At 60.1% G+C, this 115,343-nt stretch carries 94 protein-coding genes and 3 tRNA genes (1 of these 97 only partly in view); 40 read left to right on the forward strand and 57 right to left on the reverse strand.

The window, feature by feature from the left end; translation table 11 throughout:
* The 3 genes in view from V6F78_RS05510 to V6F78_RS05520 are tightly spaced (at most 5 nt apart) and all read left to right on the forward strand, a layout consistent with a single transcriptional unit that may run on beyond the window.
* Window positions 1-1,189, forward strand: the end of a protein-coding gene (locus V6F78_RS05510; protein ID WP_332726799.1) for a phage tail tape measure protein. 1,538 nt of this gene lie to the left of the window's left edge; only the last 1,189 of its 2,727 coding nucleotides appear in the window; the start codon falls outside the window, past its left edge; the stop codon is at window positions 1,187-1,189.
* A gap of 5 nt (window positions 1,190-1,194) precedes the next feature.
* On the forward strand, window positions 1,195-1,635 hold the full coding sequence (locus tag V6F78_RS05515) for a phage tail protein (RefSeq protein WP_094993986.1): 441 nt from the start codon (window positions 1,195-1,197) through the stop codon (window positions 1,633-1,635).
* Window positions 1,632-2,930, forward strand: a complete 1,299-nt coding sequence (locus tag V6F78_RS05520) for a phage late control D family protein (RefSeq protein ID WP_169892395.1) — start codon at window positions 1,632-1,634, stop codon at window positions 2,928-2,930. The genes V6F78_RS05515 and V6F78_RS05520 overlap by 4 nt, the downstream gene beginning before the upstream one ends.
* Window positions 2,931-2,942: 12 nt before the next feature.
* Here the strand turns inward: V6F78_RS05520 and V6F78_RS05525 are convergent, their stop codons facing one another.
* From V6F78_RS05525 to V6F78_RS05535, 3 genes are all read right to left on the reverse strand, one after another.
* On the reverse strand, window positions 2,943-3,404 hold the full coding sequence (locus tag V6F78_RS05525; RefSeq protein ID WP_169863014.1) for a hypothetical protein: 462 nt from the start codon (window positions 3,402-3,404) through the stop codon (window positions 2,943-2,945).
* 61 nt (window positions 3,405-3,465) lie between these two features.
* Window positions 3,466-3,624, reverse strand: a complete 159-nt coding sequence (locus V6F78_RS05530) for a hypothetical protein (RefSeq protein WP_169863012.1) — start codon at window positions 3,622-3,624, stop codon at window positions 3,466-3,468.
* 210 nt (window positions 3,625-3,834) lie between these two features.
* Window positions 3,835-4,173: a helix-turn-helix domain-containing protein gene (locus tag V6F78_RS05535; protein ID WP_442965106.1), complete on the reverse strand. Its 339-nt coding sequence runs from the start codon at window positions 4,171-4,173 to the stop codon at window positions 3,835-3,837.
* A gap of 85 nt (window positions 4,174-4,258) precedes the next feature.
* On the opposite strand from V6F78_RS05535, the gene V6F78_RS05540 reads away from it, so the two are divergent.
* The 10 genes from V6F78_RS05540 (at window position 4,259) to V6F78_RS05585 (ending at window position 9,794) form a co-directional block, all read left to right on the forward strand.
* Window positions 4,259-4,459, forward strand: a complete 201-nt coding sequence (locus V6F78_RS05540; RefSeq protein ID WP_094993983.1) for a DNA-binding protein — start codon at window positions 4,259-4,261, stop codon at window positions 4,457-4,459.
* 29 nt (window positions 4,460-4,488) lie between these two features.
* Complete coding sequence (locus V6F78_RS05545) at window positions 4,489-4,962, forward strand: YmfL family putative regulatory protein (protein ID WP_169863010.1); 474 nt, start codon at window positions 4,489-4,491, stop codon at window positions 4,960-4,962.
* Entirely contained in the window at window positions 4,959-5,249 is a 291-nt protein-coding gene (locus tag V6F78_RS05550; protein WP_094993981.1) for an ogr/Delta-like zinc finger family protein, read from the forward strand. Before V6F78_RS05545 ends, V6F78_RS05550 begins: the two co-directional genes overlap by 4 nt.
* Window positions 5,246-5,617, forward strand: coding sequence for a hypothetical protein (locus V6F78_RS05555; protein WP_097192443.1), 372 nt, complete (start codon window positions 5,246-5,248; stop codon window positions 5,615-5,617). The genes V6F78_RS05550 and V6F78_RS05555 overlap by 4 nt, the downstream gene beginning before the upstream one ends.
* Before the next feature lie 72 nt (window positions 5,618-5,689).
* Window positions 5,690-5,923 carry a hypothetical protein gene (locus tag V6F78_RS05560; protein WP_332726800.1) on the forward strand — a complete coding sequence of 78 codons (234 nt, stop codon included), beginning with the start codon at window positions 5,690-5,692 and terminating at the stop codon, window positions 5,921-5,923.
* Between the two features lie 5 nt (window positions 5,924-5,928).
* Window positions 5,929-8,649 carry a toprim domain-containing protein gene (locus V6F78_RS05565; RefSeq protein ID WP_332726801.1) on the forward strand — a complete coding sequence of 907 codons (2,721 nt, stop codon included), beginning with the start codon at window positions 5,929-5,931 and terminating at the stop codon, window positions 8,647-8,649.
* Between the two features lie 23 nt (window positions 8,650-8,672).
* On the forward strand, window positions 8,673-8,996 hold the full coding sequence (locus V6F78_RS05570) for a hypothetical protein (protein ID WP_332726802.1): 324 nt from the start codon (window positions 8,673-8,675) through the stop codon (window positions 8,994-8,996).
* Between the two features lie 68 nt (window positions 8,997-9,064).
* The gene (locus tag V6F78_RS05575) at window positions 9,065-9,307 is read left to right on the forward strand and encodes a hypothetical protein (RefSeq protein ID WP_194862333.1); all 243 of its coding nucleotides are present in this window, start codon (window positions 9,065-9,067) and stop codon (window positions 9,305-9,307) included.
* A complete protein-coding gene (locus V6F78_RS05580; RefSeq protein WP_194862332.1) occupies window positions 9,304-9,522 on the forward strand; it encodes an Arc family DNA-binding protein in 219 nt (72 codons plus the stop codon). Before V6F78_RS05575 ends, V6F78_RS05580 begins: the two co-directional genes overlap by 4 nt.
* Window positions 9,519-9,794, forward strand: a complete 276-nt coding sequence (locus V6F78_RS05585) for a pyocin activator PrtN family protein (RefSeq protein WP_332726803.1) — start codon at window positions 9,519-9,521, stop codon at window positions 9,792-9,794. The genes V6F78_RS05580 and V6F78_RS05585 overlap by 4 nt, the downstream gene beginning before the upstream one ends.
* A gap of 1 nt (window position 9,795) precedes the next feature.
* On the opposite strand, the gene V6F78_RS05590 is transcribed toward V6F78_RS05585, so the two are convergent.
* Complete coding sequence (locus V6F78_RS05590) at window positions 9,796-10,920, reverse strand: site-specific integrase (protein WP_278449291.1); 1,125 nt, start codon at window positions 10,918-10,920, stop codon at window positions 9,796-9,798.
* A 102-nt stretch (window positions 10,921-11,022) separates the two neighbouring features.
* On the opposite strand from V6F78_RS05590, the gene dusA reads away from it, so the two are divergent.
* Window positions 11,023-12,033, forward strand: a complete 1,011-nt coding sequence (gene dusA / locus V6F78_RS05595) for a tRNA dihydrouridine(20/20a) synthase DusA (RefSeq protein ID WP_332726804.1) — start codon at window positions 11,023-11,025, stop codon at window positions 12,031-12,033.
* 75 nt (window positions 12,034-12,108) lie between these two features.
* Here the strand turns inward: dusA and rssC are convergent, their stop codons facing one another.
* The 3 genes from rssC to V6F78_RS05610 form a co-directional block, all read right to left on the reverse strand.
* Entirely contained in the window at window positions 12,109-12,591 is a 483-nt protein-coding gene (gene rssC / locus V6F78_RS05600; RefSeq protein ID WP_047275460.1) for an anti-sigma factor antagonist RssC, read from the reverse strand.
* Window positions 12,588-13,772: a two-component system response regulator RssB gene (gene rssB / locus V6F78_RS05605; protein WP_047276147.1), complete on the reverse strand. Its 1,185-nt coding sequence runs from the start codon at window positions 13,770-13,772 to the stop codon at window positions 12,588-12,590. Before rssB ends, rssC begins: the two co-directional genes overlap by 4 nt.
* 337 nt (window positions 13,773-14,109) lie before the next feature.
* Window positions 14,110-14,799: an MlaA family lipoprotein gene (locus V6F78_RS05610; RefSeq protein WP_047275462.1), complete on the reverse strand. Its 690-nt coding sequence runs from the start codon at window positions 14,797-14,799 to the stop codon at window positions 14,110-14,112.
* Between the two features lie 294 nt (window positions 14,800-15,093).
* Here V6F78_RS05610 and V6F78_RS05615 point away from each other — a divergent pair, with 294 nt between their 5' ends.
* Entirely contained in the window at window positions 15,094-15,357 is a 264-nt protein-coding gene (locus tag V6F78_RS05615) for a DUF4404 family protein (protein WP_047294226.1), read from the forward strand.
* A 72-nt stretch (window positions 15,358-15,429) separates the two neighbouring features.
* Here the strand turns inward: V6F78_RS05615 and V6F78_RS05620 are convergent, their stop codons facing one another.
* Complete coding sequence (locus V6F78_RS05620) at window positions 15,430-20,286, reverse strand: NAD-glutamate dehydrogenase (protein ID WP_332726805.1); 4,857 nt, start codon at window positions 20,284-20,286, stop codon at window positions 15,430-15,432.
* 511 nt (window positions 20,287-20,797) lie between these two features.
* Between V6F78_RS05620 and V6F78_RS05625 the strand changes: the two genes are divergently transcribed.
* Window positions 20,798-21,157 carry a hypothetical protein gene (locus V6F78_RS05625; RefSeq protein WP_047294230.1) on the forward strand — a complete coding sequence of 120 codons (360 nt, stop codon included), beginning with the start codon at window positions 20,798-20,800 and terminating at the stop codon, window positions 21,155-21,157.
* An 18-nt stretch (window positions 21,158-21,175) separates the two neighbouring features.
* Here the strand turns inward: V6F78_RS05625 and V6F78_RS05630 are convergent, their stop codons facing one another.
* Together V6F78_RS05630 and V6F78_RS05635 are read right to left on the reverse strand one after the other, a co-directional pair.
* Window positions 21,176-22,006: a DMT family transporter gene (locus V6F78_RS05630; protein WP_047276529.1), complete on the reverse strand. Its 831-nt coding sequence runs from the start codon at window positions 22,004-22,006 to the stop codon at window positions 21,176-21,178.
* A 32-nt stretch (window positions 22,007-22,038) separates the two neighbouring features.
* Window positions 22,039-22,800 carry an iron-containing redox enzyme family protein gene (locus tag V6F78_RS05635; RefSeq protein WP_047294234.1) on the reverse strand — a complete coding sequence of 254 codons (762 nt, stop codon included), beginning with the start codon at window positions 22,798-22,800 and terminating at the stop codon, window positions 22,039-22,041.
* A 147-nt stretch (window positions 22,801-22,947) separates the two neighbouring features.
* On the opposite strand from V6F78_RS05635, the gene V6F78_RS05640 reads away from it, so the two are divergent.
* The 10 genes from V6F78_RS05640 (at window position 22,948) to V6F78_RS05685 (ending at window position 36,375) form a co-directional block, all read left to right on the forward strand.
* On the forward strand, window positions 22,948-23,844 hold the full coding sequence (locus tag V6F78_RS05640) for a LysR family transcriptional regulator (RefSeq protein WP_047294236.1): 897 nt from the start codon (window positions 22,948-22,950) through the stop codon (window positions 23,842-23,844).
* A 150-nt stretch (window positions 23,845-23,994) separates the two neighbouring features.
* Window positions 23,995-24,954, forward strand: a complete 960-nt coding sequence (locus V6F78_RS05645) for an AAA family ATPase (RefSeq protein ID WP_016780594.1) — start codon at window positions 23,995-23,997, stop codon at window positions 24,952-24,954.
* 3 nt (window positions 24,955-24,957) lie between these two features.
* Window positions 24,958-25,902: a DUF58 domain-containing protein gene (locus V6F78_RS05650; RefSeq protein WP_047275477.1), complete on the forward strand. Its 945-nt coding sequence runs from the start codon at window positions 24,958-24,960 to the stop codon at window positions 25,900-25,902.
* Window positions 25,899-26,393, forward strand: coding sequence for a DUF4381 domain-containing protein (locus tag V6F78_RS05655; RefSeq protein ID WP_047275479.1), 495 nt, complete (start codon window positions 25,899-25,901; stop codon window positions 26,391-26,393). The genes V6F78_RS05650 and V6F78_RS05655 overlap by 4 nt, the downstream gene beginning before the upstream one ends.
* Complete coding sequence (locus tag V6F78_RS05660) at window positions 26,386-27,462, forward strand: vWA domain-containing protein (RefSeq protein ID WP_332726806.1); 1,077 nt, start codon at window positions 26,386-26,388, stop codon at window positions 27,460-27,462. The genes V6F78_RS05655 and V6F78_RS05660 overlap by 8 nt, the downstream gene beginning before the upstream one ends.
* The gene (locus V6F78_RS05665) at window positions 27,459-29,195 is read left to right on the forward strand and encodes a tetratricopeptide repeat protein (protein ID WP_094991224.1); all 1,737 of its coding nucleotides are present in this window, start codon (window positions 27,459-27,461) and stop codon (window positions 29,193-29,195) included. Before V6F78_RS05660 ends, V6F78_RS05665 begins: the two co-directional genes overlap by 4 nt.
* A complete protein-coding gene (locus tag V6F78_RS05670) occupies window positions 29,192-30,826 on the forward strand; it encodes a BatD family protein (protein WP_047294242.1) in 1,635 nt (544 codons plus the stop codon). Before V6F78_RS05665 ends, V6F78_RS05670 begins: the two co-directional genes overlap by 4 nt.
* A 70-nt stretch (window positions 30,827-30,896) precedes the next feature.
* Window positions 30,897-32,141, forward strand: coding sequence for an exonuclease SbcCD subunit D C-terminal domain-containing protein (locus tag V6F78_RS05675; RefSeq protein WP_332726807.1), 1,245 nt, complete (start codon window positions 30,897-30,899; stop codon window positions 32,139-32,141).
* Window positions 32,138-35,779: an AAA family ATPase gene (locus V6F78_RS05680; protein WP_332726808.1), complete on the forward strand. Its 3,642-nt coding sequence runs from the start codon at window positions 32,138-32,140 to the stop codon at window positions 35,777-35,779. The genes V6F78_RS05675 and V6F78_RS05680 overlap by 4 nt, the downstream gene beginning before the upstream one ends.
* Window positions 35,776-36,375: a glutathione S-transferase gene (locus tag V6F78_RS05685; protein WP_332726809.1), complete on the forward strand. Its 600-nt coding sequence runs from the start codon at window positions 35,776-35,778 to the stop codon at window positions 36,373-36,375. Before V6F78_RS05680 ends, V6F78_RS05685 begins: the two co-directional genes overlap by 4 nt.
* Before the next feature lie 80 nt (window positions 36,376-36,455).
* Here the strand turns inward: V6F78_RS05685 and V6F78_RS05690 are convergent, their stop codons facing one another.
* From V6F78_RS05690 to V6F78_RS05715, 6 genes are all read right to left on the reverse strand, one after another.
* Window positions 36,456-37,628, reverse strand: coding sequence for a lactonase family protein (locus tag V6F78_RS05690; protein ID WP_047294249.1), 1,173 nt, complete (start codon window positions 37,626-37,628; stop codon window positions 36,456-36,458).
* A complete protein-coding gene (locus tag V6F78_RS05695; RefSeq protein ID WP_047294251.1) occupies window positions 37,618-37,917 on the reverse strand; it encodes a DUF5629 family protein in 300 nt (99 codons plus the stop codon). The genes V6F78_RS05690 and V6F78_RS05695 overlap by 11 nt, the downstream gene beginning before the upstream one ends.
* A gap of 70 nt (window positions 37,918-37,987) precedes the next feature.
* Window positions 37,988-42,718 (reverse strand): dermonecrotic toxin domain-containing protein, encoded by a 4,731-nt coding sequence (locus V6F78_RS05700; RefSeq protein ID WP_332726810.1) that lies wholly within the window; start codon window positions 42,716-42,718, stop codon window positions 37,988-37,990.
* Window positions 42,719-42,842: 124 nt separating this feature from the next.
* Window positions 42,843-44,423, reverse strand: a complete 1,581-nt coding sequence (locus V6F78_RS05705) for an aldehyde dehydrogenase (NADP(+)) (protein ID WP_314400550.1) — start codon at window positions 44,421-44,423, stop codon at window positions 42,843-42,845.
* 13 nt (window positions 44,424-44,436) lie between these two features.
* Window positions 44,437-45,429 (reverse strand): AraD1 family protein, encoded by a 993-nt coding sequence (araD1, locus tag V6F78_RS05710; RefSeq protein WP_047294256.1) that lies wholly within the window; start codon window positions 45,427-45,429, stop codon window positions 44,437-44,439.
* Window positions 45,430-45,450: 21 nt separating this feature from the next.
* Complete coding sequence (locus tag V6F78_RS05715) at window positions 45,451-46,773, reverse strand: MFS transporter (RefSeq protein WP_047276503.1); 1,323 nt, start codon at window positions 46,771-46,773, stop codon at window positions 45,451-45,453.
* A gap of 188 nt (window positions 46,774-46,961) precedes the next feature.
* On the opposite strand from V6F78_RS05715, the gene V6F78_RS05720 reads away from it, so the two are divergent.
* The gene (locus tag V6F78_RS05720; protein ID WP_047294261.1) at window positions 46,962-48,698 is read left to right on the forward strand and encodes an IlvD/Edd family dehydratase; all 1,737 of its coding nucleotides are present in this window, start codon (window positions 46,962-46,964) and stop codon (window positions 48,696-48,698) included.
* A 124-nt stretch (window positions 48,699-48,822) separates the two neighbouring features.
* A complete protein-coding gene (locus tag V6F78_RS05725) occupies window positions 48,823-49,539 on the forward strand; it encodes a FadR/GntR family transcriptional regulator (protein WP_332726811.1) in 717 nt (238 codons plus the stop codon).
* A gap of 67 nt (window positions 49,540-49,606) precedes the next feature.
* On the opposite strand, the gene pepN is transcribed toward V6F78_RS05725, so the two are convergent.
* The 6 genes from pepN to V6F78_RS05755 form a co-directional block, all read right to left on the reverse strand.
* The gene (gene pepN / locus V6F78_RS05730) at window positions 49,607-52,264 is read right to left on the reverse strand and encodes an aminopeptidase N (RefSeq protein ID WP_332726812.1); all 2,658 of its coding nucleotides are present in this window, start codon (window positions 52,262-52,264) and stop codon (window positions 49,607-49,609) included.
* Window positions 52,265-52,276: 12 nt separating this feature from the next.
* Window positions 52,277-53,107: a DUF2797 domain-containing protein gene (locus V6F78_RS05735; protein ID WP_332726813.1), complete on the reverse strand. Its 831-nt coding sequence runs from the start codon at window positions 53,105-53,107 to the stop codon at window positions 52,277-52,279.
* Window positions 53,104-53,364, reverse strand: coding sequence for a YeaC family protein (locus V6F78_RS05740; RefSeq protein WP_047276494.1), 261 nt, complete (start codon window positions 53,362-53,364; stop codon window positions 53,104-53,106). The genes V6F78_RS05735 and V6F78_RS05740 overlap by 4 nt, the downstream gene beginning before the upstream one ends.
* Window positions 53,365-53,439: 75 nt before the next feature.
* Complete coding sequence (locus tag V6F78_RS05745) at window positions 53,440-54,312, reverse strand: rhomboid family intramembrane serine protease (RefSeq protein ID WP_094991229.1); 873 nt, start codon at window positions 54,310-54,312, stop codon at window positions 53,440-53,442.
* Window positions 54,309-55,280: a metallophosphoesterase gene (locus V6F78_RS05750; RefSeq protein WP_047276490.1), complete on the reverse strand. Its 972-nt coding sequence runs from the start codon at window positions 55,278-55,280 to the stop codon at window positions 54,309-54,311. The genes V6F78_RS05745 and V6F78_RS05750 overlap by 4 nt, the downstream gene beginning before the upstream one ends.
* Window positions 55,280-56,170 (reverse strand): NAD(+) kinase, encoded by an 891-nt coding sequence (locus tag V6F78_RS05755; RefSeq protein WP_047275519.1) that lies wholly within the window; start codon window positions 56,168-56,170, stop codon window positions 55,280-55,282. Before V6F78_RS05755 ends, V6F78_RS05750 begins: the two co-directional genes overlap by 1 nt.
* A gap of 104 nt (window positions 56,171-56,274) precedes the next feature.
* On the opposite strand from V6F78_RS05755, the gene V6F78_RS05760 reads away from it, so the two are divergent.
* Window positions 56,275-57,231: a DUF1853 family protein gene (locus V6F78_RS05760; protein ID WP_332726814.1), complete on the forward strand. Its 957-nt coding sequence runs from the start codon at window positions 56,275-56,277 to the stop codon at window positions 57,229-57,231.
* Window positions 57,232-57,325: 94 nt separating this feature from the next.
* Entirely contained in the window at window positions 57,326-57,874 is a 549-nt protein-coding gene (locus V6F78_RS05765; protein ID WP_047275522.1) for a cytochrome b, read from the forward strand.
* Here the strand turns inward: V6F78_RS05765 and V6F78_RS05770 are convergent.
* Both V6F78_RS05770 and V6F78_RS05775 read right to left on the reverse strand, forming a co-directional pair.
* Window positions 57,871-58,797 (reverse strand): 1-aminocyclopropane-1-carboxylate deaminase/D-cysteine desulfhydrase, encoded by a 927-nt coding sequence (locus V6F78_RS05770; RefSeq protein ID WP_332726815.1) that lies wholly within the window; start codon window positions 58,795-58,797, stop codon window positions 57,871-57,873. The two genes, V6F78_RS05765 and V6F78_RS05770, sit on opposite strands and share 4 nt — an antisense overlap.
* Before the next feature lie 67 nt (window positions 58,798-58,864).
* The gene (locus V6F78_RS05775) at window positions 58,865-60,901 is read right to left on the reverse strand and encodes an NADPH-dependent 2,4-dienoyl-CoA reductase (protein WP_047294273.1); all 2,037 of its coding nucleotides are present in this window, start codon (window positions 60,899-60,901) and stop codon (window positions 58,865-58,867) included.
* Between the two features lie 211 nt (window positions 60,902-61,112).
* Between V6F78_RS05775 and V6F78_RS05780 the strand changes: the two genes are divergently transcribed.
* Window positions 61,113-62,243 (forward strand): carbon-nitrogen hydrolase family protein, encoded by a 1,131-nt coding sequence (locus V6F78_RS05780; RefSeq protein ID WP_048374926.1) that lies wholly within the window; start codon window positions 61,113-61,115, stop codon window positions 62,241-62,243.
* A gap of 3 nt (window positions 62,244-62,246) precedes the next feature.
* Entirely contained in the window at window positions 62,247-63,287 is a 1,041-nt protein-coding gene (locus V6F78_RS05785) for an AraC family transcriptional regulator (protein WP_047294276.1), read from the forward strand.
* A 21-nt stretch (window positions 63,288-63,308) separates the two neighbouring features.
* On the opposite strand, the gene V6F78_RS05790 is transcribed toward V6F78_RS05785, so the two are convergent.
* The 28 genes from V6F78_RS05790 to leuC all read right to left on the reverse strand — a co-directional run bounded on the left by V6F78_RS05790 (window position 63,309) and on the right by leuC (window position 96,073).
* Window positions 63,309-63,491 carry a hypothetical protein gene (locus tag V6F78_RS05790; protein ID WP_139047512.1) on the reverse strand — a complete coding sequence of 61 codons (183 nt, stop codon included), beginning with the start codon at window positions 63,489-63,491 and terminating at the stop codon, window positions 63,309-63,311.
* A 40-nt stretch (window positions 63,492-63,531) separates the two neighbouring features.
* Window positions 63,532-64,425 (reverse strand): DUF2242 domain-containing protein, encoded by an 894-nt coding sequence (locus tag V6F78_RS05795; RefSeq protein WP_047294278.1) that lies wholly within the window; start codon window positions 64,423-64,425, stop codon window positions 63,532-63,534.
* 135 nt (window positions 64,426-64,560) lie between these two features.
* Window positions 64,561-65,931, reverse strand: a complete 1,371-nt coding sequence (gene pelG / locus V6F78_RS05800) for an exopolysaccharide Pel transporter PelG (RefSeq protein ID WP_047294280.1) — start codon at window positions 65,929-65,931, stop codon at window positions 64,561-64,563.
* Window positions 65,932-67,449: a GT4 family glycosyltransferase PelF gene (gene pelF / locus V6F78_RS05805; protein WP_332726816.1), complete on the reverse strand. Its 1,518-nt coding sequence runs from the start codon at window positions 67,447-67,449 to the stop codon at window positions 65,932-65,934.
* A complete protein-coding gene (locus tag V6F78_RS05810; protein ID WP_332726817.1) occupies window positions 67,446-68,432 on the reverse strand; it encodes a HEAT repeat domain-containing protein in 987 nt (328 codons plus the stop codon). Before V6F78_RS05810 ends, pelF begins: the two co-directional genes overlap by 4 nt.
* A complete protein-coding gene (locus V6F78_RS05815) occupies window positions 68,410-69,774 on the reverse strand; it encodes a PelD GGDEF domain-containing protein (RefSeq protein ID WP_047294285.1) in 1,365 nt (454 codons plus the stop codon). The genes V6F78_RS05810 and V6F78_RS05815 overlap by 23 nt, the downstream gene beginning before the upstream one ends.
* A gap of 5 nt (window positions 69,775-69,779) precedes the next feature.
* Complete coding sequence (locus tag V6F78_RS05820) at window positions 69,780-70,298, reverse strand: hypothetical protein (protein ID WP_047275541.1); 519 nt, start codon at window positions 70,296-70,298, stop codon at window positions 69,780-69,782.
* Window positions 70,299-70,326: 28 nt separating this feature from the next.
* Window positions 70,327-73,938, reverse strand: a complete 3,612-nt coding sequence (locus tag V6F78_RS05825; RefSeq protein WP_332726818.1) for a tetratricopeptide repeat protein — start codon at window positions 73,936-73,938, stop codon at window positions 70,327-70,329.
* Window positions 73,916-76,726 (reverse strand): bifunctional glycoside hydrolase 114/ polysaccharide deacetylase family protein, encoded by a 2,811-nt coding sequence (locus V6F78_RS05830; protein ID WP_332726819.1) that lies wholly within the window; start codon window positions 76,724-76,726, stop codon window positions 73,916-73,918. The genes V6F78_RS05825 and V6F78_RS05830 overlap by 23 nt, the downstream gene beginning before the upstream one ends.
* A gap of 541 nt (window positions 76,727-77,267) precedes the next feature.
* Window positions 77,268-77,344, reverse strand: a tRNA-Asp gene (locus tag V6F78_RS05835).
* A gap of 100 nt (window positions 77,345-77,444) precedes the next feature.
* Window positions 77,445-77,521: transfer RNA gene (locus tag V6F78_RS05840), tRNA-Asp, on the reverse strand.
* A gap of 55 nt (window positions 77,522-77,576) precedes the next feature.
* Window positions 77,577-77,652: transfer RNA gene (locus V6F78_RS05845), tRNA-Val, on the reverse strand.
* 143 nt (window positions 77,653-77,795) lie between these two features.
* Window positions 77,796-78,563, reverse strand: coding sequence for an SDR family oxidoreductase (locus tag V6F78_RS05850; RefSeq protein ID WP_371057587.1), 768 nt, complete (start codon window positions 78,561-78,563; stop codon window positions 77,796-77,798).
* Between the two features lie 8 nt (window positions 78,564-78,571).
* Complete coding sequence (locus V6F78_RS05855; protein ID WP_332726820.1) at window positions 78,572-79,783, reverse strand: O-succinylhomoserine sulfhydrylase; 1,212 nt, start codon at window positions 79,781-79,783, stop codon at window positions 78,572-78,574.
* A 95-nt stretch (window positions 79,784-79,878) separates the two neighbouring features.
* On the reverse strand, window positions 79,879-81,384 hold the full coding sequence (gene purF, locus V6F78_RS05860) for an amidophosphoribosyltransferase (RefSeq protein WP_047275550.1): 1,506 nt from the start codon (window positions 81,382-81,384) through the stop codon (window positions 79,879-79,881).
* 41 nt (window positions 81,385-81,425) lie between these two features.
* Window positions 81,426-81,983, reverse strand: coding sequence for a CvpA family protein (locus V6F78_RS05865; RefSeq protein ID WP_047275552.1), 558 nt, complete (start codon window positions 81,981-81,983; stop codon window positions 81,426-81,428).
* Window positions 81,984-82,089: 106 nt separating this feature from the next.
* A complete protein-coding gene (locus tag V6F78_RS05870; protein ID WP_047275554.1) occupies window positions 82,090-82,719 on the reverse strand; it encodes an SPOR domain-containing protein in 630 nt (209 codons plus the stop codon).
* Window positions 82,703-84,010, reverse strand: coding sequence for a bifunctional tetrahydrofolate synthase/dihydrofolate synthase (folC, locus tag V6F78_RS05875; protein ID WP_314400729.1), 1,308 nt, complete (start codon window positions 84,008-84,010; stop codon window positions 82,703-82,705). Before folC ends, V6F78_RS05870 begins: the two co-directional genes overlap by 17 nt.
* Entirely contained in the window at window positions 84,007-84,927 is a 921-nt protein-coding gene (gene accD, locus V6F78_RS05880; RefSeq protein ID WP_047294292.1) for an acetyl-CoA carboxylase, carboxyltransferase subunit beta, read from the reverse strand. Before accD ends, folC begins: the two co-directional genes overlap by 4 nt.
* Before the next feature lie 272 nt (window positions 84,928-85,199).
* Complete coding sequence (locus tag V6F78_RS05885) at window positions 85,200-85,823, reverse strand: phosphoribosylanthranilate isomerase (protein ID WP_332726821.1); 624 nt, start codon at window positions 85,821-85,823, stop codon at window positions 85,200-85,202.
* A gap of 63 nt (window positions 85,824-85,886) precedes the next feature.
* Complete coding sequence (gene truA / locus V6F78_RS05890; protein WP_094991156.1) at window positions 85,887-86,711, reverse strand: tRNA pseudouridine(38-40) synthase TruA; 825 nt, start codon at window positions 86,709-86,711, stop codon at window positions 85,887-85,889.
* A gap of 194 nt (window positions 86,712-86,905) precedes the next feature.
* On the reverse strand, window positions 86,906-89,524 hold the full coding sequence (locus V6F78_RS05895; protein ID WP_332726822.1) for a FimV/HubP family polar landmark protein: 2,619 nt from the start codon (window positions 89,522-89,524) through the stop codon (window positions 86,906-86,908).
* 187 nt (window positions 89,525-89,711) lie between these two features.
* Window positions 89,712-90,722, reverse strand: a complete 1,011-nt coding sequence (locus V6F78_RS05900) for an aspartate-semialdehyde dehydrogenase (protein ID WP_048374951.1) — start codon at window positions 90,720-90,722, stop codon at window positions 89,712-89,714.
* Window positions 90,723-90,873: 151 nt separating this feature from the next.
* Window positions 90,874-91,986, reverse strand: coding sequence for an aspartate-semialdehyde dehydrogenase (asd, locus tag V6F78_RS05905; RefSeq protein ID WP_047275568.1), 1,113 nt, complete (start codon window positions 91,984-91,986; stop codon window positions 90,874-90,876).
* 68 nt (window positions 91,987-92,054) lie between these two features.
* On the reverse strand, window positions 92,055-93,137 hold the full coding sequence (gene leuB, locus V6F78_RS05910) for a 3-isopropylmalate dehydrogenase (protein WP_094991154.1): 1,083 nt from the start codon (window positions 93,135-93,137) through the stop codon (window positions 92,055-92,057).
* Between the two features lie 67 nt (window positions 93,138-93,204).
* A complete protein-coding gene (locus V6F78_RS05915; protein ID WP_203305515.1) occupies window positions 93,205-93,972 on the reverse strand; it encodes a class I SAM-dependent methyltransferase in 768 nt (255 codons plus the stop codon).
* 30 nt (window positions 93,973-94,002) lie between these two features.
* Window positions 94,003-94,644 (reverse strand): 3-isopropylmalate dehydratase small subunit, encoded by a 642-nt coding sequence (gene leuD, locus V6F78_RS05920; protein WP_047294301.1) that lies wholly within the window; start codon window positions 94,642-94,644, stop codon window positions 94,003-94,005.
* Between the two features lie 10 nt (window positions 94,645-94,654).
* Window positions 94,655-96,073 (reverse strand): 3-isopropylmalate dehydratase large subunit, encoded by a 1,419-nt coding sequence (gene leuC / locus V6F78_RS05925; protein WP_047294303.1) that lies wholly within the window; start codon window positions 96,071-96,073, stop codon window positions 94,655-94,657.
* 130 nt (window positions 96,074-96,203) lie between these two features.
* Between leuC and V6F78_RS05930 the strand changes: the two genes are divergently transcribed.
* Together V6F78_RS05930 and V6F78_RS05935 are read left to right on the forward strand one after the other, a co-directional pair.
* Window positions 96,204-97,100, forward strand: coding sequence for a LysR family transcriptional regulator (locus V6F78_RS05930; RefSeq protein WP_047294306.1), 897 nt, complete (start codon window positions 96,204-96,206; stop codon window positions 97,098-97,100).
* A gap of 37 nt (window positions 97,101-97,137) precedes the next feature.
* On the forward strand, window positions 97,138-100,398 hold the full coding sequence (locus tag V6F78_RS05935; RefSeq protein ID WP_332726823.1) for an EAL domain-containing protein: 3,261 nt from the start codon (window positions 97,138-97,140) through the stop codon (window positions 100,396-100,398).
* An 11-nt stretch (window positions 100,399-100,409) separates the two neighbouring features.
* On the opposite strand, the gene V6F78_RS05940 is transcribed toward V6F78_RS05935, so the two are convergent.
* Entirely contained in the window at window positions 100,410-100,868 is a 459-nt protein-coding gene (locus tag V6F78_RS05940) for a lipocalin-like domain-containing protein (RefSeq protein ID WP_169839523.1), read from the reverse strand.
* Between the two features lie 205 nt (window positions 100,869-101,073).
* Between V6F78_RS05940 and V6F78_RS05945 the strand changes: the two genes are divergently transcribed.
* Window positions 101,074-102,255, forward strand: coding sequence for an acetyl-CoA C-acyltransferase family protein (locus tag V6F78_RS05945; RefSeq protein ID WP_047276448.1), 1,182 nt, complete (start codon window positions 101,074-101,076; stop codon window positions 102,253-102,255).
* Window positions 102,256-102,352: 97 nt separating this feature from the next.
* Here the strand turns inward: V6F78_RS05945 and ycaC are convergent, their stop codons facing one another.
* Together ycaC and V6F78_RS05955 are read right to left on the reverse strand one after the other, a co-directional pair.
* Entirely contained in the window at window positions 102,353-102,979 is a 627-nt protein-coding gene (gene ycaC / locus V6F78_RS05950; RefSeq protein WP_047294313.1) for an isochorismate family cysteine hydrolase YcaC, read from the reverse strand.
* A gap of 88 nt (window positions 102,980-103,067) precedes the next feature.
* Window positions 103,068-103,934 (reverse strand): pirin family protein, encoded by an 867-nt coding sequence (locus V6F78_RS05955; RefSeq protein ID WP_047282711.1) that lies wholly within the window; start codon window positions 103,932-103,934, stop codon window positions 103,068-103,070.
* 95 nt (window positions 103,935-104,029) lie between these two features.
* Between V6F78_RS05955 and V6F78_RS05960 the strand changes: the two genes are divergently transcribed.
* The 5 genes from V6F78_RS05960 to V6F78_RS05980 all read left to right on the forward strand — a co-directional run bounded on the left by V6F78_RS05960 (window position 104,030) and on the right by V6F78_RS05980 (window position 111,814).
* Window positions 104,030-104,938, forward strand: a complete 909-nt coding sequence (locus tag V6F78_RS05960; protein ID WP_080963808.1) for a LysR family transcriptional regulator — start codon at window positions 104,030-104,032, stop codon at window positions 104,936-104,938.
* Between the two features lie 117 nt (window positions 104,939-105,055).
* On the forward strand, window positions 105,056-106,405 hold the full coding sequence (gene pvdM / locus V6F78_RS05965) for a pyoverdine-tailoring dipeptidase-like protein PvdM (protein ID WP_047294317.1): 1,350 nt from the start codon (window positions 105,056-105,058) through the stop codon (window positions 106,403-106,405).
* Between the two features lie 15 nt (window positions 106,406-106,420).
* Window positions 106,421-107,290, forward strand: coding sequence for a dihydropyoverdine dehydrogenase (gene pvdO, locus V6F78_RS05970; RefSeq protein WP_047294423.1), 870 nt, complete (start codon window positions 106,421-106,423; stop codon window positions 107,288-107,290).
* Window positions 107,291-107,503: 213 nt separating this feature from the next.
* Window positions 107,504-109,168, forward strand: a complete 1,665-nt coding sequence (locus tag V6F78_RS05975; RefSeq protein WP_095008674.1) for a cyclic peptide export ABC transporter — start codon at window positions 107,504-107,506, stop codon at window positions 109,166-109,168.
* A gap of 168 nt (window positions 109,169-109,336) precedes the next feature.
* Entirely contained in the window at window positions 109,337-111,814 is a 2,478-nt protein-coding gene (locus V6F78_RS05980; RefSeq protein ID WP_332726824.1) for a TonB-dependent siderophore receptor, read from the forward strand.
* A 55-nt stretch (window positions 111,815-111,869) separates the two neighbouring features.
* Here the strand turns inward: V6F78_RS05980 and V6F78_RS05985 are convergent, their stop codons facing one another.
* Together V6F78_RS05985 and V6F78_RS05990 are read right to left on the reverse strand one after the other, a co-directional pair.
* A complete protein-coding gene (locus V6F78_RS05985) occupies window positions 111,870-113,696 on the reverse strand; it encodes a glycoside hydrolase family 15 protein (RefSeq protein ID WP_094991147.1) in 1,827 nt (608 codons plus the stop codon).
* Window positions 113,689-114,489 (reverse strand): glucose 1-dehydrogenase, encoded by an 801-nt coding sequence (locus tag V6F78_RS05990; RefSeq protein ID WP_047275597.1) that lies wholly within the window; start codon window positions 114,487-114,489, stop codon window positions 113,689-113,691. Before V6F78_RS05990 ends, V6F78_RS05985 begins: the two co-directional genes overlap by 8 nt.
* Window positions 114,490-115,343: the final 854 nt, after the last annotated feature.

Raw genomic sequence — 115,343 nt, forward strand, 5'->3', positions numbered from 1 at the left:
CAATGAGCTGGAACTGCTCGCACAAAAGGCCAACGCCTATCGCGAAATGAGCGACGCGATCCTTCCGACCTATGTAGCTGCGTTGAAACAAATCACCGTCGCTATCAAAGAACTCACGGCCTGGATGAAGGAAAACCCGGCCGCAGCAGCCGCTGTGTTGAAAACGGTGATGGTCGTCGGCGTGATGGCCGCTACATTTGGCGCATTGGCACTGACCCTTGCCAGCTTGATCGGCCCATTTGTGGTACTGCGCTATGGCATGACGATGTTTGGGATCAAAAGCGGCGGCATCTTTAAAGTGATTCGTAATCTGTTTCCGACAATAACCGGCTTAGCCCGAAATGCTTTACCGATGCTGGCCCAAGGTTTACGCGTCCTGGTCAGCTTAATGGGCGGAGCTTTGATCACCGCATTGCGTTCGGTAGGCATTGCACTGTGGGCGCTGGCTGCGAACCCGATTGTATTGGCCATTGGTGTGATCATCGCGCTGCTCGCCGGCGCCGCCTACCTGATCTACAAAAACTGGGACGCGGTTAAAGGCTATTTCGACAGCTCCTGGAAAGAAATCAAAGCCGGCTTTGACGGCGGCATTGGCGGCATCCTGACGGTGCTGGCCAACTTCAGCCCTATCGGCCTGATCTACCAGGCATTTGCCGGTGTACTGAGCTATTTGGGAATCGATCTGCCCAACCGCTTTACCGAGTTCGGCAGCATGATCGTTAGCGGTCTGGTTAACGGGCTTTATGCTGGCCTGGGCAAGGTCAAAGACGCCATCAACAACATCGGCGACTCGACCATTGGCTGGTTCAAGGAAAAGCTCGATATCCATAGCCCCTCGCGGGTGTTTGCGCAGTTGGGCAGCTTCACGATGGCGGGCCTGACGCAAGGTCTGATCGAGGGTGGCAAAGGCCCACTGAACGCCATCAGCCAGCTCGGCAAACAACTAGCGGCAACCGGTGTACTCGCCCTCGGCACACTCAGCACCCCTGCGCTGGCCGTTGATATGCGTCCACCGATCACTCCGCCCGCGCCGACCACCTACGACAGCAACGACCGCTACGAAATCAACATCCATCCCACGCCCAACATGGATGCCCAAGCCATCGCCCGTGCCGTGCGCGCCGAATTGAGCCGCATTAAGAGCGAAAAAGCCGTGCGCATGCGCAGCAAATTGGGTGATCTGGAGTAATCGTTATGATGCTTGCCTTGGGCATGTTCGTGTTCAGCCTCTCGACGCTGGCCTATCAGGAACTGCAGCGCCAAACAGAATGGCGCCACCCCAGCAACAGCCGGGTAGGTGCTGCGCCGGCACGACAATTTGTCGGTCGCGGTGACGACATCATCACCCTCCCCGGCATCCTCTTCCCGGAACTGGCCGGTACCACACTGAGCCTGGACGCGTTGCGGCTGATGGCCAACACGGGCAAGGCGTGGCCGATGATCGAGGGCAGTGGGCGGATTTACGGCCTATGGGTAATCGAAAGTTTGAGCGAAACCAAAACAGTGTTCTTCCGCGACGGCACACCTCGCCGTATTGAATTTACCCTTACCCTCAAGCGTATCGACGACGATCAACTCGACCTTATTGGTGCTGGCACCCATGCAGGCGTGAGCATTTTGCGAGGGTTGCTATGATCGACTCGACTATTTCGGACGTGGTGGGGTACGTACAAAACACCACCGAACGCGTCATGCGCGACGCAGCGTATCCGATCCCTGCTTTTCGCATCACCGTTGACGGCAAAGATATTGCCCACATCATCAGCCCGCGCCTGATCAGTCTTGAGCTGACCGACAACCGTGGGCTTGAAGCCGATCAACTGAGCCTTACCCTCAGCGACCACGACGGCTTGCTGGCCATGCCCGCCAAAGGCGCGTTGTTGCGGCTTTGGCTCGGCTGGAGCGACACCGGGCTGGTGGATAAGGGCAGCTACACCTTCGACGAAATCGAACACAGCGGCGCCCCCGACATACTCAGCCTGCGCGCCCGATCGGCAGACTTGCGCAAAAGCTTCAAAATCAAACGCGAGCGCAGCTGGAGCAACAAAACCCTGGGCGACGTGATCCGCGACATTGCGCTGGGTAACGGGCTGAAATCGGCCATCGCACAAAAACTGGCTGGGCTGCCACTGCTGCAACTCGACCAGGCCAACGAATCCGATGCCAACCTGATCAGCCGACTCGGCGAAGAATTCGACGCGGTAGCCAGCGTCAAAGCCGGCTGCCTACTGTGCTTGCCTGCGGGTGGCGGTAGGTCGGTAACTGGCATCGCCCTGCCCCATATCACCCTCACCCGCGAAGACGGCGACCAGCATCGCTACCTGCAAGCCGACCGCGACAGCTACGACGGGGTGCGGGCGTACTTCTATGACATCAACAGCGCCAAAAAGCAGCAGGCCATTGCTGGTGGTGGTGAAAACCTCAAAGACCTACGCCACACCTACAGCGACCGACAGTCCGCACTACGCGCGGCCCGTGCCGAATTCAACCGCCTGCAACGTGGAAGCGCGACCCTCAGCTACACCTTGGCTCGGGCGCGGCCTGACTTAATCCCGGAACTGACGTACACCCTGATCGGCGTCAAAGACGAAATCGACGAAATCATCTGGTACGGCGGCAACGTGCTCCACAGCCTCAGCGCCGACAACGGCTACATCATGAGCCTGGAGCTGGAAAGCAAATTACCGGAAGACGCGGTCGAGGACTTGGCGGAGGAAAATCAGAAAACTTACAGCGGCGTCATCGCTTACTACCGCGATGAAAAAACCGGAACGGAAAAGACCAGAACAGCAGGCGACCAAAGCAAGCCAAGACGGCTACTGTGGCTGTACGCCAACAAAAACACGGCAAAACGTGCGGTGGACCGGGAATGGGCGAGGATGCAGGCCGCGAAAGAGGAAACGGAGAACCCCACGGTGGCCGGGGGTTAATGGCAGGCAGGGTTACTCAGCAAAGACTGTGATGGTCGTACCGCCGCCGTCACGCTCAAATGCCTGGCACTCGATGGCCACACCTTTCTGCTCAATCGTTGCGATCTCACTGCCGTCTTTCAGTGCTTCTTGACGGCACTGTTTGGAAAGCTTTACGACCTCTGGGACTGGGCTCTGTGAAACGAGGTTTCCTACTCTTCCCACAAGTTCATAAAAACCAACATCGGGTGCAGATCCATCCCAATAGAAGGCCACGTCAGGCTTGCCCAAGGTGCAGCTAACAGACACTTTTGTGTTGCCCCCCCTACTGAAGGCCACCGTCTGCTGGCTTTGGGTAGGGTTATCCTTAACGAGTTGAAATCCCTGCTGGATCGCATTAATGACAGCATCACAGGAAGGCGTAGATGCTACGGCCAATGACGTTTGAAAAATCAGGCTAATACCCCAAGCCATCAATAAAAAAGGCTTTGTCATGCGGGCTCTCTAAATCTATTCATGCGGTTTTAAAGCCCGACGCTTGGTCGGGCTCCTCACGTTATTGCGCAGCCAAAAGCGCACTCACAAAGCGAAGCACATCACGTTGATGCTCTTCTTTCAACTGTCTGAACACGTTAATCAAATCAAGCTCAACCTCAGTCAGCCTATTTGATTCGCAGCGCCCTAGGGAATTGGTATCTGCTTTGTTGTTCGACATGCTCTACTCCATTCGCAACACGTAACGGGCGCCCGGTGCCTGCAAAAGCACCGTCCAAAACGCCCGGCGAACGAACGATTCTCAGCATGTCAGTACGTGCCACCAGCAGATCCTGTGAAAAAAGACCGATAAAAGGAGTAGGCACAAAGCATTTTTCTTGTGGCCGAAAACTTATGTAAAAGCGGTTTTATGGACAAAGTACATCGCTAATCAGACTGCTGGTGACCCAGCTAACGCATTTGTAAGCCTTAAAACTGAAGCTTTATCGCTTTCTGATAAGACTCTGAAATTTTCAATTACCGTGGTTTCAGTCTCATCTAACACCTGTTCTGAGAGTAACGGCCTCGACCCGGAAAGAACGTACTGAATATCAACTCCAGCCCCCTCAAGTGCTGCCAAATAGCGTAAATCGGGTGAATTCGCGCCGAGTTCATATGCTTTTTGCGTTCCCCTGCTCACGCCCCCTTTTGCCCCAAAATCAGTCTGATTCAGGCCCAAGCGGTCGCGCTCTTCCCTCAGGCGATCACCTACCCCGTCAGAAATGTACATTTTTTTGATCACCAAGATATTGACTTGAGTATTTTTCTGCTCAAGAATGTCCGTACACCAACACGAACAAACACATATGAACACTATGCCCGCCCCCCTGACACCCGAGCAAGCCCGCGCTGCCCTTGACCATAAAGGGATAAGCATCGCCGAGTTTTGCCGGCAGTATGAATTGAACAGAAATCTAGTCAGCGACTTGCTAAATGGCCGTAAGAAAGGCCGCCGCGGAGAGGCGCATCGAGCCGCTGTTTTACTCGGCATCAAAGACGGCGTGATTACAAACTAGGGCCTCTGGCTCCAGGGAGAAACCAGAAGATGAAACGCCCGGTTCTAGGCACCCGAAAAGATGTGGTCAGTGCAGTGATTTGTAGCTACCCCGGTGGTCGAGCCTATGCCGCTGCCAACCTCGGTATGAACCTCAAAAAGTTTGATAACCAGGCTTATGAAAACGCCGGCAGCCGCCCACTGACAGATGAACACATTTTCAGACTTGAGCAGCAAGCGGGTACGACCTTCCTGCCCAGCTATGTCGCTACGATGTACGGCGGCATGTTTGTACCCCTGGCAGCACCGGGCACGCTGGATAACATCGAGCTGTTCAGTCGCTCAGTCAAAGCCGCCGCTAAACGTGGCTGTGTTGATCAAATCATCGCTCAGGCACTGGACGATGGCGTGATCGAGAAACACGAATCCGAAGCCATCATCAACGCGTTGAGTCTTTATATGTCTGCCCGCTACGCCGAAGTGCTTGCAACCATCCAGCTCTACAGCGCAGGAGCAGCGTCATGAGCACTTACAAACTAGTTTGCCCCCACTGCCACTCCCGTATGCGCATTCGCACCAGTGAGGGCACACACATTTTCCTGCGCGTTGCTTATCTGCAATGCACGAACGAAGCCTGTGGCTGGTCAGTCCGCGCCGAATTTGAAATGACTCATGAGATGAGCCCAAGCGGTATGGCCAACCCAGCGGTCAAGCTACCAATAGCCAATGTCGCCCAGCGCCGCGCGGCGATGCTTTCACCCACCGATCACCCTGACCTGCTGGACCAACTGGAAATGGAGCGTGCGATATGAATGCAGCAACCCACACCGAGCATCAGGAATATGAGGCCAGCATGCAGTTGGCAGCCCTGTTCTTCTTGCAACGCCACCAATCCGAGCACCTGGGCAATGATCAGTTGCTATTTAGCCGTGCGGTGCAGCACTTGACCGGCAGTCTTGAGGTGCCACTGCACATGGCTGAAAAGTTAGTTACGCGGGCTTATGGCGAACTGAAGTGCAGTAGCAATCGTCACCAACTGGATGTTGATGCCAGCTCTACCACTGTCGCCGTTGTGACTGACCCCTCCAGCGGCCTTACGTGGGCGGTCCCGGTCAATCTGATTTACGAACGCATTATCAACGCAACCGACAATCGCCGACTGCGCCTCGTTACACCCTAACCCTTAACCACCCGTCTCCAGACCTGTTTGCAATGGGTTTGGGTGAGCTACGCCCGAAATTTGAGGTGGACCATGAAACAGCCAGTCGAAATCAGCACCGAACTGACCCAGCAAGAGGCTGAGCTGCTGCTTGCCGAACCGCGTGGGCGCTATAGCCAGGTACTGAACGAAGTCTGGTACGCCGACCAATTCCGCCTGATACCCGAAGGCTTGCGTCATGGCTCCATTCTCAACGCCATGCCGGTGATGGCCGCACAGAAGCGCCTGATGGGCGCGCTCACACACAGCCTCAGAGCAGTGAAGTAATCCCGATGAATATGGAACATGAACTGCGCGCTGAAGTGCTCAGACGACTTGAAAGCGACTACGAGCTGAAACATCGCTCAGGCACCCACTTTATGCGTGGTGGCCGCTGCCCCGCGTGTGGCAAAAAAGAGCTATACACCCACCACAAAAACCCGTGGCTGATCATTTGCGGCAGGGAAGGAAAATGCGCACAGAGCTGGCACGTCAAAGAACTGTACGAGGACTTGTTTGACGACTGGACTAAACGTGCACCTTCAACAGACCAGTATCCCAATGCGACCGCCCGCGCCTATCTGGAGTTTGCGCGCGGCTTTCGTTTTGAGCTGATTCAGGGCTGGTTTACCCAAGACTCCTTTTACTCGGCCCAACATAACGCTGGCAGCGCGACCGTGCGTTTCGGCCTTGAGAAAGGGGGCTACTGGGAACGCCTGATCGACCGTCCTCACCGCTTCGGCAAGCAGAAAGCCCGCTTTAAACAAGGCGAAAGCTACAAGGGTGTCTGGTGGTGTCCGCCTTGTGTTGATCTGCTTGAAGTCAAAGAGCTGTGGATTGTCGAAGGCATTTTCGATGCCATTGCCCTGGTACACCATGACATCGCCGCTGTCTCGGCCATGTCATCCAACGCCTTTCCCGAAGAATCCCTGAAAGAGCTGTCGCGGCAGCGCGGCGGTAAGTTGCCCAAACTGATTTGGGCACTGGACAACGAGCCCGGCGCGCACCGTTACACCAAACGCTGGGTGCGAATGGCACGCGACCTCGGCTATATCTGCGAGGCCGCGCAAATCCCGCAGCAGGACAACCGCAAGCACGACTGGAATGACCTGCACCAGCGCTGGGTCGTGATCGACGACCTTGATAAACGCGCAGACCGCATAGACCAAGACCTGAAAGCAGCCCGGTATCACGGCGCTCTGTTGATTGCGGAAAGCGCCGCTGAGAAAGGCGTGCTGATGTACGAATGGCGCGAACGGCACGAGTTCCACTTCGGATTCGACAGCCGCCTGTACTGGTTCAAGATGGATTTATTGAAGTTCGATAAGGCCATGCAGACCCTCGATTCTTCTGAGCGCCAAGAAGACCAGGTACTCACCGACAAACAACGCCGCGACAAGGCCTTGCGCCAATGCGGCGGCGTGGTGGAAATCGCTAACTGCTACCCACAAGCGTTGTATTTCCAACGCAACGAAGTGACGGACGAGTCCTGGTACTACTTCCGCATCGACTTCCCCCATGACGGTGGCAGCGTCAAAAACACCTTCACCGGTGGTCAGGTAGCAGCAGCCAGCGAGTTTAAAAAGCGCCTGCTCGGGATGGCAGCCGGCGCAGTGTTTACCGGCAGCGGCCAACACCTCGACAAAATCATGAAAGACCAGCTGTTTGGCCTGAAAACTGTCGAAACCATCGACTTTATCGGTTACAGCAAACAGCACGGCAGCTATGTGTTCGGCGACATCGCCGTGCGCAACGGCGTGCTCAGCGAGGTCAACAAAGAGGACTACTTCGAGTTCGGCAAGCTGCGTTTGAAGACGCTGCAAAAATCCAACCCGATGCACATCCAGCGCGACGCCAAGGAGTACCGCGAAGACTGGCTACCCATGCTGTGGACGTGTTTCGGTGCCAACGGATTGGTCGCACTGACCTTCTGGTTTGGCTCACTGTTCGCTGAGCAAATCCGGGCGCAGTACAAATCCTTCCCTTTTCTGGAAGCCACGGGTGAAGCCGGCGCGGGTAAGACCACGTTGCTGACCTTTCTGTGGAAACTGCTGGGACAGGAAAAGGAAGGTTTCGACCCGTCCAAATCAACCCGCGCAGGCCGTCAACGGGCGATGGGCCAAGTGTCAAACATGCCGGTGGTGTTGATCGAAGGTGACCGCAACGAGCCCGACAAGCTACACGCCAAGGGCTTTGATTGGGACGAGCTGAAAGAGTTTTTCGGCGGCGGCACCTTGGGCACTAAAGGCATGAAAACCAGCGGTAACGAGACCTACGAACCGCCGTTTCGCGCCACGATTGCCATCAGCCAAAACGCCGCTGTCAGCGCCTCCGAAGCGATCCTGACCCGTATCGTCAAACTGCACTTTGCTCGCCCTGCGGTGACGACAGAAAGCCGCATTGCCGCTGACAACTTGAACCAGATCCCGGTCGAGCTGCTGAGCCACTTTTTGCTGAAAGCCGTACGAGCAGAGCCACAGGTGATGGCTAAATTTGCCGAGCGCGTGATCGTGCACGAAGAACGCCTGCGCAAACTCAAAGAAATCCGCGTCGAGCGAATCATCAAAAACCACAGCCAGATGCTGGCCCTGCTTGATTGCCTGCGCCTGGTTTGCCCGCTGGATGAAAACCAGTTGGCTACCACTCAACAACAACTGGTGACGATGGCCCTTGAGCGCCAATCGGCAATTAGCGCCGATCACCCGCTGGTGGCCGAGTTCTGGGAAGTCTACGACTACCTCGAAAGCCTGGGTGAAGGCCAGCAGGTCAACCACAGCAACGATACAAAGCTGATCGCCATCAACCTCAACGAATTCGCCGAAAAAGCCAGCGAACATCGCCAGAACCTGGCCGACCTCAAAACCTTACGCGCGCTGCTGGTGGACTGCCGAAGCCGCAAGCTGCTGGAAACCAACAAACCGACCTACAGCGTTATCCGTGCAGCGCAGTCGGCAGCAAATCCTTTGTTCGATAAACCCAAAACCGTGCGCTGCTGGATTTTCCAAGCTTCCTGACCACAACCCAGAGAGGGAAAACGATGCATATCCAAGTCATGACAGCAACAGGTCCAAACGGACTTATAACCCACGCAAACCACGTCACAGGGCTGCAGAACTGGATGTCAGAGACTGTCGGCAAATATTCCACCGTGCACGCAGATGCCTACGGAGCTGCTGGCCTGCTCGAAATTTTAGAGGTCTGTGCTGCGAAAGGGGATTACGAAATTCTGGTCCTAGAGTGCAGTAAAGAGCAAATCCAAGCCGTATTGGAGTGGCAATCCGCAACAGACGAAGTTGCTGAATTGGAGAGCTTGATACTGCACCTGGTACGAAAAGTAGCTACTGAACAAAAAATCGGCTGAGTCGGTAATAAAAAGGGGTGTCGAGGAGTTGGCCCTCCCCGGCACCAACCACTACTAAGGAGCACACCATGAAAGTGAAAAACCAAAGCAGCAGCGAAGTGAAGGCTACCACACCCGCAAAACACTTGGTGGCCACCGCCATCATCGGCGCCGCAATGATCGGCTACCTGGTGCACAAATCCCCTGAGGCGCGTGTGCGGCTGGAGAGCCTAAGCACTATGGCCCAGACATTGGGCGAGCTATCAGAGCGCGATGCAGCACTGGTTGCTCAATTACTCGCCGGATCAATCGTTAAAGGAGCACAGCAATGAATGACTCACGCGTACAGGACAAGTTTGTAATCCGCTTACCCGATGGCTTACGCCCGGAAATTGCTGCTGTAGCGTCGAGGAATCAACGCAGCATGAATGGCGAAATAATCATTCGACTGGAGCGCTCGCTTAGTCTGGAGCGGGTACTCGACCAAAAGAACAGAGTGATTGCCCAACTGCTAGACCGAATTACTGAATTGGAAGCCAAGCATTGAAAACTCTCTTTGTCCTGATGGCCCAATACAACGGACAGGTGGTGATACCGCTTGAGTGCGTCTGCAAGGACTACTTCACCCACCTGACCACCAATATGTTTGAACGCAAGGTAATGGCAGGTTTGATAAAAATTCCAATCACACGGATGGAAGCCAGCCAGAAAAGTGCCAAGGGCGTGCACATCTCGGATTTGTCCGAGTATCTGGACGGCCAGCGCGCTGCCGCGATGAAGGAGAGTCACCAGCTCAACAGCGCACCGCGTAGCCGTTAATTCACTTCGTGGCCCGGGCGCCCAGAATGACGGGCGCCTTCAGGACAACCTCCAGCCATGGCCAGCCTGCATAGGCGTCACCCCTTCCCCGCAAATGCGTGTAACGGCGCATGGAGTTCCAGTCCCGATGCCCGGACACGCTGGCCACCCTAGGAATGTCCCAATCCATTTCAAACAGTCGGCTGACGCCTTCGTGCCGCAGGTCATGAAAGTGCAGATCCTCGATCCCCAAAAACTTGCAGGCGCGTGTCCAGGATGCGGATATGGACTCGGCGTTGTACGGGAATATTTCCTCTACTGCCTTGGGCATTGTCTTAATGATGGCCATTGCTTCGGGTGGCAAATGGCACCACACGTCGTTGCCAAGTTTTTGCCCCGGATTTTTCATATCCCGGACCAGGACACGGTTTCCCGCTTCATCCAGATCAGCCCACTTGATACGGGTAATCTCTTCTTGGCGGCGCGTCGAGAACAACGCGAAGGCGGTCATCTTGAGCATGTTGATTGAGCTTGGGCGGTAGGCAAGGATGCCTTGGAAGTGTGTCAGCAGCATGTCCAGCTCATCCAGTGTCGGGCGTCTGTCGCGTTCACGGCTGCGCATGTTGTAACCCAGCTTGCGCAGTACCTTGCGGGCATCACCCATCGCGTGAGGATCCACCTGATAGCCCCATGCAGGGCGAGCGATGGATAGAACGGCGCCCAAGTGTGCTAAATCATTACCGGCTGTCTGCGGCAGCACACCGCCGCCCTCTGACCCCATTCGCCAGACCGCATACTCGACCAGTATCTGGCAGTTCAAATCCTGGTCATTTATCTGGCCCAAGTAGGATTCGCTGATCGCTTTGAGCGTGGCCAGCTTGGTTTTTCCCAGTGCGCGGGCTTTTTCCATTTCGAGCACGTAGCGCTCGATCATTTCCTTGACCGTAGCGCCTTCGCGGTTTGCCCGCTCAATCGCGCCGGGTTGGTCAAGTTCAGCTTCACGCTTTCGAATCCACGCTTGAGCCGTCTGTTTGCGGGTGAATGTCTGGCTCTCTTGGTAAACTTGCGCCCCATCACGGATCAGGCGTATTTGTGCCGTGTAACTGCTACTGCCGTTGGTGCGTTTGCGTACTCTGATCGTGGCCATAGTCAACTGGTACAATTCGAAAATGAGATGGTACATTGTACCAGCGACCTTCGAAAAACGCCCTAAAACCCCCTAAAACACGCTTAAAACACGTAGAGCAAAATGGTACAGAATTCAGCTACACCCCACGTAAACAAAGGCTCTGCGGTGTCCAGACGCTTCAGCGTGGCCCCTATGATGGATTGGACCGATCGTCATTGTCGTTTCTTCTTACGTCTGCTTTCTAAGCACACTCTCCTTTACACCGAGATGGTGACCACTGGCGCGCTTTTACATGGTGATGCAGAGCGTTTTCTGCGGCATGACGTGGCCGAGCATCCCCTGGCATTGCAGCTGGGGGGAAGCACGGCTGCAGATTTGGCGGCATGTGCACGCTTGGCGCAAGATGCCGGGTATGACGAAGTGAACTTGAATGTCGGCTGCCCGAGCGATCGGGTGCAGAATAATATGATTGGCGCATGCCTGATGGCTCATCCCGCGTTGGTGGCCGATTGTGTTAAAGGCATGCGCGATGCGGTGTCGATACCGATTACGGTCAAGCATCGCATCGGTATTAATGGTCGCGACAGTTACGCACAACTGTGTGACTTTGTCGGCACGGTGAGGGATGCGGGGTGCGAAAGTTTTACAGTACACGCGCGAATCGCGATTCTTGAAGGGCTCTCCCCCAAAGAAAACCGGGACATTCCGCCCTTGCGCTACGACGTGGCCGCACAGCTCAAAGCCGATTTTCCAGCGCTTGAGATCATTCTCAATGGCGGGATCAAAACCCTCGATCAATGCAAAACGCATCTGCAAACGTTTGATGGTGTGATGCTGGGCCGCGAGGCTTATCACAACCCGTACATTCTGGCCGAGGTCGATCAGCAGTTATTTGGCAGTGAAGCGCCGGTCGTCACCCGCGCCCAGGCATTGGCGTTGTTGCGCCCTTACATTGCTCAACATCTGGCAACTGGCGGTGCGATGCATCACGTAACACGCCATATTTTGGGGCTGGGCCAAGGTTTCCCCGGCGCTCGACGCTTTCGCCAGTTGCTTTCAGTGGATATTCATAAGGCTAAAGATCCTCTGGCGCTGCTGGATCAAGCCGGGGAGCTGCTGGAAGGTCGCTGACACCGCAACAAAAAGGAGCCGATCCTGCGCAAGATCGGCTCCTTTTTATGTATGGCTGTTATGCATGGCCTGGATTCAATGACGCTCGAGCGCATTGACCAGATCATGAAAAGCCTCGTGGTTGGAATCATTCAAGCTCATGAGGATTTTATGGGCTTCTAACACCTTGACGCGTACGACCTCCTCCGACTGATCTTGTGAAGGCAGATCGGTCAGGCACTCAGGGCAAGGCAAGGGCGTACCCACGATATTGAAAACCTGATCAAAACCCATGGATTGCAGCAGACGGGTAATGTCTTCATGGGTGGTCACGACAGTGGGCAACAAGCCGACTTTCTGCCGGGACAGGATCGACAATTTCGCAAGCAGCCCCAGCGTCGTGCTGTCAATGCTGCGCGTATCGGTGAGATCGATCACGATGGCGGAAAAATTCAACGCCGTGAAGATTTTCTCAATCGTCGCATCCAGTGCCGAACACAAGGTCAGGCGCACTTCACCTACAAACTTCAGGACGAAAGTGCCATCCTGTTCGGCGAACTGAATTCTACCGGTACTCATTTCAGATTCCTGCTTAACACCAACAAGGCGATATCATCCGGCATCTCCCCGAGCGTAGCTAAACCAAACACTTGGCGCAGACCTTCCAGGCTGCCGCCCGCTGCTTTCACCAATTGAGGCAAGGCAGCTTCTTTCTCTTTGAGCGTCTGCTCAGTCAAAAGATCCAAAATTCCGTCGGACATCAGCGTCAGACTGAAAATGTCAGGCAGTTTAAACGTGTGATCTTCATAGGTGGCTTCTTTAAACAAGCCGACCGGCAGACCCCGACCTTCCAGATAACTGACGCTGTCAGGCGTGTACAGCACCGGCAAGGGCAAATGCCCACCAATGCTGTAGGTCAACAGGCCGCTCTCTTCATCGATGACCCCGCCAACCATGGTCACATGCTTGCCCAGCTTGCAGTTGATCAGGCCACGGTTGATGTGCCCCAACACCTCGGAAGGCTTGAACTCAGGCAGTGTACCGTTGCGTTTGGATTCAAACAGCAAACGTGTGGTCATGAATTTGAGCAACACCGTCACGAAAGCCGAAGACGCCCCGTGACCTGAAACATCAGCCAGATAAAACGCCACGCGGCGCTCGTCCACCCTGAAGTAATCAACAAAGTCGCCCGACAAATACAGCGACGGAATGATCTGGTGCGCGAAATCAAACTCATCGATGGACCAGGGACTGACGGGCAGCATGTTCATCTGCACCTGTCGGCCTGCGTTCTGATCCTCCTGCAGCAAGTGCAGACTGGCTTCCAGCTCGCGATTGGCGGATTCGAGCTTCTCACGGTAACGCTGGTTTTCCACTAACAAACGGGCGCGATCAAGGGCACGATGAACGGAATGCTCAAGCACTGCCAGGTCTTCGAGGGGCTTGATCAGATAGTCAGCTGCCCCGAGGCGCAACGCCTCGACCACGTCACTCATGACGCCCGCGCCTGAAATAACGATCACCGGGGTCACTGGAGACTGAAGCGTCACTTGGCGAATCAGCTCAAGGCCACCCATTTGCGGCATCCGCAAGTCACAGATGACCAAATCTGGCTGTTCGCGCTCGAAGACCTGAAGTCCCTGCAAGCCATTACTGGCCTGGAGGACGCTGAAGCCGCTGTCTTCCAGATAAGCCGCCAGACTGGCGCGTACGACGTCGTCGTCATCAATGATCAGCAGCGTGGCACTGGTTTTTTGCATGTGGGCAAATGGCGCCAGAATTAGGTTGGCATTAAACACGCACTGAGCGGGCTCAACGACTGAATGTACTGTGAAACACCTTGAACCGGTATTGAGTATTGCTCAGTTCTACAAAGGTGCTCGCGTAAGGCGCAGACGGTACTCCCATCCGCGGGGGGTTTCAAGCTCAGCCCGATGCTGGCAGACGGAGTTCCACAAGGGAAATTCCCCACAGTTATAAGAACCATCGCAGAGCTGACTAAAAGCATGGTCAGTTACGTATGATTTGCCCGTTTAAACGCCCTGAAAACAAAAAAGAGCCCCGAGGGGCTCTTTTGCGCAAGCGGTAAAAAACGGTTTAAAAATCGTCTTCTACCTGACCATCCTTCACCTTGAATTCGCGGTTTTGCAGGTAGGCATTGCGGATAAATACGTATTTGTCGCCCGTGATCAGTTTTTCAGCCGACAGCAAGCTGGCGCGCGTATCGATCACGTCCATGCCGATCGCCATGTTGCGCGCCGGGATGTCGTTCATGTAACGGTAGGGTTCGGCGTAAGTGTCCGGGTAGATGGCTACCGCGTCACGCACCGTGCTTGGGCCCAGCAGCGGCAACACTACGTATGGACCACTCGGAACACCCCAGCGACCCAACGTCTGACCGAAGTCTTCTTCATTGCGTTGCAGGCCCATTTTGGTGCCCACATCGAAGAAACCACCCACACCGATGATGGTGTTCATCAGCACCCGCGCAGTATCCACGCCCGCTGCGTGCGGCTTGGCCTGCAACACATCGTTGGCCAGGTTACGCACGTCACCGATGTTGCGGTACATGTTATGGATACCGTCCTCGAGGAACTGAGGCGTGATGTATTGGTAGCCCTGAGCAATTGGCTTCAAGGCATAGGTATCAAGGGTGTCGTTAAACTTGAAAATGACACGGTTGACACCTTCCCACGGGTCATCTTCGGTCGCGGCCTGAGCCGTAAAGGGCAGCATGGCCACACCGGCAACCAGACACAATTGGGCTAGACGATCATTCCAGCGCATAGCAAATAACTCCTAGGCAACACTTACACTCGGGCGCTATGCCCTGGTTTTGGGCGTTAGTATAACGAGAAATGTCGAACAGGCAGCCCCCTTAACGACACAACGTGCAATCTGCTCACCCCCGCCGACCTTCAAGCACCTCCTTGAAGGCCAGAAGACAGCGCATTTTTTCAGGCGTACGTGATAAGGATCATGCCAAGTGGACATGAGTGGATTACTCTAAAGGCCCGCTTGATCGACCTTTTGTTCATTACGATGGTCTATCGCACAGCCTCTCAATAAAGGATGAACGTTATGCCTGCCCGCGAACTGCAAGAACAACTCGACACCCTGCGCGAGCAACTGGAAAAAAATCCGCCGCTGAGTGAAAAAGAGCGTGAAGATCTGAATCAACTGGCGGCGCGAATCGATGCTGAAATCAAAATTGAGAACGCCACGCAAGACCACAGCCTCGCCGATAACCTTAATCTGGCTGTAGAACGTTTTGAAGTGGAACACCCCACCCTGGCCGGCACACTGCGCAATATTGTCCAGACACTGGGCAACATTGGCATCTAAACCACAGCGGTCATTAAAAGCAAAAAAGCCCCGACTCAACCGAGCCGGGGCTTTTTTTTACCGCTTTGTCCCTCAGATCGCGGTTTGACCGCTCATGGCCAAGTCCAGCAGCTCACGGTTAGCGACGGCATACATCGCATAGTCATTCCCCGTCGCTGCACGCAAGTCCACCAGCATGGCGCGCCAGCGCTCAACCATGGTCTGGTTCTGCTCCAGCCAGAGCGCCAGACGCGCCTCGATGCTCTCACCGGCATCGGTCATTTGCAGGACCGAGACCGTGATCGCCCGCTGCTGCCAGTCGATATCGTCGCGGAAGGCTTCACGGGCCAGCGCTTGCCAGTTGTTTTCCACCGGCAGGTTGCTGATTTGCTGCAAGTACCAGGTCAGGTCCAGCGCACTGCCAACGGCGAAATACGCCTTGGCCACGTCCACTGCGTTCTGCCCGGTCACATCCGAGGCTTCAATGATCGGCAGCAAGGTGTACAGGTGCGTGGTGCCCGCCACCATGCGTGCCAACAGCTCCGGAACGCCCGCCTCGACATACGCCTGGTAGCGCGTCTGCCAGCCTTCACGGGTCGGCCCTTCCAGCAGTTCGTCAAGTTTGAGGCCCAACGCTGCCAGATGCGGCCCGAAGTGCGCCACATCCCGCGCGGCGTCCAGCTCATTGCGACGGCTGCGCAGGAACCAACGCGTGGCGCGACGCCCCAGGCGCATCAGCTCATCCATCAAAGCCAGTTGAATCTCGGCCGGCACTTGATAATCCAGCGCCTCGATCTGACGGAACCAGTGCGGCAGGTGAAAAATGTCACGCACGATCACGTAAGCACCGGCCACATTGGCGGCGCTCATGCCGGTCGACTCTTTGAGCCGCTCAACAAACGTAATGCCCATGTGGTTGACCAGATCGTTGGCGATCTGGGTGCTGACGATTTCACGCTTCAGGCGATGACGACGCATCGCTTCGGCGAACTTGCTGACCAGCATCGGCGGGAACGCTGTTTCCATGTCGCGGGTCAGGTAGGCGTCATCCGGCACCTGGGAGTTGAGCAACGCTTCTTTAAGGTCGATCTTGCTATAGGAAATCAACACCGACAGCTCGGCACGGGTCAGGCCATGACCGGCCGCCACGCGCTCGTTGAGCTGCTCTTCAGAGGGCAGGAACTCAATGGCTCGGTCCAACTTGCCACGCGCTTCCAGATCGTTCATCAGGCGCTTGTACTCGGCAATCCGCTCATAAGCACGGCGCGCCGCCAACGATATGGCCTGCGTCTGCTTGTAGTTGTTGCCCAGCACCAACGCCCCCACTTCGTCGGTCATGCTGCCCAGCAACTGATTGCGCTGCTTCTCGGTCATATCGCCGGCCTGCACCACTTCGTTGAGCAGGATCTTGATATTCACTTCATGGTCAGAGCAGTCAACACCACCGGCGTTGTCAATGAAGTCTGTGTTGGTGGCACCGCCATTGAGACCAAACTCCACACGACCCAATTGCGTCATGCCGAGGTTGCCACCCTCACCCACCACTTTGCAGCGCAACTCGTTACCGTTGACGCGCAGTGCATCGTTGGCCTTGTCGCCCACATCCGCATGGCTTTCGCTGCTGGCCTTGACGTAAGTCCCGATGCCGCCGTTCCACAGCAGGTCGACCGGCGCCTTGAGCAAGGCGTTCAGCAACTCGGTCGGGGTCAACTTGTCAGCGGTGATTGCGAAACGCGCTTTCATTTCCGGAGAAATGGCGATGCTTTTTGCGCTGCGCGAGAAAATACCGCCGCCCGCCGACATAATGCTGGTGTCGTAGTCCGACCAGGCCGAACGCGGCAAGTCGAACAGGCGCTTGCGCTCTGCAAAGCTGTTGGCAGGCTCCGGGTTGGGATCGATGAAAATATGCAGGTGGTTAAACGCAGCCACCAGTTGCAGCGTGTCCGACATCAACAAACCATTGCCGAACACGTCACCGGCCATGTCGCCGATACCGACCACGCTGATGCTGTCTTCCTGAACGTTGATCCCGCGCTCTTTAAAGTGGCGCTGCACACCGACCCAGGCGCCTTTGGCGGTGATGCCCATCTTCTTGTGGTCATAACCGGCCGAACCACCCGACGCGAACGCATCACCCAGCCAGAACCCGTAGTCAATGGCGATACCGTTGGCGATGTCGGAGAAGGTCGCAGTGCCTTTGTCCGCAGCCACCACCAGGTACGGGTCGTCCTCGTCGTGACGAACGACGTTCAATGGCGGCACCAGCGCACCGTCCTTGAGGTTGTCGGTGATGTCCAGCAAGCCGGAAATAAAGATCCGGTAGCAGGCAATCGCTTCTGCCTGAATCTCGTCGCGGCCGCCGCCCAGTGGCAAACGACGCGGGACGAAACCGCCCTTGGCACCCACCGGCACGATGACCGAGTTCTTCACTTGCTGGGCCTTCACCAGCCCCAGCACTTCAGTGCGGAAGTCTTCTTCACGGTCCGACCAGCGCAGGCCGCCGCGCGCCACGTTGCCGAAGCGCAAATGCACGCCTTCCACGCGGGGCGAATACACGAAGATTTCAAACTTGGGCACCGGCTTGGGCAATTCGGGAATCAGGTGCGGATTGAACTTGAAGCTGAAATACGAACGGTTCTGGCCGTTGGCATCCGGCTGGTAGAAGTTGGTCCGTAACGTGGCCTTGATCAGGTCCAGATAGCGACGCAGGATGCGGTCTTCATTGAGCACCTGAACATCGTCCAGCGCGCTGAGAATCGCCTGTTCCAGACGCTGCTGCTTGTCTTCCAGGTCTTCAGCGGTGAGCTTGCGCGCCAAGTAGAAACGCGTTTTGAACAACCGGGTCAGTTCGCGGGCGATATCGGTGTGGTTGTTCAACGTGCTGGCGATGTAGCCCAGATCGAAGCCCAGACGAATTTGCTTCAGGTAACGGGCGTAGGCACGCAGCAGCGCCACATCACGCCATGGCAAACCGGCGGTCAGCACCAGGCGGTTAAACGCATCGTTTTCCGCATCGCCACTGACGATGTGCACGAACGCATCTTGCAGGGTGTCGTTGAGTTGCTGGATGTCCAGGTTCAAGCCTTCGCCCGCGGTAAAGGCGAAATCATGGATCCAGAACTCACGGCCATTGGCGTGGCGCAGGCGATACGGAAACTCGCCCAGCACCCGCAGACCGAGGTTTTCCAGAATCGGCAACACGTCTGACAGCGCCAGCGGTGTGTCGGCGTGGTACAGCTTGCAATGCAATTCCTGACCGGCGCTCTGCCCCAGCGGCTGGTAGAAGCTCATCACCAGCGGGTTTTGCTCGTTCAGGCTCATCAGGTGCTGCATGTCGACCACGGCCGAGTGCGCCGCGAATCGTTCGCGGTAGCCGGCCGGGAAGCCTTTCGGGAAGTCGCTCAGTACTTTGGTGCCATTGGCCTCGCCGAAGCTCTCGACCACCAGGCTGGCGTAGTCGTCCTGCCAGCTGCGGCACGCCTGGATGACTTCTTTTTCCAGCAGCAGCGGGTCGATATCGATGCGGTTTTTCGGGTCTACCCGCAGAATCAGCTGCACGCGTGCCAGCACCGACTCAGAGAAGAACGTCCAGAACTCGCAGTCCGAGGCTTGCAGACGGTCCATCAGCACTTGCTGGATTTTCTGCCGCACTTCGGTGGAGTACACGTCACGCGGCACATACGCCAGGCAATAGCAGAAACGCCCGTACGGGTCTTTGCGCAGGAAGACGCGAATCTTGTTGCGCTCCTGGATTTGCACAATCGACATCACCGTGCTGAACAGTTCGTCGACCGGCGTCTGGAACAGGTCGTCGCGAGGCAGCACTTCGACCACCTGCGCCAGTTCCTTGCCAAGGTGCGCTTTGGGCTGGAAACCGGAGCGGCGTTCGATTTCAGCCACTTTGCGGCGGATATACGGGATTTCACGCACGCTCTCGCCATACACCGACGACGTGTATAGGCCCATGAAGCGGCATTCCTTCACCACCTTGCCGTCAGCATCGATCTGACGAATCGACACATAATCGGGGTAAGCAGGACGATGTACACGGCTTGGGTGAGCCGCCTTGGCGAACGACAACAGGGTCGGTTCGCGCAGGTAGCTGACTGCGTAGTCTTCGATGCGCAGGTCTTCGGGGGTCAACCCGGCGCGCAGCAGCTTGGTCAGGCCGAGGAAGGAAGCCGGGTCATATTTAATATGGCCACCGTCCGCTTCATCGCGCACCACGAACTCTTCGTAGCCCAGAAACGTGAAGTGGTTGCCCACCAGCCATTCCAGAAAACTCTTGATCTCGGCTTTCTCATCAGCCGCCACGGCGTACTGGCAACTGTCGATGCTGGCCAGCAATTCCTGAACCTTGGCCTTCATTGGCTCAAAGTCAGCCACAGCAATGCGCACTTCACCCAGAACCTGTTCAAGCTCTTTGCTCAGCACATTCAATTCAGCGGTATTGGAGCAGCGGTCGATCTCCAGATACATCAGCGACTCTTGGGAAACACCCTCGCCCTGCGTACCCTTCGCCAGGATTTCCAGCAACTCGCCCTTGCTGCCACGGCGTACGCTCAGGACCGTGGTTTGCAGCGTATGGATGCTGTAACCGCGACGGTTGAGTTCGGTACGTACCGAATCCACCAAAAACGGCAAATCGTGGTGCAGCACTTCGACGGCGGTGTGCGTCGATTGCCAGCCGTGACGTTCGTAATCCGGGTTGTAGACCCGCACTTGAGGCTGGGCCGGGTCAAAACGTTCAAGCAGGCGCCAGGCCGACAGCGTGCAGCCGGCAAGGTCGGACATGCGACGTTGAGTGAGTTCATCCAGAGAAATGATGCCGAAGAATTGCTCGGCGAACAGCGCCACTTGTGGCAGTGCCTGTTCACTGATGTGCTGCGCCAGTGCCGCTTGCAGTTGATGCTGGAAGTCGGCCTTGCTGGCTGCGGTGAAGAACGCCATCTGTGGTACTCCGCTTGGGCTTGTTATTGAGAGAAGCGTCGCGTGCTATTCCCGCATGGGGAGCTGCCCATGCTGCGTGAGGCTGGATGTGGCAACCACCCTCAATGCACAGCATGACAGGGAGGTGAAGCTGGCCGCGACCCAGGGGTCACATTCACGTTCCAGGAGGGGTATCTACAAAAACGACTGACCGCTCAGCGGGCTGTGTCTTTAGAGATAACTATCCCGGATGCAGCTTAACGAGAGAGATGCCCGCGATACTTGCGATGCGGCGACATATTCAGTCATCGGGACGTAACCGCGGGCGCTGCTCATGTTCAACCCTAGCACTCGATAACGAAAAAACTTCACGGAAAATACCGTTTTACTGACGTTGGAATCTGAAATGACTGACAGTCGAAAACACTTCAGTTGCGCCGTTTCAGCATTCAGACCTGCACAAACGCGCGCAGGCTGGCAAACTTGCCGCTTTTGATCGCTCTGCAGGCGCCCAAGCGCCAGGAATTAGCCCATGAAAATCACAGCCCCTCTACTGCTCGCCAACCCGTGCGACGAGGAAGAAGAGAACCTCGCCACGGTCTGCTGCTTCAGCGCGCAGGGCGACATGTTTCTGATGAGCCGCTATCCGGACGAAGATGAGCTGGAGATTTCCCTGGGGGACAACGATCCCTCGTCACTGGCAGGGGTCAAAGTCACCCTGAGCCAGACCCGCCTGTTGCTTGAAGTGGCCGCCAGTGACGTTGACGTACTCAATGGCGATGATCACCTTGAAATCCAGTTCGACGCCGAGGCCACGGACATGCAAGAGCTTGAGCAGACCCTGACCCTCATTCTGGACGGCGTCGGCACCTATGCCAGCGAGCTGAGCTGACACAGACCTCACCTGTCATCAAGCCGCCCGCCGCATCGCAAACACGCTGCCCAACACAATCGCCATCCCGAACAGCACCCCGCCTGATACCTGGCTGCCCAGCAACACAGCGGCCATCAACATGGCGACGGGAGGCACCAGATACATCACGCACACCGAACGGCTCACTTCGGTGTGCGCCAACACATAGGCCCACAACAAGTAGGCCAATGCACTGGGAAACACCCCCAGCACCAGCACGGCGAGGTTGACCCTGACCGGGGCAGCGCTCACCTGCGCCGCCAGGCCCGGTGCATAGACACCTAACAACAGGGTTCCGGCCCAAATGGTGTAACAGACGATGGTCAAGGGGCTGTAGCGGCTGGAATAGTGCTTTTGCAGCGCGAAATAGACACTCCAGGACAACGCCGCCAGCAGTATCAACAACCCCTGGGGGCGAAAGGTGCCCAAGCCCTTGTCCCCCCAAATGACCACCAGCGCCCCCACCAGCCCCGTGCCCACCCAACACCAGCGCCAGGCGCTGACGGACTCTTTAAGCCAGATTGCCGCAATAAACGTGCTAAATATCGGCGTTGACTGCGCCAGCACACTGGACGCGCCGGGGCTGACCCAGCGCTGGCCGGTGTTCAACGCCACATGGTGAATCACAATGGCGAATAGCCCCAACACCATCAACCACGGCGCGTCACGCAGGCGAGGCAATCCAATGCCGCGCACCAGCGCCACTACGCCCATGAACAGCGACGCCACCAAAAAACGCAGCAAGGCCAAGTGGCCGGGGGTGTAGCTTTGCAAGCCGATATGAATCCCGATCGGCGAATACGCCCAGCACAGCACCACTGCCAGCATTGCCCCGAACAACGCCGGGGCCGTTGCACGCCTCAAGCGCGCACCGCCATCGTCGGGGTTTGAGCCATGGCAACCGCGATGCCCTGCCAATAATGCTCAGTAATGGCCAGAAAACGATTGAACCCGACGCACAGTCCGGCAAAGTCTTCTTGCGTACAACATTCAACGGCCGCGGCTTCGACCGCCTGAACTTTGTGCTCTTTCTCCGCTTCACCGATATGAATATGAAAGTACTCACAGTGCTCATGAAACTCATCATTGTGTTTATACGCATACTGATAATTCCTCGCGCCTTCGTATAAACGCGTCAACATGGAATACGCCAACCACTCTTGCGCCAACAACGCCCCTAATACATGACTTTCAGAACGCCCCAATCCGTGCGGTGCATATAACGCATCTTGTTCATCAATAAATAATTGGGTGGACGCCAACAAGGGCCCGGCTTCCAGTTCTTGCAGCGAATAAGGGCGTTTAGCCAAACGGCTCAACAGGTCGAGCAAATAGCGTTGCAAGAGCGCGCTGTGCGCTTTATGCACATCCCCGCCACCCAGCTCCGAATACAGGTTCTTGACGATTTCCACCCGCGCCTGCAGGGTGTTGGCGCGCAGCAACGACAGCGCGACCATCGTCGCGGTGCGCCGGGTACGCGCCCAATAGTTACAGGCGAAAATTTCAACTTCAGCAAATGTCAGGGTTTCGTTGAGCCAGCGTTGATAAAACCCGTTATTGAGTGCGCCATGTGAAAACACGGTCTGCGCCAATGACTCAACTTTTGTTTTTGTAATGTTCATATTGACCTCGCTAACAGAGGGGTTACCCTTCGTTTCATCCAGCGCACACTGACGTCAGCCGCAGTGTTTGCAGAAGTCAATGTCAGTCAGCCCTGGCGCAGCGAACAAGTGATTAATTAAGAGTTCTGAACTCAGGGGGAGTGAACCGTGGAATTGAGCCAACTCAGGATGATCAAGTCGGTGGCCGAGTGCGGCAGTATTGCGCTGGCGGCTCAACACCTGCACTGCGTGCCGTCCAATATCACCACGCGCATCAAACAACTGGAAAACGAACTGGGCACCGTGCTGTTCACCCGTGCGGGCCGAGGGCTGCAAATCAGTGCCGCCGGTCAATTGTTTCTGGGGTATTGCGAACGCATCCTTGCACTGGTCGATGAAGCCCGCCGCGCCGTCACGCCCCACGCCAAGCCCCACGGCACACTGCGCATCGGCGCCATCGACTCGTGCGCCACCGGGCGCCTGCCGCCGCTGCTGGCCGAATACCACCAGCGCTACCCGGAGGTCACGCTGGAGCTGGTGACCGGCCAATGGCCGCAACTGCTTGATGACGTCCAGCACCATCGGCTGGATGCCGCGATTGTCGCCATCGATGTTCAGCATCCCAAATTGCTCAGCACCGCGCTCTATCACGAGCCGTTGATTTTGATTGCCGGGGCTGCCCATCCGCCGCTCACGGACTTGAGCGCCATCTCCCGGCAAACCGTATTCATGTGGCCAGCGGGCTGTCCGTACCGCGACACACTGGAACAGTGGCTTGCCGTACACAACGTGCCCATCAACAGCGTGGCCTACGCCAACTGGGGCAGCATCATCGGCTGCGTCGGCGCCGGCGCCGGGCTGGCCATCGTCCCCGAGGGCATGCTGGAGCGTTTTGGCACCGACGCCACCTTGACGCGCTATCGTTTCAACGACCTGCCAGCGGTGCAAAACCGGCTGGTGTGGCACCGTGAAACGGGATGCCACACGGCGCGCGATGCCTTCGCCAGCTTGCTGGCAGAGCACTTTTCACCGAAGAATCCGGGGCCGGCCACGGCGTGCAAATAAGCAACATTCTCAACAACCGGGTTGTTTTGTGCTTTTTCCACAAAAACCCCGACTGACATTAGTCCCAACCCCCTGCAATGGATTAAAGTAACGCCCCCAGCCCCGGCGCAATTCATGCGCCGCCGGTGTCCTTTTCAGGAACAGTCATCGATGGAACATCGTGAAGCGCTGCTTGCGCTGCGAACCTTTCTTTCAACGCAGATTCTCGGTCAGGAAAAGCTGATCGACCGGCTGCTGATCGCGCTGCTGGCTGACGGCCACATGCTGGTCGAAGGCGCCCCCGGCCTGGCGAAGACCAAGGCCATCAAAGAACTCGCCGAAGGCATCGAAGCGCAGTTCCATCGTATTCAGTTCACCCCCGACCTGTTGCCCGCCGACATCACCGGCACCGAGATCTATCGCCCCGAAACCGGCAGTTTCGTGTTTCAGCAAGGCCCGATCTTCCACAATCTGGTACTGGCCGATGAAATCAACCGCGCCCCGGCCAAGGTGCAGTCCGCCTTGCTGGAGGCCATGGCCGAACGCCAGGTCAGCGTCGGGCGCAGCACGTACGAGCTGTCGCCACTGTTTTTGGTGATGGCCACGCAGAACCCCATAGAGCAGGAAGGCACCTACCCGTTGCCTGAAGCCCAGCTCGACCGTTTTCTGATGCACGTCAAAATCGGCTTCCCGGATGCGGCGGTCGAGCGCCGTATCCTGCAACAGGCCCGTGGCGAAGCCCTGAACGGCGAAACCAAGCCCGAGCGCCGGGTCAGCCAGCAAGCCATTTTCGCAGCGCGCAAGGAAATCCTCGGTTTGTACATGGCCGACGCCGTAGAGGAATACCTGGTGCAACTGGTCATGGCCACCCGCACCCCCGGCAAATTCGACCCGGAGATGGCCGAGTGGATCGCCTATGGTGCCAGCCCCCGCGGCTCGATTGCGCTGGACCGCTGCGCCAGGGCCCACGCATGGCTCGCCGGGCGTGACTTTGTCAGCCCCGAAGACATACAGGCCGTATTATTCGACGTGCTACGTCACCGCATCATTCTGTCGTTTGAGGCCGAAGCCGCCGGCATCGACCAGGACCGCGTGGTGCAGCGCATTCTTGACGTCGTCGCCGTTGCCTGACCGATGAACAACCCCCTGCCCGCCGAACCCGGCATTCGCGTGACCCTGGCCGAGCTGATCGAAATGCGCCATCGGGTACGCGAAGTGCAACTGTTTTCCTCGCCCAGCCAGCGCAGCCCGCTGGTGGGCCTGCACCACTCAAAACTGCGCGGGCGCGGGGTCGATTTCGATCAGGTGCGGGTGTATCAGGCCGGAGACGATGTGCGCACCATTGACTGGCGCGTCACAGCCCGCACCCTTGAGCCCCACACCAAGATGTTCCATGAGGAACGCGAACGGCCGATTTTCATCCTCGCCGAACAAAGCCGCCGACTGTTTTTCGGCTCGGGGCTGATGTTCAAGTCCGTACTGGCCGCGCAAGCCGCCAGCCTGATCGGTTGGGCAGCGCTGGGCCACAATGACCGCGTGGGCGGACTGGTATTCGGCGACCACGAACATTACGAAATCAAGCCGCGACGCAGTAAACAGAGCCTGCTGCAACTGCTCAACCGCCTGGTACGGGTCAATCAGTCCTTGCACACCGAGGTGCAATCGGACCGCGATGCCTTGGGCATGGCACTGATTCGTGCCCGAGAAGTGCTGCGGCCCGGCAGCCTGGTGATCGTGATTTGCGACGAGCGCGCCCTCACCGACGCAGCCGAACAACAATTGAGCCTGCTGGCCCGCCATTGCGACCTGATGCTGTTACCGCTCTCGGACCCGCTGGACCATGCGCTGCCTGCAGCGGGCTTGCTGCGCTTTGCCGAACGTGGGGCCCAGCTCGAACTCGACACCCTCAACTATGATTTGCGTCAGGCTTACCGCGCGCAAGCCGAAGCTCGCATCGCGCGCTGGGCCTTGCTCGCGCAAAAACTGCGGGTGCTGCTGATGCCCTTGAGCACCCAGAGCGAAATGATCGAACAATTGCGCGACTACCTGAATGCCAAGCGCCCCGGCAAAACCCTATGACTACCCTTGAGCAACTGCAACCGTTGATTGCGCCTCAGGCCATTGGCCTGTGGCCGCCTGCGCCGGGTTGGTGGCTGCTGCTGGTAATCCTTCCTGCGCTGGGCTGGGGCCTGTGGTGGTTACGCCGCTATTTGCCGGCCAAACGCCTGCCAAAGCGCACCGAGCAACCGCTGGACCCGGTACGTCTGGCGGCGCTTGAAGAACTTGCGCGCTTTCCAAAACCTTACGACGGCGCACCCGCCGGTGCCTGGCTGCAACAGCTCAATGGCCTGCTCAAACGTCTGTGCCGCAACCATTACCCCTACAGCCAGAGCCACACCCTTAATGGCCGCAAATGGCTGGCGTTCCTAGACAACCGTTGCCCCGCCGCCGGGCTGACGCGCTGGATGGTGCTGGTAGAAGGCGCCTACAAACCCGAATGCAAGCTTGATGACAAAGCCATTGCCGGGCTCAATCAAGCCGTAGAAACCTGGATCCGCAAACATGTTTGAGTTCGCCTGGCCCTGGTTGTTCGCCCTGTTGCCGCTGCCGTGGCTGATGCGTGCTGTGTTGCCGGTGGCGGACAGTGGCGAAGCGGCGCTCAAAATCAGCTTTCTGAGCGACCTCGAAGAACTGGCGCGACGCAAAGCCCGTTCGACACTGCCTTCGTGGCGCCAACAGGCGCCCTACCTGCTGCTCTGGCTGTTGCTGCTGACGGCGGCTGCACGCCCGCAATGGGTCGGTGAGCCGCTGCCCATTGCCGCCAGTGGCCGCGATTTACTGGTGGCGGTTGACGTCTCGGGGTCGATGGATTTTCCGGACATGCAATGGCGTGACGAAGACGTCAGTCGCCTCGATCTGGTCAAAAGCCTGCTGGGCGACTTTCTGGAAAACCGCGAAGGCGACCGTGTCGGCCTGATTCTGTTCGGCAGTCAGGCGTACCTGCAAGCGCCGCTGACCTTTGATCGGCATACCGTGCGCACCTGGCTGGACGAGGCACGCATTGGCATTGCGGGCAAAAATACCGCCATTGGCGATGCCATTGGCCTGGCCCTCAAACGCCTGCGCCAACGTCCGGCCCAGAGCCGCGTACTGATCCTGGTCACCGATGGTGCCAACAACGGCGGGCAGATCGACCCGCTGACCGCCGCGCGCCTGGCCGCTGAAGAAGGCGTCAAAATCTACCCGATCGGCATCGGAGCAGACCCGGAAGACAGCAGCACCAAGGGCCTGTTCGGGATCAACCCCGGGGTGGATCTGGACGAGCCCGCGCTTCAGGAAATCGCCCGGCTGACCGGCGGCCAGTATTTCCGCGCCCATGACGGCAAAGAGCTTGCCGCGATCAAGGACACCCTCGACCAACTCGAACCGGTGGCCCAGCAGCCCACTCAGGCGCGCCCGGCCAACGCGCTGTATAGCTGGCCACTGGCAGGCGCATTGCTGCTGAGTGTGCTGATGGTGACTCGCGAACTGTGGCCCAATGCGCTGCTGCACCGCTGGCTGACCCAGGAGCACCGCCTGCACCCTCTGCCTCAATGGCGCCAGCGCCTTAAGCGGCTGCGCCTGCGGAGACGCCGATGAACACGTTCTGGCCGCACTGGTTTCGCCCCGAATGGCTGGCGGTATTGCCCCTGCTCGGCTGGCTGCTGTGGAAACTCTGGCACCGCCAAAAACGCGCCGGGCGCTGGCAAATGATCTTGCCCGTAGCGTTTCAACGGGTGCTGCTGAGCGGCGGCAATGGCCGCGACAGCAAGCTGCCCTGGATTGTCCTCGGGCTGGGCTGGCTGCTGGCGGCGCTGGCGCTGATGGGCCCGAGCTGGCAGCGGGTGGAGCAAGCCACGCAAAAACCCGCCGATCCGTTGGTGGTGATGCTGGAACTGACCCCCGAGATGCTGGCCACGGACAGCTCGCCCACTCGCCTGGAACAAGCGCGGCGCAAGGTGTACGACCTGCTGCAAAACCGCAGTGACGCGCAAACGGCGGTCATCGTGTACGCCGGCAGCGCCCACACGCTGGTGCCGCTGTCTGACGACCTGGCCACCAGCCGCAACCTGTTGGAGGCGCTCAAGCCCTCGATCATGCCTCAACCCGGCCATCGCGCCGATCTGGCGGTCGGTAAAGCCTTGCAGTTGCTGGATCAGGGCGCACTGGGCCAAGGGCGACTGCTGCTGATCGGCTCCTCCCTGAGCGCGCAAGAACGGGAAGGCATCCGCAGCCGGCTGGGCAGCGATGCGCCACCGTTGCTGATGCTCGGCATCGGTACGCGCGACGGGGCACCGGTGGTCGATGAAAACGGTCAACTGCTTAAAGACGACCAGGGCGCCATTCTGTTGCCTCGCCTGGACAGCCCCGATTTGCGCAGTTTCTTGCTGGACATCGGCGGCCGCTACCGGCAGGCGCGTCTGGATGACAACGACTTGCGCGGGCTCGGCCTGCTGGACGGCGCACTCCACCTGCGCGCGGACGGCCAGACCCAACGCCTGGACACCTGGGCTGACCAGGGTTATTGGCTATTGCTGCCCCTGTTGCTGCTCGCGGCCTGTGCCGGGCGGCGCGGCTGGCTGTTCTGCCTGCCGCTGCTGTTCTTGCTGCCACAGCCCAGCTATGCCTTCAGTTTCACCGACCTGTGGCTACGCCCCGACCAACAGGGCCAACGCCTGCTGGAACAGAAAAAACCGTTGCAAGCGGTGCAGCACTTCGAAGACCCGATGTGGCAAGGCATGGCGCTGTATCAAGCGGGGGACTACGCCGCTGCAGCTGAGCGTTTCGCCGAGGTCAACAGCGCCAGCGCCCACTACAATCGCGGCAATGCACTGGCCATGGCAGGCGAACTGGAGGCGGCCATTGACGCCTACGAGCAAGCGCTTGAGCGTCAGCCCGAGTTGCAGGCCGCGGCCCAGAACAAGGCCTTGATCGAGCAACTGCTTGAAGAGCAGCATGAGCAAAGCCACGCCACGCCCGAACGCCCCCCCGAGGCCGAAAACCCGGCACCTGACGCCCAATCACCGGGCAGCACGCCACCCCAGGGCGCGCCCGGTGCTACCCGTCCTGCGCAAGACCCGAGCGGGGCTTCGACGCCTGCTGGCGAGGTCAGTCCTCAGCCTGCGCAACAGCCGGACGCACCGCCGACCGCCCCCGGCGAACCCGAGGCAGCGCCCGCGACCGACCCTGCCCCGTCAGGCATTCGGCCCATTGAAGAAGAACACCGGCAGGCACTGGAACAATGGTTGAAACAGATTCCCGACAACCCCAGCGAACTGTTGCGACGAAAATTTTGGTACGAACAGCAGCAACATCAGGACACGCCTCAATGAACCGCCTTTGTGCTTTGTTACTTTTGCTGTGGTGCTGGACACTGCCCGCCCAGGCACTGGGGCTGGTCGCCAGTGTCGATCGCGATCACCTCAACTCGGGCGAAACCGTTGAGCTGACGCTGGAATCCAATGACGCCACGCAATTTGGCAAGCCCGACCTCAGCCCCCTCGACGACCTGTTTGAGGTGCGCGGTACGCGGCAGGTCAATCAACTGACCAACCTGAGCGACAGCAACAAAGCCAACACCCGCTGGATCATCACCCTGCAACCCAGGCGCACCGGTACAGTGGTGATCCCGCCGCTGCAGGTGGGCGATTATCACAGCCAGCCGATCAGCCTGACCGTCAGCCAGAGTGAAGCCACGGTCAACGAACTGGCTCCGGTCTTTATTGAGTCCAGCCTCGACCAGTCCAGCGTCTACGTGCAGGCCCAGGCCATCCTGACCCTGCGTATTTACCACTCGGTGGCCCTGTACGACGACAGCAGCCTGACCCCGTTGCACCTGAGCGATGCCATTGTCGAACAGCTCGGCGAGTCGCGGACTTACGAAAAACTGATCAACGGGGTGCGCCACGGCGTCATCGAAATGCGCTACGGGATCTACCCGCAGCACAGTGGCGAGCTGCTGGTGCCTGCGCAAACTTTCAGCGCCACCCAGGTCGACAGCCAACAGTCCAACGCCCCGGCGCCCTTGGGCCCGATACCGGGAAAACTGGTGCACGTGACGTCGCCGGACATCCCGCTCAAGGTCAAGCCCAAGCCGCAAGACTACCCGAGCACCGCGCCCTGGTTGCCCGCACGCAGCCTGAGCATGAGTGAAACCTGGAACCCCGAGCCCGATCACTGCAGGGTGGGCGACTCGCTCACCCGGACCCTGACGCTCAAGGCCCAAGGGCTGTCCAGCGCGCAATTGCCCGCACTCACCGCCACCGACGTCAACGGCTTGCGACGCTATCCCGACCTGCCGCAACTGAGCAATCAAATCACCGAAAACGGCCTGATCGGCAGCCGCGAAGAGCGCGAGGCGCTGGTGCCCACCCGCATAGGCCAAGTCGAATTGCCCGCGGTGGAAGTGGTGTGGTGGAACACCCACGAAGATCGCCTTGAGCGCAGCTACTTACCGGCGCGCACGCTGCAAGTCGCCGCCAACCCTGACCTGGCGCTGGACCCTGCCGCCAGCGATACGACGCGGCCGCTGAGCGATGAATCGTCGCTCTGGCTGTGGCAACTCAGCACCTTTGTATTGGGTTGCTCGACGCTGATCGGCTTTGGCCTGTGGTGGCGCGCCCGCTGGCAGCCGGCCATTTTGCGGGCTGCGCAAACTGGCCCCAGCCCACGCACACTGCTCGATGATCTCAAACGCGCCTGCCTGGCCAACGACCCGCAAGCGACCCGCCAGGCACTCGATGCCTGGGCCCGCCAGCAACCCGAAACCTTGGCGGACATGGCCGCGCGCTTTGTGTTGTTGTCCGATGCGCTGGACGGCCTCAATGGCGCGCTCTACAGCGAGTCCGGCCAGCACTGGCAAGGCGAAGAGTTATGGAAAGCCATTCGCAGCATTCCGGCGCACGAGCGCGAGCAAGACCCCGGCAGCGAGCCGAGCAGCCTGCCGCCGCTCTACCCCAAATAATGTCGAGGTGGCGACGGGCATGCTCCCTGCCTGACGCGACCGCTGATGACCTTTTTAAACGGATTCTGTTATGCGCTTGTTTCACACTTCCGACTGGCATTTGGGGCAAAACCTCCATGGCCAGGAACGTGACTTCGAACACGCCTGTTTTCTTAACTGGCTGCTGGCCCAATTGGCCACCCGGCAACCCGACGTGCTGTTAATTGCCGGGGACATCTTCGACACGGTCAACCCGCCGGTCAAAGCCCAGGAACGCCTTTACGACTTCATCGTCAGCGCCCATGAACAGCACCCCATGTTGACCATCGTGATGATTGCCGGCAACCATGACTCCGGCTCGCGCATTGAGCTGCCTGCCCCGCTGATGCGGCGCCTGCGCACCCACGCGCTGGGTCGTGTGCTGTGGCTTGACGATGGCCAGCTCGATGCCGAGCGCCTGATGATCCCGCTGCCGGACGCAACCGGACAGATCGCGGCCTGGTGCCTGGCGTTGCCGTTCCTGCGCCCCGCCGAGGTCACGGGCGCACACTTGGGCGATGACTACCTGCGCGGCATCGGTCAGGTGCATGAGTGGCTGATCGAGGCCGCCAATGCCAAACGCTTGCCCGGTCAGGCGCTGGTAGCCATCAGCCATGCGCACATGGCGGGCGGTTCGGTCTCCGAAGACTCGGAACGCAGCCTGATTATCGGCAACGCCGAAGCCCTCCCCGCCAGCCTGTTCGGCCCAAGCATCAGCTACGTGGCCCTCGGGCATTTGCACAAGCCGCAAAAGGTCAATGGTGAAGAGCGGATTCGCTACTGCGGCTCGCCCATTCCCCTGTCCTTTTCGGAAATCAGCTACCCGCATCAGGTGCTGGAGGTGCAACTGGAGGGCGAAACCCTGGTCAGCGTTGAGCCCTTGCTGATCCCCCGTGCGGTCAATCTGCAACGCATCGGCCCGGCGCCACTGAGCGAAATTCTCTCGCAACTGAGCGGCGTGCCGGACGTTGATCTGCTGGCCGACACCCAGCGCCAGCCGTGGCTCGAAGTGCGGGTGATCCTCGACGAACCCCAGCCAGACCTGCGCCAGCAGATTGAAACCGCGTTGCAAGGCAAGTCCGTGCGCCTGGTGCGCATCAGCGCCGAGTATGCGGGCACGGGCAAACGCGGGGACGAAGACGACAACGCGCGGCTGATTGAACTCGACCAGTTGACCCCGCAAGAGCTGTTCAGCCGGGCCTGGCTAGACAGCTATGGCCGCGAGGCCGATGAACAGACCCTCAAGGACTTTGCCGTGTTGTTGCACGACGTACAGCTGGAGGGCGAACAGCCATGAAAATCCTCGCCATCCGCCTGAAAAACCTCGCTTCGCTGGCGGGCCCGTTTGAACTGGATTTCACGGCTGAGCCCCTGGCCAGCGCCGGTCTGTTCGCCATTACCGGCCCCACCGGCGCCGGTAAAAGCACCCTGCTCGACGCTTTGTGCCTGGCGTTGTTTGGCGCCGTGCCGCGCCTGAACAACACCGGCCGCGATGCCAAAGTGCCCGATGTTGACGGCGAGATCGCCACTGGCGACCCGCGCACCCTGCTGCGGCGCGGCACGGGCGAAGGCTATGCCGAAGTGGATTTTCTCGGCATCGACGCACGCCGTTACCGAGCGCGCTGGGAGGCCAACCGCGCGCGGGAAAAAGCCACCGGCAAGCTCCAGGCCAGCCGCCAGAGCCTGCGCGATCTGGACAGCGATCAATTGCTGGCCAGCCAGAAAGGTGATTACAAGGTCCAGCTCGAAGCGCGGCTGGGGTTGAACTTCGAACAGTTCACCCGCGCCGTGATGCTGGCCCAAAGCGAGTTCAGCGCCTTCCTCAAGGCCGACGACAACGAACGCAGCGAACTGCTGGAAAAACTCACCGACACTGCGCTGTACACCCGTGTGGGCAAACGCGCTTTCGACAAGGCCAAGGAAACCCGCGACCTGCACAAGCAGCTACAGGATCAAGCGGTGGGCATTACGCCCCTGTCGCCTGACGCGCGCCTCGAACTGGATCAACAATTCACCCTGGCCCAACAACAGCTCAAGGCCCGGCAAGGCCAGCTCAAACAGCTGGAGCAGCAACACGTCTGGCTCAAGACCTTGCGCGAACTGCAAGAACAACACCAAAGCGCCGCCGAGCAGTTGCAGCAGGCGCAAGGGCTGTGGGACAGCCAGGCCGGTGAACGCGACACCTTGCACTGGCTCGAACAACTGGCCCCCCAGCGCCATCAGTTTGCACGGCTGGCCGAGCTGGACGCGCAGGTGCGTCCACTCACGGCGCAGATGGCCGACCATCAACAACAACACGCGCAGCTAGAGGCACAACACGCGCAACAGAAGCACACGCTGGAAGCCGCGCGGCTGGCGACGGAGCAGGCCCAGGCCATGCACCAGCAGTGCGCCACGCCACTGCAGCAGGCCTATACAGAACAGGCCAACCTGCAACGGCTCACTGACACGCTCGACAAGCAACGCGCCCTCAAACAGCAAGCCGACACCGCCAGTGCGGCGGGCCAACAACGGCTCGACATCCTGATCGAGCGCCAACAACGCAGCACCGAACAGCTGTCACAGATTGCCCAACAGCTTGAGCACAGCGCTGAACTGACGCCGCTGGCCAATGCCTGGGACGCCTGGCGCCCGCGCTTGCAGCAACTGGTGCGCTTGAGCACCACCCTAAGCACCGGTCAACACGAGCTGCCGGCCCTGGAGCAACGTGCCCTGCACGCCGCGCAGCAACTGACTGAACAGCGCAACAGCCTGGAAATCCTGTTTCAGGAAGCGGCGGCCGAACCCCACGCCGTCAACGAGCAAATCCAGGCGTTGGGCAGCTTGCTCAAGGACAATCGCCAGCAGCAGCGCGACTACGAAGACTTGCAGCGGCTGAGCAGCACTCAACAGGCGCTGGACGACCGGCTACAGGCCCTGCAAAGCAAATTGCAGGCGCTGCAATCAGAACGCGAACAGCGGATCGAACTCGGCACCCTGACCAAAAAACAGTACGAGGCGGCCGAGCAGGCACTGAACGTCACCCGCCAACTGCTGGAACGCCAGCGACTGGCCCGCAGCGCCAGTGTTGAAGAACTGCGCGAGCACTTGCAGGACAACCAGCCGTGCCCGGTCTGCGGCAGCCACGAGCACCCGTACCACCAGCCCGAAGCCCTGTTGCAAAGCCTTTCGCGCCATGACGAAAACGAAGAGGCGGCTGCCCGCAAGTCCGTGGACACACTCAAGGCCACCCTCGACCAACTGCGTGAACAGGTCAGCGGCCTGAATGCACAACTGCGTGAACTGCGCCTGCAACATCAGCAATTGCTGGACGACCAACAGGCACTCGCCCCCAGCCTGGAGGCGCACCCGCACCATGCGCAATGGCAGGACCAACCCGCGGCCAAGCGGGCGCCGTGGCTGGCCCATCGGCTTGAACAATTGCACTACAGCATCAGCCGTGACGAAGAACGTCAGAACGCCCTGCTCGCCCTGCAAAGGGACGCCGCACAACTGCAAGGCGACATCCAGCGCAGCTGCGACGCCAGCCAGTTGGCCGCCCGGCAACTGGCCGACCAGCAGGTGCAGCTCAACGCTGACGCCCAGCGCCTCGAAGAGGAACTGGCGGCGTTCTCCAGCCTGTTGCCTGCCGAGCGCCTGGCCGAACTGCGTGCGCACACGTCGGCCTGTTTCATGGCGTTGGATCAACAGGTGGCCGAGCGGCTTGCGCACCTGGAGCAACAACGCGAGGAACTCGCCGAGCATGCGGCGCGCAGCCAGACCCTCGAGCGCGAGCAGGTGCAGCACAGCCATCAGCGCTCCCAGCAGGACGCGCTGCAACAAGCCCTGGACGAATGGCTCGCGCAGCAACATGCCAGCAAGCAGGCCCTGCACGCCCTGCTGGGCCCACACAGCAGCGCCGAAGCCTGGCAGCAACACCTTGAACAGGCCCTGGAACAGGCCCGCACCGCGCAAGCCCATGCCAGCGACACCGTGCAGGCTACCACCCGCCAGCAGATCCAGCTGACGGCTGAACTCAAGGCGCTGCGCGAGCGTTTGCAGGCACTTGAGCAGGAGCACGCCACGTTAACGGCGCAGGTCGCTCAATGGCGTGCCTTGCACACGGGCGTGGATGACGCACGCCTGCATCAATTGTTGGCCCATGACGAGCCACAGGTGCGGTCACTGCGCGAGCGTCTGATGGGCAGTGAAAAAAACCTGGAACACACCCGGGTTCTGCTTCAGGAACGCGAACAGCAACTCGCCCGGCATCAGGCGCAGGCCAACGGCAATCTGGACGCCGAGGCCCTGACCCAGGCCCTTGACGCGCTGAACGTTCAACTGGAGGTGAACGAACAATTGAGCGCCGGACTGCGCGCGCAACAAGCCGAAGACGACCGGCGCACTGAGGCCAATCAAGCGCTGGCGCAGCGCACGGCGCAGGCCTATGACGAGTGGCAGCGCTGGGCGAGGCTCAGTGATTTGATCGGCTCGGGTACCGGGGACAAATTTCGCAAGATAGCCCAGGCTTATAACCTCGACCTGTTGGTCCATCACGCCAATGCCCAACTGCGCCAACTGGTGCGCCGCTACCGCCTCAAGCGGGGCGGCAGCATGCTGGGGTTACTGGTGATGGACACGGAAATGGGCGACGAACTGCGCTCGGTGCATTCGTTGTCGGGCGGCGAGACCTTTTTGGTGTCGCTGGCCTTGGCCCTCGGGCTGGCGTCCATGGCGTCCAGCACGCTGAAAATCGAATCGCTGTTTATTGACGAAGGCTTCGGCAGCCTCGACCCCGAATCCTTGCAACTGGCGATGGACGCGCTGGACGGATTGCAGGCGCAGGGACGCAAGGTCGGGGTGATTTCGCACGTGCAGGAAATGCACGAGCGAATTCCGGTGCAGATACAGGTTCAGCGCCAAGGCAACGGGCTGAGCACGGTGCAGGTCAAATGAGCCTGCACACCCTCTACTCGTTCCGCCGCTGCCCCTACGCCATGCGCGCCCGCATGGCCCTGCGCTACAGCGCAGTACCGGTGTCGATCATTGAAGTCAGCCTCAAAGCCAAGCCCGCCGACATGCTGGCCGCTTCGCCCAAGGGCACGGTGCCGGTGCTGGTGTGCGCCGACGGCCGGGTCATCGAGCAGAGTCTGGAGATCATGCACTGGGCCCTGAGTCAGAACGACCCCGACATTTGGCTGCCAGCGGACCGGCCTTTGATCGAAGCGTTGATTGAAGAAAACGACACCCGCTTCAAGGGGCTGCTGGACCGCTACAAGTACGCCGTGCGCTACCCCGAATACCCGATGGAGCATTACCGGGCGCAAGGGGCGGTTGTGTTACAGCGGCTTGAGTGCCTGCTTGAACACACCCCTTACCTGACCGGCACCACGTTGACCCTGGCCGACGTGGCGCTCGCGCCGTTCATACGCCAATTCGCCCACGTGGACCGCGCGTGGTTCGCGCAAGCGCCCTACCCTAAATTGCAGGCCTGGCTCGAACGCTTCCTCGCCTCAGGGCTGTTCACGGCGGTGATGGCCAAACAGCCCTGAGCGACAGGGGTTAAGGGCGTAAAAGGGCCGCCACGTCCCTGCGCTTGTCGACCCCTGCGCAGGGACGCAGCCGCCCAGGGTTACGGCCGGTTGATGAACTTGAGGTCGGACGGTGCGTCCATCGACAGGTGTTGTACGGTGTCGCCCAGCTTGCCGGTCTGCGGATCGCGTTCCACGACCACGATGTTGTTGCTCATCTGGTTGGCGATCAGTACAAACTTGCCGTTAGGGCTGAGGGCGAACTCACGGGGGTGATCGCCTTCAACGGAGCGGCGCTGCAGATGCGTCAACTCGCCATTGGCGGGGTTAATCGCAAAGACCAGCAATTCGTTGGCCTTGCCCCGGTTACTGACGTACAGGAACTTGCCGTCGGCGCTGGTGTGCAGGCCGCCTGCGGCGCGGTTACCGGCCGGTTGGCCCGGAGCCAGTTCTACCGCCTGACGCTGTTTGAGCTGACCGTTGTCGTAATCGAACACAAATACCTGAGCACTCATTTCTGTGGTCAGGTAAGCGTGTTTGCCATCGCGCGCGAACAACAGGTGGCGCGGACCACTGCCGGCAGGCAGTTCAATGGCAGCCGGTTCGGCGGGGATCAGCGGATGCTCGGGGTTGGCTGCGGGGTCGTAGCGGTAGACAAAAATCTTGTCGGCGCCTAGATCGCTGGCATAGACGAAGTGGCCGTCCGGGGATGACACCACCGAGTGCACGTGCGCGGACAACTGGCGTTCAGGGTTGACCCGGCTGGCCGGGTGGCTGCTCATTTGGGTCACGGGCTGCAACTGGCCCTGCGCATTGATCGGCAACACCGCCAGGCTGCCGCCGGGGTCGGCATGCACGCCATAGTTGGCCACAAACAGATAACGCTCATCATGGCTCAGGCTGGAGTGCGTGGGCTCTTCGCCCAGGGTTTTGACCTGATTGACCAGCGTCAGCTCATGGGTTTTCGGGTTGATCGCGACACTGCTCACGCGCCCCACCCCATCCGCCTGGCCTTTGCCGTTTTCGTTGACCACGAACAGCCGCTGCTGGTCGGCGGACAGTGTCAGCCATGAAGGGTTGGCCGATTTGAACACTTGCAGCGGTTCAGGGGTGATACGCCCTTTTTCGCTGTCGAATTGCAAGCGGTAGATGCCCTGGCTTTTGCCCTGGGTATACGAACCGACAAGCAACTCCACTTCACGCTCGGAGGACGCCTGCGCCGACATCGCGCCCACGCTTGAGGCCATCAACAGCGGCAACCATTTAAGCTTCATCAACCACCTCACACGCGTCGTCATCATTGCTTGCGCTCAATGCGCTGAGGCAGACCAGGCGGTGCTCGCCCGAGTCGCCCACGAGGGTCCAGCTTTGCAGGCTGTCGTCAAAAACCGCCGCGTCGAGCTGTTGGGGTGTAAAACTCCAGCGCTTTTCGGCGCGGCCATCCATGCACTTGATGAGCAATTGCACATCATCCAGAGAAAAATCCCAGGCGTGCAGCCCGTCAATAATCAGCATGTCGCTGCTTTCAAGGGCCGCACGCATGGTCTGGTTTGAATCGCTCATTAATCATTCACCTGTTGGAAAGGCGCAATGATAGGTCAAACCAGCCCCTTTACCCATGCCTGTCTGTCTTTCACTGGACGTCCAGCGCCAGAAATCGTTCCGTCAGCATCTTTTGACTGATGGGCGCGTAATACACCTGGGTCGGCGCTCGCCCGGGTTTGGCTTTGGCATCTTCAGCCGGCTGGCTGGCATACCGTTGAGCCGCCAGCTTGAAATGGGCCGCTTCCACGTTCTGCGCCGGGCTGTCGGCCGCTTTGTAATGCAGATGTGCGTACCAGAGCACGTTACCGGCGGTGTTTTTGATTTCGTACTCCTGCACGAAGTCCTGACGTTCCCCACGCAGGGCCACACGCGGCGCAAGTTTGTGCACGCTGACGTGTTGCTTCTCCAGCAGGAAGGTCACCGTGGCCGTGGTGGGCGGCAATGACATCAGCAGTTCAACGCCTTGGGAGCGCAGCAGCGCCGCGCCGTGCTCCAGGCGTTTGATGTACATCGGCACGGTGCCCGGCTTGGGGTGCTCGACGGCAGGCTCATCGGGGGTAGCCTGTTTGATCTCCAGCACCAGCCGATCCAGCTTTTGCGCATAACGGTCGAGAATTTCTTCCAGTTCCAACGGGAATCGGGACCGCTTGGCGTAACCTTTGACCCTGCGGATTTGCGCATTCAGCCCCTGCACCAGCGTATTGGCTTCGGTTTTCAGCTCCGACAGTGGCCGCTCGTGCACCACGACCGGCGCTTGCACTTCAACCCATTGATCCGGGGCGGTTTGTTTGAAGGTGACGGTCAGGTGGGGCGAAGGGCTCGTGCTTCGGGCACTGGCGCCCGACAGATCGCCCACGTCCACGACTTCGGCTTCGCCCTCGCGGGTGTTTTGCCTGGGGATGCCGACCAGAATCCCTTTTTTACGGGTACGGACAATTTTGCGCGTATAGCTGGGCGTGCGCGCGGGCCGGGGCTGCGCCGGTAACCACTGTGATTGCTCCTTGGCCTGCTCGTCCAGCATGGCCTCGGCCCGTTGATCCAGTTCAACCAGTATCGAAAGCACTTTGTTAAAGGCCGACCTGTTAAACCGCGTTCCTGCTTCTTCCTGAAAAATCCCCAGCGCGTCATCAGCGCGGGCATACCGTTCGCGGACGTCAGTGAGAATTTCGGTGCGTTCCTCAAGACTGAACAGCGATTTATCTTCCAGTGCGTATTGACTGTGCGAGGTATAAAACAGGTCAGTCAGTATTTTTCTCACCGCCAGCCAGTCTGCGCTACCCGGCGAGCTGACGATCAGCTCCGGCAATACCAACAACTGATAGCCCCGGCACACCACGCTGGAGCGATAGTGAGTCATCGCCGCCTGTTCAAACAGCACGTATTTATTCTGCGCTTCAAGCGCAGTGGCGTGCCCCAATTTCGGCACGGCGCGCAGTCTGTGGATATAGGTCTCCAACTCTCGGAAATACCCCGCGGCCTTGTCAAAGGCGTCAATGATGGCCTGGCAATCTGCCCGGTAAGCCGCTGAGCGCAAGGTCAGCACATTGACAAACTGACCCTCGTTGCTGAAAACGTCGGGGTGCTGAGCTTTGAAAACCCCCGTCAGCATCAGATGGTTATCGAACAGCGTGCTGGTCAGGCGAATCAGGAATTTATAAAAGCCGACCAAATTGACGGGGTCTCTCTCTTCAGCCAAGACCTCCTGCTTCTCCAGAAACAGCTTTAACGCTGCTTCGTATTCAGGCTTCTGACGCTCCATGACCGCGATGTAGTTTTCCAATGCCGCGCGACGCCGGGTCAGGTCGACGGTTTCAGTGTGATCGGCATTGACCTTGTCGCTGAGGGCCTGCGCCGCCGTCATTTCGGTTTCCAGCACCTTGGCACGCGCATTGTAGAGCGTGAGTTGCTCACGCAACTCCGCCAGGCGTTTGATGCGCTGTTCCTTCTTCGCCCTCAGCCGGGACTGGGGGCTTCCGCCGCGCAATCGTAACCGCAGGTCGTACGTCCACTCCCCCTGTGCATTACGCAGGATGCGAGGCCCGCGGTCTTGCGGATCGCGCGGGTTGACCAGGTAGACATCGTCATCTTCGAGCTGGACGCGATACACCCAGTTATCCACCTCGGCATACAACTGGTATTCGAACACCAACAAGCCCTGATAAGGCCCACGGTCTATCGCGGGCTTGTCACTCTTGAAGCCTGAAACATGATGACGGTCCAGCCAGCTCAGTTGCCATCGGGTGTATTTGACTTGCGGGTTGGTGAACCAGGAAAAATCCAGCGCGGTGAGCTGATGGCCGACCTCGACGTCCACGCCATGGGTCACGCCCGCTTCGATGATCGGCGGTGCCGGAAGCGGCTGCAGCGTCTCGCGCGCTCTGACGCTGGCCGGGATCAACACGGCGTCCGGCTCCTGTTGCAGCAACGGGCGCGGCACCACCGGCCGGGCGTGCAACAGCACCAACGCACAATTGAAGATCAGGTCGATCAGGGCCGAGGCTTGGTGCTGTTCGTCAGTGGAGCGCAGCTGTTCTATATCGTTCTGCACCGCCAGCCACGTCATGCTGATACCCGCGATGACCCGCAGTGGCCAGGCCAGTGGCAGGTTAGGCACCACTGCACTGAACAACAACCAGCCACCGGTGATCAGCGACTGCCAACGTTGTTCTGCATTGGACACGGTCTGCCGGTCGGCCAGCTCACTCAGTGTTCGCGCCATGTCAAGGTACAGGTCATGCATGAAGTCCTGGCTCAAGCTGAAGGTGCCCAACGTCGCAGCACCCGCGATCAGGGGAAATGAACTGTCGCCATGCACGTTGCGCGAAGGCAGGTTCAAGCGGTAGAAACCGCCTGCCTCATACAGGGGGCGGGCACTGGCGGGCAACCAGGCCAGCACACTGCGCTGCAGCTCGCCCGGCGCTGCAATGGCCGCAAACAACGCGTCCCACGAGGGGTATTCAACCAACGGCTGCTTATGCAACGGGCGATACAGCACATGGCACCCTGCCCTCACCTCGGTGGGGCCAATGACAAACAGGCTGCGCACCTCGTGGGCAGGCAACGTGGGCACCGATAACAACGTGAGCGGCCGGATGCACACGGATTGTCCGCCCACTGCCCGCATTTGCGGGTCCGGGTGCATGAGGGCTTTGATCATCTGAAACCCCCGCTGACTGAGCGGGGCCGTTTTGCGCAGTTTGATTTCCAGCGCTTGCAGCACCAACTGCACCCGCAGCTCATCGGTGAAAAGCCGTTCACGTCGTAGGGCGTCGTCTGGGTCGTTGAGCAGGCATTGCCGGATCCACTGCGGATAACGCAGGCCAATATTGACGCGCCGCACCAGACCCTTGAGGTAGTCAGGCGTCATCCACCAGTCCTGAATCAGCTGGCCTTTGGCGTGGGTAATGGTCATGCGGCTGCCCCGAATGGCAGTCAGGTTCTCCACGGCCAATTCGGTGAGGGTCAAGGTAAACCGGTTGAGCGTGCCGACAGTGCCCTCGCCGCCCGGGCCCACCGGGTCGACAAACGTCAGTTGGATATCATCCGGGTTGTAACCCGGCGCCTGGGGCTGATCGCGCAGCATCTGTTGACGCAGCGCTTGAGCGGTATAGGTGTAGAGGTCCGGAATGTCATCGTTGAAGCGCTTGCCCTGCGCCAGTGCGTAAACGCTGGCCAGCGCCACCAGTTGCGAGCGGTATTCAAAGCGGTCGGCGGCAGAGGCGTTGCGCAACCACGGTGGAAGCGCCGCATAGACAGGCGCCAGATCAAGCGGCTCCGGGGCTTCACTCACCTTGAACACGGCCGCGGTGTCCGTCACTGCCTGGATGCGTTGCTCCAGAGCCGCGAGCGTCATGGGTTGATCCAGTGCCCCGATAGCGTCCAGCTGCCGCTCCAGCACACACATCGACTGGGTGTCGAGAAAGTTGCCGGCGGGCTCGTAAAGTACACATTGCGCACGTTGCAATCGATAACGCGAGGCAAACCGCAGGCTCCAGAAGCGGGTCAACGTCCCCAAGGACGCAAAACGTTGAAGGGTCCCGCCCGGCGTGCAATAGAACCAGGTGCTTACACCGTTCTCGACCACCTCGATCACGGTATCCGGGGTGACCACATCAAACCTGCGCCCGGCCGCCCACAACCGGCCCGCCACGCTATGCACCGTGACCGATGTCTGCGCGTCAAACAGCCTTGCCTTGAGCGGGCGCTCGCGCAGGCGCTCATTGCGGTGGGGATAGCGCACAACCTGACGCAGCGCCTTGCGCTGGTTGTCCGTGAGCTCAGGCGCCCGCGCGATGCCGGTCAGCATCTGGTCCTGAATCATCTGGCCCACCCAGTGCAGCCGGGCACTACCGGCATCAACGGGTTGATTCCAATACGCGATGAGCGCGTCTTGAAAGGCAACCGGCCAAATACTCAGCAACTCCAGCAGCACGGGTTCGATCACGTTCATGGGTTCGATCGGCACAAAGCCACCGACCGGAGGCGCCACCGGGCTCATCGCTACGAAACACGTCAGGTCGTCGTAATACCGGTAGGTGAGCGGTGCTCTGCTGGCGACATGCTCCAGCACTTCATCGATCAATAAACGGTAGCGCTGGGTGGCAAGGGGTTGACCCTGGGCGTCGACGGTCAGCACCAGATAGGTGTTGCTCAGATCGAAGGCGTGCTGCTTGAGGGTGATGGAGTGAGCCAACTGCCGGGTCAGCCACTGTGTGACCACCGCACGCACGGTGGGACGGGCGGCAAATTGTGCAGCCACCGCACGCTGAACCACGTGGGAGGCGTAGACCGGTAAGGGTGAAGGGGCGGAATCGGACATGGGTACTTCCTTATCAAGGCGCAGGGATAAGCCCCTGCCTGACAGGAAGAGTTAAAGGATTTGCCACGCCGTGAGTGGTAGCCGGCTATGGCGGGGGTTGATCGTTGACCAACCCCCGACGGGATTACAGGGGGTTGCGCGTGGTCTGGCCATCCACCAGGCGCTGGATGCCCAGCGGATTGGCGTTTTTCAACGGCTCGGGCAGCAGGCTGTCCGGGTAGTTCTGGAAGCACACCGGGCGCAGAAAACGGTCGATGGCCAGCGTACCGACTGACGTGCCCCGGGCATCCGAGGTCGCCGGGTAAGGCCCGCCATGCACCATGGCATCGCACACCTCGACACCGGTCGGGTAGCCATTGATCAAGATGCGCCCGACTTTTTGTTCCAGCAAAGGCGTCAGCCCACCGAACTGTTGCAGGTCCTCGGGCTCGCCAATCAGGGTGGCAGTCAGCTGGCCATGCAGGCTCTGGATCGCGGCGTCCAGTTGGGCCGCGTCTTGCACTTCGATCACCACCGTGGTTGGCCCGAACACTTCTTCCTGCAACACCGGATCACCTTCCAGCAACAGCCGCACATCCGCCTTGAACACCTGCGGCTGTGCTTGTTTGCCTTGCTGGGCAAGGCCTGCAAGGTGTTCGACAAGGGCATGGTCGGCCAGTTGACTGACCCCCTTGGCGTAGCTGCGCAGCGTGCCCGCATTGAGCATGGTCTGCGCGGGTTGTTCATTGATTTGCCCGGCCAGTTGCTCGATGAAGGCGGTGAATGCGGGCGAGCGCAGACCGATCACCAGCCCGGGGTTGGTACAGAACTGGCCGCAGCCTTGCACCACCGAGGCGGCCAACTCGCGGGCCACCGTGGCGCTACGCACCTGCAAGGCCTGCGGCAGGATGATGACCGGGTTGATGCTCGACATTTCAGCGAACACCGGAATTGGCTGCGGCCGCGCCGCGGCCATGTCACACAACGCGCGCCCGCCCTTGAGCGATCCGGTGAAGCCCACGGCCTGAATCGACGGGTGCTTGACCAGCGCCTCCCCGACGCCTGCGCCATAAATCATGTTGAACACGCCTTGAGGCATGCCGGTACGCTCGGCGGCACGCAAAATGGCATCGGCCACCTGTTCCGCAGTCGCCATGTGCCCGCTGTGCGCCTTGAACACCACGGGGCAGCCAGCCGCCAGCGCTGAAGCGGTATCCCCCCCTGCCGTGGAAAAGGCCAGCGGAAAGTTGCTGGCGCCAAACACCGCGACCGGGCCAAGCCCGATGCGGTACTGGCGCACATCCGGACGCGGCAGCGGGGTGCGCTCAGGCAGCGCCTGATCGATGCGGGCCGCGTAAAAATCACCACGGCGCAATACCGTGGCGAACAAACGCATCTGCCCGCTGGTGCGACCCCGTTCGCCTGCGATTCTGGCGGCCGGGAGCGCGGTTTCACGGCATACCAGCGCCACAAACTGATCGTCCAGGGCATCCAGTTCATCGGCAATGGCGTCCAGAAACGCTGCCCGGCGTTCAGCGCTCAACGCTTTGTAGGCCGGGTAAGCGGCGGCCGCAGCGCAGGCGGCACGGTCCACCTCTTGCCCGGTGGCCTGGTAAAAGTCGTAGGGCAGTGCCTGGCCCGTGGTGGCGTCCACACTGTTCACGATGACACTGCCTTGGGCGCTGCGTTGGCCGCCGATGTAGTTGTGGCCGAGAATCTGAGTCATACCTGCTCTCCTTTTAAAGTGTACCGACAGCGCCGGGCTCGAACACGGCGTCAACCGGCGCAATGCCGTTGATCAACGGTGCGCCGAAGGCCGACTGGGTGATTTCAAAACGGTCGCCCGCACGGGTGCGTACGCCATCAGCGAAAGACAGCGTCGCCGTGCCGAAAAAGTGCACGTGCACATCGCCCGGCCGTAAAAACTGGCTGTATTTGAAGTGGTGGTATTCGAGGTTTTCCAGGCTGTGGCACATGTTGGCTTCGCCGCTCAGGAACTCGTTCTCCCAGAGCACTTGACCATCACGCAGGATGCGGCTGCTGCCGGACAAATGCCGGGGCAAGTCGCCGACTCGCAGCTCCGGGCCAAACGAGCAACTGCGCAGTTTGGAATGGGCCAGGTACAGGTAGTTTTTGCGCTCCATCACGTGGTCGGAGAACTCATTGCCCACGGCAAAGCCCAGCCGGTACGGCTTGCGGTCATGACCGATGACGTACAGGCCGCCGATTTCTGGCTCTTCACCCGCGTCTTCGGCAAACGGCGGCAGCGGGAACGGTTCGCCCGGCCGCACGACAATGCTGCCATCGCCCTTGTAAAACCATTCGGGTTGCACCCCGGCCTCGCCTGCGTCGGGCTTACCACCCTCCACGCCCCATTTGAAGATGCGCATGGTGTCGGTGAGTGCGGTGTCGTCGTGGGCCTGCTGGTGCATTTTGTCCCGGGCCGAGGCACTGCCCAGGTGGGTAAGCCCGGTGCCACTGATCAGCATGTGGGCCGGGTCCGGGTGATCCAGCGGCGGCAAGATCCGGCATTCAGCCAGCAACGCCTGATAGTCATGGGTGATGCCCAGCCCCAGCGCTTCGATCTGCTGTGCCAGCGACACCCCGGCGTCGATCGCGGCCAGTGCCACCTCGCGCACGCTGGTGCAACCGGACACTTCGCAGATCAGGTCGTCCTGCACCACGCCCACGCGGCGCTGGCCATTGTTCAATTCAAACTGTACTAAACGCATGTTGAGCCTCACTGGGGCAATTCAGGGATGGGTGGCAGGCTGGGCGCTGGCCGCGAATTCACTGGGGTTGAGCACGTGTTTGCGTTCCAGTTGGCGGTACACCACGACGGTCAGGCACAGGCCGAAGACCATCACGCCCGACAGGAAATACAGGCCAGAGGCCAAGTGCCCGGTGTATTCCTTGAGTGCGCCAATCACGAACGGGCCGATGTAGCCGCCCAGGTTGCCCACCGAGTTGATCAGGGCAATTCCGGCTGCGGCACTGGCGCCCGCAAAGAAACGCCCGGGCAAGGTCCAGAAAATCGCAGTGCAGGAAAACAGCGCAAACGCCACCAGGCACAGCGCGGCCAGTTGCATGACCGGCACCGTCAGCCAGGCACTGAAGAACAGGCCGATGGCGCCCAGCACGTACAGCACGCCGAGGTGGCCATAGCGGTCGTTGAGGCGGTCCGAGCTGCGCGGGATAAACAGCAGGCCGATGATGCCGAACACATAAGGCACCGACGACACAAAACCGGTGGTCAGGTCGCTGCCGCCAAACTGTTTGATGAGCGTCGGCAGCCACAGCCCGAGCCCGTAAATGCTCAACGTGACCGGCAGGTAGAACAGCGCCAGCAACAGCACGCGCTTGTCTTTCAAGGCATGCAACGGGTTGCCGTGCCGGGTCTGCCCGTAGGCTTGCAGGTCTTTTTCCAGCTCACCCATTAACCAGTCTTTTTCACCCTGCTCCAGCCAGTTGACCTGTTGCGGGCCGTCCGGCAAGTAGCGCAGCACCGGCCAGGTCAGCAGGATCGCCGGAGTGCCGATCACGATGAACAGCCATTGCCAGCCATGCAGGCCGAGCACGCCGTCCATGCCCAGCAGACCGCCGGAAATAGGCCCGGTGATCATCATGGCGATGGGCTGCGAAAGGATGAACAGCCCCAGAATCTTGCCCCGGTGGCGCACCGGGAACCATTGGGTGATGTAGTACAGAACGCCCGGAAAGAAACCGGCTTCGGCCACCCCCAGCAGAAAACGCATCACATAAAAACTGTGAGGCCCCTGCACAAAGGCCATGCCAATGGTGATGGCGCCCCAGGTGATCATGATGCGGGCAAACCAGCGTCGCGCGCCGAAGCGCTCAAGCATCAGGTTGCTGGGGATTTCCATCAGGAAGTAACCGATGAAGAACAGGCCCGCGCCCAGTCCATAGGCGGCGTCGCCAATGCCGACGTCGGCCCCCATGTGCAGTTTGGCGAAGCCCACTGCCGAGCGATCCACGTAGGCAATCAGGTAGAGCAAGACCAGAAAGGGAATCAGTTTGAGCGTGATGCGACGAATAAGCCGGAGTTCCTGGCTCATGAGACGGTCTCCCATTGTTTTTGTTATGGCACCTCTGGAGTGGCCTCAGGTGAATACACACCAGGATCAGCTCTCAGTCGAATCGACTATATAGTAATACTATTTACTCAACAACACTTCCAAACTGGCTTTTTAAGCGCTACTTTAGGGTCATAAAAATCAATTAGTCATACAATAAGAGAGCCGCCATGTCTGATAAAACCCCGCCACTGCGTTCCGCCCAATGGTTTGGCAGCGCTGATAAAAACGGCTTCATGTACCGCAGCTGGATGAAGAATCAGGGCATTGCCGACCACCAGTTTCAAGGCAAGCCGATCATTGGCATTTGCAACACGTGGTCGGAGCTGACCCCGTGCAACGCGCACTTTCGTACCATTGCCGAACACGTCAAACGCGGCGTGATCGAGGCCGGGGGCTTTCCCGTTGAGTTCCCGGTGTTCTCCAACGGCGAATCCAACCTGCGCCCTACTGCCATGCTGACCCGCAACCTGGCGAGCATGGACGTCGAAGAAGCCATTCGCGGCAACCCGATCGATGGCGTGGTGTTGCTCACCGGCTGCGACAAAACCACCCCCGCCCTGCTGATGGGCGCCGCCAGCTGCGACGTGCCAGCCATCGTGGTCACGGGCGGCCCGATGCTCAACGGCAAGCACAAAGGCAAGGACATCGGCGCAGGCACCATCGTCTGGCAAATGCACGAGTCCTATAAAGCGGGCAACATCAGCCTCGACGAATTCCTCTCGGCAGAAGCGGGCATGTCGCGTTCGGCCGGTACGTGCAACACCATGGGCACCGCTTCGACCATGGCCTGCATGGCCGAAGCATTGGGCACCTCACTGCCGCACAACGCGGCCATTCCGGCGGTGGATGCGCGGCGCTATGTGCTGGCTCACATGTCGGGCATGCGCGCGGTGCAGATGGTGCGCGAAGACTTGCGCCTGTCCAAAGTGCTGACCAAAGAAGCGTTCGAAAACGCGATCCGGGTCAACGCTGCGATTGGCGGCTCGACCAACGCCGTGATCCACCTCAAAGCCATTGCCGGACGCATCGGCGTAGACCTGGAACTGGACGACTGGACCCGCATCGGGCGCGGCACGCCGACCCTGGTGGACCTGCAACCGTCCGGGCGTTTTCTGATGGAAGAGTTCTACTACGCCGGGGGGCTGCCCGCCGTACTGCGGCGCATGGGCGAGCATGACCTGATCCCGCACCCGAACGCGCTGACCGTCAATGGCCAGAGCCTATGGGACAACGTGAAAAACTCACCGATTTATGGCGACGACGAAGTGATCCGCACCCTCGACAACCCGTTGGTGGCTGACGGCGGCATCTGTGTGCTGCGCGGCAATCTGGCGCCTTTGGGTGCGGTGCTCAAACCCTCGGCCGCCACCCCGGCGCTGATGAAACACCGCGGTCAGGCGGTGGTGTTTGAAAACTTCGACATGTACAAAGCACGCATCAATGATCCCGACCTGAACGTCACTGCCGATTCGATTCTGGTCATGAAGAACTGTGGGCCCAAGGGTTATCCGGGCATGGCGGAAGTCGGCAACATGGGCCTGCCCGCCAAGTTGCTGGCCCAGGGCGTGACCGACATGGTACGCATCTCGGATGCACGCATGAGCGGCACGGCGTATGGCACCGTGGTGTTGCATGTGGCGCCGGAAGCAGCGGCAGGCGGGCCTTTGGCGGCAGTGCAGGAAGGTGACTGGATCGAGCTGGACTGCGCGTCCGGGCGTTTGCACCTGGACATCCCGGACGCTGAACTGGCGGCCCGGCTGGCGGACATTCAGCCCCCGCAAAAGCTGCTGGTCGGCGGGTATCGTCAGCTGTACATCGATCACGTGATGCAAGCCGATCAGGGCTGTGATTTTGACTTCCTGGTGGGCTGCCGTGGCGCCGAGGTGCCACGCCATTCCCATTGAGCCACTGCCACCGTCGACGACGCCGCCAGCGGCTTCGTCGTCGGCGTCAATGTGAGGTGTATAAGCCTTGAGTCCGCGCCTGCTATGATCGGCGCTTTTCACCGACAGGATCGACTCGCCCCCAATGGATTACCGTCAGCCTTCCGAGCGCAAAAGCATGCATGCGCGCATCGTTCAAGAACTCGGCATGCAGATTGTTTCCGGGCGTTTCAAACCCGATGAGAAATTGCCGGCCGAAGCCTTGCTGTGCGAGGAGTATGCCGTCAGCCGACCGGTGTTGCGCGAAGCGACCCGGGTATTGCTGGCCAAGGGGCTGGTCTATTCCAAACCCAGGGTCGGCACCGTGGTCAAGCCGCGCCGCGAATGGCACATGCTCGACCCGGACGTGCTGCATTGGCTGATGCAGTGCACGCCGCAAAATGAGTTTTTTGCCTTGCTCACCAGCGTGCGCAGCATCATTGAACCTGCCGTCGCTGCCCTCGCCGCCCAACATGCGACCGACGAGGAAGTGGCGTCGATCCGCGAAGCCTACGAGCGCATGGAAAACGCCCCCACGCCCGAAGCCCTGCTGCAACCCGACCTGGATTTTCACAGCCGCATTGCCGATGCCACCCACAACGACCTGTTGGCCAATTTGTGCAACATGTTGTCACTGGCACTGCGCGAGGCGTTGAAGCATTCGAACCGCCGCCCCAACCTGCATGAATTGGCGCTACCCCGGCACAAGGCAATTTTGACCGCCATCGAAAACCATGACGCGCTGGGTGCGCGCCATGCAACGCTGGTTCAACTCGATGACGCGCGCACGGCGCTGGACGTGGTGCTGGGGCACAGTCACTGACCGGCCCCACCGCTCCTGCTTCGCCCAGGCCCGTCAGCTGACCGGGGCGAAACCTCGCCAGGCGTGTTTACGCCAGACTTTTGCTCACCACTTCAAACACGTCGCTGGACAGATCACCGCAGGTGCGGATGCGCTCAAGTTCGGCCTTCATCAGCGCCTGGCGGGCGCTGTCGTATTTGCGCCAGCGGGTCAGTGGCGCCAACTGCCGCGAGGCGATCTGCGGGTTGAAGGCGTTAAGCTGGATCACCAAGTCCGCCAGGAAGCGATAGCCGGAGCCGTCCGCGGCATGGAAGTTGATCAGGTTCTGCCCCGCAAACGCCCCGATCAACGCCCGGACCTTGTTCGGGTTCTTGAGGGTGAACGCCGGATGCTGCATCAACGCCTTCACCCGCTCCAAACCACCGGGCAAGGTGCAACCGGCCTGCACACTGAACCACTGATCCATGACCAGCGGATTGTCCTTGAAGTGCTCGGCAAAACTGGCCAGCGCCTTGGCCTTCTCGGCGTCGAACGGTGAGTTGACCAGCACCGCCAGCGCCGTCAGGCGTTCTGTCATGTTGTCGCTGTGTTCGAACTGTTCCAGAGCCGCAGCCAGCACCTCAGGCTTGCCGGTGAGCATCAGGTACGACAGCGCGATGTTTTGCAGGGCGCGGCGGGCAAAGTGTTCGGCTTGCGCCACATACGGTGTGGCTTTGGACACCTCGCGGTTCGCCTGATAGCGCGCCCACAAAGCCTCATGCAGGCTTTCAGCCAGATGCTGGCGGGCAAACTCACGGGCCGCGTGAATGGCGTCGACGTCAGCGATCTCGCTGATTTCGGCCAGGTAAGCCTCACCCGGCAAAGACAGCATCTCGGCCACCATCGCCTGATCCAGTTGCTCATTGCCCAACACGCTGCGCAAGGCTGCTACCAGACGCGGGTCCATGACCAGCGCTTCACCGCGCTGATGCTGGCCAATCAGGTCTTGCAACACTTGCACCGCCAACTGCTGGCCGGCTTCCCAACGGTTAAAACCGTCGGTGTCGTGTTGCATGAGGAACATCAGTTGGTCGCGGCTGTACGGGAAGTGCAATTTGACCGGCGCCGAGAAGCCGCGCAGCAAGGACGGCAGCGGCTGTTGGGCCATGCCGGTAAAGGTGAAGGTCTGTTGCGCCTCGGTGACCGACAACACACGATGGGTGCCCACCGCCGCCGACTCGCCTTGCAAGTGCAGCGGGAGTTCCTCGCCGTTGGCGTTCAGCAAGCCCAGCGCCACCGGGATCACGAACGGCAGTTTTTCAGTCTGGCCGGGGGTAGCCGGGCAGCTTTGGGCGAAGGTCAGGCTGTAGGTTTGTTTAGCAGCATCGTAGTGTTCAGTGACATTCAGGCGCGGCGTACCGGCCTGGCTGTACCAGCGCTTGAACTGGGTCAGGTCCACGCCATTGGCGTCTTCCATGGCCTTGATGAAGTCGTCGCAGGTGACGGCTTGGCCGTCGTGGCGGTCGAAATACAGGTCGCTGCCTTTACGGAAGCCTTCGGCCCCCAGCAAGGTGTGGAGCATGCCGACCACTTCCGAGCCTTTTTCGTAGACGGTCAGGGTGTAGAAGTTGGAAATCTCGATAAAGCTGTCCGGGCGCACCGCATGGGCCATGGGGCCGGCGTCTTCAGCGAACTGGTGGGTGCGCAGGTAGGCCACGTCCTGGATGCGTTTAACCGTGGCCGAGTTCATGTCCGCCGAGAAACCCGCGTCGCGGAACACGGTGAAACCTTCCTTGAGCGACAACTGGAACCAGTCGCGGCAGGTCACGCGGTTGCCCGACCAGTTGTGGAAGTACTCGTGGGCCACAATCGCTTCGACGCGCTGGTGCGCGGCGTCGGTGGCGGTCTCGGCACGGGCCAGCACGGCGCTGGAGTTGAAGATGTTGAGGCCCTTGTTTTCCATGGCGCCCATGTTGAAGTCGTTGACGGCCACGATCATGAAGATGTCCAGATCGTACTCACGGCCGTAGGTGTCTTCGTCCCAGCGCATGGATTTTTTCAGGCTGTTCATCGCGTGCTGGCATTTGTCGATGTTTTCCGGTTCGACATAAATGCGCAACGCCACCTCGCGGTTGCTCCGGGTGGTGAAGGTGTCTTCAACGCACCACAGATCACCGGCTACCAGGGCAAACAGATAGGCCGGTTTCTTGAAGGGGTCTTCCCAGGTCGCCCAGTGCCGACCGTCTTCCTCTGGGCCGCTGCCCACCGGGTTGCCGTTGGACAGCAGCACCGGGTATTTGTGTTGGTCCGCGATCACCGTGGTGGTGAAGATGCTCATCACGTCGGGACGGTCGAGGTAATAGGTGATTTTGCGGAAGCCCTCGGCCTCGCACTGAGTGCAAAACATGCTGCCGGACGTGTACAGGCCTTCGAGTGCAGTATTGGTCTCAGGATGGATTTTGACGCTGGTATCCACCACAAACTGCGCGCGTTGCGGGTGCAGGGTCAAATGGCTGTCGGTGAGCTGATAGTCGGCGTCGGTCAGCTCCACGTCATCGAGTTTGACCGATAGCAGTTCCAGCTGCTGCCCATCAAGCACCAGTGGCGGCAGGCCCTCGCCCCGGGCCGGATTGCGGCGCATCACCAGTTGCGCATGAACCAGCGAGTGGTCCTCGAACAATTCAAAGGTCAGGTGCGTTTCGTCGATCAGATACTCGGGCGCCTGATAGTCCTTGAGGTAGATCATTTTGGGTTGTTCGGTGCGCATGCTGGAGTCCTTTTACTGATGCACGGCCAGCTGGTAGGCCGTGTATTTACGAATGTTGATAACGCCGGTGTCGAAGATCAGGTATTGGCCCTTGATCCCCATCAGCGTGCCTTCCACGATCGGGTCTTTGTCCAGGTTGAAGCTCACGATCTTGCTCGGGTACTGCTCGACCGGGTAACGAATCTCGACAGGCTCGACGCCTTGCAACGGTTGGACCGCCTGCAGACCAAATCGCTCCTGCAGCTGTTGCAGGCCCTGGGTGCAGCTTTCAAACAGTTGCTCACGCACGGCAACGAGGTCCACCGGGGCGGCATCGCCCTTGAGCAGTGCACGCCAGTTGGTACGGTCTGCCACCTGAGAGCGGAACAGGTCTTCGACAAACCCCGATTGCTGGCGCGTGGCGACCCGCACGATCGGCAGCGCCTGGCTGGCGCCCTGATCGAGCCAGCGGGTGGGCAGTTGCGTGGCACGGGTAATGCCGACTTTAACCCCCGAGGAGTTGGCCAGGTACACCACGTGGTCAGTCATACAGAACTGCTCGCCCCACGACGGATCGCGGCAAGTGCCAGCATCATAGTGACAACGCTCGGGGCTCATGATGCAGACGTCGCACTGCGCCAGCTTGGTCATGCACGGGTAACAGTAGCCCTGGCTGAAGCTCTTCTTGGTTTTACGCCCGCAATGGGTGCAATTGATGCTGCCCAGGTACTCCAGACGCAACCTGCTGCCGATCAACGGATTGACCGGCACCTCGGTATCGCCCAGACGAAATGCGTATTGAACGGTCGGCGCCTCAAGGCTGACCGACATCTTGCTGATTGCACCGCGACCAATCTCAATCAATGGATAGCATCCGATTTGAACAGGATGTTAGGCACCGAAATGGATTTGGAGCTGCACTCTTGCGGGCCCATGTAACCGGTACGTTCTTCTTCGGGCAGGTTTTGCACTTCCCAGGCGATCATGGCCTGCAACGACAGCTCACGCTGTTCGGCGGTCAGTTTGTTGCCGTCCGCCCATTTGCCGATTTCCACGGCCAGTTTCAGGCTCTGATAGATCTCGGGGGTGATGTTTTGGATCATTTCGTTGAAAGAGGACATGGTTCGTTTCCGCTCTTGAACATCAGATGAGGTGTATGCGGTCGCTGCCCGCGCAAGGCAGCAACCCCAGGTGTTTCATTTAGCCTGCTTGCGGCGCGCCCACAGCCCGCCCAGCAAGCCGGTCAGGCAACCGATCAACAACCCGCCGACGTGAGCGGCGTTGGCGATCTGGCCGAAACCGATCAGCGATACCAGTCCGGACATGCACACGGCCAGCCAGACCAGCATCATCACCAATACCCCACGAGGCAGGCGATACAACGGGTTCGGCGCCATGAGCTGGTAAATCCACACATGCCCCAACAAGCCGTACAGCACCCCGGACATGCCGCCGAACAGGCTCGGGCCGCCAAACAGGTATTGGGCGAAGTTGGACACCAGGCTGAACAGCAAGCTCAACCCGATCAGGTTGATGCTGCCCTGACGCAGTTCAACGCGTCGACCCAGTTCCCAGTACCACATGCCGTTCATGGCGATGTGGAGGAAACCGAAGTGAATCAGCATCGGGCTGAACAATCTCCACCACTGCCCTGCCGCCAGGCTATCCGACAAAGGTGTGAACTGGATGTATTGGCCACGGATGCTGAAATCAAGGAACGTCAGCCCGCTGAGAACCGACAGGTTTTCACCCAGTTGCGTCACCACGGCCACGATCACGCACAGCAGCAGGATAGTCGCGGTGGCCGGGCTGTCACGCAGTTGCTGGACCCACCCCGGGCGCGCCATGGCGGGCGGGCGCTCGACAACCGGCACGTGGCCTTCGGGGTCGCCTTGAGGGAAACGCGCGTACAGGCTGCGCACCTCCCCGGCAATGCTTTCGGGCGCCCAGACCACTTGCTCGCCCGCCTCTTCGCTGACCCGATGCGGCACGTGCATGCGCTGGAGCAGGCTGACAAAACCGCTCAGGTCAACCGACAGGGGCAAGCGTAAAACCTCAACAGCACTCATTGAATAGCCTCCGGGCGATCAACGTCCACCCATACAAATTTGTGCGGATCGAGGCGTTTTTCCTGATCCAGACGGTAGGCCACCAACTTGCCATACAACACGGCGCTGTAATCCAGGCAGGCCAGGTTAGGCCGGATCGGCGCGGGTTTGCCGCTGCGCCAGTAATGCCCGACGAACAACATCGGCTCTTCAATGCCATAGCGCAGCAAGGCGCCTTTTTCGGAGGGCGACAGCGGCTTGCGGGCCACCCGTTCCGGCAAGGCGTCTGGCTGGAACACAATGTCACCGTAGGTTTTGGGGTCGTCTTCCCAGAATTTGGTGCGGAAGAACGAACGCGTCAGGCCATCCCCGCCGGTCAGTGTCATGCCGTCGGGCAGGCGCATGTCGGTGCCGCGCAACAAGCGGTTAAAACTCATGCTGGCAAAGCTTTCAGGCTCGGCCGCCGCTTGCAGGAAATGTTCATCGATGCAGCCATCGGGAAATTGTGCACGCAGGGTCGCAATGACGTCGGCGTCCCAGCAGGCATGCACCACGCGGAACCGTCCGGCGTCGACAAACAGCGGCATGTCGTAAAACCATTGCACGAACTCGCGCCATTCGTCGGGGTAGTGCGCAAATTGCTCCAGGGTTTCGTGGATCAGCCGGGTATGGCGCGGGTTATGCTCCCGCACAAACTGCTTGCCACTGCCCGCCGGGGCCGGGGTGCACCAGCCCAGCGCGTTGAATTCATGGTTGCCCATCAGGCACAGCGCCTGACCGGCTTGCACCATGTCATAGACGATATGCAGCGATTCGCGGATCCGCGGCCCACGGTCAATGATGTCGCCGAGGAACACCGCCATGCGCTGCGGGTGCCGCCAGACACCGGCAAGTTTGCGATAGCCCAGACGCTCCAACAGATGCTCAAGGGTATGAGCACAGCCATGCACGTCACCGATCAGATCGTAACTGCGCGCTGGATCGAGCATCAGTCGCTCCTGCCGCCCAGTCGGCTGCCCCAGCCCAGCTTGGTCCGGCACACTTCATAGTAGTTGTGGTCCAGCGGGTGAATCAGGCGCAGCTTTTGCGCTTTTTTGCTCACGGTGATGGTGTCGCCCGGCGCGCAGGTGAAATGGTTCTGACCGTCGCAGGACACCTGCGGGTAAATCTGCATGTCCTTGGCCACCACGATTTTCAGTTCGCTGTTGCCGTCCACCACAATCGGGCGGCTGCTCAAGGTGTGCGGGTACATGGGCACAATGACGATGGCATCCAGCTTGGGGTGCATGATCGGGCCGCCAGCTGACATGGCGTAGGCGGTGGAGCCGGTCGGCGTGGCGACGATCAGGCCGTCGGCCTTCTGGCTGCAAACGAACTGCCCGTCAATGTGCAATTCAAATTCGATCATGCGCGTGGACTTGCCGGGGTGCAGCACCACGTCATTGAGGGCGTCGCCCTGGCCAATGGCTTCGCCGTGACGGCGCACTTCGGCCTGCAGCAGAAAGCGGTTTTCCACCAGATAGTGGCCGTCAAGCACTTCGGCGACTTTGACTTCCAGTTCATCGGGACGGATGTCGGTCAAAAAGCCCAGGCTGCCACGGTTGATGCCCAGCACCGGGACATTGTGCCGCGCCAGCGCACGGGCGGCGCCGAGCAAACTGCCATCGCCGCCCACCACGATGACCATGTCGCACACTTCACCGAGCATTTTGCGCGACGAGGTTTGCAGGCCATGGCCGGGCAGCACTTCGGCGATGGTGTCTTCGAGGATCACGTGCATGTGCCGCTCGAGCAGGAATTTTTTCAGTCGGCGAACCGTGTCGAGCACTTGAGAACTGCCCAAACGACCAATGATGCCGATATTACGAAAGTGCTCCATGAGGCTCCTGCGGGGTACGTGACGGGCGAAAACAGCGATTATGGGCGAAAGGACACGATAGACAAAACCCTTTCAGCCCGTGAGCAAAAGGCTATGCTCGCAGCATGATCCTCTTCCCCGACTTGCTCAACCTGCCCCGCCAGTTACGTCACCCCGAGGTGCGTGATCTGGCGTGGGTGATTCTGGCCCCGCCCATGCTCAGCCAAACGCCCCGGTCTCAGCGCCACCCGCTGACCGGTAGCGACTGGGTTCAGGCGCCACATTGGCTGGAAAACTGGCTGCGCGACCTTGACCGGCACAGCGAGCCGTTGCAGCACTGGCTGGCGCTGGCCACCACCCGCAGGCTGGGGCGTTACTACGAGCGGCTGTGGCAGTTCGCCATAACCCACGCCCCCGGTGTCGAGCTGGTGGCCGCCAACCTGCCCATTCGCGTGGGCGGGCATACGCTGGGCGAGCTGGACATGCTGTTACGTGACCGTGACGGCGCGCATCATCTGGAACTGGCGATCAAACTTTACCTCGGCCCGCCACACGGCGACGGGCACGACCCGGCGCTCTGGCTGGGGCCGGGCAGCAATGACCGGCTGGACCGCAAGCTCACGCATTTCAGTCAGCATCAGTTACCGATGTCCAGCCGCCCAGAATGCCGCGAGATTCTGGCCGCCCTGGACATTCAGCATGTCAGTGCGCACCTGTGGCTGGGCGGTTACCTGCTGTATCCATGGCCCGGTGAAGCGCAGCCTCCGGCCGGCGCGCATCCGCTGCATTTACGCGGCCGCTGGCTGCACCAGCGCGACTGGCCCGCGTTTGTCCGCCAAAGGCCCGCCGGGTGCTGGCAGCCCCTGCCGCGGCATGCCTGGCTGGCACCTGCGCACTATGGGCCAGACGGGCTTTGGGATGACGCGCAATTGCAGGTCTGGCTGGCCGAACTGCACCCGCAGGCTCCCGCGCAGCTGTTGGTGCGCCTGACGCCCACGCCCGACGGTGATTGGGAAGAAGCCGAGCGCCTGTTTCTGGTTTCGGATTTATGGCCTCATGTGCCAGGCAACCCTGAAAACTGATGCATCTCAGCGCAAATGTACGCAGACGTATTACTGTAAAGGAACTCCGTCATACAAGAGCGGAGGCTCAAGACCTGAACCGTGAGGAACACCCATGTCCTGGAAAAGCTCCACCGACCGTTACAGTCGTATGTCCATCGCCCTGCATTGGGTGATGGTGCTGCTGTTTGTACTGATTTACGCCGCCATTGAATTTCGCGGGATTTTTCCGAAAGACAGCGACGGTCGCAACTTGATGAAAGATGCCCACTTCATGCTCGGTCTGACCGTGTTTGCGCTGGTGTGGCTACGGTTGCTGGCACGTACCCTGGGCGTGGCGCCGAAGATCACCCCGCCCCCGCCCGCCTGGCAAACCGCCCTGGCGACGCTGGTGCACTGGGCCTTGTACGTGTTCATGATCGCCATGCCGGTGATGGGTTATCTGGTGCTCAGTTACAACGACAAGTCCGTGTTCTTTTACGGATTCGACCTGCCACCCCTGACCCTCAAGGACGTGGACACCGCCAAACAGATCAAGGGCTGGCATGAGCTGGGCGGCACCCTCGGCTACTGGCTGATCGGCCTGCACGCGCTGGCCGGGCTGTTTCATCATTACGTGATGAAAGACAACACGCTGTTGCGCATGCTGCCTAAACGCAACTAAACAGCTGGTGCAAACCCCCGGCGGCCCTGCAAGCCGCCGGTGTGCACAAACACCACGCGCATGCCTCGCCCCACATGCCCCGCGTCCACAGCCTCTTTGAGCGCCAGCAACGCCTTGCCGGTGTACAGCGGCTCCAAAGGCACGCCACTGTCCAACTCGCTGCGCCGAATAAACGCCAACAGCGCCTCATCGACCCGCGCGAAACCGCCGCGACTGGCCTCGATCAACTGATAGTCACCCACAGGGCTGCCCGCCTGCTGCAACAGGGCGCGCACCGTGGGCGCCACCCCGTGGTCTTCGGGCACCGCCATGGCGCCATAGACCCTGCGCTGCAAGGCTTCAGCCAGCACCAGACCGGCCAGCGTGGTGCCCGTCCCCGCGGCCAGCCACCACGCGTCGTAATCCGCCCAGCCAAGCGCGGCCACTTGGTCACGCACCTGCTTGACCAACGGTGAACACCCTTGCGCGCCCGCCAAACTGGCGCCGCCCTCGGGCACGGACTGCAACTGCGGGTACTGCGCTTGCCACGGCCGCCAGAAATCAGGCGCATGCCGGGCACGATAACCGGCAAACCCCAGCCAATGCAGGTGCATGCCGAAGTCTTGCAGGTCACGGGTGGTGGGGGTTTCTTGAGGGTGCCCGCGCAGCAGGCCGACGGTGGTAAAACCAAAGCGTTTGCCCGCCGCCGCCAAGGCGTGCAGATGATTGGAGTGTGCGCCGCCCAGGCTGATCAACCCGTGAGCCCCCGCTGCATGGGCCGCGCGCAGCGACTGATGGAGCTTGAACCACTTGTTGCCACTGACCAGCGGGTCGATCAGGTCCAGACGCAAGACAGCAACCTCAACCCCGGCCCTCGCCAGCCAGTCGAGGTGCAAAGGCTGCAAGGGCGCATAGGGCTCCCAATCAATCAACGGCACACGCACGGCACTCTCCGCTCAAAAATGAACGGAGTTTAAACCATCGGCTTTTTGATGGCCGCTACCGCCGCGCTTACAACTCGGCCGCCAGACGCGAGCCCTGATTGATCGCGCGCTTGGCATCCAGCTCGGCCGCCACATCCGCGCCGCCAATCAGGTGCACAGACTGCCCGGCCGCCTCGAGCCCGGCCTGCAAGTCACGCAGCGGGTCTTGCCCGGCGCAGATCACGATGTTGTCCACGGCCAGCAATTGCGGCTCGCCGTCGCCGATGCGGATATGCAGACCGTCGTCGTCAATGCTCAGGTATTCAACGCTGTTAAGCATTTGCACACGCTTGTTTTTAAGCCCGGTGCGGTGGATCCAGCCGGTGGTTTTACCCAGCCCGTCGCCCACCTTGGTTTTCTTGCGTTGCAACAGGAAGACCTGACGCGCAGGCGCCTCAACCTGAGGGGTGATACCGGCCACGCCGCCGCGGGCTTCAAGGCGTGTGTCGATGCCCCACTCCTTCCAGAACGCCTCGCGGTCCAGACTGGTGGACACGCCCTGATGCACCAGAAACTCCGACACGTCGAAGCCGATCCCGCCCGCGCCGATCACCGCCACGCTGGCACCCACTGGTTTGCGCCCAAGGATCACGTCCAGATAACTCAGGACTTTAGGGTGATCTACGCCCGGAATATCGGGGGTGCGCGGCGCAATACCGGTGGCCAGAATGATGTCGTCGAACCCGCCCGCCACCAACTGTTCAACCCCCACGCGGGTGTTGAGGCACACCTCGACCCCGGTGGTCTGCAGCAAACGCTTGAAGTAGCGCAGGGTCTCAACGAACTCTTCCTTGCCCGGCACGCGCTTGGCCACGTTGAACTGGCCGCCGATCTCGCTGGCCGAATCGAACAGCGTCACCTGATGGCCGCGCCCGGCCGCGACAGTCGCCGCCGACAGCCCGGCAGGCCCGGCACCGACCACGGCGATTTTTTTTACATGGGTGACAGGGAGGTAGTTGAGTTCGGTCTCGTGACAGGCGCGCGGGTTGACCAGGCAACTGGTGAGTTTGCCGCCAAAGGTGTGATCCAGACATGCCTGGTTGCAACCGATGCAGGTGTTGATTTCATCGCTGCGCCCGGCAGCGGCTTTGTTGACGAACTCGGGGTCGGCCAAAAACGGTCGCGCCATGGACACCATGTCGGCATCGCCCTCGGCCAGAATCTGTTCGGCAATGTCGGGGGTGTTGATGCGGTTGGTGGTAATCAGCGGCACCTTGACCGCACCGCGTAATTTGGCCGTGACTTTGCTGAACGCGCCGCGCGGCACTTTGGTGGCGATGGTCGGGATGCGCGCCTCGTGCCAGCCGATACCAGTGTTGATCAGGGTCGCACCGGCCTGCTCGACGGCCTGCGCCAGTTGCACGATTTCGTCCCAGACACTGCCGCCTTCCACCAGGTCCAGCATCGACAGGCGATAAATGATGATGAAGTTCGGCCCGACCGCTTCGCGCACCCGGCGCACGATTTCCACTGGCAGGCGCATGCGGTTTTCGTAGCTGCCGCCCCAACGGTCGGTGCGGTGGTTGGTGTGGGCCGCGAGAAACTGGTTAATGAAATAGCCTTCGGAGCCCATGATTTCGACACCGTCGTACCCGGCGCTCTGGGCCAGCCGGGCGCAGGTGACGAAATCGCTGATCTGCTTCTCGATCCCGGCTTCGTCCAGCTCTTTGGGTTTGAACGGGTTGATCGGCGCCTGAATCGCGCTCGGCGCGACCTGGCGCGGGCTGTAGGCATAACGCCCGGCGTGGAGGATCTGCAGGCAGATCTTGCCCCCGGCGTCGTGGACCGCGCGGGTCACAACCACATGCTTCTCGGCTTCTTGCGCAGTGCTGAGCTTGGCCGCGCCGCTGTACACGCCACCTTCATCGTTGGGGGCGATACCGCCGGTGACCATCAGGCCGACGCCGCCCCTGGCGCGTTCGGCAAAATAAGCGGCCATGCGCTCAAAGCCGCCGGGCTTTTCTTCAAGGCCGGTGTGCATCGAGCCCATCAGGGTGCGATTGCGCAACGTGGTGAAACCCAGATCCAGCGGGGCCAGTAAATGCGGGTAGTGAGTGGCAGTCATCAGGTTGCTCCACAACAGGCGGATTCACGGAACGCGGGATGCTCTGCGGCGCCCGTCGTTGAATGACAGGCACAGTAAAGCCCTGCCCGCCCCCACTCAATGACCCAAAGTGACAAATTATTAACCCAATTGCGCAGCCCCTCTTGGCAAGCGCGCAGGCGCCACCTACCCTAGACGCCGAATCCCGCAATGGCTGTCTGCTCTATTTCTCATGCGTAAATTAATTGGCTGCACCTTACTGATCGCCGTTGCCGCCGCTGCAGGCGGGTACGCGTACTGGACCGAGCAACGCGACGTCGGCCATTACCTGTCCGACTTGCGGGTCGAGCTGGCACTTAACGACGGCGTCGACACCGGGCGTGGCAACCTGCTGGGGATCGAGCCGTTGCTGTCGCCCCGCGACTATCAAAGCCTTGATCTCCTGCATCTGAAGCTGGCGACGTACTTGAACAAGGCCCGCGACGCTGGCTTGCTCAACGAAAAAACCATCGTGGTGATGCCCGAACACATTGGCTCATGGCTGATGTTTCGCGGCGAAAAAGACGAGCTGTATCAAGCCGCAAACCTGAATGAGGCCATGCACTGGCTGGCCATCAGTAACCCGCTGAGCTTCGCCCGCGCCTGGCTGGGGGCCGAAGGCGAAAGCCGCCTCAACGACGCCCACTTGCGCATGAAAGCCAACCCCATGGCCGCCGACTATCAGGCCCTGTTCGGCGGGCTGGCCAAAGAATTTGGCGTTACCCTGGTGGCAGGCAGCATCGCCCTGCCCGACCCCCGCATTGAGAACGGCACCCTGCAGGCGGGCACCGGCGCGCTGTACAACAGCAGCGTGGTGTTCGACCGCAATGGCACGCCGATAGGCAAGCCCCAGCGCCAGTTGCTGCCCACCTACGAAGAACAGAGCTACATCCAGCCCAGCCCGGACCACCAGTTGAACGTGGTGGACACCCCGGCCGGGCGGCTCGGGATTCTGGTGGGCAGCGACAGCTGGTACCCCGACAACTACCGGTTGCTGAACGAGCAACAGGCGCAATTGATCGCGGTGCCCGCTTTCGTGACCGGCAAAGACACGTGGGATAACCCGTGGGGCGGCTATAAAAGCGTGTCGACGCCCAGCGAAATCAGCCTCAAACCCGGCGAAGTCAGTGAGGGCGCGGCCTGGCATCGTCTGACCCTGATCAGCAGCGTGCCCACCAGCACCGCTGAAGCCGGGATCACGGTGTTTTCCCAAGGCCGGTTCTGGGACAAACACAGCGTCGGCCAGAGCTTTATCAGCCGCAACGGCATCACCAGCCCGGACGGGCCCGTCTCCACGGCACGTTTGCTCAACCTCTGGCTGTAGCTGATGAAGCCGTTGCCGATGCGTTTGGGGGATTTGTCGGTCGGTTTCGTGCAGCAACTGGCGGATGCGGTGCGCAGCTGCGGTCATGACCCCTTGCCTTTGCTCGACCAGTACGGCCTTGATGCGGCGCGCTTGAGCCAGCCGATGGCGCGGCTCTCGATCCCGCGCTACATGCGCCTGGGGCATGCGGCGATTGCCTTGACCGGCGACCCCGCGCTGGGTTTGCGCATGGGGCAACTGAGCCGCCTGAGTCAGGCCGGGCTGGCCGGTGTCACGGCCGCGCAAGCCCCGACGGTAAGGGAAGCAGCGCGCACCCTGATCCGCTTCGAGGCCCTGTACGGTTCCAACTACCGTGGCCAGTCGAGCCTGCACGAAGATGCCCAGGGCGCCTGGCTGCGCTTTTACTCCATCAGCCCGTACAACGCCTATAACCGCTTCGTGGTGGATTCGATCATCTCGGGCTGGCTGCATCAATTGTCCGCCGTGGCCGACCGCCCGTTGACCTGCGAACACATCGAGATCGAGTTCAGCGAGCCTGAATACGCCGAGCAGTACAGCGTGCTGAGCCACAACCCGGTGCGCTTTCGGGCCGACACCAACCAGTTACGCCTCAATCACGCCACACTTGATCGGCGCAACCCGCAGCATTGCCCCAGCACCTGGGCGTACCTGCTGCAGTTGTGCGAGCGCGAACTGGAGCAACTGACCCGCACCCGCAGCCTGCGCGAGCGCATCACCCAGTTGTTGGGGCCGCTGCTCAACGGCGGTCGGGAACCTGATCTGGAAGAAGTGGCCGCACGCCTGAAACTGCCAACCTGGACCCTGCGCCGTAAGCTGACGGAGGAAGGCACGCGGTTTCGCGCCATTCTCAATGACACACGTCGCGACCTCGCCATGACCTATATCCGGGACACCGAACTGGCCTTTGGCGAAATCGCGTATTTGTTGGGGTTTGCCTCAGCCGAGGCGTTTCAGCGTGCCTTCAAGCGCTGGAACGCTGAAACACCCGGAGAGTTCCGCCGCCGCCAGCGCCAGTCGGCCTGAGACGACCGTGCGCGGTGCCGATCAAAGCTCGGTGGCGTCGTCGGCGGGCTCCAGCGGGTCCAGTTGGGACGCCTGATACTCCAGCAGTTCTTCCTGATAATCGTCCATGTCGGCATCCTTCTGCGTCTGTTGTCGTGTTCGTTCGAGCGTAAAGTGCCCGCATGAAGGAATCGTGACACCTTCGCAAACACTTTTATCGCTCAACTGTAAACGTAGCAGATCATTTCAGATTTAACGGCCCGATTTATTGCGCTGGAGCAGGTTCCGGGCTGGCCGGTGCCGTGACGGGTGCAGGCTCCGTCACCGGGTGCGGCGTTTCAGGCACAGGCGCGTCCGGAGCCGGGGCCGCTGGTGCGGTCGGCGCGCTCACCTCAGGGGTGACAGGGACTTCAATCGGCGTGATGGGGGCTGCTTCTGCCGGCGGAACCACCGGCTGCGACCCTACGGGCTCGACCGCTGGCGGTGCGCTCACCGGCGTTACGGCGGGCGCGACGACGGCCGGGGTTTGAGGCGTCAGTGCCGCAGGTGCCGCGTCGACTTTGGCAGGCGCGGTCTCGGGCACCCCCAGATCAGCCTCGGGTTTTTCTTCGATATGCGCGGCTTTCTTCACCTCTTTGGGCAGAAAGACTTCTACCAGGGAGAAGAAACGGTCATAAAACTGCGCCGACGATACGGTTTCGCTGGCCACCTTAACCATCGAATCATCGGTTGAACCGATTGGCATCGACACCGAGCCCAACACCCCAACCCCCAGGCTGGCGGAGTTGTTGACCTTCTTCAGCGCATAACGGTCCTGCAAGGCATTGGCGAACATGGTCGAGTGATGCGCCGCCCCGCCGTCATCGGCACACACCACGTTAAAGCTGATCTCCAGATGGCTTTCACCGGTTTGCTGGAAGCTTTTATGGCCGCTGATCATTTTCGGATCACGGCTGGTGATGATGTAACCCTGACTGAGCAAGGCGCGGCGTGCGGCCTCGCACGACGCCTTGTCGGCCACCGGGTAATTGCGCGAGAACGTGCCGGAGTCATCGAAGTTTTCATGCTCATAGATCGCGGTTTTCTGCGTCGAGCAACCTGCGAGGCCGCTCAGCACAAAGGCCACAACCGCGGTACGCAAGGGGAATGACATAGACATTGAACATCCTGAAGAGAACAGTACGGGCGAATGCGCGCAGTTTGATCGGATGACGTGTCCAGAACAAGTCGAAGATGCGGCCTGTGGTCGCTGGACAGGCCAATGACCACCGTACTCGCAGGCCGCGTTTCCCGCTTAATGGCTGAGCATGAAGGTGTGGTACTCAAGGTCATCCAGCGCCGTCGACAACTGCTGCAACGCCACCCATACGCACACCAGCAACGACAAGGTAAACCCATAACCGAAGAAACTCGGGCCCAGGTACAGGCTGAGCAGGGTCAAAGCGCCGTTGAGCAGCACAAACATCACACACAGCTTGAGTACGATGGCCCGCTTGTCGAGGTAGAAAAACACGTTCAGCAGCGCCATGAACACCACCTGAATGCTCACCCCCACCAGATCGATGTAAAACAACGGCAGGTAGTAACTGGAAATCCCCAGCCATTCGAGCAGGTGCGGCGCAAACAGGAACAACAGCACCGCCGTCAGCCCCTGCACTTTGCAAATCTCCAGCAGCCCTTGCTGGATCGACAGCGTCATCTCTGTCTTGATCTGGCCGATATGCTGCAACGTCTCCCCTTCGCGGATCGCCCGGAACAGACGGTCGTACCACTGCGCAAAGTCGGTTTCGATACGGACCAGGAACACCGCCATGCCGGGGATGATCGCCAGGTACGCGAGGAAGATCGGCAAGTCGTACAGCACCGACGAGCGCATCGGGCCGATCACCGCGCTGGAGGTGGCCGGGTTGAACCAGAAGATGAACTTGTCGATCCAGATCCCCAGGTTGTAGCAGAGCCCAGTCAACAGCAGGCTGGTGAACACCTGACGCCGGTCCAGAAAGTCGAACGCCACCAGTGTATCGGCGCGGTATTCGCGCAGGATGTCGTAGAGGTACAGGAACAACAGCGCACCGTGGCCGATCAACAGCGCCAGCAGCAAACCGTTGATCCCCATGAAGCTCAACAGCCAGGCACTCAGAACCATCAGCGCATAGCCCACCAGCATCACCAGCAAAATCCGGTTATAGGCCTTCATCCCCGACAGAAAGATGATCACCAGCCACAGGTTGCACAGGGTCACAAAATTGGCCAGCACCAGCAGCCGGTACATCAACGGCTCGTCAAACAGCGCCCACAGCAACAGCGCGCCCAGCCCCCCCGAACTCAGGGTGACGAGCAGCAGCACACCCACCAGATTGGGCAAGATCCGCGAGAATTTGCGTTCAAACAGCCGGTCGGAGACGAAGCGGGTGAAAAACAGTTGCAGGCCACCCGTGAGGATCAACGAGGTTGCCATCAGGTAAGTCACGGTGATCAAAAACTGCCGGACCAGCATTTCCGGCATCAACAACCCGAGGCTCAACACCCCCACCAGCATCACGCTGACAATCGACAGCACCCACGGCCCCGAGCTGATCAGCCCGGCGTATACATAGGCATGCAAGGTCGCGGTGTACGTGTCGCGCGACAGGATTTTGCGCAGTTCAAAACCGATGCCAGCCATTTACACCGCCTCCATGGCTGCGCGGTACAGGGTGCGATAACGCTCGAACATCAGATTTTCTCCGTAATAACGATGCACCCGCTGCAAACCACTGGCTTGCGCGGCCTGCCAGCGTTGCGGGTCGCGCAGCAGACCGAGAATGGCGCGGGAAGTGGCCTGCGGATCGGCAATCGCCACCACTTCCCCGGCCAGCCCCAGGTCGCGGTCTTGGGCAATGCCGCCTTCGATCAACTCACGGCACGAGCCCACGTCGCTGGAGACCACGGGAATCCCCGCCGCCCAGGCTTCCAGAATGACCAGTGGCTGGGCCTCACTGATGGAGGTCAGCACCATCAACCCCACTTGCGGCAGGATGTTTTGAATGCTCTGGAAACCCAGAAACAGCACGTTGTCTTCCAGCCCCAGGCTGGCCACCAGGCTGCGGCACTCGCTGACGTAAGCCGGGTCTTCCTCTTCGGGGCCGACAATCCAGCCCTGCACGTGCGGCATGGCGCTGACCACGCCGCGCAGGGCGCGGATAAAGGTTTTCACGTCCTTGATCGGCACCACGCGACCAATCAGCCCCACCACCGGCAAGAGGCCGTCAGGGCGGGCCTGCAACGCGGCCGTCCATTTCGGCAAGTCGATGCCGTTTGGGATCACTTGTGTACGCGCCGCATCGGCACCGTCCTTGATCTGCCGCTGACGGTTGCCGTCATACAAGGCAATGATGTTGTCGGCGTGGTCGTAGACCAGCCGCCCAATGCGTTCAAAGAAGCGGATCCACAGGGTGCGCATGTAACCGGTGCCGGTGTCCAGGCTGCCATTGAGGGCCTGCTCGCTGCTTTCTGCGATCCAACTGGCCTGAGCCAGGTCGATCTTGCGCTCCTTGGTGTAAATGCCGTGTTCGCTGAGCAGGTAACGACACCCCCAGCGCTGCTTGAGGATGCAGCCCACCAGCCCCGCATACCCGGTGGAAATCGCATGCAAAACCCGCGCCCTCGGCATGTCGCGGGCGGCCTCGGCCAGCATCAGCAAGGGCGACTGCATCGAACGCACGGTCCAGAAATAATTGACGAACGAAGGATCGCTACAGTGCTGGAGATAGTCCGCGCTCAGGGTTTCCCAACTGGCGCGGCTGCGTAGCACGTCCGCCAGGCTGAGGCGATCCTGTGCCAGCGCGTCGAGTAGCTGCTGGCCCTGCGCCACATCGGGCGCGTCCGGGTGGTGCAAAAAGCGATACAGGTTGGCCAGTTCCGGGGCAATGGCCTGCTCGCGGGTGGTGCCCGGCGAGCAGCCTTGCCATGCGTCTTCAAGGAACACCTCTTTGATGTGCACCACGTTCGGCGGGATGTCGTAGTTTCGGCGGCTATAGGCGTTACGTTGCCCGCCGATGAACAGCACCGAAAACGTGACTTCGGGCAATCCCAGCAGCATCTGGTGAATCCAGCTTGAGACCCCGCCGCGTACGTACGGCCAGGTGCCTTCAAGCAGCAGACAAACATCGGCCATCGGCACATCATGTTGTGGTGTGTTCATAACCAGCACCTTGCGAGGTCGGCAAAGGGAGGGCGACGCAACAGGTCGGCGGGCAAGGCCGCCAGCAAAGACGGAATTTGCGCGTAATGCCCGGCCCTGAAGGCAATTTCAGCGTGAAACGGAATCAACAGCGAGGCGTCGATACCGGCCTGTTCGGCGGCCTCCAGGTGTGTCAGCGCACTGCCCAGTGCACCCATCTCCAGCGCAATACGTCCCGCCAGCAGGTGCAACTCGCCGCCCTCACCTTCGCGCAAGCCTTGCTCGGCATGTTCACGCGCCTGATTGAGCACGTGTTCGAGCACACTGCCCTGGGCCAGCCCCAAATACGCCAGCTCCCAATACCAGCGCGCCAGCGTCGCGTGTAAGGCCGCCCGGGTCGGCGGTTTGGCGGTGGACAGCTGTTTGAGGTCGGCCTGGATGTGCTGATTGATGTCGTTCTCCTGCTTGTCGAGCATCGAATACGCCAGCAAACGCACGTCATCACTGGGGTCGGCCAGGGCCAGTTTGAGAATCGGGATCGCGTCTCTGCCCGGCATGCGCCGCGTACTCAGCAGCGCCGACAGGCGCAGATCCGGGTCGGGTGCGTGACGCAGGACGTCCTGTAAACCGCCATCGCGAAACATTGGCGAATGCAGCGGTTGCGACCGGAACGGCAACTTCGGGATGCCCAGCGCCTGCCAGGCTTGCTTCTCACGAGGACGGGGCCAATACAGCGCCGGAAAGATCACGCACGCGACACCCAAGGCGCCGACCACCGGGATAAAAAACACCAGTGAAAACAGAAACAGCGGGCTCCAGGGCAGGGGCTGGCGATAGCGCGCGGGCAGCAGCATCCAGACACCGGCGCACAGCATGCCACTGGCCATCCCATGGGCGATCACATACAGCACGAACGCCTGCCCCGGCGGCAGGTCGACCCAGAGGCTGGACCAACTGCTCGCCTCCAGCATTACCCCAAGGCTAAATAGCCACTTGCTGATCATTCAGGCCACACTCGTTGAACAGGAAGTTACGCAAGCCGCCGCGCTCGCACGCGGGCTCCAGGGTGTACGCGAATGCGCGCACGCCCAGGCTTTGCAAGGTGTGTTGCTGACCGAAATGCTCGTGCACCAACGTGTTCAGACGCGTCAGGTAACCTTCGGCGCCCTCGGCACTGGTCAGCGGTAACAGCACCAGCAGCCCATCATGGTCGCGCTGGTTGCGCACGTTCAGTTGCAGATCGAGCCCGCGCTGGCTGCGTTCAAACAGGCTGAGCAATGGCGGGTTGGGTTCGGTCAGCTCGAAGAAGAACAGGCACGCTGACAAGTCGTGCTGTTGCACATCGATCAAGGATCGTTTGAGTTGCTGGGCAAAGTGTTGCGCGTCGGCATCCGGCAGTTGCAGGCTGAGGTGGTCACTGCTCAGCAAGTCAGCGATATGCCCGGCCAGCAATGCGAGCAAACTCAGGGTGCGCTCCTGAAACGCGAAGAACGGCATCTGGCGCACGGCCAGAATCGCCAGCACTCGCCCCTCGGTGTCCGTCAGCGGCACGCACACCTGCAACGACGAAAAATCACTCTGCTCGCCGTTGTCAGTCAGGTTGCTGCGCACACTGACCAACTCGTTGCGTTCAAGGCACAAGGTAATCAGCGGGTCGTGCACCGACAGCGGGCCCATCACACCAAGGGTGGCCAAGGGCTCATCTTGAACCCGGCGTTGCGCATCCACCGGGTATAGGCCCGCTACCCGCAACGACCCGTACTGGCCCAGGATCGCCACAATCGGTTCGGCCAGGGCCACCAGCGGTTGCGGGGTGCCTTGCAGCGTGCGCAACCGTTCGCGCAAGCCCAGCAATGAGCTGCGCAGGCTTTGATCGCTGCCCGCGACCCGCTGCTCCAGCCGGTCATGGGAAACCCGCAACACCTGATGGTGCCGGGTGAACTCGTCGAGGCGGTACTGGCGATAATTGTTGGCCATCTGCAAACGCTGCAAACGCCGGTCCCACAAGTCGCGCACTTCGCCCACCACCATGGTGCAGACCAAAATACCGACGATGAATGAAGGCGAAATCTCGGCGTACAGCGGCCACCCTTGTTGGCGCAAGACGAAAAACGCCATCACGATCAGGCACGCGCTGCTGACCCCTCGCACAAACCCGTAGCGCACGCTGATCAACAGCGGCGCCAGCAGGGGCCAAGGGAACTCGCCACGCACTTGCAGCGGATCGTCGGGGGTCAGCCACAGGCCAAGGCCGAGCGCCAGCGCGGTGATGACCAGCGTCTCAAGCCAAGAGCCGAGGCCCTGGGTTCTTGGCGCCAGGCTGAAATCCATATGGGGGGAATTCATCTCAGTTACTCGATCCGAAGGCCGCCGACCAGTTTGTTCAGCACTTTCTGCGCAGAACCGGCCAGGCTTTCACGGGACCAACCGGCGCGCGCACCACTTTCGCTCCACAACACACGGCCGGTGGCCGGTTCAATGACCCGCAGGCTGATCCCCACCGCCGGTTCGCCATCCAGACCGTTCTTGTACTGCCACTCTTCGACGCTGCCCGCCACCACGTAATCGAGCTTCTGCTGACGCGCCCAGTCCATGGCGCCGCTCAAGCGCTCGTTGTCGTCCAGCAGGGCTTGCTCGCCCTGCTCGCCCACCGGGTACATCTGGGGGTGCAAGCCTTTGCTGCTCAACACGCTGAGCAGGATTTGCTCGCTGCGTTCACCCGCCTGCGGGGTTTGCGAATAGTTGACCAGTGGCACCACGCCCCACTGGGCACTGCGGGACAAGGTCGGGCTGTTTTTACCGGTGAAGCTGCTGCACCCGGCGATGAGCAACACGCTCATGACCAGCGTCAGGTTTCGGATTGTTTGCATCGTATTTCTCCACATCATCATTGATAGATCAGCGCCCAAACCGCAGGCCATAGCTCATGCCCAACGTGCCACCGGCACCCGCGCCGCCCTGAGGCGAAGACTGGTAACCGAACGTGAATGCCAGTTCGTCATCGCCCAGCACCTCCATGCCCAGGCCCGTGTCCACGCCCCAGTTGAAGGTCTTGTCGACCCACTGCCAGCCCGCCGTCACGTCCACCAGCCAGGTGTATTGCGCCTTGGTGCGGTTCAACGCCCCCGGCATGCCACGCCGCCATGAACTGCCGACATACACCTGGCCATAACGCGCTTGCAGCAAGTCACGGGCCGTGAGCGGCGACGTAACGTCCACGGCGCGCGCGCCAATCACCTGGCCCTCGTCATCTTCGATGGGCTCTGGCTCGTAGCTCGGTTTGAGGAAGGCCGTGAGGTCGTTCAGCTCACCGCTTTTGAGGGCATTGCGCTGATAATCGGCACCGGCACGCACCACCCAGTTGGGGCCTTCGAATTCCAGCGTATGGGCCAGTTCCAGCTTGGCCTCCTGCCCGGAGCCCAGTGCATCGCCTGTACGGGTCGAAAAGCGGTTATGCGACAGCGCCCAACTCAATTGGTCCCGCGCCGAGAAACCGTGCTGGCCCTTGACCCACACCCCGTCGTGCTGACCGAAGGCGCGCATCAATCCGGTTTCGTCGCTCTGGCGATGCCAGTCGAGGCCGGTTTCGATCTCATCGGTTGCACTCAATTGCCACGCGCGGCTCAGGCCAACGCCGTTGCGGTCGTGATCCTTGCGGGTGCTGAGGTCGGCAATCAGGCTGTAACTGCCGTCACTCAGTTGACGGCGCAAGGTGAGCAGCGCGTTGCGCTCCTGACCCAACTCGCCATCGCGCAGTTGATCGCTGTCATAGCGCCCCTGGCCCAGCACCAGGCTGGCGTACCAGTCGTCATTGAGGTGGCGCGCGACCGTCAGTTGCGGACCGGTGATGTCCAGCCCGCCAAAATCCTTGCTCTGCCAGCTCAACTGAATGCCTTGCGGCGTGCGGTCAAGAATCTCGACGGCCTGACGCCGCAATTGCTCGCGAATCAGGGCCGACTGCTCGTCCCCCAAGGCCGACAACCCCACGCTCAGGGCGTGACCGTCATGGCCCAGTTGACTGAGGGCCTCGACTTGTTGCGCCGGGTCCAGTTCGCCGCTGGCCAGCAGTTGCTTGAGCATGTCGCGATTGCGGTCACGCAGCGCTTGCTGGATCAGTTCAAAGCGGTCGACTTTCAGGCCCTGGCTGCGCGCCCAGGCCAGCCAGTCATTTTTCTGGGCCGATTGATTGGTTTCGTCCAGCCGCGCCAGCAGGCGCTCGAACCACAGTTGCAACATCGCCGGCGAGCCGTCCTGCCATTGCAACGCCTTGTTCTGGGCCAAACGCGCCGAATAGCTGCTGGCCAACAGGCGCAGCCACATCGAATAACGTTGAGAGGCTTCAAGCCCCGGTTGCAGGTCCACGGTCCGGGTCAACTGCAAGCGCAAACGCTGCGCGGCTGCCAACGCGCCGGACGCTTCCAGCGCGTCGGCATAACCGGCCTGCACCAGCCAATCCTGTGGGTTGGCCTTGAGGTACAGGCGATACCAGGCCAGCGACTCGCGGGTGCGCCCAACCATCTGGCTGGCACTGGCAAACGGCAACCACAGCAGGTTGTCGTTACGCGCCCGCGCCCGCCATTTTTGCAGCAATGGGCCAATCTCAGCCGTGCGGCCCTGATCGATGTACAGCCACAGCAAGCGCTCGCGAAACAGGTTGTCATCGTCGTAACGCGCCAACCCCTGCTTGAGCAGGTGCTCAGCCTCGGGGAAGCGTTGCTCGTGTACGGCCAACGCCGCGCGGGCCGCCAGCACTTGTTCCTGATCGTTGGCCTGTGGCCATGCCTGCGCGCTGTCGAGCAATGCACTCACTTGAGCCCAGTCCTGCAGCTCCTGCGCCACTTGCAACGCCACCACCAGACGCTGCGGGTTATGGGTTTTGTTCCAGCTTGCAATCATCAGCGCCAGTGCCTTGTGCGGCGCACGCTTGCGGTACAGGTTGGCCAGTTGCTCCTCTTCGCCGTAATGCAGCGAGCCCTTGATGGCCAGCAGCCTTTCGAGGGCTGGCTGCAAGTCATCGTCGCGCTCCAACTCCCACGCCAATGCCGCGCGCAGCGCCCAATACTCGGGGTCTTCAATGCCCTGGTTATCGATGTCCAGCACCTGCCACGCCCCTTGGGTATCAAAAAACCTCAGGTGCGACCCGGCCCAGTCCACGCGCTCGGTGACGGTGATCGGAAAATGCTTCGCCATCGCCTGCATGACCACGGTCTTGGCCGGGTATTGCTCGGTGTTTTCCAGGTTCTGGCTCAGGCGCACCCAGGCCAGACGCTGCTCCGGGTATTTTTTCAAACTGGCACGCAGCACCGCCTCGGCCAGTTGCGGCGTGCCCCGCTGTTCGTGGGCAAACACCAGCGCATCCAGCTCGGGGCCGGTCAGGCTGCGTGTGTCCAGAAGGCGGGTGAGTAACGGGATGCCGTGGTCGAAATCAAACAACTGGATCGACAACCGCCACGCATGCTCATACGCCGCCGGGTCATCCTGCAGTTTGAGGTAGGCCATCCAGTAATCCAGCGCCTGATAGTTGTCGCCCTTCCACTCGCCCAGTCGGGCCATTTGTTGCAGGAACGCAGCATCGCCGGCTTCGATCTGCAACAACTCTTGCCCCACACGCCAGGCGCCGTCCTGATCGCCAAACGCCAGGCGCAAGCGGAACTCCTTGCGTAACGCGGCAAGGTTGCCCGGCTGCAAGGTGCGCCACTGCTGGAGCAGCGCTTGCGCTTCCTGCAACTGGTCGTGGGCGATGGCCGCTTCAACGCCTTGCTCCAGCCAATGCGGATCGCTGACAGGATCGTTGAGTTGCGCCACTTGTCGACCCAACAGCGCCGCCGCTTCAGCGCCGCGGTCTGCCGCGATCAAGGCGTCGAAGGCTTGGCGCAGGTAGTGTTTGTGTTGCTCGGGCGTGCTACTGGACGCTTCCAGTTGCAGGTACAGGTCCGCGGCACGGCCGGGTTGTTCACCCGCCATCGACCATTGCGCGGCACTGCTTAACCACGCCAGGCGCCGGGCCGGATCGCGCTCGGCCAGCTCGGCATAGCATTGCCCCGCCAGGCCCGGCGCTTGCAGCACCAACAGCAACTGTGCCATGCGTTCCAGTGCCGCTATCGGCAACTGAGCGCGATCCAATGTGCTCAAGCGCTCGACTAACGCAGTGCGGGCGGCGTCATCGGCGTCCTTGGGCAACGTCAGTTGATCAAGCTGCAACGCGTACAAGCGGGCCACCGTGGTATTGGGGTGCGGCCATTGGTTCAAGTGTTTGCGCGCTCTGGGGTACTCGCCCAAAGTGATCAGCAGGTCCAGCAGTTTGATCCGCAACGCATCGTCTTGTGGGTGCGCGGTGAGCAACAGTTCCGCGTAGTTGGCCGAGACGGCGTCCGGCTGACGGTTGTCCGGCAAGAACACGCTTTCCTGTTGAAAGGTCATCCACAGCAGTCCGCCGACCGCCACGGCCACCACCCCCAGCGCCCATGGATTGAGCAGGCGGGTTTTCTTACTGGCAGAGGAGTTGGGCATCACTCACCTGCTTGATCGGTAATGAGAAGAACCACAGGCCATTTTCCGCCCGGGGGGAATAGCGCTGCCCTTTGATCTCGACATGGCACGGCCCTGCGGCCCGCACTGAAAACTGAATGTCGAACTCACCGGCAAACGCGAACGTGATGCGGCCATCGTCCTCATATCGCCAGGCGCTGAGCGGCACGTTGGCCTCCTCCAATGCCGGGCGCGGGTCGCGATCCGGGCGCAGGGCCAGCAAGGCGCGATCGCGGCTCAAATGCACGTATCGGCCTTGCGGCAGGTCGCGGACCCCGGCCACACCTTGAGAACGGGTCATGTCTGGCCAGCCCATCTGCGGGTCGATGCGCACGGTGCGCAAGGCGTTCATGCCGAGTATTTGCCAGTCACCGTCGGCTGTGCGCGCCAGGCTCGATTCATACAGACCGCGCACCCGTGGCAAGTAGTCGCTCATCCAAAGCGAGATCGGCTGTTGCTTGATCATGAAGGCATAAATGTCATCCATGACCTTGATCGAGGCCTGCTTGGTGCCGGAATAAAAGTGGTAATACAGGTGCAAGCCGCGCAAACGGCGCGGTTTGTCCGTCAACTCGAACGTGTCGATGACGTCGCGAAAGCCGTAGAACGGACCCTTCCACAGGTTGGTGTACATGTTTTCGTTAATGATCGGGGCATAGATCTGCAAGCCGCCTGCGGTGGGCCGCAACAGCGGCGAGAGCCCGGTCAGTGACGGGTTGGCGTGGGTGATGATGGTGGTGCCGCCGTTCACATTTTGCAGGCCCGCTTCATACGCGTATTGAAGGGTGGCTTCGTCGGGCAACGCATCGCCGGGCCAAAAAATCATCTTCACCGGCTTTTGCGCGGTGGTCAGGTTGTTGTTGATGTAATCGCGCGAACCAAACACTTCGCGACGAAAGTCGATTTTGTCGTACCCCGGGATTTTCATGTTCAGGCCATATTCGGGATGGAAGCCGTCTTCTTTCATGGCTTTTTCCGGCTGCATGAAGAACGGGTGACTAAAGGTATGGGTGGCCACCTCAACTTTAGGGTCGGCAAAAATAGTCCGGGCGATGGGTTCCAGTTCTTTGGCCAGGAACGGGAACATGCCGCGTGGGGAGATCTCCCCTTCGATGATCGACACCGAGGTCAGGAACGGATGAGGCTTGATAAACAGGTCCAGCACCGACTGCCCTGCGTAGGGCGTGCCCCGGATCTCTGCGCGGGACGGAAAACCGTCACCGTCGATGTGAACCGTCGCAATGCGTCGGCCGTTTTCGGTGGTGGTGTCGGGGTGCGGTTGCAGTGGCAGGCGCAATGCGCGCTGGATGAACGCGAACGGATCGATGATCCAGCGGCTGGCTTCGCCATTGGACTCCACCAAATACGGCGCCATGACCATGCCGCCCCACTCGCCAATGGCGACCGGCGCGAATTCGTTGCCTTTGTCGTCGGCCAGTAACAGACCCGGCTTCGGGCCACCCGGCAAAATCGACAACGGCGTCAGTTCGCGGGTGCGCAGCCTTAAGGGCGCTTCGAAACCGCCGATCAACGACGCGTCTTGCGACAGCAACGTCAGCGAAGTCGGGGCACTCTGCACTGACTGGTGCAACCCGAGGCGCTTGAGCAGCACGGCGTTTTCAATCGGCATGCCGGCCAGAAACACCAGTGGCACGTCTTCATCCAGACGTTGGGTGATCCAGGCATTAAAATGCTGTGCATCCTGCGGCGGGCCGGTGTTCATCCAGCTCACCACCCCGGCATAGACGCCCTTGAAACGATGGGCCGGCAGCGGTTTGTCGACCGGGAAGTAGTCAATCCGGTAGCCCAGGTATTCAAGCAGACCACCGAGCATCACATGCCCGGCGTTGACCGTCAGGTCCCCTTCACGCGGGTCATACAGCATGGCGATGCGGCGTGGCTGGACTTCAAGGGTGCTGACGCCCAGGTAGTCGAGTTCCGGGGTGGTCACGAACGGGATAAAGCCTTCATCGCGTAATTGACGGGCCAGTTTACGTGCCTGCTCACGCTGGCTCGGCGGCAGGTAATCAATGGCGACCAGCGGCATGCCTTTGTCGCGCAGCGGTTTGAGATGGGTCTCCAGCCATTCGCGGTCGGCTTGCGAGACAGGCCGATAGCGCTTGGCCCCGGCGTCCCAGCCTGCGTGTATCGACTCGACCGCCACGGCAGCGGCTACACCGTCGAGTTCAGGCAACACTTCAAAACCGCGGTTAAAGAACAGCTTGAGCTTCGGTTCGCGGGCATGCAGTTCACGCAGAAAACTGGCCAGCGCAGTTTGCTGGCCGGGCCATTGCGAGGGCGGCAGCAGTTGAAAGCTGTCCAGCGTGTCGAGAAACAGACCGGCATACCCTTGCGCTTGCAATTGATGAGCACGCTCGAACAGATGATTGCGCCATTGCGGTGATGTCAGGTCCATCACCTGGCTGTTCCAGGCCTTGTTGCGCTTGGCACTGGCGCCTTTGTCCAGCCCGAGCTCAGTCAGGCTGCCACGGTCGCCATCGAACTCGCCTACAGAGAGATAGGCAAACGGCTGACTGCCTAGTTGGCGAATACGCGCAACGTCTGCGGTGGACACATGACCGGACTCAACGACCGCCCATTCAAACTGTGCCAGCTCCTGCAGCGGGGGATTTTCTGCGTACCAGAACGCCACGCTGCGGGGCGCGGGTTCAGCCGCTTGGCTGGCGGTGCCGGTGATGCACAGTGAAAACGCGGCTAACAGGCGTAAAGCGACGGTACACGCACGCCTCCTGCGAAACTTATGCTCCATAACGAACGTTTGACCTTAATGACCGAATCCAGGGCAGTTATTGCAGTGCGGTCACCTCGGCATTCTCAAGGCGATCATGCGTCCTAGGCTGATTGAACACGGGAATAGCCCTGGCGACGGCGTTGCCGACGCAATGAGGTATGGCCCCTGAGCAGTCAATCGGACACAGCACTGCGCACCAATTGCGGGCAATCCTATGGATCCAAAATTCGGAGATCCAATTGGTTTTTTTATATCAAACCGGAATAAACGCCGTTTTTTTGACGACTTTAGTGTGAGCTAGAAAATACAACTGGATTAGCTGGAAAATTGACACGGCCGGGACAGTAGCTGATTAGACGCTTGCCATTCGATCGAATAGGGAAAAAGAGGCCATTCAGCTTGTTTGACTGGCATCCATTCCGGATACGCAGCACAGGGGAAGGGAAATGGCTTGAACGTGTATTGGGTGGGCGGGATGCAAAATCGCAGGCACAAAAAAAGCGACCCTGAGGTCGCTTGATTTTTAGCTTCAGAGAGTTCAAGGGCTCTGAGGCGAATATGGCGCAGCGGACGGGACTCGAACCCGCGACCCCCGGCGTGACAGGCCGGTATTCTAACCGACTGAACTACCGCTGCGTATCGCTCGGACTTGCGTCCGCTTGGAACAGTTAAACCGTGACTGAAAGGCTTCGGTGCTTTTCAATCGCAAATCAGGATCACCTGATTTGTAAAAATATGGCGCAGCGGACGGGACTCGAACCCGCGACCCCCGGCGTGACAGGCCGGTATTCTAACCGACTGAACTACCGCTGCGCGTCGGTTGGTGTTCTCTTCAGAACGACCTTTCTCTTGCGAGAAACTCAAGAAGTGGTGGGTGATGACGGGATCGAACCGCCGACCCTCTGCTTGTAAGGCAGATGCTCTCCCAGCTGAGCTAATCACCCTTTGCTTCGTTGAGGCCGCGAAATTTACGCACCTATCGAAGCTAAGTCAAGGACGAGATTGAACTTTTTTAAAAAAAAGCAGAAATCGATAATCCCTGACTATGGCCCAATCACCTTGCGTATCCATTCAGACCACAAGACACCTAAGCGTCGTACACCATTTTTTTACTCATGCCGCCATCGACCACGAACTCTTGCCCCGTTACAAACCCGGCATTGCGCGACAGCAACCAGGCCACCATCGACGCCACGTCTTCCACTGTCCCGACCCTGCCCGCGGGATGCTGCGAATGATCGGTATCGGCCAGTGGCTCAGCACGGCGCACGGACGGATCGCGGGCATCAATCCAGCCCGGACTCACCGCATTGACCCGGATCTCCGGCCCAAGGCTGATGGCCAGTGCATGCGTCAACGCCAGCAATCCCCCTTTACTCGCGACATACGCTTCGGTGTCGGGTTCGGACTGGCGGGCACGGGTGGACGCCAGGTTGACGATGGCGCCGCAGTGCGCCCGAAGGTAAGGGGCGCAATGCTTGGCCAGCAGCATCGGCCCGGTCAGGTTGACCGCCAATACGCGGTTCCAGTGTTCGAGGTCGAGGCTTTCAAGGGTCATGTTGTGCGGATCCGCAATGGCGGCGTTGCACACCAGTGCATCCAGACGCCCGAACTGCCCCAGCACCTGCGCCACGCACTGAATAACGTCCGACTCCTGTGCCACATCCATCGCCACAAACCAGGCGTTTTCGCCCAGCACCTTGGCCACTCTGGAGCCGCGTGCGCGGTCAATGTCCGTGAGCACCACCTGCCAGCCTTCGCTGACCAGCCAGGCGGCAATCCCCAGGCCAATGCCCCGCGCAGCCCCGGTCACCAGTGCCACGCGGCCGTTTCCCCCCGCCGATGTTTCGAGAATCAGGTCCGTCACAGTGCGGCAAGGCCTCGTGCCAGGTCCGCCTGCAAATCAGCCACATCCTCAAGACCCACCGCGATGCGGATCAGGCTGTCACGGATACCGGCCGCTTCACGCTCCTGAGGCGCCAGGCGGCCGTGGGACGTTGTGGCGGGATGCGTGATGGTGGTTTTACTGTCACCCAGGTTGGCGGTGATGGAAATCAGGCGAGTGGCGTCGATAAAGCGCCAGGCACCCTCCTTGCCACCCTTGACCTCAAAGCTGACCACGGCGCCAAAACCGCGCTGCTGGCGCTGGGCCAAAGCATGCTGCGGATGGCTCTTGAGACCGGCGTAATGCACTTTCTCGATGCCGTCCTGCTGCTCCAGCCACTCGGCCAGGGCCAATGCGCTGGCGCAGTGGGCACGCATGCGCAGGTTGAGGGTTTCCAGCCCCTTAAGGAAGATCCAGGCATTGAACGGGCTCAAGGTCGGCCCCGCGGTGCGCAGGAAACCCACCACTTCTTTCATCTGTTCGCTGCGACCGGCGACCACGCCGCCCATGCAGCGGCCCTGCCCATCGATGAACTTGGTGGCCGAATGCACCACGATGTCGGCCCCCCACTTCAGCGGCTGCTGCAAGGCCGGGGTGCAGAAGCAGTTGTCCACCACCAGCATCGCGCCCTTGGCATGGGCTACTTCAGCGAGCGCGGCGATGTCGACCAGCTCAGCCAACGGGTTCGAGGGGGACTCGACAAACAGCAATTTGGTGTTGGGCTTGATCGCGGCATCCCAACCCGACACCTCGGCCAGAGGCACGTAGTCAACCTGCACGCCAAAACGCTTGAAATACTTTTCGAACAGGCTGATGGTCGAACCGAATACGCTACGCGACACCAGAATATGATCGCCCGCGCTGCACAGGCTCATGACCACCGACAGGATCGCCGCCATGCCGGTGGCCGTGGCCACTGCCTGATCGGCGCCTTCCAATGCCGCAATACGCTCTTCAAAGGCGCGCACCGTGGGGTTGGTGTAACGCGAATAGACGTTGCCGGCTGCCTCGCCCGAGAACCGCGCAGCCGCATCGGCTGCGGTGCGGAACACGTAGCTGGAGGTCAGGAACATGGCGTCGCCGTGCTCGCCCTCAGGTGTACGGTGCTGACCCGCACGTACGGCCAAGGTGTCGAACGCTACGCCTTCAAGGTCGCTGTCCAGCCGACCGGCATCCCAATCCTGACTCATGCTGCCCACTCCTTGCTGTAATGACTGCTGTGTATTGGCTACTTTGCGTATCGGAAAAATGCAAACCGGCCCCTTGGGGCCGGTTCGGTGAAGCGTTAGTTGTTGTAGATGCCGATGGTGGCACCCACCCCCTGCGCAATCACCTTGGAGGCATCGTTGCGCGCACGCTCGATACGGTCCAGGTAGTTGTCATCGATGTCACCCGTCACGTACTTGCCATCGAACACCGCGCAATCGAATTTCTCGATCTTGATCTTGCCACCGCCCACGGCGTCGATCAGGTCAGGCAGGTCCTGATAGATCAGCCAGTCTGCGCCGATCAGATCAGCGACATCCTGGGTGGTGCGATTGTGTGCGATCAACTCGTGCGCACTCGGCATGTCGATGCCATACACGTTCGGGTAGCGAACCGCCGGTGCGGCCGAGCAGAAATACACATTCTTGGCACCCGCTTCGCGGGCCATTTGAATGATCTGCTTGCAGGTGGTCCCGCGCACGATCGAGTCATCGACCAGCATCACGTTCTTGCCACGGAACTCAAGTTCGATGGCATTGAGCTTCTGGCGCACGGATTTTTTGCGTGCCGCCTGGCCCGGCATGATGAAGGTACGGCCGATGTAACGGTTTTTGACGAAGCCTTCGCGAAATTTCACGCCCAGGTGGTTGGCCAGCTCCAGAGCCGCTGTACGGCTGGTGTCCGGGATCGGGATGACCACATCGATGTCGTGCTCAGGACGCTCGCGCAGAATCTTGTCAGCCAGCTTTTCACCCATGCGCAGACGGGCTTTGTAGACCGAAACGCCGTCGATGATGGAATCCGGACGCGCCAGGTAAACGTGCTCAAAGATGCACGGCGTCAACTGCGGGTTGGCTGCGCATTGGCGGGTGTGCAGCTTGCCATCTTCTGTGATGTAGACCGCTTCGCCGGGCGCCAGGTCGCGAATCAGGGTGAAACCCAGTACATCCAGCGAAACGCTTTCAGAGGCGATCATGTACTCCACGCCTTCGTCCGTGTGACGCTGGCCGAACACGATCGGGCGAATGCCGTTAGGGTCGCGGAAACCGACGATGCCGTAACCGGTCAGCATCGCAACCACGGCGTAACCGCCACGGCAACGGTTATGCACGTCGGTGACGGCGGCGAATACGTCTTCTTCGGTCGGCTGCAGCTTGCCGCGCTGGGCCAGCTCGTGCGCGAACACGTTCAGCAGCACTTCCGAATCGGAGTTGGTGTTGACGTGACGCAAGTCAGATTCGTAGATCTCCTTGGCCAGTTGCTCAACGTTGGTCAGGTTGCCGTTATGCGCCAGGGTAATGCCATAGGGCGAGTTCACATAAAACGGCTGAGCTTCAGCTGAAGTCGAGCTACCTGCAGTCGGGTAGCGAACGTGGCCGATGCCAACATTCCCGACCAGGCGCTGCATGTGACGCTGATGAAACACGTCACGAACCAGCCCGTTGTCCTTGCGCAGAAATAACCGGCCGTTATGGCTGGTTACAATACCGGCAGCATCCTGGCCGCGGTGCTGGAGGACGGTTAGCGCGTCATACAGCGCCTGATTGACGTTCGACTTACCGACGATACCGACGATGCCACACATGCGACGCAACCCCTACTTTATGGATCTGAACTGAACACCGCTCACTTGGGCTGGGTAGCCGGCAAGAGGTGCTCCTTGAACGGAATATCAGCGGGTACGCTGATACCGCTGGCGAGCCACTGACTGCTCAACCCCAAAATGAGGTTTTTCGACCAGTCGGCAACCAATAGAAATTGTGGCAAAAGCCGTGACTCTTGCCACCACGAGTCCTGCTGTACCGGCCCCAGGCTTAACAACCCGACCGCCACGACCACCAGCAATGCGCCACGCGCGGCGCCGAAGGCCATGCCAAGGAACCGGTCGGTCCCGGACAACCCGGTGACGCGAATCAGTTCGCCGATAAGAAAATTGATCATTGCGCCGACCAGCAAGGTGGCGACAAACATGATGGTGCACCCGGCAATGACACGGGCGGAAGGTGTTTCGATGTAGGCAGAGAGATATTCCGACAGGGAACCACCGAACATCCAGGCGACAACACCGGCAATGATCCAGGTGCACAGCGACAATGCCTCTTTGACGAAGCCACGCTTCAAACTGATCAGTGCAGAAATGGCAATCGTTGCAACGATCGCCCAGTCAACCCAGGTAAATGGCACGGTGCAGCCTACAGACAGATAAGGCGGCGCATTTTAGCAGAGCACCGCCTCACAGGTAAGGCGCTTTGAACGCGCATTACGTAACAGATTGAACCTTTTTTCAGTCTCAGCCACGTTCAGGCTGAAAGCGAACCACAAAACCCTTGAGATTTTGCTGCTTGCCCAGTAAATCGCGCAGTCGGTCGGCTTCTGCACGCTCCAACAAAGGCCCTACAAAAACCCGGTTCATCCCGCCAGAGCTCCGAACGTATGCGTTATACCCTTGATTGCGAAGGGTTTTTTGCAGGTTATCGGCACTGGCACGGTTGGACAAGCTGACCAACTGCACCGACCAACTGATCGGTAAACCATTGCCATCGACACGTTTTTGCGTGGTATCGAGTTTGGCTGGCGCTTGCGCCACCGTTTGTGCGGGGGTGACCGCTGGCGGCTTGGGCGCGACGGCGGGCTTGGCGACCACCGGCGGTACCACGACAGCTTCCGGTTGCGGCGCAGCCACCACGGCCTGCTCGACCGGGGCAGGCTCTTCGGGAATGACTTGCGGCTCGGGCACTGCAACCGGCTCAACCTGAACCTGCGGCATCACGGGCACTTGAGGCGCCGTGGGCGCATCGACCTGAATCTGACGCTGCTCATCCTGACGCGAAAACAGCATCGGCAAAAAAATCACCGCCAATGCCACCAGCACCAGCGCGCCCACCATGCGCTGCTTGTACGCCTTATCCAGCAAAGCCATGTGCAGCCTCCTCCGTGGCGCGCCGCTCCAGCCATTCAAGGGCTTCGGCGACACAATAGAATGACCCGAACAACAGAATTTCATCCGCTTCACTGGCCCGCTCGCACTGAGCCTCCAGCGCAGCCATGACACTGCCATGCTCTGAAACAGAGGCGCCCTGACGTCGCAGGACAGCTGCCACCTCAGCCGCCGGGCGAGTTCGGGGGGTGTCCAGCGGCGCTACCGCCCAGTGCTCGACCGGCACCGAAAACTCACCCACCACCCCGTCCAGGTCCTTATCTGCCAGCAAACCAAACACGGCCAGGCGCTTGCCTGTCACCGGGCGCTGCATCAGGCGCCGAACCAGATACTGCGCGGCATGCGGATTGTGACCCACATCCAGAAGCAGATTCAGGGTTTTACCCTGCCACTTGAACGAGCGACGATCAAGTCGGCCGGTCACACGGGTTGCCTGCAGCGCCTGCGCTATGCGCTCCGGCTGCCAGGGCAAGCCGCTCAGCGCGTAGCTTTGCAACGCCAGGGCAGCGTTTTCCATGGGCAAGTCAAGCAGGGGCAGATCGCGCAGTTCAATAACGCTCCCGTCCGCGCTCAGTCCACGCCAGTGCCACACCTGTTCGGTGGTAGCCAGGTCGAAATCACGGCCGCGAATAAAGAGCGGGCAACCCAGTTCATGGGCTTTATCCAGCAACGTCTGGGGCGGATTCAAATCACCGCACAGGGCAGGCTTGCCTGAACGAAAGATACCGGCCTTTTCGCACGCGACAGACTCTCGGGTATTGCCCAGGTATTCCACATGATCGACGCCAATGCTGGTGACCAACGCCAGGTCGGCATCCACCAGATTGACGGTATCAAGCCGACCGCCCAGCCCGACTTCCAGCACCACCGCATCGAGCCGGGCCCGCTGGAACAACCAGAAAGCGGCCAGCGTGCCGACTTCAAAGTACGTCAGGGAAATTTCACCACGACCGGCCTCGACCGCGGCAAAGGCTTCGCATAACTGCTCGTCCGTCGCTTCAACGCCCGCGATTTGCACCCGCTCGTTGTAACGCAGCAAATGCGGGGAGTTATACACCCCCACTTTCAGGCCTTGCGCTTGCAGCAAAGACGCTACAAACGCACAGGTTGAGCCTTTGCCGTTCGTGCCCGTGACCGTCACCACCCGAGGCGCTGGCTTGATCAGCCCCATACGGTTCGCTACTTCTCGCGAGCGCTCCAGGCCCATGTCGATGGCCGATGGATGCAACTGCTCAAGGTAAGCGAGCCATTGGCCAAGGGTGCGCCGGGTCATAGGTTTGCCGGAGCCGGCGGTACAACGATGGTTTCAACAGGAGGCGCGACGTACACCGGCGTCGGCAAGCCCATCATTTGCGCCAGCAGGCTGCCCAGGCGCGGGCGCAGCTCTTGACGCGAAACGATCAGGTCGATAGCCCCATGTTCCAGCAGGAATTCACTGCGCTGGAAACCTTCCGGCAGTTTTTCACGCACGGTCTGCTCGATGACACGCGGGCCGGCAAAACCGATCAACGCCTTGGGCTCGGCAACGATCACATCGCCCAGCATCGCCAGACTGGCCGAAACGCCGCCGTACACCGGATCGGTCAACACGGAAATGAACGGAATGCCCTCTTCGCGCAAGCGTGCCAGCACGGCGGAGGTCTTGGCCATTTGCATCAGGGAAATCAGGGCTTCCTGCATGCGCGCGCCACCGGACGCCGCGAAGCAGATCATCGGGCAGCGGTTTTCCAGCGCATGGTTGGCGGCACGCACAAAACGCTCGCCAACGATGGCACCCATCGAGCCACCCATGAACGAGAATTCAAAGGCAGACACCACGACCGGCATGCCCAACAGGGTGCCGCTCATGGAAATCAGCGCGTCTTTCTCGCCAGTCTGTTTCTGCGCGCCGACCAGACGATCCTTGTACTTTTTGCTGTCGCGGAACTTCAGGCGGTCAACCGGCTCCAGGTCGGCACCCAGCTCGACACGGCCGTCGGCGTCCAAAAAGATATCAATGCGTGCACGCGCGCCGATGCGCATGTGGTGGTTGCATTTAGGGCAAACGTCCAGGGTCTTTTCCAACTCAGGGCGATAAAGCACTGCATCGCAGGACGGGCATTTGTGCCACAGGCCTTCAGGTACCGAACTCTTCTTGACCTCCGAACGCATGATCGAAGGAATCAGTTTGTCTACCAACCAGTTGCTCATGCTTTTTTTCTCCAGTACCGGGGCGGCTTGAACACCTGGTTCAGGCCCCGTGTATGCCCTTGAGCTAAATTCATTAGGTATGTGGCGATGATTGCAGTCACCTGCGGTCAGCCCATGGCGAACCGGCATCTCCCTGCAACCCTCAGCCTTCCCGACAACACGCTCCAGAGCGGTTGCCACTTTAATTTCTGCCCGTCCAACGACCGGGCCCGCACGCTTTACAGCAGCGGTAATGATGGACGGTGGCAGACTGCCAACCGTCACATCACGCGTCAGTTTGTTCCACGAACCGCCTGCATGAAGGCACGTATTTTGTCGTGATCCTTGATGCCCTTGCTCTTTTCAACGCCGCCGCTCACGTCAACGGCATACGGACGAACGCGGTGAATGGCGTCTGCCACATTATCAGGTGTCAACCCGCCAGCCAGAATGATCGGCTTGCTCAGGTCCCGAGGTATCAAAGACCAGTCAAAGACCTCGCCGGTTCCCCCCGGCACGCCTTCAACGTAGGCATCCAGCAAAATACCACTGGCGCTGCCATACCGCGCGCAAGCCTGCGCAATGTCATCGCCGGCCTTCACACGCAGCGCTTTTATATAAGGCCGGTGAAAACCTTCGCACTGCTCCGGCGTTTCGTCGCCGTGAAACTGCAGCAGATCCAACGGTACGGCGTCGAGGGTTTCGTTGAGCTCACACGCGCTGGCATTGACGAAAAGACCGACCGTGGTCACGAAAGGAGGCAGTGCCGCAATGATTGCGCGAGCTTGCTGAACGCTTACAGCGCGCGGGCTTTTGGCATAGAACACAATGCCAATCGCATCCGCTCCGGACTCTACAGCGGCCAGCGCATCCTTTATGCAGGTAATACCGCAGATCTTGCTGCGAACGGCTGACATGTCGACTCCACCTCCGGATTGGTGCATGAAAGTGGCGGATGGTAACAAAAGCGTGCGCGGGCGTCAGCCGGCCAGTTCGCTAAAACCGGTCAGGAAATGCGGACCGATGTACCTGTCAGGCAACTGAAACTCATCGTGGTACTCGACCTGTACCAGGTACAGGCCGTAAGGGTGCGCCGTGACACCGCCCAAGCGACGTTGACGGCTTTCCAGCACCTCTTTGATCCACTCCACCGGCCGCTCACCGGCACCAATGGTCATCAGCACGCCGGCAATATTGCGCACCATGTGATGCAGAAACGCACTGGCGCGGATGTCCAGCACAATCATCTGCCCGTGGCGGGTGACACGCAGGTGATGCATTTCTTTGATCGGTGATTTGGCCTGGCACTGACCGGCGCGAAAAGCGCTGAAGTCATGCACTCCCAACAAGTACTGCGCCGCCTCGGCCATGCGCTCGACATCCAGCGGACGATGGTTCCAGGTGATTTCCTGATTCAAATGAGCCGGCCGTATCGGATCGTTATAAATGACATAGCGATAGCGCCGCGCGATGGCTTTGAACCGCGCATGAAAATGCGCCGGCATGACTTTGGCCCAGCTGACACTGATGTCATGGGGCAAATTGATATTGGCCCCCATCACCCACGCCTTGAGCGAGCGCTCAGCTTGCGTGTCAAAGTGCACCACTTGCCCGCAGGCATGCACACCGGCATCGGTACGCCCTGCGCACAACAATGAAACCGGGGACGCGGCGACTTTCGAGAGCGCCTCTTCAAGGGTTTCCTGAACGGTCAGCACCCCGTTGGCCTGACGCTGCCAGCCGCTGTACCGCGACCCTTTGTATTCAACGCCCAGCGCGATGCGGGAAAAACCTTCGGCAGCCATTTCAGCGGCTGCGTTATCTAAATTTGCCAAGGACTTACAGCCTGCTCATGTACGCAAAGGCGGGCATTATAAGGCGCACGCGCCAAGACGCCATGAAACAAATACGCCACACCAATAATTAGACACACCCGCGCGCCCTCGCAAAAACGACAACGGCAGCCACCCTGGCTGCCGTTGGCATGGCGGGCTGGCGATCAGACCAACCCAGACAACATCTCTTTGGCCTCGGCCTGCTGCGCAGTGTTCCCTTCGCCAAGCACTTCAATCAGGATGTCACGCGCACCCTCCGCATCGCCCATATCGATATACGCTTGCGCCAAATCGAGCTTGGTAGCGGTTTCGTCCGTGCCGGACAGGAAGTCGAACTCGGGTTCATCGCCCTGCTCCACCGCATCGTCAGCAGCGAATTTGTCGGTATCGACAAACGGCTCGGCAATCGGTGGATGCTCCAGGCTTTGCGACAAACGCTCCAGCTCGGCATTCACTTCATCCAGCTCCACCGAAAAGCTGTCAGGCGCCGCCGGTGCCTCTTCGTCCGCCAATGACAGGTCGAAATCCGCGGGCAGATCCAGATCATCGACGCCATTGATGTCGAATAACGGCGTCTCGGCATCAGACAACCCCTTGAGCTCGTCTTCCAGACCCAGCACATCCTCATCCGCCAGGGTCGGAGCAGAAAGCTCATCGTCCGGCAGGTTCAAATCAAAGTCAGCAAGGTCATCATGGGCGGCCTGGGCTTCAGCCTGCTGGGCGAGCACGGCCTCAAAGCTCAACTCATCATCGGCAGGTGCCGGAGCCTGAGGCTCCACAGTCGGAGCAACCACCGCTGGGGATGCAGCCTCCAGATCATCCAGACTCAGATCGAAATCTTCATCGAATGCCTCGCTCACCGGCTCGGCGGAAACGGGCGCCTCTGCATTCGGCTCTTCCTGAAGCATGTCTTTGACGAACTGGGCATCCAGCTCGGCAGCCAGGGCCGCCGAAGCAATACCGGCAGCGGCGGCAGCTGCCATGGCCGGGTAGCGCGCCTTGAGCTGCTCGACTTCAGCGTGGTTTTTGCCATTGGCAACCAACTGGCGCTCCTGGGCAATAAACGCATCACGCTCGCCCAGTTCGCCATAGACCTGCATCAGCTTCAGACGCAAATCACTGCGTTGCGGCGCCTGCTCAATGGCTGAGGTGAGCAGCTCTTGCGCCTCATTGAATTGGCGGCGGGTAATCAGGTGTTCGGCTTCGTTCAGCACATCGCTGTCGGGTTTGGACTGTGTGGCCGCTGCCACGACTGCCGCCGCGGCGACAGTGGCTGCCGCAACCGCGGGAGCCACAGACTCAACAACTGGTGCAGGTGCAGGTGCAGGTGCAGGTGCAGGTGCAGGTGCAGGTGCAGGTGCAGGTGCGAGCTTGACGCTTGGAGGCGGAACTTCAAGGCCTTCAAAGCTGCTTTCCGGCATATCCAGATCAGCCGCAAAATCCGACTCTTCTTCCAGAGCACGCGCCATGCGCAGGTGTTTTTCGGCGGCCTGTTGCGCTTTACGGCGACGCGCCAGCAGCAACATCAGCAGTAACAACAGCAACACGGCCCCGCCACCGACCAGACCCAACAGCAACGGACTGGCCAGCAGGTCCTGAATACTGCGTTCCTGGTCTTGTGCGTCATCCACCGGCGCCGGAGGGACGGCGGTAGCCGGTGTTCCTTCAGTGGCTGGCGGAATGTCGGCTTCGGGGGCATCGGCTGCCTGCGCCGCCAATTGCGCCGGAATCGCCGCAGCAGGATCGGTTGGCACAGGCTCAGCCTGCAGCTTGGCCAACTGATCGTTTTTCAACTCAATCAAACGTTGCAACTTGTCGAGCTGGCTTTGCAGATCCTGCATCCGGCTTTTCAGCTCGGCATTCTCTCGACGGCTGGCATCCAGGCCTTCCTGGGTCATCGCCAGCTTGTCGCTTAAATGTTTGACATCACCTGCCGCGCCTTTGCCAGCCCCCTTGGCCGCCTGCCCTGAGACCAGGCTCAAATTGTCGCCCACCGCCTCTTTGGGCGTTGCCAGCGCCGGGGTTTTACGCCCGGTTGCATCCAACTGCTGGGCCAACGGCACAGTGCGACGCCCGCTGCGCCAGTCGGCGTTCTGCGAGGCCACTTCAGCCAAGGCTTTGGCGTGCGGTAATTGGGTGCTTTGCGACGCATCCGGCAAGCGCAGCACCTGACCGGTTTTCAGGCGGTTGATGTTGCCATTGATAAACGCATCGGGATTAAGCGCCTGAATCGCCAGCATGGTTTGCTGGACGGACCCACCGTTGCGCGCCTTCGCGGCAATTTCCCAAAGGGTGTCACGGGCACTGGTGGTGTATTGCGCCGGGCTGCCCGCAGGTGCAGCCGCCGGGGTGGCTGCAGCAGCGGCAGCCGTTTGCGGCGAAAATTTGGCCGGGTCAAGCAACACGCTGTAATCGCGCAGCAAGCGGCCATTGGGCCACATGACCTGCACCAGAAATTTGACGAAAGGTTCTGACAGCGGCTGACTGGAGGTCACACGCAACACGCTTTTGCCCTCCGGATTGATCACCGGGGTAAAGCGCAGGTCATCCAGAAACGCAGGGCGCTGAACGCCTGCCTTGGAGAACTCTTCAGCCGGTGCCAGGCTGGGGACCACTTCGGCAGCAGTCAAGTCCTTGACATCCAGCAATTCGATTTCAGCCAGCAGCGGCTGGTTCTGCGTCGACTTCAGCGTCAGCTCCCCGAGCCCAAGCGCCTGTGCCATGCCGGATGACAGCGCCGAAGCGGCGGCGATTGCTAACACTAATTTGCGAACTTGAACCATAGCCTCTTCCTTATTGGTACAGACCCCGTCCTACGGGATCTGTATAGCTGCTGCCTGAAGACCCCGCCCGGATTACACCACCACCGGGTCGGTTCTCCTATTACGCCTTGCGAGCCCTGACAGCAACTGAACTGCAACGATTGGCCGTCTGGCTAGAATCATTTTGCAAATTGACGCCAAGTATCTTTTACAGTTGGTCTTTTATCAACAACTCGGCCACCTGCACGGCATTCAAGGCGGCGCCTTTTCGTACGTTATCTGACGTCAACCACAAATTAAGTTCAGAAGTATCGTCAACTCCGTGACGAACACGGCCTACATACACAACGTCCTGACCGACCGCATCCCCCACAGCTGTAGGATAGTCGCCCGCCTCGACCAGTTCGATGCTATCGGCTGCTTCGAGCAATGCATTAACCGCGTCCAGATCCACCGGGCCTGCCAATTGCACCGAGACGCTGAAGCTGTCGCCAAAAAACACCGGCGCCTGCACGCAGGTTACCGACACCTTAAGCCCAGGCATGCCCAGCACGTCGCGCAGTTCGCTGACCAGACGCTTCTCCAGCGGCACATGGCCCTGGGCATCTGGCTTGCCAACCTGCGCCAGCAAATTGAACGCCATTTGCCGGTCAAAGAAGGTCGACTCCAAAGGGCGCAAATTAAGCAGCTCTGCCGTCTGACGCGCCAGCTCCGACACCGCTTCACGCCCTTGTGCCGAGACCGCCAGGCACGCGGTGACATTCACCCGCTGAATGTCCAGCAGCCCACGCAAAGGGGCCAGCACCACCGCCAGCGCTGTCGCCGAAGGGCTTGGGCTACTGACTTGTACGGGTTTGGGTAAACCTTGCAGCTTCTGCGCATTGGCCTCCGGCACGACCTGAGGCGCCTGAGCCTGCGCCAAGGCCCCCGACAGGTCGATGACGGCACACCCCGCTGCACGGGCTTTGTCGGCGAAACTCAACGTGACCGCAGGCCCGGCCGCAAAAAACACCATGCGTACCTGAGTGAAATCAAATGCGTCGACTTCACGCACCCGCACGTTCTTGCCCCGGTAAGGCACCGAACTTCCGGCAGACTCCAGACTGGCCAGCAAATGCAGCTCACCGACGGGAAAATCACGCTCTTCAAGGATGTGCACAATGGTTTCGCCGACAGTGCCGGTGGCGCCAACGACGGCGATATCAAAGGACTGGTTCATGGATCTACCTCAGGCGAAACAGTGGGAGCGGCACTGTACCGGGCGCCACCCCGCCAGGCAACGCACAGCGCGCTGTAAAGGGTGTGCATCGTCGGCGCACAAAAAAACCCGCGCCTCGTGCGAGGGGCGGGTCTGAAATCACCGGCGCGGATTAACGCTCCAGCAAAATCCGCAGCATGCGGCGCAGCGGTTCGGCCGCGCCCCACAACAACTGGTCACCGACCGTGAAGGCGCCGAGGAACTGCGACCCCATGTTCAGCTTGCGCAGACGGCCGACTGGCACGTTCAGGGTGCCGGTGACTTTGGTCGGGCTCAGCTCCTGCATGCTGATTTCACGCTGATTGGGCACCAGCTTGACCCAAGGGTTGTGCTGGCTGATCAGCCCTTCGATGTCGGCAATCGGCACATCTTTGTTCAACTTGATGGTCAACGCCTGGCTGTGGCAACGCATGGCGCCGATGCGCACGCAAATGCCGTCAACCGGAATCGGGTTTTTGAAGCGACCCAGAATCTTGTTGGTTTCGGCCTGCGCCTTCCACTCTTCACGACTCTGGCCGTTAGGCAGTTCTTTGTCGATCCACGGGATCAGGCTGCCTGCCAGCGGCACACCGAAGTGCTCGGTCGGGTACGCATCGCTGCGCATGGCCTGCGCCACTTTGCGGTCGATGTCGAGAATGGCGCTGGCCGGGTTGGCCAGTTCATCGGCGACTGCGGCGTGGGTTGCGCCCATTTGCTTGATCAGCTCGCGCATGTTCTGCGCGCCGGCACCGGAAGCCGCCTGATAGGTCATGGCGCTCATCCATTCCACCAGACCGGCCTCGAACAGACCGCCCAGGCCCATCAGCATCAAACTCACGGTGCAGTTGCCGCCCACGTAGTTCTTGGTGCCGGCATCCAGCTGCTGGTCAATCACCTTGCGGTTGACCGGGTCCAGAATAATGACCGCGTCATCCTGCATGCGCAGGCTCGATGCAGCATCGATCCAATAACCTTGCCAGCCTGCCTCACGCAGCTTCGCAAACACCTCAGTGGTGTAGTCGCCGCCCTGGCAGGTCAGGATCACATCGAGGGTTTTCAACTCTTCAATGTTGTAGGCATCCTTGAGCGGAGCAATATCCTTGCCCACGGACGGACCTTGTCCACCGACATTGGAGGTGGTGAAAAACACCGGCTCAATAAGATCGAAATCCTGCTCTTCCAGCATCCGCTGCATGAGCACGGAACCGACCATACCGCGCCAACCGACCAGACCTACACGTTTCATCGCAACTACACCTTTAACAAAAAGTGGGGTCGTTACTTCCACCAACAGGAAGTAACGGGCCCGAGAGATTACAGATTCTGCAGCGCGGCGACTACTGCATCGCCCATTTCCTGTGTACCGACCTTGGTACACCCCGCCGACCAGATGTCACCCGTACGCAAACCCTGATCCAGAACCAGGCTGACCGCCTGCTCGATGGCATCGGCGGCTGCCTGCTGATTGAAGCTGTAACGCAGCATCATGGAGACCGACAAAATCGTGGCCAGCGGGTTGGCAATGCCCTGCCCCGCGATGTCCGGCGCAGAACCGTGGCACGGCTCGTACATGCCCTTGTTATTGGCATCCAGAGAGGCCGACGGCAGCATGCCGATGGAGCCGGTGAGCATCGATGCCTCGTCGGAGAGGATGTCGCCGAACAGGTTGTCGGTGACGATCACGTCGAACTGCTTGGGCGCGCGCACCAGTTGCATCGCGGCATTGTCGACGTACATGTGGCTCAATTCGACGTCCGGGTACTCCTTGGCCACTTGCTCGACAACTTCACGCCACAGCTGGCTGGACGCCAATACGTTGGCCTTGTCGACTGAGCACAACTTCTTGCCGCGCACTCGGGCCATGTCGAAACCGACCCGCGCAATGCGGCGAATTTCGCTTTCGCTGTAGGGCAGCGTGTCGTAGGCCTGACGCTCGCCATTGTCCAGCTCGCGGGTTCCGCGTGGCGCACCGAAGTAAATGCCGCCGGTCAATTCGCGGACGATCAGGATGTCCAGGCCCGCGACGATTTCCGGTTTGAGGCTCGATGCGTCCGCCAGTTGCGGGTAAAGGATCGCAGGACGCAGGTTGCCGAACAGCCCCAACTGCGCACGAATTTTCAGCAGGCCCCGTTCAGGACGGATGTCACGTTCGAGGGTGTCCCATTTAGGGCCGCCCACCGCGCCCAACAGTACCGCGTCCGCCGCACGGGCACGGGCCAGGGTCTCATCGGCCAGCGGCACACCATGCTGGTCGATGGCGGCGCCGCCGATCACGTCATGGGTCAACGCGAAGTCGAGTTGAAACTTGTCGCTGGCCAGCTCCAGCACCTTGACCGCCTGAGCCATGATTTCTGGACCAATGCCGTCACCTGGAAGAATCAGAATCTGCTTGCTCATGGGTTCCTCTTTTTTGTCTGTCGATGCCCCCGCAGGCGCATCCGAAAATTTTAATCGTGTGACGCGCTTACTTTTCGCACCACAGCACCAGCACATCGGTACTGAACGAGCCATCGGCGTCAATCTCGAAATACTCACGCACTTCGGCGCCCATGGACTGTTGCAAGGCGAGGATGGCGTGGCTCAGGGTGTCGGGCGTGCGCATACGGGCAATCCAGGAGCCGAACTCTAATCGCAAACGCTGGCGCTGCGTACTGCGCGTGTGCAACCCCGCCTGGCTGACCTGCTCAAGCCACTCACCCGCCGCGTAATCGCGCACATGGCTGGTGTCGCGCAACACTTCAACCGTTTGCAAATACGTGTCAAACAACGGGCTGCCCGGCGACATCACGTCAATGAACGCAGCGACACCGCCGGGCTTGAGTACCCGCCGTACTTCGCGCAAGGCCTGACCGAGATCGCTCCAGTGATGGGCCGAATAACGGCTCAGCACGTAATCGAACTCGCCGTCAGCAAAGGGCAAGCGCTCTGCGGCGCCGCGTACGGTGCGGATATTCGGCAACTCGCGCTCAAGGGCCGCGCGACTCACCACATCCAGCATCTGCTGCGAAAGGTCGTAAGCGACCACCTCCTGGACCTGCGACGCTACGTGAAAACTGACGTGCCCGGCCCCGCAGCCCAGGTCCAGCACCCGCGCCGCCGACTTGCCGGCCAACTCCGCCTGGAGCAGCGCAAACTCGGCGCCCTGGGCATGAACAGTGCTGTTCAGGTAGGCCGACGCCTGCTCACCGAACTGTTTCTGTACGACTTGACTGTGCTGAGCGGTGCGGGTCATTGGAGTGTCCTTCAGGTCATGGGCTTGCAATCAGTCGCGAAACAACCAGGGCTGACTGGCGCGATGCTTGCTCTCAAACGCAGCGATGGCATCGCCATCCTGCAAGGTCAAACCGATGTCATCCAGACCGTTAAGCAGGCAGTGCTTGCGGAACGCATCGATTTCAAAGCTCAGCACTTTGCCGTCCGGGCGGGTGACCGTCTGCGCCTCAAGGTCGATCTTGAGCTGATAACCCGGTGCGGCTTCAACCTGAGCAAACAGTTCGTCAATCTCCGCGTCGCTCAGGATGATCGGCAACAAACCGTTCTTAAAGCTGTTATTGAAGAAGATATCGGCATAACTCGGCGCGATGATGCTGCGAAATCCATATTCTTCCAGCGCCCACGGTGCGTGTTCACGGCTTGAGCCGCAGCCGAAGTTTTCACGCGCCAGCAACACGCTGGCGCCCTGGTAACGCTCGGCATTGAGCACGAAATCTTTGTTCAATGGCCGTTTGGAGTTGTCCTGATAAGGCTGGCCCACGTCCAGGTAGCGCCACTCATCAAACAGGTTGGGGCCGAACCCGGTGCGCTTGATGGATTTCAAAAACTGCTTGGGAATGATCTGGTCCGTGTCCACATTGGCACGGTCCAAAGGCGCAACAAGACCGGTGTGCTGGGTAAAAGCTTTCATGCTGCGCTCCTTAAATCAATTCGCGGACGTCGATGAAACGACCATTTACCGCCGCGGCAGCGGCCATTGCCGGGCTCACCAAGTGGGTGCGGCCTCCGGCGCCCTGACGCCCTTCAAAGTTACGGTTGGAGGTCGAAGCGCAATGCTCGCCCGACTCAAGGCGGTCAGGGTTCATCGCCAGACACATCGAGCACCCCGGCTCACGCCATTCGAAACCCGCTTCAAGGAAAATCCTGTCCAGCCCTTCAGCTTCCGCCTGAGCCTTTACCAACCCCGAGCCTGGCACCACAATCGCCTGCTTGATGGTCGAGGCCACCTTGCGGCCTTTGGCGATCACGGCCGCCGCGCGCAAGTCTTCAATGCGCGAGTTGGTGCACGATCCGATGAACACACGATCCAGCTGGATATCCGTAATCGCCTGATTGGCGCTTAACCCCATGTACTTCAACGCACGCTCAATCGAACCGCGCTTGACCAGATCGGTTTCCTGCGCCGGATCGGGCACATTCTGATCCACGGCCAACACCATTTCCGGCGAAGTGCCCCAGCTGACCTGCGGCTTGATCCGGGTCGCATCCAGTTCGACCACCGTGTCGAAAACTGCGTCGGCATCCGACACCAATGATTTCCAGGCCTCAACCGCCTGGTTCCACTCCTCGCCTTTGGGGGCGAACGGGCGGCCCTTGACGTAATCGACTGTCTTCTCATCGGCGGCCACCAGACCGACGCGCGCGCCCGCCTCAATGGCCATGTTGCAAATGGTCATGCGGCCTTCAACGGACAAGTCGCGAATCGCGCTTCCGGCGAACTCAATGGCGTGGCCATTGCCACCGGCCGTGCCGATTTTGCCGATGACCGCGAGCACGATGTCCTTGGCTGTCACCCCAAATGGCAGTTGGCCTTCTACGCGCACCAACATGTTCTTCATTTTTTTAGCGACAAGGCATTGGGTGGCCAGTACGTGTTCGACCTCAGACGTGCCAATACCGTGGGCCAAGGCGCCGAACGCGCCATGGGTCGAGGTGTGCGAGTCGCCGCAGACCACGGTCATGCCCGGCAATGTGGCGCCCTGCTCAGGGCCGATCACGTGAACGATGCCCTGACGCACGTCGTTCATTTTGAATTCGGTGATGCCGTACTCGTCGCAGTTGTCGTCCAGGGTTTGCACTTGCAAACGGGAAACCTGATCGGCAATCGCTTCAATCCCGCCTTTGCGCTCCGGCGTGGTCGGTACGTTATGGTCCGGGGTCGCGATATTGGCATCGATGCGCCAAGGCTTGCGCCCTGCCAGACGCAAGCCTTCGAACGCTTGCGGCGAGGTCACTTCATGAATGATGTGACGGTCGATATAGATCAGCGCCGATCCATCGTCGCGCTGCTTGACCAAATGCGAATCCCAGAGCTTGTCGTAGAGCGTTTTGCCGGCCATCACACGGTTCCTCATCAGCTACTTTCTGTGCCAATAACCACTTGGCTTGTGAGGTCGATCCTATGGCGCTAAGGTTAATAACTCAAATTCATAATTTTTATAGTTTGGATAACCAAAGGGAATTCGAAACATGGACCTCGCAAATCTCAATGCCTTCATTGCGATTGCAGAAACCGGCAGCTTTTCAGGTGCCGCCGAACGGTTGTTCCTGACCCAGCCGGCGATCAGCAAACGCATCGCCAGCATTGAGCAACAACTCAAGCTCAGGCTGTTCGACCGACTCGGCCGTGAAGTCAGCCTGACCGAGGCCGGACGTGCGCTGCTGCCCCGCGCCTATCAAATACTTAACGTGTTGGACGACACCCGCCGTGCGCTCAACAACCTCAACGGAGAGGTGAGCGGTCGCCTGACACTGGCTACCAGCCACCATATTGGCTTGCACCGCTTGCCGCCCCTGCTGCGTGAATTCACCCGCACTTACCCCAAGGTCGCGCTGGATATTCAGTTTCTCGATTCAGAAGTGGCCTACGAAGAAATCCTCCATGGCCGCGCCGAACTGGCGGTCATTACCCTGGCGCCCGAACCGCATTCACTGATCCGCGCCGTGCCGGTGTGGGATGATCCGCTGGATTTTGTCGTCGCACCTGAGCACTCGCTGACCCACAAAGGGCCGATCAGCCTGGCAGACATCGCGCACCACCCGGCGGTGTTTCCGGGTGGTAACACCTTTACCCACCACATCGTGCAGCGCCTGTTCGAGGCCCAAGGGTTGACCCCCAATATCGCCATGAGCACCAACTACCTGGAAACCATCAAAATGATGGTGTCCATCGGTCTGGCCTGGAGCGTGCTGCCGCGCACCATGCTCGACGAACAAGTGGCATCGATCCGCTTGCCGGGCATACAACTGACGCGCCAACTAGGCTATATCTTGCATACCGAACGCACTTTATCGAATGCCGCACACGCTTTCATGACACTGCTAGATGGTCAGGTCGATACCCGGCACACTGCGCCTGACACATGACCGTACTGTCGCTTTTTCCGTTCAAGGACCGCAGCCAATGCCAACACCCGCTGACCCTGTGCACCTTACAAGCGGTTTGCCCTCTACCGATCCGGTAGCGCTGGAACAAAACTGGCGTCAGACCCCCCAATTGCTCGCCGCGCTCAAGGCGGCGCAATTGGGTGCATGGTGCTGGGACATGGAAAGCGGCGACATCAGTTGGTCCGAAGGCTCTCACGCCTTGTTCGGTCTGCCGGCAACCCGGACCTTGCCGGGCAACCTCAGTCAGTTATCGGCCTTGCCGTTCGACGATTGGCCCAAGGCGCAGCAGGCCTTTGATGCGGTGCTCAAAAATGCCCCCCTGGAGCGCAGCACTCACCACCGCATTCGCTGGCCGGATGGCACCCTGCACTGGCTGGAGATCCGGGGCAGCCGGGTGCCGACCGCCGATGGCAAGCCGCGCATGATGGGCGTCCTGCAAGAAGTCACCCAACAACGCCAGCGCCAGCAAGCCCTAAACAACTCGGAAGAGCGCTTTGCCACCCTGTTTCACCTGTCACCGCACATGGTGCTGCTGGTGCGCCTTGAAGACGGGCTGATCAGCGAAGCCAACCATTGCTTTGAAAGCCTGCTCGGCTGGCCGGTTCAGCACGCCATTGGCCGGACCACGCTGGAGTTGGGGCTGTGGCCCGACCCGCAGCAACGCAACGCTTTCATCCAGGCGATCCGCCGCGAACTGGCACCGGTGGACATGGAAGTGCAATTGCGCGGCCGTAACGGCCAGTTGCATGGCGGGATCCTCAGCGCCCAAAAAGTCGAACTGGAGGGTGAGGAATACCTGGTCAGCACTTTTCTCGACACCAGCGAACGCATCAAGGCCGAGCAAGCGCTCAAGGACAGTCAGGAGCGACTGGACCTGGCCCTCGATTCAGCACAGATGGGCACCTGGGACTGGCACATTCCCAGCGGCCAGCTCTACGGCTCGGCGCGCGCCGCCCAGTTACACGGTCTGGAGGCTGTGGCGTTCAACGAATCTTTTGAAGCGTTTTTTGAAGGGGTGCCCATCGAGGAACGCTACAACATGCGCAACGCCTACCGCTCCTTGCGCGAAGGCCCGGCCGGTAATTACCAACTGACCTACCGGGTTCAGCTCGAAAACGGTGCCTCGCGTTACCTGGAAAGCCGCGCCCGCCTGTACCGTGACGACGATGGCCAGCCACTGCGCATGGCGGGCACCCTGCTCGACATCACCGAACAAGTGGAGCGCGAGCAACGCCTGATCGCTTCCGAAGAAAAGTTTGCCAGCGTGTTTCAGACCAGCCCCGACCCCATTTGCGTGCTGCAGGCCGTCAGCGGTGAGGTGATGGAGATCAATGCCAGCTTCAGTCAGACCTTTGGCTGGGACATGAACGATCTGCGCGCAGACCCGGACCACCAGGCCACACATTTACGACCCTTGCTGGCTGCCATTCAGGGCCCGGCGCAGCACAACCTGACCGTCTCGTTATTGCACAAAAATACCGACCCCCTGACGTGTGTGGTGTCCAGCCGTTCCATCGAACTGGATGGGCACGCCTGCATGGTCGCCACCTTGCGCGACATCACCCAGCAACAACGGGCCGAAGCCGTGCTTAAAGCCAGCGAAGAGAAATTCGCCAAGGCGTTTCACTCAAGCCCCGACGCCATCACCATCAGCGACTACGCCACCGGCTGTTACCTGGAGGTCAACGACGGCTTTACCCGGCTGACCGGTTATACCAGCGCCGAAGTCATGGGCCGCAGCCCTTACGAACTGGGGATCTGGGGTGACAGCTCGCTGCGTCAGGCGCTGCTGGACGAACTGGAAGAAAAAGGCCGTATCAGCAACCGTGAAATCCTCGGGCGCTCACGCCGTGGCGATCTGCTTAACGTGGAGATCTCCATCGAACGCATCACCCTCAACGACACCGCTTGCCTGCTGCTGATCGCCCGTGACATCAGTCAATTGAAAGCCGCGCAGGCGCAGGTGCGTCATCTGGCCTATCACGACCCGCTCACCAACCTGCCCAACCGGGCCTTGCTGATGGATCGCCTGACCCAGCAAAGCGCCCTGCTGTCGCGGCATGACATGCGCGGGGCCCTGCTGTTCCTCGACCTGGATCACTTCAAGCACATCAACGACTCGCTCGGGCATCCGGTGGGCGATGCGGTGCTGAAAATCATCACCGCCCGGCTTGAAGCCAGCGTGCGGGTCGAAGACACCGTGGCACGACTGGGCGGCGACGAGTTTGTGGTCCTGCTCAGCGGCCTGCACGGTTCATTGGAGGAAGTGACCCGGCACGTGCGCGCCACGGCCGACACGCTACGCGAATTGTTGGCCGAGCCGATGTTTCTCGATGGCCAGCGCCTGCAAGTCACCCCCAGTATCGGCATCGCGCTGATTCCCGACCACGGCGCCAATCCGGCCGACTTGTTCAAGCGCGCCGACATTGCCCTGTACCGGGCCAAAGATTCGGGGCGCAACACCACGCAACTGTTTCACCCCGACATGCAAGCCGCCGCCAGTGAGCGCATGCGCATCGAAAGTGACTTGCGCACCGCCCTGGCACGCAACGAATTCAGTCTGCACTATCAGCCGCAGGTCGATGCACGCACCCACCGCATCGTGGGCGCCGAAGCGCTGGTGCGCTGGCAACACCCGCAACTGGGTCCGCAGTCGCCAAGCGAGTTCATCAAAATCCTTGAGGACAGCGGGTTAATCCTTGAAGTCGGCACCTGGATTCTGGATCAGGCCTGCCGCGATTTCGGTGCACTGCTCAATGACGGCCTGATCCAGGCCAGAGATTTCAGCTTGTGCGTGAACATCAGCCCGCGCCAGTTTCGCCAGAGCAACTTCGTTGATCGCGTGCAACGCAGCCTGCTGACCCATGACCTGCCCAGTTCCATGCTCAAACTGGAAATCACCGAAGGCATTGTGATCCAGAACCTGGAAGACACCATCGCAAAAATGCATCAGCTCACGGCCATGGGCGTGAGCTTTGCGATGGACGATTTTGGCACCGGTTACTCGTCGCTGACGCACCTTAAGCGCTTGCCGGTCGACACGCTGAAAATTGACCAGTCATTCGTGCGCGATGCCATCAACGACCCGAATGACGCGGAAATCATCCGCGCCATCGTGGCAATGGCCCATAGCCTGCAGCTCAAGGTGGTGGCCGAAGGCGTCGAACGGCAACAGCAATTGCAGTTTTTACAGAGCCTGGAATGCCACATCTATCAGGGCTATTTGCACAGTCGCCCTGTACCGATCGACGCGTTTCGCACCCTGCTGAAGGCCTGACGCCGTAGGGGCTAGAGGTTGGGGTTGACCCGTTTCCAGGCCAGGTTGGCAAGCTTCATCGAGCCATTGAAGTTCACGGGCACGTCCGGCGCCAGATACAACATGTCGCCTTCAATGCGGCAGGTACGCACTTGACGTTGCCCACGCCAGTTAGGAAAGAAGCTGACAAACATTTCGTGCTCCAGCAGTCCGCACGCTTCATCCACATAAAACGGGCCGCTGTAGGCAAAGTACGTTTTACCCGCTTCTTTGTACTCATGTTCACTGGCATCAAACGGGTCATTGCTGACCAGGTCATTGCGGCCGGGCGGACAGAATTGCGCCGACATATAGCCGTCAGGCGTATACAGGATGATCCCTTCCGGGGTCGTGCCCATGGGGTGGGATTCAACACCGGTGTTGGTATCGCGCTCCACAAAACTCACCAGTTTCCAGGCGCCGATTAGCGCATTTCGGTCTACGGTAGACATGGCATGCATTTCCTTTGCATCGGGATGGGAGAGCAAGGCCTGATCGCCAGGCTCCGCGAAACCGACAGCGTAGACGGCGAAGCGGCAACGTCCATCTATAGGCATTGCCACTTATCGAATTCCCCCTCAAACGGACTAGTCCGCAGCCGTTGGCGCTGTGAAATAATCCGGCCCCACAGATCAACAAGAACAATAAGGACGCCTCATGCACACCTCTGACATCTTTATCCTCAGCGCTCGGCGCACCGCCATTGGCACCTTCGGCGGCGCGCTGAAAGACGTGCCCCTGTGCGACCTCGCCACCGTTGCCGTGACGGCCGCGCTGTCCAGCAGTCAGGTTGATCCCGAACGCATCGGCCACGTGGTAATGGGCAATGTCATCCCTACCGACCCCCACGACGCCTACGTGGCGCGGGTCGCGGCGATCCGCGCGGGCATCCCCAAAGAGACCCCGGCCTTCAACGTCAATCGCCTCTGCGGCTCGGGCCTGCAAGCCGTGATTTCAGCAGCCCACACCGTGATGCTCGGTGACGCCGAATTTGCCATCGGCGCCGGGGTAGAATCCATGAGCCGCGGGCCCTACCTGCTGCCTGCTGCACGCTGGGGCGCGCGCATGGGCAACGGGCTGATGCAGGACTACATGCTCGGGGTGCTGCACGATCCGTTTCAAGGCATGCACATGGGCATCACTGCCGAGAACATCGCTGAACGCAACGGCATCAACCGCGAAACCCAGGATGCCCTGGCCTACGCCGATCAGCAGCGCGCCGCACATGCACTCGAACACCACTTTTTTGATCAGCAAATAGCCCCGGTCGAGATCACGACACGCAAAGGCAGCACGCTGTTCAGTGTCGATGAACACCCGCGCGCCACCACCCTTGAGCAATTGGCAAGCATGCGCCCGGCCTTCAAGAAAGATGGCACGGTCACGGCCGGTAACGCCTCGGGCCTGAACGATGGTGCCGCAGCCCTGGTGTTGGCCAGCGCCAGCGCCGTGACCTCGGGCAACCTCGCGCCCCTGGCGCGCCTGGTGGCGTACGCCCATGCCGGGGTGGAACCGGAACTGATGGGGCTGGGCCCGATTCCGGCGACGCAACTGGCCCTGAAACGCGCTGGTTTGAGCATTAACGACATGGACGTGATCGAAGCCAATATCGCCTTCGCAGCCCAAGCCTGCGCCGTGATGCAAGCGCTGGACATGGACCCGGCCAAGGTCAACCCCAATGGTTCAGGCATCGCGCTGGGCCATCCGGTGGGCGCAACCGGCGCGATCATTGCGACCAAGGCCATTCATGAATTGCACCGCATTCAGGGCCGCTACGCATTGGCCACCATGTGCATTGGCGGTGGACAGGGCATCGCGGTGATTTTCGAACGGGTCTGACTGCTTGGCGGCTAGCGCCTAGGTGCGGGATATCTGGCGGGAATGACACATAGAAGCGCAAGGAAGCTGACGCGTTGAGCGTCAGCTTCCTTGACGGTTACTTGCCAGCCGTCAGGGTGGTGTAACTGGTGATCAGGTTGCGGTAGTCCGGGATGTGGTTGGAGAACAGCGCCCCCAGCCCTTCCACATCGTTGCGCCAGTCGCGGTGCAGCTCACAGGCCAGGCCGAACCAGGTCATCAACTGCGCACCGGAGGCCGACATACGATCCCACGCCGAGTGGCGAGTGATTTCGTTGAACGTTCCGGACGCGTCCGTCACCACAAACACTTCATACCCTTGCGCCAGCGCCGAGAGCGCCGGAAAGGCCACGCACACCTCGGTCACCACGCCCGCAATGATCAGTTGCTTTTTGCCTGTGGCCTTGACGGCCTTGACGAAATCTTCGTTGTCCCAAGCGTTGATCTGCCCCGGCCGGGCGATGTAAGGCGCGTCGGGGAACTGCGCTTTCAACTCCGGCACCAGCGGGCCGTTGGGGCCTGTTTCAAAACTGGTGGTCAAAATGGTCGGCAACTTGAAATACGCGGCCAGATCGGCCAGTGCCAACACGTTGTTCTTGAACTTGTCAGGGTCGATGTCCCTGACCAACGACAGCAAACCCGCCTGATGATCCACCAACAAAACGGCGGCATTGTCCTTGTCCAAACGCTTGTAAGAAGTCGTCACAGGGTGTTCCTCTCATGGGTGATTCAAAAAAACGGGCCATGACCCTTCATGGCCCGGACGTGCGGTTTAACGCGTTGCAACACTCAGATCAGGCGGGCATACGACCAAAACGGCCCGACTGAAAATCCACAAACGCCTGCTCAATCTCGGCCTCGCTGTTCATCACAAACGGGCCGTGACCGACGATGGGCTCGTCAATCGGTTCGCCGCTAAGGATCAAGAACACCGCATCCTGATCAGCATCGACATGCACCTGAGTGCCATCTCGATCGAACAAAGCCAACTGGCCTTCGCGTGCCATCTCTTGGCCATTCAGTTGCACGGCGCCCTTGAGCACCACCAGTGCGGTGTTGTGGCCTTCGTGCAGATCAAACGTAGCCGACTTGCCCGCCTGCAACCGGATATCCCACACCTGGATGTCAGTAAAGGTGTGCGCCGGGCCACGGAGACCGTCGAATTCGCCGGCAATCAGGCGCAGACGTCCGGCGTTGTCCTTGAGGGCTACATCCGGGATGTCCCGGTCCAGAATGCCCTGATAACCCGGTGCGGCCATTTTGTCTTTGGCGGGCAAGTTGACCCACAACTGAACCATCTCCAGGGTGCCGCCACGGCGGGCGAATGCCTCGGAATGGAATTCTTCATGCAAGATCCCGGACGCCGCCGTCATCCATTGCACATCACCGGGGCCGATCACCCCACCGTTACCGGTGGAATCGCGGTGTTCGACTTCGCCCTTGTAAACGATGGTGACGGTTTCAAACCCGCGATGCGGGTGTTGCCCTACGCCGCGACGCTGGGTAGTCGGCGTGAATTCGGCGGGTCCTGCGTAATCCAGTAACAGGAATGGGCTGATGTGTTTACCCATCTGGTCGTAAGAAAACATCGTGCGTACCGGGAAACCATCACCGACCCAGTGGCCACGCGGCGCTGTGTAAATGCCAAGAATGTGTTTCATCGTGTACCTCCTGTAATTCATGGCAACAGCTTAGATTCGATGCATTTTGTCGACTAGACTGCATTTTTGAACCTTAGCGTTCTATTTGGAGAACGATGGTGGAAGACCTCAACACGCTCTATTACTTCACCCAAGTGGTCGAACACCGCGGTTTCGCCGCCGCCGGCCGGGCGCTGGACATGCCTAAGTCCAAACTCAGCCGACGCATTGCCCAGCTGGAAGAGCGACTGGGGGTACGGCTGATACAGCGTAGTAGCCGCCACTGTTCACTGACGGAAATTGGCCAAGAGTATTACCAGCGGTGTCTGGCCATGCGCATCGAGGCCGAAGCAGCGGCTGAAGTCATTGAACGAAATCGCTCCGAACCCCAAGGCATTGTGCGTTTGAGCTGTCCGACCTCGCTGCTCAACTCGTGGGTCAGCGCCATGCTCACGCGCTACATGCTCAAGTACCCGTTGGTGGAACTGCACGTTGAAAGCACCAACCGCCGGGTGGACGTGATCGAAGAGGGTTTCGACATTGCGATCCGCGTGCGCTTTGCGCCGCTGCAGAACAGTGAGCTGGTGATGAAAGTGTTGGGCAACAGCCTCCAGAGCCTGGTCGCCAGCCCGGCGCTGCTGCCGCGTTTTTCCAACCCGCCCGGCCCCGCCGACCTGAGCGGCCTGCCGAGTCTGTTTTGGGGCTCGGCCCGTCGCGACTACGCCTGGGAACTGTTTGGTCCCGACGGCGCCACGGCCTTGATCCCTCACACACCCAAACTCATCACCGATGACCTGCCCGCCCTGTGTCAGGCCGCCGTGGCAGGCTTGGGCGTGGTGCATCTGCCCAATGTGGTGGTTCGCGATCAAATCGCCAGCGGTCAATTGGTCAACGTCCTGCCGGACTGGGCGCCCAAAAGCGGGATCGTGCACGCGGTCTTCCCCTCGCGCCGGGGATTACTGCCTTCAGTGCGTACGCTGATTGATTTTCTGGCCGAGGAATTCAGCCACAGCGACGTGGTTTGACGCATCGGAACGTGATGGACGCCCCTGCCTCTAAATTAATGCCACTGCCCCTCGTTCTTTCCAGATAGCAAAGGCCGCGCGCCTGCCCCTTGACGGCGGATTTCTACAGAGATGGCAATGACTCAATCACGTTCTAAAAAAGCCCTGCTGTTCGGTCTTCCTCTGGCCCTGGCCGCCGCCATCGGTGGGGGCGTGCTGGTGTGGGACACGTTTTACCGGGGCAATCCGGGTTACCCGCTGAAGATCATCACGCAGGCAGACGCGCTTCAGGACCGCCTCCTGTCGTTTGACAGCCACATCACGGTGCCACTGGAATTCGGCACGGCGGGCAACGAAGCCGACAAGGACGGGCCGGGGCAGTTTGACCTGGCCAAGGCCGCCAAGGGCCGGTTATCCGGCGCGGCACTGACCGTGTTCGGCTGGCCGGAAATCTGGAACGGCCCCAACGCGCCGCACCGCCCGACGGCCGGCTTCGTCGAGGCCGCGCGTAATGAGCAGCAGGCGCGCTACCGGATCATCACCGGCATGGTCCGCGACTTCCCCAATCAGGTCGGCATCGCCTACACCCCGGATGACTTGCGACGCCTGCACGGCGAAGGAAAATTCGCCATCTTCATCAGCATGCTCAACGCCTACCCGCTGGGTAACGACCTCAATCAGCTGGACCTGTGGGCCGCACGCGGCATGCGCATGTTCGGTTTCAGCTACGTCGGCAATAACGACTGGGCCGACTCCTCGCGCCCGCTGCCTTTTTTCAACGACACGCCTGATGCCCTCGACGGTCTGTCTGAAACCGGCAAGCAAGCGGTACGACGCCTGAACGATCTGGGTGTGATTATTGACGTGTCACAGATGTCGACCAAGGCACTGGAGCAAGTCAGCCAGCTCAGCCGCACGCCGATGGTGGCCTCGCACTCGGCCCCGCGGGCGCTGGTGGACATCCCGCGCAACCTCAGCGACAAAGAAATGCAGCTCATCAAGGACAGCGGGGGCGTGGTGCAAATCGTCGGTTTCCCGACCTACCTGCGCCCGCTTGGCCAGGACAGCCAAGCCAAACTCAACACCCTGCGCAGCCAGTTCGATTTGCCGCCGCTGCACAACCTGGAAATGGCCCTGATGCCGGGCGACCCGATCATCACCGTCTGGCCCGAGCAGCGCTTCGGGGAGTACGCGGCCGGGCTGTACGCCATCGTCGAAGAAGAACCGAAAGCCACGCTCAAGGATTACGGCGACGCCATTGATTACGCGGTGAAAAAAATCGGCATCGACCACGTGGGCATCAGCTCCGACTTCAACGACGGCGGCGGACTCGATGGCTGGAAGGATGTCAGCGAAACCCGCAACGTCACGGCCGAGCTGTTGCAACGCGGCTATTCGGAAGCCGATATCGCCAAATTGTGGGGCGGCAACTTCCTGCGCGTGTGGGACACCGTGCAAAAAGCCGCCAAACCTGTCTCTCTTCAATAAGTGAACGTGCTGACCATGTTGACGCTGAATCCGCTGTATCGCTTCTCGCTGGCTGCCCTGTTGTGCAGCCTGCCCGCCCTTGCCCACGCAGACGAACCGGCCAGGCCGGGGACGGTGTTCAAGGACTGCAAGGACTGCCCGCAGATGGTGGTGTTGCCCACGGGCAGCTTCATGATGGGCACCCCGGACGATGAAGTCGGCCGCGAACCCGATGAGGGGCCGCTGCACAAGGTGACGTTCAGCAAGCCACTGGCCATCAGCCGCTTCCAGGTCACGGCCGCCGAATTTGACGCCTACATCAAGGACACCGGGGTCAAGATTGCCGACGGCGACGACCGCCCGGGACGCGAGTGCATTGCCAGCAAGCCGCGCTACCCGCAGGGTCCACGCCAACCGGCAGTGTGCATGGACTTCGACGATGCCCAACACTACGTCAGTTGGCTGTCGAAAAAGACGGGCAAACCCTACCGCATGGTCAGCGAAGCCACCCGCGAGTATGCCGCCCGGGCAGGCTCCACCGGCCCATTCCCCTTCCCTATGGATGAAGGCAAGGCCTACAGCATCGCCAAACATGCCAACACGTACGGCCCGACGGATGGCTACAGCTACACCTCTCCCGTGGGCAGCTACCCGCCCAATGCGTTTGGCGTGTATGACATGCACGGCAACGTGTACGAGTGGCTGGAAGACTGCAAACACAACGACTACGTGGGCGCCCCCACCGACGGCAGCGCCTGGGTGACGGACAGCACCTGCGAACTGCGCCAGATACGCGGCAACGACTGGGGCGAGGCGCCGGTCTTCTCCCGCTCCGGCAACCGCAATGACATCTACCCGCAGACACGGGGAGACTGGGTGGGCATGCGGGTACAGCGCGAGCTTTAACGTCCGGGTGGGCACTGCCCCGTCATCGCTGACAAGCTGTGCGGGGCAGCGTCAAGGTGCCGGGCTTGCCTGATCGAGCGACGCACGCGCAGTGAACGATCCCTTTGCCCTGAACCGCCGCCTCGCGGCTCGGCACTGACCCACGTTAAATCCATGGCCCAATCACTCGTTCACAAGAGACTGTCCTTACCTTGATCCAAGGAACTCTTGTTTATGAGCCAGCCCGCCACGCCCCGACCCAACCCCGGGGTTCTTCGAGAACTGTTCCATCTGCTCAAGCCGTTCCGGCTCATTGTCAGCTTGTCCATCCTGCTCGGCATGGTCGGCGGCCTGAGCGTCACGGTGTTGCTGGCCACCATCAACAGTGCCTTGCACACCGAGGGTGGCCTGACCCAGCAGGTGGTCGCCCTGTTTGCCGGGCTGTGCGTACTGGCGCTGATCAGCACCATTTGTTCGGACATCGGCAGCAACTATGTCGGCCAGCACATCATCGCCCGGCTGCGCAAAGAGCTGGGGGAGAAGGTCCTGTCAGCGCCGATCGCGCAGATCGAGCGCTATCGCAGCCATCGCCTGATCCCCGTCCTGACCCATGATGTCGACACTATCAGCGACTTCGCCTTTGCCTTTGCGCCACTGGCGATTTCCCTGACGGTAACGCTCGGCTGCATGGGCTACCTGGCCATGCTCTCGTGGCCGATGTTCCTGATGATGCTGGTGGCCATCGTGATCGGCACAGTGATCCAGTACATCGCACGCGGCTACGGCCTGAACGGCTTCAATGAAGCCCGCGAAGCCGAAGACGATTTGCAAAAGCACTACAACGCCATTGCCGAAGGCGCCAAGGAACTGCGCATACACCGCCCGCGTCGCCAGCGCATGTTCGTTGCGGGCATCCAGCGCACGGCGCAAAAAATCTGCGACATTCAGGTGCGCTCGATCAACACCTTCGTGATTGCCAAAAGCCTGGGCTCGATGCTGTTCTTCGTGGTCATTGGCCTGGCGCTGGCCATGCAATCGGTGTGGCCCAGTGCCAACCCCGGTGTGATCAGCGGCTTTGTACTGGTGTTGCTGTACATGAAAGGCCCGCTGGAGCACCTCATCAGCACCCTGCCGATCATCAGCCGGGCGCAAATCGCCTTCCGCCGCATTGCAGACCTCTCCGAGCAGTTCAACTCCCCTGAACCGCACCTGCTGCTCAGTGAACCCGCTGCCCAGGACAAGACCGTCAAGCGCCTGGAGCTGGTGGATGTGGGCTACAGCTTCCCGCCTGTGGACGGCAGCGCGCCGTTTCGTCTGGGGCCGGTCAACCTGACGGTCAATCAGGGCGACATTGTGTTCATCGTTGGTGAAAACGGCTGCGGCAAAACCACGCTGATCAAGCTGTTGCTGGGCCTGTACGCCCCCCAACAGGGCGAAATACGCCTCAACGGGCATGCCGTGACGGCCCAAAGCCGCGACGATTACCGGCAGCTGTTCACGACGATTTTTGCCGATTACTACCTGTTCGACGACGTGGTGCAGGGCGACATGCACATCCCGCAGGATGCCGAGCAGTACCTCAAGCGTCTCGAAATCTCCCACAAGGTCAGCATCAACGACGGTCAGTTCAGCACCACCGACCTGTCGACCGGCCAGCGCAAGCGCCTGGCATTGGTCAACGCCTGGCTCGAAGAGCGCCCGGTGCTGGTGTTTGATGAATGGGCGGCCGATCAGGACCCGACGTTCCGCAGGATTTTCTACACCGAACTGTTGCCGGACCTGAAGCGATTGGGCAAGACCATCATCGTCATTTCCCACGACGACCGTTATTTCGACGTCGCCGACCAATTGGTGCGCATGGACAGCGGCAAGGTCAGCACGGCGCTGGTACCCGCCTGAAGCCCCTTCCCTGTAGGCGTTAACGTGCTGATGCCTGCAGGGAGACCGTGCTGAAAAAATAAATCTTCGCTATTTCAGGAACTTCTTTCCGGTTTCTCAATCGCGCTGCGTCTAATAACTATTCCCATTAACAAACAATAATCCCCTCCTTCGGAGCTTCGGCACGTAATGCAACGACCAAACTTGAGACGGACCCCGCTTTCGATCGCTACCCAGCGCCAGACCGTTCGCCGCACGCTGTTGTCCAGTGCGTTGGTAGCCTCGGTGCTGCTGGGTTCATCCCTTGCTCAAGCGGCCCCGGTGGCCTTGAACATCCCGGCACAATCGCTGGCCAACGCGCTGAACGAACTGGGCAAGCAGGCCAACCTGCAGATCCTGTACAGCGCCGATCAGGTTCAAGGGATCAAATCGCATTCCGTGTCCGGTTCGCTGGAACCGGTCAAAGCCCTGGAAACCCTGCTGCAAGGCAGCGGCATGTCCTACCAGCTCAACGGCAACACCGTCATCCTCAACGCGCCACAGGGCAAAGGGCTGGAGCTGGGGGCTACGACCATTTCCGGGCAGGGCCTGGGTAATTCGCTGACCACCGAAGGCACAGGTTCCTACACAACGGGCGCCACCAGCAGTTCGACCAAACTGCCGCTCTCGATTCGGGAAACGCCACAGACCGTGACGGTCGTCACCCGCCAGAACATGGATGACCAGGGCGCACAGAGCATTGGTGATGTGCTACGCAACGCGCCGGGCATTTCGACCCAGGCGTATGACAGCGACCGTATGGAGTATTCGGCCCGCGGTTACGCCATCACCAACTTTCAGTACGACGGCGTTAACTCGATGTACGACGGCGTTTTCGACGAGGGCGCCACCAAAGTCGACATGGCCTTGTATGACCGCGTCGATATCGTCAAAGGCGCAACCGGCCTCTTGTCGGGCTCAGGCGAGCCTTCAGCCACCGTCAACCTGATCCGTAAGAAACCGACCCGTGAATTCAAGGCTTCGATCACTGGCAGCGCGGGATCGTGGGACAACTACCGCACTGAAGGCGATGTTTCCGGACCGCTGAACGAAGACGGCAGCGTGCGCGGGCGTTTCGTCACCGCGCTTCAGGACGCCGATTCCTACCTCGACCATTACTCAAAAAAGAACCAGGTGTTCTACGGCATTCTTGAAGCCGACATCACACCCGACACGCTGTTCACCTTTGGCATGGACTACCAGGACATCAAGCCGCGGGGCTCGTCCTGGACCGGCAACCCGTACTACTTCTCCAACTACACCAAGACCGATTTCAGCCGCTCGTTCAATCCGGCCACCGACTGGAGCCGTCGCGACGTGCAGGCGCGTACCACGTTCGCGTCGCTGGAACACCGGTTCGCCAATGACTGGAAAATCAAAGGCACCTTGAACCAGCAGGTCAACGATCACGACACACAGTTGGGATCGGCCAGTGGCGACATGCCCGATCCGGTCACGGGTGAAGGCATGTTCTTCTATTGGGGCAAATGGGAAGGCCACCGTGTCCAGAACACATTCGATCTCAACGCAACCGGCCCCTTCAACCTGTTTGGCCGCGAACATGAGTTGGTCGTAGGCTATACCTCCCAAGCGTCCCGTCAAACCGGAGCAACCTTTGACGGCAGCCTGTTCCAAAAAGTGCCGGGCAGTATTTTCGACTGGAGGGGCAAATACCCGAAGCCGGACTTCCCGAAAAACGGCAAGTACGAGACCAATCAAAACCAGAACAGCGCTTACATCGCCGCACGCTTTAAACCGACCGACGACCTGTCTTTGATCCTCGGCAGCCGTGTCAGCGACTTCCAGTACAACAGCACCTACAAGTACTACGTACAGGCACCGCCTACCTTTGAGGACAACAAAACCACGTCCAAACAGCATGGCCGGGTGACGCCTTACGCCGGTGCCGTGTATGACATCAACGACACATACTCGGTGTACGCCAGCTACACCTCGATTTACAAACCGGTCACCGACAGAAGCATTTCGGGCACCACCCTGGCGCCCACGGAAGGCAACAGCTACGAAATCGGCCTCAAAAGCGAATATTTCGACGGTCGCCTGAACGCCAGCATTGCGGCGTTCCGCACCGAGCAGAAGAAACTGCCGATCCAGGTCGGCACCAACCCCAATACCAACGAAGGCATTTTCGAATCCCTCGACGGTGCGACCACCAAGGGTGTGGAATTCGAGCTGAGCGGTGAAATCATGCCGGACTGGAACATCAGCGCCGGTTACACCTACGCTCAGACCCGCTCGGACGACGGTGAGCGCGTGTACGGTTATCCGCTGGAAACCACCAAGCCTGAAAACGTGGCCAAACTGTTCACCACTTACCGCCTGCCGGGCGTGTTGAACAAGGTCACCGTCGGCGGTGGCGTGAACTGGCAAAGCCCGTTCTACGGCAAGATCTACAACAATGCCAAAGGCGACTACGACATCATCGAGCAAGACAGCTACGCGCTGGTCAACCTGATGACCCGTTACGAGTACAACGAACACCTGACGTTCAACCTCAACGCCAACAACGTGTTCGACAAGAAGTACCTCACCGGTCTGGGCAACTTCAACACCACCTACTACGGTGAGCCGCGCAGCCTGATGTTGACCACCAAGTACACGTTCTAAGCGTCACTGGCCTCACCCGACAAGCCCCGGCGCAACTGCGTCGGGGCTTGTGCGTTCAGGGTTGCCACTGGGTTTTCTGATGATCGAGCTTGCGGTCCAGGAAGCTGGCGGCGCTGATCAACGCCAGATGCGTCAGCGCCTGGGGCGTGTTGCCCAGATGCCGGGCGTGGCAATCGAACTCTTCGGCATACAAGCCCAGCGGGTTGGCATAACGCAGCAACTGTTCGAACTCCAGATGCGCCTTTTCTACCTGTCCGGCTCGCGCCAGACATTCCACGTACCAGAATGAACAGGCCGCAAACGCCCCTTCGGTGCCTTCAAGGCCGTCCATGCCCTCCTCCTCATTCAGATAGCGGTACACCATGCCATCGCGCACCAGCGTGCGTTCGATCGCCTGCAAGGTCGCCAGCCAGCGCGGGTCTGTGGCGCCGACAAAACGCACCAGCGGCATCAACAACATGGAGCCGTCCAGCGCCGTGCCGCCTTTGTATTGCACAAAGTGCCCGCGTTCAGCGTCCCAGAAGTTGTCCCAGATATCGGCATGAATGGCCTGACGCGCAGCGTTCCAACGCTCAAAGGGGGCGGGCAACGAGCGTTTTGACGCCAGGCGGATGGCCCGGTCCAGCGCCACCCAGCACATCAGCCGTGAATGCAGAAAGTGATGCTTCTCGCCGCGCATCTCCCAAATGCCTACATCTTTCTGATCCCAGACCTCACACACCTCATCAACAAGTTGCGTCACGTGCTGCCAGCCTTCATGGCTGATCGCCTCGCCGTACTTATTGGTCAAATACACCGCGTCCAGCAGCTCGCCATAGATGTCCAATTGCACTTGATCCACCGCGCCATTGCCCACGCGCACAGGCGTAGCGCCACCGTGGCCGGCCAGGTGAGTCAGCTCCCGCTCCGGCAGCTCACGACGACCGTCGATGCCATACATGATGTTGAGTTTGAGCGGCTGGTCGCAGCCATCCCCGACACGACCGCGCAACCAACGCATGAAATTGTTGGCTTCTTCGACAAAACCGAGTCGGACAAACGCATACACCGTGAAGGAAGCGTCGCGAATCCAGGTGTAGCGGTAGTCCCAATTGCGCTCGCCGCCGCGGGTTTCGGGCAAGCCAAACGTGGCGGCGGCAATAATCGCCCCCTCTTTGCGAGACGTCAGGAGTTTGAGCGCCAGTGCCGAGCGGTTAATCATCTCGCGCCAGCGCCCGCGGTAGGTCGATTGTGCAATCCACTGCCGCCAAAACTGCACCGTGTGCTGCAACGCCAAATCGCTGCTGCCCACACGGACACGCGGGTCTTGAGCCGCGCCCAGGACAAACTCGGCGGTCTGCCCTTGCGCCAGCGCGAACGTACTGCACGCCGCCTGATGCTCAACGCTCAACGGCTGGCTGGCTGCCAGGCGCAACGCCGGTTGGCCAGAGGCCTCAAACCACACATCCGCGCCCTCTACTCGGGCGTGGGTGTCTGCACGGGCGTAGTCATGACGCACCGCGCAGCGCAACGTGAAAGTCGCCCGGCCACTGACCACCCGCACCCGGCGCATCAGCACGGGCAACTCATCGGCACAATCACTGACGGGCAACAGGTCAGTGACCTCCACCACCGCCTCGTTGTCCAGCCAGCGGGTCAGCAGAACATTGGTGTCCGGCAGGTAGATCTGTTCACGCCGGGCGTCGGGCATGTCCGGTGCCAACTGAAAGATGCCCGCCTCAGGGCTGTCGAGCAACGCGCAGAAGAGGGACGGACTGTCGAACTCCGGCCAGCAGAAAAAATCCACACTGCCCTTGTCATTCACCAGCGCGGCGGTGCGCATGTCGCCAATGATGCCGTGGGCTTCGATGTGACTTTGGGTGTCGGTATCGGGTTTAACCATTGCCACGGAACTCCGGATAAAGGCTCATGCCGCCATCAATAAACAACGTGCTGCCCACCACGTAATCGGACATATCGCTGGCCAGCCACACCACCGCGTTGGCCACCTCCTCGGCCTCGCCTACGCGGCCGTAGGGGATCAACTTCAGGAGCGCCTGTTCAGCTTCGCCTTCAGTCACATCACGGTTGATGGCCGTACGGATCGCCCCCGGCGCAATGCCATTGATGCGGATTTTGTGATGGCTGACTTCTTGCGCCAGACTGCGCATGAGCATGTCCAGCCCGCCTTTGGAGGTTGCGTAATTCACATGCCCGGCCCAGGGAATCACCTGGTGCACCGAACTCATGTGAATAATCTTGCCTGCCGCCCGCGACACCCCTTCGCGAATGCCCTGACGCTTGAAGATCCGCAGCGCCGACCGCGCGCACAGAAACTGCCCGGTCAGGTTGACACCGATGACGGCGTTCCATTGCTCCAGCGTCATGTCGACTGCCGGGGCGTCCTGCTGAATGCCCGAATTGGCCAGCAGAATGTCCAGGTACCCGAACGTCTCCAGCGTCTGCTCGAACAAACGCTCCACGTCCGCCTCTTTCGACACATCCCCGCCCAGAGCAATCGCCCTGCCCCCGGCCGCCTTGATCTCGGCCGCCAACGCCTGCGCGGGTTCCGCCTGCGCGTTGTAATGCACCACCACCGCCGCACCGGCCGCCGCCAGCGCCCGGGCACTGGCCGCGCCAATCCCGGAACTGCCGCCAGTGACCAGCGCCACCTGTTGCGCGAGAGAAATTTGCATGAGTGTCAGCACCTGTTTGTGAGTGGGCTTGGAGTGCTGACTGGTAGAAGCAGGCCGGAGTTCAATGCGACATCAGCGCCACGTACTCACCGCGCAGCCCGTTACACGCGTGGAGATTTAAATAACGGCTTAAACACTCAACGTTGAATATTTAATGCCTACAGAGGCGTTAAGCCACAAGAAAATACCCATTTCATACCTCACCAGACTATAACTTCAGAAAACTAAAAACCAGACCCGATCATATTTAAAACGAACATTGAAAAACCATTAATTACCCTACAACCCACACACCGCACACTTATTGTTCAGCCACATCAATAACGACAACAACACCCCCTAATAATATCGATACACACTTAGAACCCAACACATAAATAAGCGCTAACACTTATGATCCACGGTGTAGCCACAACAAGACCTTCGATATAAGGCGAACATTATATGAGCGTGTCAGGGCGGTTATAAGCGCAGGTAGATTGATCGTGCCTTGTGCCGACACACTACAATAATGATTGGAATGATCAAGAAAAAAGGTATTGAGTGCTGTGGTCGCTTGCAGGCAATGATAGTTGAGGATGGCAAAAATTCTGGCAGGCCAACATAACTAACTGAATTTAACTGACCTCACGACGGCCAATTCAGAAACTGCCAGCTCACATCTGGACTTCTACATCTGAAACTCCTAATAACTAGGTCGAGCCCGAGTCAGGACAGTAGCCTGACTAACCTGAGCAGTCGTTTATCTTCGAATTAACTTTTCACTGCGCCAAACCGCATGACCCCTTCCCTGCACAACTGCTGTTCCGTTTGAGGCCTTAATGGGCGGACCCGCGCTTCGTATAGTGGCTTGC

Source organism: Pseudomonas sp. ESBL9 (assembly GCF_036668715.1).
GTDB lineage: Bacteria > Pseudomonadota > Gammaproteobacteria > Pseudomonadales > Pseudomonadaceae > Aquipseudomonas > Aquipseudomonas lundensis.

What these genes read in the sequence shown, in the direction of transcription:
- V6F78_RS05670 (WP_047294242.1), top strand. Translation starts at nt 29,192, where the DNA reads ATGAACCGCCTTTGTGCTTTGTTACTTTTGCTGTGGTGCTGGACACTG.
- V6F78_RS05830 (WP_332726819.1), bottom strand. Translation starts at nt 76,726, where the DNA reads ATGGAGCATAAGTTTCGCAGGAGGCGTGCGTGTACCGTCGCTTTACGC.
- pelF (WP_332726816.1), bottom strand. Translation starts at nt 67,449, where the DNA reads ATGAACACACCACAACATGATGTGCCGATGGCCGATGTTTGTCTGCTG.
- truA (WP_094991156.1), bottom strand. Translation starts at nt 86,711, where the DNA reads ATGGCTGCCGAAGGTTTTTCCCGCATCGCGCTGGGCGTTGAATACAAA.
- V6F78_RS05550 (WP_094993981.1), top strand. Translation starts at nt 4,959, where the DNA reads ATGAGCACTTACAAACTAGTTTGCCCCCACTGCCACTCCCGTATGCGC.
- V6F78_RS05540 (WP_094993983.1), top strand. Translation starts at nt 4,259, where the DNA reads ATGCCCGCCCCCCTGACACCCGAGCAAGCCCGCGCTGCCCTTGACCAT.
- V6F78_RS05745 (WP_094991229.1), bottom strand. Translation starts at nt 54,312, where the DNA reads ATGAGTGCTGTTGAGGTTTTACGCTTGCCCCTGTCGGTTGACCTGAGC.
- V6F78_RS05530 (WP_169863012.1), bottom strand. Translation starts at nt 3,624, where the DNA reads ATGTCGAACAACAAAGCAGATACCAATTCCCTAGGGCGCTGCGAATCA.
- V6F78_RS05760 (WP_332726814.1), top strand. Translation starts at nt 56,275, where the DNA reads ATGATCCTCTTCCCCGACTTGCTCAACCTGCCCCGCCAGTTACGTCAC.
- V6F78_RS05620 (WP_332726805.1), bottom strand. Translation starts at nt 20,286, where the DNA reads ATGGCGTTCTTCACCGCAGCCAGCAAGGCCGACTTCCAGCATCAACTG.
- V6F78_RS05610 (WP_047275462.1), bottom strand. Translation starts at nt 14,799, where the DNA reads ATGCGCTGGAATGATCGTCTAGCCCAATTGTGTCTGGTTGCCGGTGTG.
- leuC (WP_047294303.1), bottom strand. Translation starts at nt 96,073, where the DNA reads ATGGCCGGCAAAACGCTCTACGACAAGCTCTGGGATTCGCATTTGGTC.
- V6F78_RS05645 (WP_016780594.1), top strand. Translation starts at nt 23,995, where the DNA reads ATGGAACATCGTGAAGCGCTGCTTGCGCTGCGAACCTTTCTTTCAACG.
- V6F78_RS05780 (WP_048374926.1), top strand. Translation starts at nt 61,113, where the DNA reads ATGCGTAAATTAATTGGCTGCACCTTACTGATCGCCGTTGCCGCCGCT.
- V6F78_RS05660 (WP_332726806.1), top strand. Translation starts at nt 26,386, where the DNA reads ATGTTTGAGTTCGCCTGGCCCTGGTTGTTCGCCCTGTTGCCGCTGCCG.
- V6F78_RS05695 (WP_047294251.1), bottom strand. Translation starts at nt 37,917, where the DNA reads ATGAGCGATTCAAACCAGACCATGCGTGCGGCCCTTGAAAGCAGCGAC.
- V6F78_RS05775 (WP_047294273.1), bottom strand. Translation starts at nt 60,901, where the DNA reads ATGACTGCCACTCACTACCCGCATTTACTGGCCCCGCTGGATCTGGGT.
- rssB (WP_047276147.1), bottom strand. Translation starts at nt 13,772, where the DNA reads ATGCAAAAAACCAGTGCCACGCTGCTGATCATTGATGACGACGACGTC.
- leuD (WP_047294301.1), bottom strand. Translation starts at nt 94,644, where the DNA reads ATGAAAGCTTTTACCCAGCACACCGGTCTTGTTGCGCCTTTGGACCGT.
- pelG (WP_047294280.1), bottom strand. Translation starts at nt 65,931, where the DNA reads ATGGCTGGCATCGGTTTTGAACTGCGCAAAATCCTGTCGCGCGACACG.
- V6F78_RS05675 (WP_332726807.1), top strand. Translation starts at nt 30,897, where the DNA reads ATGCGCTTGTTTCACACTTCCGACTGGCATTTGGGGCAAAACCTCCAT.
- purF (WP_047275550.1), bottom strand. Translation starts at nt 81,384, where the DNA reads ATGTGTGGCATCGTCGGTATCGTCGGTAAGTCGAACGTCAATCAGGCG.
- V6F78_RS05810 (WP_332726817.1), bottom strand. Translation starts at nt 68,432, where the DNA reads ATGATCAGCAAGTGGCTATTTAGCCTTGGGGTAATGCTGGAGGCGAGC.
- V6F78_RS05815 (WP_047294285.1), bottom strand. Translation starts at nt 69,774, where the DNA reads ATGAATTCCCCCCATATGGATTTCAGCCTGGCGCCAAGAACCCAGGGC.
- asd (WP_047275568.1), bottom strand. Translation starts at nt 91,986, where the DNA reads ATGAAACGTGTAGGTCTGGTCGGTTGGCGCGGTATGGTCGGTTCCGTG.
- V6F78_RS05915 (WP_203305515.1), bottom strand. Translation starts at nt 93,972, where the DNA reads ATGACCCGCACCGCTCAGCACAGTCAAGTCGTACAGAAACAGTTCGGT.
- V6F78_RS05575 (WP_194862333.1), top strand. Translation starts at nt 9,065, where the DNA reads ATGAAAGTGAAAAACCAAAGCAGCAGCGAAGTGAAGGCTACCACACCC.
- V6F78_RS05855 (WP_332726820.1), bottom strand. Translation starts at nt 79,783, where the DNA reads ATGAGTCAGGATTGGGATGCCGGTCGGCTGGACAGCGACCTTGAAGGC.
- V6F78_RS05975 (WP_095008674.1), top strand. Translation starts at nt 107,504, where the DNA reads ATGAGCCAGCCCGCCACGCCCCGACCCAACCCCGGGGTTCTTCGAGAA.
- V6F78_RS05990 (WP_047275597.1), bottom strand. Translation starts at nt 114,489, where the DNA reads ATGCAAATTTCTCTCGCGCAACAGGTGGCGCTGGTCACTGGCGGCAGT.
- V6F78_RS05740 (WP_047276494.1), bottom strand. Translation starts at nt 53,364, where the DNA reads ATGTCCTCTTTCAACGAAATGATCCAAAACATCACCCCCGAGATCTAT.
- pvdO (WP_047294423.1), top strand. Translation starts at nt 106,421, where the DNA reads ATGTTGACGCTGAATCCGCTGTATCGCTTCTCGCTGGCTGCCCTGTTG.
- V6F78_RS05570 (WP_332726802.1), top strand. Translation starts at nt 8,673, where the DNA reads ATGCATATCCAAGTCATGACAGCAACAGGTCCAAACGGACTTATAACC.
- V6F78_RS05650 (WP_047275477.1), top strand. Translation starts at nt 24,958, where the DNA reads ATGAACAACCCCCTGCCCGCCGAACCCGGCATTCGCGTGACCCTGGCC.
- V6F78_RS05625 (WP_047294230.1), top strand. Translation starts at nt 20,798, where the DNA reads ATGAAAATCACAGCCCCTCTACTGCTCGCCAACCCGTGCGACGAGGAA.
- rssC (WP_047275460.1), bottom strand. Translation starts at nt 12,591, where the DNA reads ATGAGTACCGGTAGAATTCAGTTCGCCGAACAGGATGGCACTTTCGTC.
- V6F78_RS05985 (WP_094991147.1), bottom strand. Translation starts at nt 113,696, where the DNA reads ATGGTTAAACCCGATACCGACACCCAAAGTCACATCGAAGCCCACGGC.
- V6F78_RS05515 (WP_094993986.1), top strand. Translation starts at nt 1,195, where the DNA reads ATGATGCTTGCCTTGGGCATGTTCGTGTTCAGCCTCTCGACGCTGGCC.
- V6F78_RS05715 (WP_047276503.1), bottom strand. Translation starts at nt 46,773, where the DNA reads ATGAGCCAGGAACTCCGGCTTATTCGTCGCATCACGCTCAAACTGATT.
- leuB (WP_094991154.1), bottom strand. Translation starts at nt 93,137, where the DNA reads ATGAGCAAGCAGATTCTGATTCTTCCAGGTGACGGCATTGGTCCAGAA.
- V6F78_RS05560 (WP_332726800.1), top strand. Translation starts at nt 5,690, where the DNA reads ATGAAACAGCCAGTCGAAATCAGCACCGAACTGACCCAGCAAGAGGCT.
- V6F78_RS05525 (WP_169863014.1), bottom strand. Translation starts at nt 3,404, where the DNA reads ATGACAAAGCCTTTTTTATTGATGGCTTGGGGTATTAGCCTGATTTTT.
- V6F78_RS05705 (WP_314400550.1), bottom strand. Translation starts at nt 44,423, where the DNA reads ATGACTCAGATTCTCGGCCACAACTACATCGGCGGCCAACGCAGCGCC.
- V6F78_RS05765 (WP_047275522.1), top strand. Translation starts at nt 57,326, where the DNA reads ATGTCCTGGAAAAGCTCCACCGACCGTTACAGTCGTATGTCCATCGCC.
- V6F78_RS05755 (WP_047275519.1), bottom strand. Translation starts at nt 56,170, where the DNA reads ATGGAGCACTTTCGTAATATCGGCATCATTGGTCGTTTGGGCAGTTCT.
- dusA (WP_332726804.1), top strand. Translation starts at nt 11,023, where the DNA reads ATGGTACAGAATTCAGCTACACCCCACGTAAACAAAGGCTCTGCGGTG.
- V6F78_RS05680 (WP_332726808.1), top strand. Translation starts at nt 32,138, where the DNA reads ATGAAAATCCTCGCCATCCGCCTGAAAAACCTCGCTTCGCTGGCGGGC.
- V6F78_RS05720 (WP_047294261.1), top strand. Translation starts at nt 46,962, where the DNA reads ATGTCTGATAAAACCCCGCCACTGCGTTCCGCCCAATGGTTTGGCAGC.
- V6F78_RS05665 (WP_094991224.1), top strand. Translation starts at nt 27,459, where the DNA reads ATGAACACGTTCTGGCCGCACTGGTTTCGCCCCGAATGGCTGGCGGTA.
- V6F78_RS05555 (WP_097192443.1), top strand. Translation starts at nt 5,246, where the DNA reads ATGAATGCAGCAACCCACACCGAGCATCAGGAATATGAGGCCAGCATG.
- V6F78_RS05955 (WP_047282711.1), bottom strand. Translation starts at nt 103,934, where the DNA reads ATGAAACACATTCTTGGCATTTACACAGCGCCGCGTGGCCACTGGGTC.
- V6F78_RS05900 (WP_048374951.1), bottom strand. Translation starts at nt 90,722, where the DNA reads ATGAACCAGTCCTTTGATATCGCCGTCGTTGGCGCCACCGGCACTGTC.
- V6F78_RS05700 (WP_332726810.1), bottom strand. Translation starts at nt 42,718, where the DNA reads ATGTCCGATTCCGCCCCTTCACCCTTACCGGTCTACGCCTCCCACGTG.
- V6F78_RS05580 (WP_194862332.1), top strand. Translation starts at nt 9,304, where the DNA reads ATGAATGACTCACGCGTACAGGACAAGTTTGTAATCCGCTTACCCGAT.
- V6F78_RS05895 (WP_332726822.1), bottom strand. Translation starts at nt 89,524, where the DNA reads ATGGTTCAAGTTCGCAAATTAGTGTTAGCAATCGCCGCCGCTTCGGCG.
- pepN (WP_332726812.1), bottom strand. Translation starts at nt 52,264, where the DNA reads ATGCGCACCGAACAACCCAAAATGATCTACCTCAAGGACTATCAGGCG.
- V6F78_RS05820 (WP_047275541.1), bottom strand. Translation starts at nt 70,298, where the DNA reads ATGCAAACAATCCGAAACCTGACGCTGGTCATGAGCGTGTTGCTCATC.
- V6F78_RS05960 (WP_080963808.1), top strand. Translation starts at nt 104,030, where the DNA reads ATGGTGGAAGACCTCAACACGCTCTATTACTTCACCCAAGTGGTCGAA.
- V6F78_RS05935 (WP_332726823.1), top strand. Translation starts at nt 97,138, where the DNA reads ATGCCAACACCCGCTGACCCTGTGCACCTTACAAGCGGTTTGCCCTCT.
- V6F78_RS05535 (WP_442965106.1), bottom strand. Translation starts at nt 4,173, where the DNA reads ATGTACATTTCTGACGGGGTAGGTGATCGCCTGAGGGAAGAGCGCGAC.
- accD (WP_047294292.1), bottom strand. Translation starts at nt 84,927, where the DNA reads ATGAGCAACTGGTTGGTAGACAAACTGATTCCTTCGATCATGCGTTCG.
- V6F78_RS05825 (WP_332726818.1), bottom strand. Translation starts at nt 73,938, where the DNA reads ATGCCCAACTCCTCTGCCAGTAAGAAAACCCGCCTGCTCAATCCATGG.
- V6F78_RS05635 (WP_047294234.1), bottom strand. Translation starts at nt 22,800, where the DNA reads ATGAACATTACAAAAACAAAAGTTGAGTCATTGGCGCAGACCGTGTTT.
- V6F78_RS05795 (WP_047294278.1), bottom strand. Translation starts at nt 64,425, where the DNA reads ATGTCTATGTCATTCCCCTTGCGTACCGCGGTTGTGGCCTTTGTGCTG.
- V6F78_RS05590 (WP_278449291.1), bottom strand. Translation starts at nt 10,920, where the DNA reads ATGGCCACGATCAGAGTACGCAAACGCACCAACGGCAGTAGCAGTTAC.
- V6F78_RS05930 (WP_047294306.1), top strand. Translation starts at nt 96,204, where the DNA reads ATGGACCTCGCAAATCTCAATGCCTTCATTGCGATTGCAGAAACCGGC.
- V6F78_RS05655 (WP_047275479.1), top strand. Translation starts at nt 25,899, where the DNA reads ATGACTACCCTTGAGCAACTGCAACCGTTGATTGCGCCTCAGGCCATT.
- V6F78_RS05945 (WP_047276448.1), top strand. Translation starts at nt 101,074, where the DNA reads ATGCACACCTCTGACATCTTTATCCTCAGCGCTCGGCGCACCGCCATT.
- V6F78_RS05940 (WP_169839523.1), bottom strand. Translation starts at nt 100,868, where the DNA reads ATGTCTACCGTAGACCGAAATGCGCTAATCGGCGCCTGGAAACTGGTG.
- V6F78_RS05750 (WP_047276490.1), bottom strand. Translation starts at nt 55,280, where the DNA reads ATGCTCGATCCAGCGCGCAGTTACGATCTGATCGGTGACGTGCATGGC.
- V6F78_RS05630 (WP_047276529.1), bottom strand. Translation starts at nt 22,006, where the DNA reads ATGCTGGCAGTGGTGCTGTGCTGGGCGTATTCGCCGATCGGGATTCAT.
- V6F78_RS05885 (WP_332726821.1), bottom strand. Translation starts at nt 85,823, where the DNA reads ATGTCAGCCGTTCGCAGCAAGATCTGCGGTATTACCTGCATAAAGGAT.
- V6F78_RS05545 (WP_169863010.1), top strand. Translation starts at nt 4,489, where the DNA reads ATGAAACGCCCGGTTCTAGGCACCCGAAAAGATGTGGTCAGTGCAGTG.
- V6F78_RS05690 (WP_047294249.1), bottom strand. Translation starts at nt 37,628, where the DNA reads ATGAAGCTTAAATGGTTGCCGCTGTTGATGGCCTCAAGCGTGGGCGCG.
- V6F78_RS05615 (WP_047294226.1), top strand. Translation starts at nt 15,094, where the DNA reads ATGCCTGCCCGCGAACTGCAAGAACAACTCGACACCCTGCGCGAGCAA.
- pvdM (WP_047294317.1), top strand. Translation starts at nt 105,056, where the DNA reads ATGACTCAATCACGTTCTAAAAAAGCCCTGCTGTTCGGTCTTCCTCTG.
- V6F78_RS05520 (WP_169892395.1), top strand. Translation starts at nt 1,632, where the DNA reads ATGATCGACTCGACTATTTCGGACGTGGTGGGGTACGTACAAAACACC.
- V6F78_RS05685 (WP_332726809.1), top strand. Translation starts at nt 35,776, where the DNA reads ATGAGCCTGCACACCCTCTACTCGTTCCGCCGCTGCCCCTACGCCATG.
- V6F78_RS05980 (WP_332726824.1), top strand. Translation starts at nt 109,337, where the DNA reads ATGCAACGACCAAACTTGAGACGGACCCCGCTTTCGATCGCTACCCAG.
- V6F78_RS05725 (WP_332726811.1), top strand. Translation starts at nt 48,823, where the DNA reads ATGGATTACCGTCAGCCTTCCGAGCGCAAAAGCATGCATGCGCGCATC.
- V6F78_RS05785 (WP_047294276.1), top strand. Translation starts at nt 62,247, where the DNA reads ATGAAGCCGTTGCCGATGCGTTTGGGGGATTTGTCGGTCGGTTTCGTG.
- V6F78_RS05870 (WP_047275554.1), bottom strand. Translation starts at nt 82,719, where the DNA reads ATGGCTTTGCTGGATAAGGCGTACAAGCAGCGCATGGTGGGCGCGCTG.
- folC (WP_314400729.1), bottom strand. Translation starts at nt 84,010, where the DNA reads ATGACCCGGCGCACCCTTGGCCAATGGCTCGCTTACCTTGAGCAGTTG.
- V6F78_RS05565 (WP_332726801.1), top strand. Translation starts at nt 5,929, where the DNA reads ATGAATATGGAACATGAACTGCGCGCTGAAGTGCTCAGACGACTTGAA.
- araD1 (WP_047294256.1), bottom strand. Translation starts at nt 45,429, where the DNA reads ATGCGTTTAGTACAGTTTGAATTGAACAATGGCCAGCGCCGCGTGGGC.